The 115,343-nt window shown below is 44.3% G+C and carries 113 protein-coding genes, 1 tRNA gene, 2 rRNA genes and 1 other RNA gene (2 of these 117 cut by a window edge); 47 read left to right on the forward strand and 70 right to left on the reverse strand.

Annotated features, from left to right (window positions below):
* Positions 1–1,532: the 5' portion of a neutral/alkaline non-lysosomal ceramidase N-terminal domain-containing protein gene (locus EHO57_RS06260; RefSeq protein ID WP_135643871.1), read on the reverse strand. It extends 490 nt beyond the left edge of the window; 1,532 of the gene's 2,022 nt are visible here — the first part of the coding sequence; its start codon is at positions 1,530–1,532; the stop codon falls past the left edge of the window.
* Between the two features lie 290 nt (positions 1,533–1,822).
* Here EHO57_RS06260 and gcvT point away from each other — a divergent pair, with 290 nt between their 5' ends.
* The 3 genes from gcvT to gcvP are packed head-to-tail and all read left to right on the forward strand — an operon-like array spanning position 1,823 to position 6,244.
* Complete coding sequence (gene gcvT / locus EHO57_RS06265) at positions 1,823–2,938, forward strand: glycine cleavage system aminomethyltransferase GcvT (protein ID WP_135643872.1); 1,116 nt, start codon at positions 1,823–1,825, stop codon at positions 2,936–2,938.
* Between the two features lie 15 nt (positions 2,939–2,953).
* Positions 2,954–3,346: a glycine cleavage system protein GcvH gene (gene gcvH / locus EHO57_RS06270; RefSeq protein ID WP_135643873.1), complete on the forward strand. Its 393-nt coding sequence runs from the start codon at positions 2,954–2,956 to the stop codon at positions 3,344–3,346.
* A 9-nt stretch (positions 3,347–3,355) separates the two neighbouring features.
* Positions 3,356–6,244 (forward strand): aminomethyl-transferring glycine dehydrogenase, encoded by a 2,889-nt coding sequence (gene gcvP, locus EHO57_RS06275; protein WP_135643874.1) that lies wholly within the window; start codon positions 3,356–3,358, stop codon positions 6,242–6,244.
* Between the two features lie 85 nt (positions 6,245–6,329).
* Here the strand turns inward: gcvP and EHO57_RS06280 are convergent, their stop codons facing one another.
* Positions 6,330–6,857, reverse strand: coding sequence for a hypothetical protein (locus EHO57_RS06280; RefSeq protein WP_135643876.1), 528 nt, complete (start codon positions 6,855–6,857; stop codon positions 6,330–6,332).
* Positions 6,858–7,504: 647 nt separating this feature from the next.
* Positions 7,505–7,621: ribosomal RNA gene (gene rrf, locus EHO57_RS06285) — 5S ribosomal RNA — on the reverse strand.
* Between the two features lie 125 nt (positions 7,622–7,746).
* On the opposite strand from rrf (EHO57_RS06285), the gene EHO57_RS06290 reads away from it, so the two are divergent.
* A complete protein-coding gene (locus tag EHO57_RS06290; RefSeq protein ID WP_135643878.1) occupies positions 7,747–8,130 on the forward strand; it encodes a c-type cytochrome in 384 nt (127 codons plus the stop codon).
* Here the strand turns inward: EHO57_RS06290 and EHO57_RS06295 are convergent.
* Genes EHO57_RS06295 through EHO57_RS06305 form a run of 3 tightly spaced genes read right to left on the reverse strand, consistent with a single transcriptional unit; the run spans position 8,127 to position 9,659 of the window.
* Entirely contained in the window at positions 8,127–8,771 is a 645-nt protein-coding gene (locus EHO57_RS06295) for a biosynthetic peptidoglycan transglycosylase (RefSeq protein ID WP_135643880.1), read from the reverse strand. The two genes, EHO57_RS06290 and EHO57_RS06295, sit on opposite strands and share 4 nt — an antisense overlap.
* Position 8,772: 1 nt before the next feature.
* Positions 8,773–9,435, reverse strand: coding sequence for a RibD family protein (locus EHO57_RS06300; protein WP_135643882.1), 663 nt, complete (start codon positions 9,433–9,435; stop codon positions 8,773–8,775).
* Positions 9,432–9,659, reverse strand: a complete 228-nt coding sequence (locus EHO57_RS06305; protein WP_135643884.1) for a (2Fe-2S)-binding protein — start codon at positions 9,657–9,659, stop codon at positions 9,432–9,434. The genes EHO57_RS06300 and EHO57_RS06305 overlap by 4 nt, the downstream gene beginning before the upstream one ends.
* A gap of 189 nt (positions 9,660–9,848) precedes the next feature.
* Here EHO57_RS06305 and EHO57_RS06310 point away from each other — a divergent pair, with 189 nt between their 5' ends.
* A complete protein-coding gene (locus tag EHO57_RS06310; RefSeq protein ID WP_135643886.1) occupies positions 9,849–11,201 on the forward strand; it encodes an MFS transporter in 1,353 nt (450 codons plus the stop codon).
* Between the two features lie 74 nt (positions 11,202–11,275).
* Entirely contained in the window at positions 11,276–11,497 is a 222-nt protein-coding gene (locus EHO57_RS06315) for a hypothetical protein (protein ID WP_135645394.1), read from the forward strand.
* A 92-nt stretch (positions 11,498–11,589) separates the two neighbouring features.
* Here EHO57_RS06315 and EHO57_RS06320 read toward each other — a convergent pair whose 3' ends face one another.
* Together EHO57_RS06320 and EHO57_RS06325 are read right to left on the reverse strand one after the other, a co-directional pair.
* Entirely contained in the window at positions 11,590–12,153 is a 564-nt protein-coding gene (locus EHO57_RS06320) for a hypothetical protein (protein ID WP_135643888.1), read from the reverse strand.
* Between the two features lie 336 nt (positions 12,154–12,489).
* The gene (locus EHO57_RS06325) at positions 12,490–13,284 is read right to left on the reverse strand and encodes an LIC13212 family protein (RefSeq protein WP_135643890.1); all 795 of its coding nucleotides are present in this window, start codon (positions 13,282–13,284) and stop codon (positions 12,490–12,492) included.
* A gap of 87 nt (positions 13,285–13,371) precedes the next feature.
* On the opposite strand from EHO57_RS06325, the gene EHO57_RS06330 reads away from it, so the two are divergent.
* The 4 genes from EHO57_RS06330 to EHO57_RS06345 all read left to right on the forward strand — a co-directional run bounded on the left by EHO57_RS06330 (position 13,372) and on the right by EHO57_RS06345 (position 16,448).
* Positions 13,372–14,553: a hypothetical protein gene (locus tag EHO57_RS06330; RefSeq protein ID WP_135643892.1), complete on the forward strand. Its 1,182-nt coding sequence runs from the start codon at positions 13,372–13,374 to the stop codon at positions 14,551–14,553.
* A 97-nt stretch (positions 14,554–14,650) separates the two neighbouring features.
* A complete protein-coding gene (locus tag EHO57_RS06335) occupies positions 14,651–15,229 on the forward strand; it encodes a cytochrome C oxidase subunit IV family protein (protein ID WP_135643894.1) in 579 nt (192 codons plus the stop codon).
* A gap of 144 nt (positions 15,230–15,373) precedes the next feature.
* Positions 15,374–15,772, forward strand: a complete 399-nt coding sequence (locus tag EHO57_RS06340; protein ID WP_135643896.1) for a DUF3052 family protein — start codon at positions 15,374–15,376, stop codon at positions 15,770–15,772.
* Positions 15,773–15,806: 34 nt separating this feature from the next.
* Positions 15,807–16,448, forward strand: coding sequence for an LIC_13215 family putative lipoprotein (locus tag EHO57_RS06345; RefSeq protein ID WP_135643897.1), 642 nt, complete (start codon positions 15,807–15,809; stop codon positions 16,446–16,448).
* Positions 16,449–16,452: 4 nt separating this feature from the next.
* Here EHO57_RS06345 and EHO57_RS06350 read toward each other — a convergent pair whose 3' ends face one another.
* The 5 genes from EHO57_RS06350 to EHO57_RS06370 form a co-directional block, all read right to left on the reverse strand.
* Entirely contained in the window at positions 16,453–17,604 is a 1,152-nt protein-coding gene (locus EHO57_RS06350; protein ID WP_135643899.1) for a bacteriohemerythrin, read from the reverse strand.
* A gap of 192 nt (positions 17,605–17,796) precedes the next feature.
* Positions 17,797–18,354, reverse strand: a complete 558-nt coding sequence (locus EHO57_RS06355; RefSeq protein WP_135643903.1) for a gamma carbonic anhydrase family protein — start codon at positions 18,352–18,354, stop codon at positions 17,797–17,799.
* 3 nt (positions 18,355–18,357) lie between these two features.
* Entirely contained in the window at positions 18,358–20,763 is a 2,406-nt protein-coding gene (gene pheT / locus EHO57_RS06360) for a phenylalanine--tRNA ligase subunit beta (protein WP_135643905.1), read from the reverse strand.
* Between the two features lie 108 nt (positions 20,764–20,871).
* A complete protein-coding gene (locus tag EHO57_RS06365; RefSeq protein ID WP_135643907.1) occupies positions 20,872–23,709 on the reverse strand; it encodes a DEAD/DEAH box helicase in 2,838 nt (945 codons plus the stop codon).
* A gap of 2 nt (positions 23,710–23,711) precedes the next feature.
* Positions 23,712–24,416 (reverse strand): 7-carboxy-7-deazaguanine synthase QueE, encoded by a 705-nt coding sequence (locus EHO57_RS06370; RefSeq protein WP_135643909.1) that lies wholly within the window; start codon positions 24,414–24,416, stop codon positions 23,712–23,714.
* A gap of 224 nt (positions 24,417–24,640) precedes the next feature.
* Between EHO57_RS06370 and EHO57_RS06375 the strand changes: the two genes are divergently transcribed.
* A complete protein-coding gene (locus tag EHO57_RS06375) occupies positions 24,641–27,238 on the forward strand; it encodes a response regulator (protein ID WP_135643912.1) in 2,598 nt (865 codons plus the stop codon).
* Positions 27,239–27,295: 57 nt separating this feature from the next.
* A complete protein-coding gene (locus EHO57_RS06380; RefSeq protein WP_135643915.1) occupies positions 27,296–28,609 on the forward strand; it encodes a formylglycine-generating enzyme family protein in 1,314 nt (437 codons plus the stop codon).
* Here the strand turns inward: EHO57_RS06380 and EHO57_RS06385 are convergent.
* Positions 28,606–29,403, reverse strand: a complete 798-nt coding sequence (locus EHO57_RS06385) for an SDR family oxidoreductase (RefSeq protein ID WP_135643918.1) — start codon at positions 29,401–29,403, stop codon at positions 28,606–28,608. The genes EHO57_RS06380 and EHO57_RS06385 overlap by 4 nt on opposite strands.
* 114 nt (positions 29,404–29,517) lie before the next feature.
* Here EHO57_RS06385 and EHO57_RS06390 point away from each other — a divergent pair, with 114 nt between their 5' ends.
* The 5 genes from EHO57_RS06390 (at position 29,518) to EHO57_RS06410 (ending at position 33,567) form a co-directional block, all read left to right on the forward strand.
* The gene (locus EHO57_RS06390; protein ID WP_135643921.1) at positions 29,518–30,150 is read left to right on the forward strand and encodes a DUF2889 domain-containing protein; all 633 of its coding nucleotides are present in this window, start codon (positions 29,518–29,520) and stop codon (positions 30,148–30,150) included.
* 17 nt (positions 30,151–30,167) lie between these two features.
* Positions 30,168–30,239, forward strand: a tRNA-Thr gene (locus tag EHO57_RS06395).
* 31 nt (positions 30,240–30,270) lie between these two features.
* Entirely contained in the window at positions 30,271–31,452 is a 1,182-nt protein-coding gene (locus EHO57_RS06400) for a M23 family metallopeptidase (protein WP_135643924.1), read from the forward strand.
* 31 nt (positions 31,453–31,483) lie between these two features.
* Positions 31,484–32,497, forward strand: coding sequence for an AEC family transporter (locus EHO57_RS06405; RefSeq protein WP_135643926.1), 1,014 nt, complete (start codon positions 31,484–31,486; stop codon positions 32,495–32,497).
* Positions 32,467–33,567, forward strand: a complete 1,101-nt coding sequence (locus EHO57_RS06410; protein WP_135643929.1) for an ankyrin repeat domain-containing protein — start codon at positions 32,467–32,469, stop codon at positions 33,565–33,567. Before EHO57_RS06405 ends, EHO57_RS06410 begins: the two co-directional genes overlap by 31 nt.
* Here EHO57_RS06410 and EHO57_RS06415 read toward each other — a convergent pair.
* The gene (locus tag EHO57_RS06415) at positions 33,560–34,114 is read right to left on the reverse strand and encodes an LOG family protein (protein WP_135643932.1); all 555 of its coding nucleotides are present in this window, start codon (positions 34,112–34,114) and stop codon (positions 33,560–33,562) included. The genes EHO57_RS06410 and EHO57_RS06415 overlap by 8 nt on opposite strands.
* Before the next feature lie 259 nt (positions 34,115–34,373).
* Between EHO57_RS06415 and EHO57_RS06420 the strand changes: the two genes are divergently transcribed.
* Positions 34,374–35,648 (forward strand): LA_2444/LA_4059 family outer membrane protein, encoded by a 1,275-nt coding sequence (locus EHO57_RS06420; protein ID WP_135643935.1) that lies wholly within the window; start codon positions 34,374–34,376, stop codon positions 35,646–35,648.
* A gap of 59 nt (positions 35,649–35,707) precedes the next feature.
* Here EHO57_RS06420 and EHO57_RS06425 read toward each other — a convergent pair whose 3' ends face one another.
* Positions 35,708–36,226, reverse strand: a complete 519-nt coding sequence (locus EHO57_RS06425) for a DUF6580 family putative transport protein (RefSeq protein WP_135643937.1) — start codon at positions 36,224–36,226, stop codon at positions 35,708–35,710.
* 171 nt (positions 36,227–36,397) lie between these two features.
* Between EHO57_RS06425 and mazG the strand changes: the two genes are divergently transcribed.
* Both mazG and EHO57_RS06435 read left to right on the forward strand, forming a co-directional pair.
* On the forward strand, positions 36,398–37,594 hold the full coding sequence (gene mazG / locus EHO57_RS06430) for a nucleoside triphosphate pyrophosphohydrolase (RefSeq protein ID WP_135643940.1): 1,197 nt from the start codon (positions 36,398–36,400) through the stop codon (positions 37,592–37,594).
* Between the two features lie 137 nt (positions 37,595–37,731).
* The gene (locus tag EHO57_RS06435) at positions 37,732–38,520 is read left to right on the forward strand and encodes a response regulator (RefSeq protein WP_342776448.1); all 789 of its coding nucleotides are present in this window, start codon (positions 37,732–37,734) and stop codon (positions 38,518–38,520) included.
* 76 nt (positions 38,521–38,596) lie between these two features.
* Here EHO57_RS06435 and EHO57_RS06440 read toward each other — a convergent pair whose 3' ends face one another.
* The 6 genes from EHO57_RS06440 to EHO57_RS06465 form a co-directional block, all read right to left on the reverse strand.
* Positions 38,597–39,226 (reverse strand): hypothetical protein, encoded by a 630-nt coding sequence (locus EHO57_RS06440; protein ID WP_135643945.1) that lies wholly within the window; start codon positions 39,224–39,226, stop codon positions 38,597–38,599.
* 20 nt (positions 39,227–39,246) lie between these two features.
* The gene (locus EHO57_RS06445) at positions 39,247–40,443 is read right to left on the reverse strand and encodes an NADP-dependent isocitrate dehydrogenase (protein ID WP_135643948.1); all 1,197 of its coding nucleotides are present in this window, start codon (positions 40,441–40,443) and stop codon (positions 39,247–39,249) included.
* A gap of 68 nt (positions 40,444–40,511) precedes the next feature.
* The gene (locus EHO57_RS06450) at positions 40,512–41,087 is read right to left on the reverse strand and encodes a hypothetical protein (protein WP_135643951.1); all 576 of its coding nucleotides are present in this window, start codon (positions 41,085–41,087) and stop codon (positions 40,512–40,514) included.
* 135 nt (positions 41,088–41,222) lie between these two features.
* Positions 41,223–41,582, reverse strand: coding sequence for a VOC family protein (locus tag EHO57_RS06455; protein WP_135643954.1), 360 nt, complete (start codon positions 41,580–41,582; stop codon positions 41,223–41,225).
* A gap of 5 nt (positions 41,583–41,587) precedes the next feature.
* On the reverse strand, positions 41,588–41,917 hold the full coding sequence (locus EHO57_RS06460) for a hypothetical protein (RefSeq protein WP_135643956.1): 330 nt from the start codon (positions 41,915–41,917) through the stop codon (positions 41,588–41,590).
* 18 nt (positions 41,918–41,935) lie between these two features.
* Positions 41,936–42,469, reverse strand: coding sequence for an RNA polymerase sigma factor (locus tag EHO57_RS06465; protein WP_135643959.1), 534 nt, complete (start codon positions 42,467–42,469; stop codon positions 41,936–41,938).
* Positions 42,470–42,752: 283 nt separating this feature from the next.
* Between EHO57_RS06465 and EHO57_RS06470 the strand changes: the two genes are divergently transcribed.
* Positions 42,753–43,187: an LIC_13246 family protein gene (locus EHO57_RS06470; protein ID WP_135643962.1), complete on the forward strand. Its 435-nt coding sequence runs from the start codon at positions 42,753–42,755 to the stop codon at positions 43,185–43,187.
* Positions 43,188–43,436: 249 nt separating this feature from the next.
* On the forward strand, positions 43,437–44,498 hold the full coding sequence (locus EHO57_RS06475) for a hypothetical protein (protein WP_425460773.1): 1,062 nt from the start codon (positions 43,437–43,439) through the stop codon (positions 44,496–44,498).
* 89 nt (positions 44,499–44,587) lie between these two features.
* On the opposite strand, the gene EHO57_RS06480 is transcribed toward EHO57_RS06475, so the two are convergent.
* Positions 44,588–46,375, reverse strand: a complete 1,788-nt coding sequence (locus EHO57_RS06480) for an apolipoprotein N-acyltransferase (protein ID WP_135643965.1) — start codon at positions 46,373–46,375, stop codon at positions 44,588–44,590.
* A gap of 193 nt (positions 46,376–46,568) precedes the next feature.
* Here EHO57_RS06480 and murA point away from each other — a divergent pair, with 193 nt between their 5' ends.
* Both murA and EHO57_RS06490 read left to right on the forward strand, forming a co-directional pair.
* Positions 46,569–47,867, forward strand: coding sequence for a UDP-N-acetylglucosamine 1-carboxyvinyltransferase (gene murA / locus EHO57_RS06485; RefSeq protein ID WP_135643968.1), 1,299 nt, complete (start codon positions 46,569–46,571; stop codon positions 47,865–47,867).
* Positions 47,864–48,529 carry a 4Fe-4S dicluster domain-containing protein gene (locus tag EHO57_RS06490; RefSeq protein ID WP_135643971.1) on the forward strand — a complete coding sequence of 222 codons (666 nt, stop codon included), beginning with the start codon at positions 47,864–47,866 and terminating at the stop codon, positions 48,527–48,529. The genes murA and EHO57_RS06490 overlap by 4 nt, the downstream gene beginning before the upstream one ends.
* Before the next feature lie 81 nt (positions 48,530–48,610).
* Here EHO57_RS06490 and EHO57_RS06495 read toward each other — a convergent pair whose 3' ends face one another.
* The 5 genes from EHO57_RS06495 to EHO57_RS06515 are packed head-to-tail and all read right to left on the reverse strand — an operon-like array spanning position 48,611 to position 51,342.
* Complete coding sequence (locus EHO57_RS06495; RefSeq protein WP_135643974.1) at positions 48,611–49,108, reverse strand: hypothetical protein; 498 nt, start codon at positions 49,106–49,108, stop codon at positions 48,611–48,613.
* Entirely contained in the window at positions 49,109–49,408 is a 300-nt protein-coding gene (locus EHO57_RS06500) for an LIC13255 family lipoprotein (protein ID WP_135643977.1), read from the reverse strand.
* On the reverse strand, positions 49,405–49,980 hold the full coding sequence (locus EHO57_RS06505) for an LEA/WHy family protein (RefSeq protein WP_135643980.1): 576 nt from the start codon (positions 49,978–49,980) through the stop codon (positions 49,405–49,407). Before EHO57_RS06505 ends, EHO57_RS06500 begins: the two co-directional genes overlap by 4 nt.
* Positions 49,980–50,996: a zinc-binding dehydrogenase gene (locus EHO57_RS06510; protein WP_167882275.1), complete on the reverse strand. Its 1,017-nt coding sequence runs from the start codon at positions 50,994–50,996 to the stop codon at positions 49,980–49,982. The genes EHO57_RS06505 and EHO57_RS06510 overlap by 1 nt, the downstream gene beginning before the upstream one ends.
* Before the next feature lie 25 nt (positions 50,997–51,021).
* Positions 51,022–51,342: a (2Fe-2S) ferredoxin domain-containing protein gene (locus tag EHO57_RS06515; RefSeq protein WP_135643985.1), complete on the reverse strand. Its 321-nt coding sequence runs from the start codon at positions 51,340–51,342 to the stop codon at positions 51,022–51,024.
* 179 nt (positions 51,343–51,521) lie between these two features.
* Here EHO57_RS06515 and EHO57_RS06520 point away from each other — a divergent pair, with 179 nt between their 5' ends.
* Positions 51,522–51,992, forward strand: a complete 471-nt coding sequence (locus EHO57_RS06520; protein ID WP_135643987.1) for an LIC13259/LIC11441 family protein — start codon at positions 51,522–51,524, stop codon at positions 51,990–51,992.
* Between the two features lie 12 nt (positions 51,993–52,004).
* Complete coding sequence (locus EHO57_RS06525; protein ID WP_135643989.1) at positions 52,005–52,976, forward strand: hypothetical protein; 972 nt, start codon at positions 52,005–52,007, stop codon at positions 52,974–52,976.
* 10 nt (positions 52,977–52,986) lie between these two features.
* Here EHO57_RS06525 and purF read toward each other — a convergent pair whose 3' ends face one another.
* A complete protein-coding gene (gene purF, locus EHO57_RS06530) occupies positions 52,987–54,453 on the reverse strand; it encodes an amidophosphoribosyltransferase (RefSeq protein WP_135643992.1) in 1,467 nt (488 codons plus the stop codon).
* A 40-nt stretch (positions 54,454–54,493) separates the two neighbouring features.
* Between purF and EHO57_RS06535 the strand changes: the two genes are divergently transcribed.
* The 12 genes from EHO57_RS06535 (at position 54,494) to EHO57_RS06585 (ending at position 65,711) form a co-directional block, all read left to right on the forward strand.
* Positions 54,494–55,663, forward strand: a complete 1,170-nt coding sequence (locus EHO57_RS06535) for a ribonuclease D (RefSeq protein WP_135643995.1) — start codon at positions 54,494–54,496, stop codon at positions 55,661–55,663.
* Positions 55,656–56,294, forward strand: coding sequence for an NUDIX hydrolase (locus EHO57_RS06540; protein ID WP_135643998.1), 639 nt, complete (start codon positions 55,656–55,658; stop codon positions 56,292–56,294). The genes EHO57_RS06535 and EHO57_RS06540 overlap by 8 nt, the downstream gene beginning before the upstream one ends.
* A 206-nt stretch (positions 56,295–56,500) precedes the next feature.
* Complete coding sequence (locus EHO57_RS18770; RefSeq protein WP_167882260.1) at positions 56,501–56,674, forward strand: LIMLP_16695 family PerRB-regulated protein; 174 nt, start codon at positions 56,501–56,503, stop codon at positions 56,672–56,674.
* Positions 56,671–57,069: a hypothetical protein gene (locus EHO57_RS06545; protein ID WP_135644001.1), complete on the forward strand. Its 399-nt coding sequence runs from the start codon at positions 56,671–56,673 to the stop codon at positions 57,067–57,069. Before EHO57_RS18770 ends, EHO57_RS06545 begins: the two co-directional genes overlap by 4 nt.
* A gap of 42 nt (positions 57,070–57,111) precedes the next feature.
* On the forward strand, positions 57,112–57,699 hold the full coding sequence (locus EHO57_RS06550; protein ID WP_135644004.1) for an RNA polymerase sigma factor: 588 nt from the start codon (positions 57,112–57,114) through the stop codon (positions 57,697–57,699).
* Positions 57,680–58,048, forward strand: a complete 369-nt coding sequence (locus EHO57_RS06555; protein ID WP_135644006.1) for a hypothetical protein — start codon at positions 57,680–57,682, stop codon at positions 58,046–58,048. The genes EHO57_RS06550 and EHO57_RS06555 overlap by 20 nt, the downstream gene beginning before the upstream one ends.
* Positions 58,045–58,449, forward strand: coding sequence for a hypothetical protein (locus EHO57_RS06560; RefSeq protein ID WP_135644009.1), 405 nt, complete (start codon positions 58,045–58,047; stop codon positions 58,447–58,449). Before EHO57_RS06555 ends, EHO57_RS06560 begins: the two co-directional genes overlap by 4 nt.
* 244 nt (positions 58,450–58,693) lie before the next feature.
* Positions 58,694–59,398 carry a response regulator gene (locus EHO57_RS06565; RefSeq protein ID WP_135644014.1) on the forward strand — a complete coding sequence of 235 codons (705 nt, stop codon included), beginning with the start codon at positions 58,694–58,696 and terminating at the stop codon, positions 59,396–59,398.
* A complete protein-coding gene (locus EHO57_RS06570) occupies positions 59,388–60,779 on the forward strand; it encodes a HAMP domain-containing sensor histidine kinase (protein ID WP_135644016.1) in 1,392 nt (463 codons plus the stop codon). The genes EHO57_RS06565 and EHO57_RS06570 overlap by 11 nt, the downstream gene beginning before the upstream one ends.
* Before the next feature lie 141 nt (positions 60,780–60,920).
* Positions 60,921–62,072 (forward strand): bifunctional glutamate N-acetyltransferase/amino-acid acetyltransferase ArgJ, encoded by a 1,152-nt coding sequence (argJ, locus tag EHO57_RS06575; protein ID WP_135644019.1) that lies wholly within the window; start codon positions 60,921–60,923, stop codon positions 62,070–62,072.
* A gap of 28 nt (positions 62,073–62,100) precedes the next feature.
* Positions 62,101–63,351: a hypothetical protein gene (locus tag EHO57_RS06580; RefSeq protein WP_135644024.1), complete on the forward strand. Its 1,251-nt coding sequence runs from the start codon at positions 62,101–62,103 to the stop codon at positions 63,349–63,351.
* Positions 63,348–65,711 carry a PP2C family protein-serine/threonine phosphatase gene (locus tag EHO57_RS06585; protein WP_135644027.1) on the forward strand — a complete coding sequence of 788 codons (2,364 nt, stop codon included), beginning with the start codon at positions 63,348–63,350 and terminating at the stop codon, positions 65,709–65,711. Before EHO57_RS06580 ends, EHO57_RS06585 begins: the two co-directional genes overlap by 4 nt.
* 435 nt (positions 65,712–66,146) lie before the next feature.
* Here the strand turns inward: EHO57_RS06585 and EHO57_RS06590 are convergent, their stop codons facing one another.
* The 16 genes from EHO57_RS06590 to EHO57_RS06665 all read right to left on the reverse strand — a co-directional run bounded on the left by EHO57_RS06590 (position 66,147) and on the right by EHO57_RS06665 (position 81,595).
* Entirely contained in the window at positions 66,147–66,827 is a 681-nt protein-coding gene (locus tag EHO57_RS06590; RefSeq protein WP_135644029.1) for a hypothetical protein, read from the reverse strand.
* Positions 66,828–66,842: 15 nt separating this feature from the next.
* Positions 66,843–67,961, reverse strand: coding sequence for a suppressor of fused domain protein (locus EHO57_RS06595; RefSeq protein WP_135644032.1), 1,119 nt, complete (start codon positions 67,959–67,961; stop codon positions 66,843–66,845).
* Positions 67,958–68,212, reverse strand: coding sequence for a hypothetical protein (locus tag EHO57_RS06600; protein WP_135644035.1), 255 nt, complete (start codon positions 68,210–68,212; stop codon positions 67,958–67,960). The genes EHO57_RS06595 and EHO57_RS06600 overlap by 4 nt, the downstream gene beginning before the upstream one ends.
* Positions 68,213–68,595: 383 nt before the next feature.
* Entirely contained in the window at positions 68,596–68,841 is a 246-nt protein-coding gene (locus tag EHO57_RS06605) for a hypothetical protein (protein WP_135644038.1), read from the reverse strand.
* Positions 68,842–68,900: 59 nt separating this feature from the next.
* Positions 68,901–69,230 carry a hypothetical protein gene (locus EHO57_RS06610; RefSeq protein WP_246050566.1) on the reverse strand — a complete coding sequence of 110 codons (330 nt, stop codon included), beginning with the start codon at positions 69,228–69,230 and terminating at the stop codon, positions 68,901–68,903.
* A 269-nt stretch (positions 69,231–69,499) separates the two neighbouring features.
* Entirely contained in the window at positions 69,500–71,041 is a 1,542-nt protein-coding gene (locus tag EHO57_RS06615; RefSeq protein ID WP_135644041.1) for a thiolase C-terminal domain-containing protein, read from the reverse strand.
* A gap of 18 nt (positions 71,042–71,059) precedes the next feature.
* Positions 71,060–71,488: a MaoC family dehydratase gene (locus tag EHO57_RS06620; RefSeq protein WP_135644045.1), complete on the reverse strand. Its 429-nt coding sequence runs from the start codon at positions 71,486–71,488 to the stop codon at positions 71,060–71,062.
* Positions 71,489–71,509: 21 nt separating this feature from the next.
* Positions 71,510–73,126, reverse strand: a complete 1,617-nt coding sequence (locus EHO57_RS06625; protein ID WP_135644048.1) for an acyl-CoA dehydrogenase family protein — start codon at positions 73,124–73,126, stop codon at positions 71,510–71,512.
* A 20-nt stretch (positions 73,127–73,146) separates the two neighbouring features.
* Positions 73,147–75,039: an AMP-dependent synthetase/ligase gene (locus EHO57_RS06630; protein ID WP_135645400.1), complete on the reverse strand. Its 1,893-nt coding sequence runs from the start codon at positions 75,037–75,039 to the stop codon at positions 73,147–73,149.
* Between the two features lie 140 nt (positions 75,040–75,179).
* A complete protein-coding gene (locus EHO57_RS19055) occupies positions 75,180–75,368 on the reverse strand; it encodes a cysteine-rich CWC family protein (RefSeq protein ID WP_135644050.1) in 189 nt (62 codons plus the stop codon).
* A 96-nt stretch (positions 75,369–75,464) separates the two neighbouring features.
* On the reverse strand, positions 75,465–77,552 hold the full coding sequence (ligA, locus tag EHO57_RS06640; RefSeq protein WP_135644053.1) for an NAD-dependent DNA ligase LigA: 2,088 nt from the start codon (positions 77,550–77,552) through the stop codon (positions 75,465–75,467).
* 16 nt (positions 77,553–77,568) lie between these two features.
* Positions 77,569–78,546 carry a M23 family metallopeptidase gene (locus tag EHO57_RS06645; RefSeq protein ID WP_135644056.1) on the reverse strand — a complete coding sequence of 326 codons (978 nt, stop codon included), beginning with the start codon at positions 78,544–78,546 and terminating at the stop codon, positions 77,569–77,571.
* Between the two features lie 45 nt (positions 78,547–78,591).
* The gene (locus tag EHO57_RS06650) at positions 78,592–79,962 is read right to left on the reverse strand and encodes a cytochrome P450 (protein ID WP_135644059.1); all 1,371 of its coding nucleotides are present in this window, start codon (positions 79,960–79,962) and stop codon (positions 78,592–78,594) included.
* Between the two features lie 119 nt (positions 79,963–80,081).
* A complete protein-coding gene (locus tag EHO57_RS06655) occupies positions 80,082–80,465 on the reverse strand; it encodes a hypothetical protein (RefSeq protein WP_135644062.1) in 384 nt (127 codons plus the stop codon).
* Positions 80,466–80,486: 21 nt separating this feature from the next.
* Positions 80,487–80,999 (reverse strand): RNA polymerase sigma factor, encoded by a 513-nt coding sequence (locus tag EHO57_RS06660; RefSeq protein ID WP_135644065.1) that lies wholly within the window; start codon positions 80,997–80,999, stop codon positions 80,487–80,489.
* Positions 81,000–81,010: 11 nt separating this feature from the next.
* Positions 81,011–81,595, reverse strand: a complete 585-nt coding sequence (locus EHO57_RS06665; RefSeq protein ID WP_135644067.1) for a hypothetical protein — start codon at positions 81,593–81,595, stop codon at positions 81,011–81,013.
* A gap of 186 nt (positions 81,596–81,781) precedes the next feature.
* Between EHO57_RS06665 and EHO57_RS06670 the strand changes: the two genes are divergently transcribed.
* Positions 81,782–82,504 (forward strand): SanA/YdcF family protein, encoded by a 723-nt coding sequence (locus tag EHO57_RS06670; RefSeq protein ID WP_135645402.1) that lies wholly within the window; start codon positions 81,782–81,784, stop codon positions 82,502–82,504.
* On the opposite strand, the gene EHO57_RS06675 is transcribed toward EHO57_RS06670, so the two are convergent.
* Positions 82,501–83,448, reverse strand: a complete 948-nt coding sequence (locus EHO57_RS06675) for a GDP-mannose 4,6-dehydratase (RefSeq protein WP_135644070.1) — start codon at positions 83,446–83,448, stop codon at positions 82,501–82,503. The genes EHO57_RS06670 and EHO57_RS06675 overlap by 4 nt on opposite strands.
* Before the next feature lie 93 nt (positions 83,449–83,541).
* Here EHO57_RS06675 and EHO57_RS06680 point away from each other — a divergent pair, with 93 nt between their 5' ends.
* From EHO57_RS06680 to EHO57_RS06695, 4 genes are read left to right on the forward strand one after another with little or no spacing between them, the layout of a single operon-like run.
* The gene (locus tag EHO57_RS06680; RefSeq protein WP_135644073.1) at positions 83,542–84,546 is read left to right on the forward strand and encodes an LIC_10202 family protein; all 1,005 of its coding nucleotides are present in this window, start codon (positions 83,542–83,544) and stop codon (positions 84,544–84,546) included.
* Positions 84,543–85,634 (forward strand): glycosyltransferase, encoded by a 1,092-nt coding sequence (locus tag EHO57_RS06685; RefSeq protein WP_135644076.1) that lies wholly within the window; start codon positions 84,543–84,545, stop codon positions 85,632–85,634. Before EHO57_RS06680 ends, EHO57_RS06685 begins: the two co-directional genes overlap by 4 nt.
* Positions 85,631–86,704 carry a glycosyltransferase family 4 protein gene (locus tag EHO57_RS06690; RefSeq protein ID WP_135644079.1) on the forward strand — a complete coding sequence of 358 codons (1,074 nt, stop codon included), beginning with the start codon at positions 85,631–85,633 and terminating at the stop codon, positions 86,702–86,704. The genes EHO57_RS06685 and EHO57_RS06690 overlap by 4 nt, the downstream gene beginning before the upstream one ends.
* Positions 86,688–87,989: a glycosyltransferase family 4 protein gene (locus EHO57_RS06695; protein ID WP_135644082.1), complete on the forward strand. Its 1,302-nt coding sequence runs from the start codon at positions 86,688–86,690 to the stop codon at positions 87,987–87,989. The genes EHO57_RS06690 and EHO57_RS06695 overlap by 17 nt, the downstream gene beginning before the upstream one ends.
* A 4-nt stretch (positions 87,990–87,993) precedes the next feature.
* Here the strand turns inward: EHO57_RS06695 and EHO57_RS06700 are convergent, their stop codons facing one another.
* The 3 genes from EHO57_RS06700 to EHO57_RS06710 form a co-directional block, all read right to left on the reverse strand.
* Positions 87,994–88,809: an inositol monophosphatase family protein gene (locus tag EHO57_RS06700; RefSeq protein WP_135644084.1), complete on the reverse strand. Its 816-nt coding sequence runs from the start codon at positions 88,807–88,809 to the stop codon at positions 87,994–87,996.
* Between the two features lie 76 nt (positions 88,810–88,885).
* Positions 88,886–89,236, reverse strand: coding sequence for a YkvA family protein (locus EHO57_RS06705; RefSeq protein ID WP_135644087.1), 351 nt, complete (start codon positions 89,234–89,236; stop codon positions 88,886–88,888).
* Between the two features lie 16 nt (positions 89,237–89,252).
* Positions 89,253–90,191 carry an RluA family pseudouridine synthase gene (locus EHO57_RS06710; RefSeq protein ID WP_135644090.1) on the reverse strand — a complete coding sequence of 313 codons (939 nt, stop codon included), beginning with the start codon at positions 90,189–90,191 and terminating at the stop codon, positions 89,253–89,255.
* A 144-nt stretch (positions 90,192–90,335) separates the two neighbouring features.
* Between EHO57_RS06710 and loa22 the strand changes: the two genes are divergently transcribed.
* The gene (gene loa22 / locus EHO57_RS06715) at positions 90,336–90,902 is read left to right on the forward strand and encodes an OmpA family outer membrane lipoprotein Loa22 (protein ID WP_135644093.1); all 567 of its coding nucleotides are present in this window, start codon (positions 90,336–90,338) and stop codon (positions 90,900–90,902) included.
* 117 nt (positions 90,903–91,019) lie between these two features.
* Here loa22 and fumC read toward each other — a convergent pair whose 3' ends face one another.
* From fumC to EHO57_RS06780, 13 genes are all read right to left on the reverse strand, one after another.
* Positions 91,020–92,414: a class II fumarate hydratase gene (gene fumC / locus EHO57_RS06720; protein WP_135644096.1), complete on the reverse strand. Its 1,395-nt coding sequence runs from the start codon at positions 92,412–92,414 to the stop codon at positions 91,020–91,022.
* Between the two features lie 88 nt (positions 92,415–92,502).
* On the reverse strand, positions 92,503–94,605 hold the full coding sequence (locus EHO57_RS06725) for a hypothetical protein (protein ID WP_135644100.1): 2,103 nt from the start codon (positions 94,603–94,605) through the stop codon (positions 92,503–92,505).
* Positions 94,606–94,749: 144 nt separating this feature from the next.
* Positions 94,750–96,012, reverse strand: a complete 1,263-nt coding sequence (locus EHO57_RS06730) for a malic enzyme-like NAD(P)-binding protein (protein WP_135644103.1) — start codon at positions 96,010–96,012, stop codon at positions 94,750–94,752.
* A gap of 43 nt (positions 96,013–96,055) precedes the next feature.
* Positions 96,056–97,432, reverse strand: coding sequence for a tRNA uridine-5-carboxymethylaminomethyl(34) synthesis GTPase MnmE (gene mnmE / locus EHO57_RS06735; protein ID WP_135644107.1), 1,377 nt, complete (start codon positions 97,430–97,432; stop codon positions 96,056–96,058).
* Between the two features lie 7 nt (positions 97,433–97,439).
* Positions 97,440–98,150 (reverse strand): RNA-binding cell elongation regulator Jag/EloR, encoded by a 711-nt coding sequence (jag, locus tag EHO57_RS06740; RefSeq protein WP_135644110.1) that lies wholly within the window; start codon positions 98,148–98,150, stop codon positions 97,440–97,442.
* A 22-nt stretch (positions 98,151–98,172) separates the two neighbouring features.
* Entirely contained in the window at positions 98,173–100,032 is a 1,860-nt protein-coding gene (gene yidC / locus EHO57_RS06745) for a membrane protein insertase YidC (protein WP_135644112.1), read from the reverse strand.
* A gap of 3 nt (positions 100,033–100,035) precedes the next feature.
* Complete coding sequence (gene yidD / locus EHO57_RS06750; protein WP_135644115.1) at positions 100,036–100,263, reverse strand: membrane protein insertion efficiency factor YidD; 228 nt, start codon at positions 100,261–100,263, stop codon at positions 100,036–100,038.
* Entirely contained in the window at positions 100,260–100,580 is a 321-nt protein-coding gene (gene rnpA / locus EHO57_RS06755; RefSeq protein WP_135645404.1) for a ribonuclease P protein component, read from the reverse strand. The genes yidD and rnpA overlap by 4 nt, the downstream gene beginning before the upstream one ends.
* 9 nt (positions 100,581–100,589) lie before the next feature.
* The gene (gene rpmH / locus EHO57_RS06760; RefSeq protein ID WP_135584431.1) at positions 100,590–100,751 is read right to left on the reverse strand and encodes a 50S ribosomal protein L34; all 162 of its coding nucleotides are present in this window, start codon (positions 100,749–100,751) and stop codon (positions 100,590–100,592) included.
* 144 nt (positions 100,752–100,895) lie between these two features.
* Positions 100,896–101,012, reverse strand: a 5S ribosomal RNA gene (gene rrf / locus EHO57_RS06765).
* Between the two features lie 45 nt (positions 101,013–101,057).
* Positions 101,058–101,891 carry a DNA-formamidopyrimidine glycosylase family protein gene (locus EHO57_RS06770; protein WP_135644118.1) on the reverse strand — a complete coding sequence of 278 codons (834 nt, stop codon included), beginning with the start codon at positions 101,889–101,891 and terminating at the stop codon, positions 101,058–101,060.
* A gap of 12 nt (positions 101,892–101,903) precedes the next feature.
* Positions 101,904–104,243, reverse strand: a complete 2,340-nt coding sequence (locus EHO57_RS06775) for a hypothetical protein (protein WP_135645406.1) — start codon at positions 104,241–104,243, stop codon at positions 101,904–101,906.
* Between the two features lie 161 nt (positions 104,244–104,404).
* Complete coding sequence (locus EHO57_RS06780; RefSeq protein WP_135644121.1) at positions 104,405–105,670, reverse strand: pyridoxal phosphate-dependent aminotransferase; 1,266 nt, start codon at positions 105,668–105,670, stop codon at positions 104,405–104,407.
* 100 nt (positions 105,671–105,770) lie between these two features.
* On the opposite strand from EHO57_RS06780, the gene EHO57_RS06785 reads away from it, so the two are divergent.
* Together EHO57_RS06785 and EHO57_RS06790 are read left to right on the forward strand one after the other, a co-directional pair.
* A complete protein-coding gene (locus EHO57_RS06785) occupies positions 105,771–107,708 on the forward strand; it encodes an adenylate/guanylate cyclase domain-containing protein (RefSeq protein ID WP_135644123.1) in 1,938 nt (645 codons plus the stop codon).
* A 58-nt stretch (positions 107,709–107,766) separates the two neighbouring features.
* Complete coding sequence (locus EHO57_RS06790; RefSeq protein ID WP_210410019.1) at positions 107,767–108,123, forward strand: transmembrane 220 family protein; 357 nt, start codon at positions 107,767–107,769, stop codon at positions 108,121–108,123.
* Positions 108,124–108,138: 15 nt separating this feature from the next.
* Here EHO57_RS06790 and EHO57_RS06795 read toward each other — a convergent pair whose 3' ends face one another.
* From EHO57_RS06795 to ssrA, 3 genes are all read right to left on the reverse strand, one after another.
* Positions 108,139–108,501, reverse strand: coding sequence for a HepT-like ribonuclease domain-containing protein (locus EHO57_RS06795; RefSeq protein WP_135644128.1), 363 nt, complete (start codon positions 108,499–108,501; stop codon positions 108,139–108,141).
* Positions 108,494–108,793, reverse strand: coding sequence for a nucleotidyltransferase family protein (locus EHO57_RS06800; protein WP_135644131.1), 300 nt, complete (start codon positions 108,791–108,793; stop codon positions 108,494–108,496). The genes EHO57_RS06795 and EHO57_RS06800 overlap by 8 nt, the downstream gene beginning before the upstream one ends.
* Before the next feature lie 14 nt (positions 108,794–108,807).
* Positions 108,808–109,154: a transfer-messenger RNA gene (gene ssrA, locus EHO57_RS06805) on the reverse strand.
* Between the two features lie 109 nt (positions 109,155–109,263).
* Here ssrA and EHO57_RS06810 point away from each other — a divergent pair.
* A complete protein-coding gene (locus EHO57_RS06810) occupies positions 109,264–110,112 on the forward strand; it encodes an N-acyl homoserine lactonase family protein (protein WP_246050570.1) in 849 nt (282 codons plus the stop codon).
* A 55-nt stretch (positions 110,113–110,167) separates the two neighbouring features.
* Here the strand turns inward: EHO57_RS06810 and EHO57_RS06815 are convergent, their stop codons facing one another.
* The 5 genes from EHO57_RS06815 to pabB all read right to left on the reverse strand — a co-directional run.
* A complete protein-coding gene (locus EHO57_RS06815) occupies positions 110,168–112,225 on the reverse strand; it encodes an AMP-dependent synthetase/ligase (RefSeq protein ID WP_135644134.1) in 2,058 nt (685 codons plus the stop codon).
* Positions 112,226–112,423: 198 nt separating this feature from the next.
* Complete coding sequence (locus EHO57_RS06820) at positions 112,424–112,699, reverse strand: hypothetical protein (RefSeq protein WP_135644137.1); 276 nt, start codon at positions 112,697–112,699, stop codon at positions 112,424–112,426.
* Between the two features lie 81 nt (positions 112,700–112,780).
* Positions 112,781–113,476, reverse strand: coding sequence for a leucyl/phenylalanyl-tRNA--protein transferase (aat, locus tag EHO57_RS06825; protein WP_135644140.1), 696 nt, complete (start codon positions 113,474–113,476; stop codon positions 112,781–112,783).
* Positions 113,477–113,478: 2 nt separating this feature from the next.
* Positions 113,479–114,015, reverse strand: a complete 537-nt coding sequence (gene thpR / locus EHO57_RS06830) for an RNA 2',3'-cyclic phosphodiesterase (protein WP_135644143.1) — start codon at positions 114,013–114,015, stop codon at positions 113,479–113,481.
* On the reverse strand, positions 114,012–115,343 hold the 3' portion of the coding sequence (pabB, locus tag EHO57_RS06835; RefSeq protein ID WP_135644146.1) for an aminodeoxychorismate synthase component I. The gene runs 504 nt beyond the window's last position; only the last 1,332 of its 1,836 coding nucleotides appear in the window; its start codon lies off the right edge, out of view — the gene reads right to left on this strand; it ends in the stop codon at positions 114,012–114,014. The genes thpR and pabB overlap by 4 nt, the downstream gene beginning before the upstream one ends.

Raw genomic sequence — 115,343 nt, forward strand, 5'->3', positions numbered from 1 at the left:
GTACCTGGTCCGTAGAGTGTATGACCGCCTTCGTAATGTTGGCGCGTGTATTCTTCCGGTGTAGTCACGTATCCGAAGTAACCGTTTGCACAACTGATGATGGATGCGTGTTTTACGGAAGAAGCTCCTGCTTGTAAAGAGGCCTCGATGAATCTTCTTCCGGATTCCTTCGTAACCTCAAAAGGCACAGGTAAGAGCAATGTATCCGCGACTCTCACAGATTGTAGAAGTAATTTGTGCGGGAACTTTGCCTTTGGAAGTACGATCGGCTGTAGATATTTGAATCCTACAATTCTCTTATGGCCTTGGCAGCCTCCGGTAAAAAACCATCTAGGCCAACCTTCTGCAAAGAAAGGAAGCCAATTGAGAACAGGGGTTTGTCCGTCTTCCGCTCCTCCCGTAAGAGCGGTCCCCACATAAGGACGATCGCATACTTCTGCATCTCCTATCTTATTGTTTTCGTAAAGGTCCACTTCTTTCGTATTGAAAGAAAGATTTGCATCACCGCTCAAAGAAGAATGCAAGGAATCAAAGAGTTCCGCCGCCCTCTGACCGATCGCTTCTCCGATCCTTCTGGATTCGATAAAGCCCTGCATTCCATCCCTATAATCCGGAGAATTATCTCCGTGAGTGGAATTATTCAAAGCATGGATCGGTTCCCAGCTTGGCTTGTATTCCTTACGGATCTTGGCTTCTACCATTCTTTCCGGATACGCGAACACATCCGCATTCGTGACTTCCGTAGAATCGGGAACTGTGGTCCCATGTACCGAAAAAGTGGAGAAGGCTCCGAGAGGCTTGAATCTTCCGTCCTTGTCCTGAGCATCCACTCGGATCATGATAAGTTCCGGATTGATAGTTTGGTATTGGATCTCCGGCTTTAATTCGGAGAAGCCAGAGTTTTGATTCGCCCTGTACGCATCCAAGGAACGATTGCGGGTCAGTCCCCAAACAATGGTCTTTCCGGAAGCGATCTTAGCGGGCCTTGCGGTTTTATATGCTTCTTCTACTCCTGCCGTAAGACGGTTCAGTACGAATTCAGTCCAAGCCTTATCGAAGCCAGGTTTATTGGAGGCAAATTCATTGTAGAAATCGTTGTCGTAAAAATTCGCAGGCGCGGAGTGAGTATGAGTTCCGGCGAACATGATCCCACCGAAGGAAATATCAGTATTCGCAGTTAAGCGTTCCGCAAGCAAATGATGGATCAATAAGGATCCGGACAATAGATCACTTTGGATCAATACAACCGGTTCATTTGCATCTTTTTTAATATAGAAGATCCTGGCATAGATGCGTGTCCTAAAGCCTTGTTCTGTTTCGGCAAGCTTAGAATAACCTGCTAACGGCAAGCCGGGTGGCGGTGTTAGGTCCACCTTGGAAACTCCTGCGACCAAGCCTCTTGTTTTGGACGCGATTTCCGGTTTCTTGTATGCGATCTTATATTCGGCGGTGCTTCCGCAAGAGATCCCTAATAGGGCCAAGCAGAAGGAGATCAGAGTTATCTGTATATTCTTCACTATTTTCGGGTTCATTCCCCCTCCGGGAATTCTTTTAAATTGGATCGGCCCTACTTGCTATCAGACAAAGTCCTTCCCTGCAAGAAGTTTCGAGTAAATTGCAGAATAACAGGTGGGTCTTACAAACGAATTATATTCTTCATAAACCGCCCAAATTTCGTCAGTGATCCAAGAGAGATACTCGCTATCTCTAGTAAGGAAGAAGGGTCCGGGCCATTCTTATTTTCCCCAAGCAAATCCGAAAGATAGGGGCCTAAAAATGTTTTTCCTAAAGAACCTCAGTGAAATGATGGCCCCAAACCCTTATGTCCCAATCAAAGACCACCCCTCTCTATGAGGTTCACAAATCTCTAGGCGCCAAAATGATCCCTTTCGGCGGATGGGACATGCCCGTACAATACTCCGGGATCATCGCGGAACATACTGCAACAAGAGAAGCTGCCGGCTTATTCGATGTTTCACATATGGGAGAGATCTTTCTTGAAGGGGACCCAAAGGTCGTTCTGGATTTTCTGGAATCAGTCACCTGCAATTCGGTTGCTTCTCTTTCGGATGGGCAAGTGCAATACAATGCGATCATCAATCAAAGCGGCGGCCTCGTAGACGATATCACTCTCTACAGATTCAACGACCAGAAATACATGATCTGTGCGAACGCCTCCAATGTGGATGCAGTCTACGGATATCTAAAGCCACTCGTTCCTAAGTCGGGAGTGAAATTAGAGAACCAGAGTGCGAATTGGCATCAGATCGCCATCCAAGGTCCTAAAGCGGACGAGATACTTTCTTCTTATCTCAAGGCCGATCTAAGCAAGATAGGATATTATAAATTTATACTATTTCCTTTTAATGGAGAAGATCTCATTCTTTCTCGCACCGGTTATACTGGAGAGGACGGTTTCGAGATCTACAGCTCCAACGCGACTGGGATCAAACTCTGGAAAGAACTCTTAGAGCATGGAAAAGAAAAAGGACTCGTACCAGTAGGCTTGGGAGCCAGAGATACTCTTCGTATCGAAGCAAAGTATCCTCTTTACGGACATGAATTGGACGAGGGCCGTAGCCCAGTGCAATCCGGGATCGGCTGGATCGTAAAAGAGAAAACCATTCCCTATCCGAATTACGAAAATATTATCCAAGAAAAGAAAGAAGGTCCCAGCCAAAGAATCGTAGGCTTCGAACTACAAGAAGCCGGAGTTCCCAGAGAGAATATGCCTGTCCTGGACTCTCAAGGAAAGAAAATAGGGATTACCACTTCCGGCACCTTCTCTCCTAGCCTCAAGAAAGGGATCGGTCTCGCACTCATCGATTGCGACAAGATCAACCATGGCGAATCCATTCAGATAGAGATTCGAGGCCAGGCAAAACCTGCAATCGTCTTCACGAAATCTTTTATTCCGGGAAGCATTCGGAAAAATTAATATAAGGATCTACAAATGGCAGTAACTAACGCACCTCCAGGATATCGTTTCACAGAAAAACACGAATGGGTAAAAGTGGAAGGCGATACGGCTTTAATCGGTATTTCGGATTATGCTCAAGGAGCCTTGGGAGATATCGTTTTCGTGGATCTTCCTAAAGTCGGCAAAACCATTAAGCAATTCGATACCTTCGGGACCATAGAATCCGTAAAGGCAGCCGAGGATCTATACGCTCCTGTCAGCGGAGAGGTAACCGAGGTAAACGCAAATCTCGCTAAAAATCCGGCTGCAGTGAATTCGGATCCTTTCGGAGCATGGATGATCCGAGTCAAAGGAATAGATAAGGCTCAAGTCGAGAACCTATTGGATCCAGAATCCTATAGAGAACTCGTTAGCAAATTGGATTAGGAAAATAGAATGAGTGCAACGACCTGGAAAGAATCCGGCAAACAGAATGAAATGAAGAATACACTAGGCCCTCTAGATACTTTTCCGCGCCGACATATCGGCCCGGATCCGGATCAGACCCGGGACATGCTTTCCTCTCTCGGTCTTGCGAGTCTGGACGAATTGGTCTCCAAATCTGTTCCGGAAGGCATTCGCCTCAGCCAGCCTTTGGATCTTCCCCAGGCTTCTACAGAAAGAAGGATCCTAGAAGATCTAAAGAAGATCGCCTCTAAGAACAAACTTTTTCGATCTTATATAGGAACCGGATACCAAGCCAGCGTCCTGCCAGGTGTGATCCAAAGGAATATTTTGGAGAATCCGGGTTGGTATACCGCGTACACTCCATACCAGGCGGAAATCTCCCAAGGGAGATTGGAAGCGCTTCTGAATTTCCAAACCATGATCATGGACCTGACCGGTCTGGAGATCGCAAACGCTTCTCTTTTGGATGAGGCGACTGCTGCCGCAGAGGCTGTGTTTCTCGCATTCGGAATACGTAAGAATGAGACTTCCAAACTATTATTCATCTCAGAACTTTGCCATCCACAGACGATAGATGTGGTCCGCACAAGAGCTCTTCCTCTAGGGATCGAAGTAAAAGTAGGAAATCATCTACAGGCAGAACTCAACGAGGACTATTTTGCGGTCCTAGTTCAGTATCCAGGGACAGAAGGCACAATCTATAATTACGAATCCTTCTTCCAATTAGCGCATAACTTAGGAGCCCTTACGATCTGCGCCGCGGATCTACTTGCGCTTACTGTCTTAAAGGCCCCGGGAGAATTCGGAGCAGATGTTGCAGTAGGGAGCTCCCAAAGGTTCGGACTTCCTTACGGATTCGGCGGACCTCATGCAGGTTATTTTGCTACCAAGGATGAGTTCAAAAGAAACATGCCGGGAAGATTGGTAGGAGTTTCCAAGGATAGCCAAGGCAAACCCGGTCTCAGACTTTCTTTGCAAACCAGAGAGCAACATATCCGTAGAGACAAGGCTACTTCTAATATCTGCACCGCTCAGGTACTTCTTGCAGTTCTTTCTTCAATGTATGCGATATATCACGGTCCGAAAGGATTGAAGGAGATCGCTCTTAGGGTCCATAGATTGACAGAGGTCCTTGCCAAAAACCTGGAGAAGTCCGGCGTCCAAGTACTGAACAAACCGTTCTTCGACACTCTGGTCTTAGATCTGGGAGCGAAATCAAAAAGCTATATAGACGCTGCTACTCAAAAAGGCATCAATTTTAGGATCTTAGACAAAGGGAAAATTTCCATAGCATTGGATGAAACGGTAGAGGTCTCGGATCTCGAAGATATTCTTTCCGTATTCGGATCCACTAAGATCGATCTTTCTCTGGAATCTATATCCATACCGAATGAGTTTCTCAGGACTTCAGAGTATCTGACTCATCCGGTCTTCAACTCTCATCACACAGAAACCAAGATGTTGAGATATATTAGAAAATTAGAATCTAGGGATCTTTCCCTGACTACTTCCATGATCCCCCTAGGCTCTTGTACAATGAAGCTGAATGCGACCGTGGAAATGTTCCCGGTTACCTGGCCGGAGTTCTCTAATATTCATCCTTTCGCCCCTGTGGACCAAACAGAAGGATATAGAACGGTATTCCAACAATTGGAGTCTTGGCTTTCTCAAGTTACAGGATTCCCAGGGATCTCTCTACAACCAAACGCGGGTTCTCAAGGGGAATATGCCGGACTTCTTGCGATCCGAAACTATCATATCAGCAGAGGAGAAACGGACAGAAATGTTTGTTTGATCCCAATCTCCGCACATGGAACCAACCCGGCTTCTGCAGCAATGGTGGGATTCAAGGTGGTGGTCGTTGCCTGCGATAGCGAAGGGAATGTGGACTTGGACGATCTCAAGGCCAAGGCAAAAGAACATTCCAAGGACCTAGCGGCATTGATGGTCACTTATCCTTCTACCCATGGAGTATATGAAGAATCCATAAAAGAGATCTGCTCGATCGTCCATGAGCACGGAGGACAGGTCTATATGGATGGAGCAAATATGAACGCTCAGGTAGGGATCACAAGACCTGCCGCAATCGGAGCGGATGTTTGCCATCTCAATCTTCACAAGACATTCTGTATTCCTCACGGAGGAGGAGGACCCGGAGTAGGACCGATCGGAGTCGCAGAACATCTGAAGCCCTTCTTGCCTGGCCATCCTCTCGTGAACAACGGGACCGGAAATGAACATAGCGCTGTTTCCGCGGCTCCTTGGGGAAGCGCAAGCATCCTTCTCATCTCCTGGGTGTACATCGCTCTTTTAGGGGCCGAAGGATTAGAGCAAGCGACCAAGGCCGCCATTCTGAACGCGAATTATATCGCAAAACGTTTGGAGAATTACTATCCGGTCCTATACAAAGGAAAGAACGGATTCGTAGCTCACGAATGTATCCTAGATGTTCGACCTTTCAAGAAGACCAGCGGGATCGAAGTAGAAGATGTTGCCAAGAGGCTTATGGACTACGGCTTTCACGCGCCTACCATGTCCTTCCCTGTTCCGGGAACTTTGATGATAGAGCCTACCGAATCGGAATCCCAAGAGGAATTGGATCGCTTCTGTGAGGCAATGATCCTCATTCATTCCGAGATCAAGGAAATCGAAGAAGGAAAGGCAGATCCGAAAGACAATCCTCTCAAGAATTCCCCTCACACCTCTGCAATGGTGATCTCGGATTCTTGGGACCATGCCTATTCCAGGGAGAAGGCTGCGTATCCTGCACCCTGGACCAAGGAGCATAAGTTCTGGCCATATGTGGGAAGGATCGACAATGTCTACGGAGATCGTAACCTTGTTTGTTCCTGCTTGCCACTCGAAGATTACGTATAATTACGTTTTTCGAATATAGATGAAACAAAAAGACCGGGGTTTTAACTCCGGTCTTTTTGTTTAAGAAGAATGGAAGAAGGAAAGATCAGTCGTCTTTTTTCTTCTTTTTGGATTTCTTAGACTTTTTGGAATCGTCATCGTCGTCTTTCTTAGACTTTTTAGACTTCTTCTCTTTTTTAGATTCCTTATCGTCGTCTTCATCCTTATCCTTTTTGGATTTTTTGGACTTCTTCTTAGAATCGTCTTCGTCTTCTTTATCCTTTTCTTTCTTAGCTTTCTTGGATTCCTTTACGTCCTCATCCTTGTCTTTCTTGGATTTCTTTTTGGACTCGTGTTCGTCGGAATCCTCTTCCTTATCTTTTTTGGTCTTTTTGACCGCATGGCTCTCGCCGGAAGCCTTGCCAGGTTTTGCACGACAATATGCGTTTACGTTCGTTCCATCTTGCTTGGAATAACCGGAAACCCAAGTACAATCCGAGTCGGACTCGCATTGACCTTTAGATAGACCTTGGCATTGGGATTCTGCGGAGATCGGTCCCCAGTTAAAGACTAATAGACCTGCGAAAAGCAGGCTCACTACGAATTTGGAAAGATATATCGATTTACGATACATTCAGTTCGCTCCTACCGAAATATGTGCGACAAAGATGCGTACATCCTCGGAATTTGCGATCCTGAAATTTGTTTTGAGGAAAAATATTTACAATAGATTTTCCCGGCTGAAAAGCCGAAAGGACGAACTATATATTGAAATGATGATATAGAAACGTAGCAAAAAGGTGGGTCGGGAGGGGAATTCCTCCCGACCAAGCACAGTCAGGAATCAACCGCCATAGTACGTTAACAGGAACCCGAACCTTAGATACATTCGTCCATCCAATCGAACCTTGCTTCCTGGGTTCCTCGTATCGGAAGCGGACCGAATTCTACTATCACCTCTTCCACTCGTCAAGCGGACAAAATAAAACTAAGGCATTTTTTGGAAAAAAATTTCAGAAATTTATTGAAGGGCCATTTTTTTTCGAACAGTCGCTATTCATCCGTTATCCAAATCGCAAATACATTCATAAAATCTAATTTAGTCGCATAGCCCAACTACGGATTTGGAAAGAAATTGTTAAGTTGGAGACCAAACAACCGGATTCGGCTAATTTTTACGGCAAGGAGCAGGATGGCTGGATCTTGATAAGCGGAGGCAAATACGATGGAGTAGAAATAAAAAAGGCCGGAAGAACTCCGGCCTTTGATGATTGCTTAGAAACCCGGCAACGTCCTACTCTCCCACATAGCGAACCATGCAGTACCATCAGCGATGAGAGGCTTAACTTCCGTGTTCGGGATGGGAACGGGTGTGACCCTCTCTCTATAATCACCGAGAATCTACAGCCAGTATTTCCGGCCGAATCCCGATGTCTATCCATTTTTAACGATACAGTCCTAATTTTAAAAGACTCGGGAAAAAAAGTTTTCCAGTCCGAAAATCTAGGAAAGACTTTCCGATTATGAAATCATTCCTCTCTCTTTTCATTCTCCTTCTTTCTTTTGTCTGCCTTACTTGCGGATCGGGACAGACCAAAGAAGAAGTCCCAAAACCCATCGCGCCCAGCCAGGAATTGAAGACATTCGCAGATTCTTACTGGAACCAAAAATGCTCTGCCTGCCACGGGACGAACGGTATTCCTGATCCGAATCTAAATCCTGGGCCCAGAAAGTTCGGGACCTTTGGAATGAAGATGGGTTTCTTTTTCGGGGGGAATAAGATGAGAGCCGGGATCTTCCGGACCATCCGAGATGGAAAGAATCAGGCAATGCCTTCTTTCTCCAAGGAACTTAAGGAGGAACAGATCTGGGCCCTTGTGGAAAAGATAGAGAGATTGCCGAATTAATATTGTTCCGCTAAGGACCGGACCTCGTTCCTGGAATACGCATCCGGCTTTTTCAAGATCTGAACAAGCGCCTTGAATTCTTTCAGCTCTAGATCGCCGGGAGATTTTCCGAAGTAATAATTTGCGGATTTATAGATCCCGTTGAGTCCCCTTCCCCAGTATACAAGGTTTATATAATATTCTAGGACTCCTTTCTTACCCAGTTCCTCGTCCAAACTTTGGGCGATCCTGATCTCTCTTAGTTTTCGGGTCAGTGTCTTGTCCCTAGAAAGAAATAAAGTTCGAGCTAACTGTTGATCGATCGTGCTAGCCCCTCTTAGTTTTCTGAATAATAAGATCGTTTGTCCAATTGCAGATTGTATGTCCGCCAAAGAGTATCCCTGGTGTCTGTAGAATCTGGAATCTTCCACTTCTACCAAGTATTCCAAGCTTCCTGGGGGAAGTTCGTCCAAGCGGACCCAGTCTCTTTCCAAAGGGACAGACTCTAGGTTCTCCGGTAGATAGATGAGTTTGTTCTCCTGGAATAAGATCCTTTTTTCCGGAAAGGTTTGTTGATAAACGAGAACAATACAGCAGAGTACCAAAACGCTCCGGACTCCCGTGGAAATCCATCTGTGAAAATAATGATCTGCGTCTTGCATGTCAGAGAGGACTTTCTTTTTTATCGTAAATGAGAAAGACTTCCTGCCCTTGGGATTCGCAGGAAGTAAGAGTCCAACTCTCTCGATCAAAATCAGAATATTCGAATACTCCGCCGGTGATCGACGGCAGATCCGATTTGCCGATCATAAAAGGAACAAGAGTCAGATACAATCGATTCACCAAGTCTTTTCGAAAGAAGGAATCGTTCAACCTAGGCCCGCCTTCTAATAAGACCTTTTTGTATCCTCGAGAGGCAAGCTCACTCAAGACCTCTTCGGGCTCTAGGTCCTCTCCATGTAACGGAACTATCTCTGCGAGTTCGGAAAGATTGGCTCTTACTTCTTCTTGGTTCTTTGTTAAACAGAATAGGAGAGGTGGAACTTTAGAAAATTGGAATACTTTTCGATCTTCCGGAAGGGTTCCGCTCCGTACGAGAAGAATGGGCCTCGGCTCCTTCTCCGCTTCTACATAACGAAGATGAGTGACTGGGTCATCGTTCAGTAGGCTGTTCTTGCCCAGGATCAATGCATCCGCTTCCGAGCGGATCTCATCCATTCTTCGCTTATCATTTCGGGAAGAAAGGCCATACCATTTTCCATCCGGACGACAGACTTTTCCGTCCAGGGTCATGGCCATATTTACGAATAGGAAGGGGAAGGTCATTGGGTCTTAGGAGCCAATGTGTCGGAAAGCAGTTTGATGACCCTGTTTCTGCAAGTGCCGCAGCCAGTGCAACAGTAGGTATCCCTCATTAATTTTCCCAAGGTGTCGTTCCCTCTTTTGATGGAAGCGACAATCTCTTCTTCCGAGACTTGGTTACAAACGCAAACCTTTCTAGGTCGCATCAGTGCATTGAGGTCTATCTGACTGAAGTCTGAGGAGTTCATTAGCCTTCTATTTATTGGACGCCGATTCGAAAGTCTTCCCTAAAGCTAAAGATAAGAAGGAACGGATCAAGAGAATTTTTTTCCTATTTTAGGATCGGTCACTATTGCGGTCTAAAGGCATATTTCTCGTTGACAATCGGACTTTCAACCTCATCCTCATTCGGAAATTCCATATAGGGAAGCCTCAGAATGCAAGTAACCAAACGCGCTCCATTGCGGGAAATTTTCGGATGGTGCATGTTCGATTTCGCCAACTCGAGTTACACTACCGTAATCATAACCGTTATCTATTGCAGGGTTTTTGCCGAGGTTATCGTCCCAATTTCTTCCAATCCAGCGAATCCCTACGAGGACGGGAATTTCCTCTTTGGCCTCGCATTATGTATTTCTTATCTATTCGTGGTTTTGACCGGCCCTTTATTCGGGGCAATTTCCGATTTCTCAGCAAAGAAGAAGACTTTCTTATTCTGGAGCTATATTAGCTGCATTATCAGCACCGCCTCCCTATGGTTGGTCTCCAGCCCAGGTCTTTGGGAACTCGGTTTCGTTCTGATCATCATATCCAACTTCTTCTTTGCCTCCGGAGAGAACTTTGCCTCTTCCTTTTTGCCGCATTTGGGTCCCAAGGAGGAATTGGGCAAGATCTCCGGCTATGCTTGGGGGATCGGATATATGGGAGGTCTTCTTTCCGTATTTATCGTCCAGACCTTTGTGGTACCGGCCATGGACGCAGCACATTATGAATCCTTAAGATATGTGGGACCTCTGACCGCAGTTTTCTTTCTTTTAGGAGGGATCCCCACCTTTCTACTATTGAAAGAATACCAACCCATTTCCCAAAGACCGGATGAGAAAGGATATCTCTCTATCGGTTTCAAACAACTTGTCTCCACCCTTCGCTCTGTGGGATATTTTAGGGACCTTGTGATCTATTTGATCTCTCTCTTCTTCTCTATGGCGGCTCTTGCCATTGTGATCGCATTTGCTTTCTTGTATGGGAACCAAGAGATCAAGATCACTCCGGACCAGGAAAAGGCTCTCTTTATACTTCTTCAGTTCTTTGCGATGATAGGAGCGATCTTTTTCGGAGTTGTTCAGGACAAGATAGGCGCCAAGAAAACGTTTAATATTACCTTAATATTCTGGATCTTCTGTTTGATCGGGATCTATTTCGTGCGAGAAATCACTAGCTTCGTCAATGGCCTTGGCGCGGACATCTCCGTCCAATGGGTCTTCGTGATCTTAGGTACATTAGCCGGCTCAGGGGTAGGCTCCACTCAATCTGCGAGCAGAGCGATCGTTGGTATATTCGCTCCTGAATCCAAGTCCGGAGAATTCTTTGGGCTTTGGGGTCTCTCCGGAAAACTAGCCGCAGCCATCGGCGTATTTGCGATCGGTATCCTGCAAAAGATATTCGTCTTGAGAAATGCGTTCTTGGTCGTCGCTGTCTTCTTCTTTATTTCCCTTTTGATCAATTTCTTTGTGAATGAGAAGAGAGGAATAGAGAAAGCAAAAGAATGGGAAAAAAGTAACGGGCACTGATCTTATGTAGCCTAGTTGCAGCGCTTTTGCTTGAAAATCCCAAATAAGATACTATAATCTGATCTGTGGCAGGTATAGAGTTACAGACAGAGGACGAGTTCGAATCCCATCAGAGCCAGCGTAAACTTGCGTTGGCAACCATGGACGAATTGACCCAGACCAAGCTGGACCTTTTGGACGCCGGCAAAGAAGTGCCTAAATTCCTAAACTACGCCATTTCTTATTTAAACCGCAAATATCTTACGGAAGAAAAAGTGATCAGTGATCTGATTGTCCGAAGAGATTCTTCCAACTAACCCTAACTCTAAGAATTTTATTTCTAGCCTACCAAATGACCGAATAAGGACTGATTCAGCCTCTGAATCAGTCTTTGGTTTTTACGGAATGTTTATTTCTTCTTTTTGGGTTTTGCTTTTTTCTTGGGAGCCGCTTTCTTTTTAGGTGCGGCCTTTTTCTTAGGCGAGGTTTTCTTCTTTGCTGTCTTCTTTTTCGCTGTGGTTGTTCTTTGTCTGCCTTCTTCGCTCAAGGTAAGACTTGGATCTCTCTCCATATTCTTGATCAAAGAAGAATGTCGGAATCTAAGTGCGGACCAATCATCGTCGATAGAGATCAGTCTGACCCCTTCGAAGCTGATCTTTCCCAGCGGATCCCAACCGGCATCCCTATGGATGGATACATTATACTTTCTGGAAGTCTTTTTGGGATAGGCTAGCCACAAGAGCCCGTCTTCCATGAGGGAAGTGGGAACCATCGAAGCAATATTTCGGATCTCTACTTCGGTTTGAACAAAGGCAAGGATCAATCTGTATCTCTTTCCTGATCTCAGGGCTCGATCTACCGGTGCTCCCAAACTGGAAAGAGCGGGTTCGAACTCGTAGGGAGAGGATAAGACGCAAACGTCTCCTTCTCCTGGTTTGAACTGTAGTTTACCGAAAACCGAATGAAGAGCCATCGGTAAATAGAATCCTTTTCGCAAAGAAAAGGCAAGCCAGAAAAAGAAAGCCTAGATGCAGTTCATTCTTTTCGGATACGTAAAACGAAAGAAATATTCCTTCTTCTTGTCGGGCCGAACCAAGTTAGCTGCAAGCGGAAGACTATTACAGATTTCTTAAAAGCGTTTAGTAATAACGGTTGTTATGCTTTTACGGAAGACAGAGACAATTTGCCACAGATTTTCCTCTCTTTGATAAATATCAATTTCGAATGAAAATGACTTAAGAAACAGGCACAAAAAAAGCGGGCCAAAGCCCGCCTTCTTCTTTTGATACGTTCGAGAAGATCCTCGTTCTTACTGAAACTCCAGCATTTTAGAGATCAATCTCTTCTGGTTCAGCTCCAGATCTCTCAGTTTATGACGGACGTTCTTGTCCACTCTGCGCAAATATTTCTTATATGTTACAATAATCTGTTTTTGTTTATTATAAGGAAGTGGATTGGTCTCATCGTGTAATTTAGTCTCTACGCTGGGACCGATCGGTTGCATTGGAGTATCCGGCCAAATGAATTCAGTATCATAACTGGAATAGTACTCCAGTTTGATCTCCTTGTTATTATTAGGAGTCCTTTTTCCTTCGCTGCTCAGTTGAGGTCCTTTCGGATCCGCATTGATCACCCTTCTCATCTCTCTTACGAAGATCTCTCCGTTTGAGTTGGTGCGTTTGAATTGCATGATGATCTTTTCGAGTTTCTCAGGGTTACTTCCCGGATAGATAAAGATACGCGCATTATACAAATATGTTTTAGGAAAATCCCAGAACGATTCTCCGGATCCCATGTCCAGTTCCAGATACGGCTTGTTGTCCCTGTCCGTCTTCAAGAACTGAGGAAGCTCCTGAGGCTCATCCCCGATATAACGCAAAGCCTTTTTGGTGGTGTCCATCTGCAGGATCTTATTGATCTTATGGATATTCTCGGAAATGGAAGAATGAAGGTTATCGATCTCAATATCGGAAAACCCGGCCTTGCGGATGGCTTCTATCTGGCGTTCGATCTCTCTTTCTTCCATAGTAAGGATCTTAGGTGCCGCATCGATCTGTACGAATACTAGCAAAAGAGAGATAAGAGCAAAGATAAGGGTTTTCATGAGACTGCCTTCATTCTTAAATATCGAAAAGACTATACCCCATTCTTGATCCTAGAAAGGATTTTTTCCGATCTTCTGAATTGAATTATGCCTCGAATCTTCCGTCCAAACGCTTACTTCGAAGAGGAAATCCGCTCCGGGAAATTATTTCCCAAGCATTTGGAAAAAAGAAACTCCATGATCGAAGCTGCTCTTCTGGTCCTGGCCGGACTTAGACAAAATACGGAGATCATTCTAAGCCATTCTATTCCGGACAAAGAATGGATCTCTTTTTGGAAGAAGAAAGAAGTCCGGATCCAGAAGCCTCTTCTTCTTTCGGAGATCAGAGATCTGAAATTCCCAAGTTCGGAAGAAGTGATCTTAGAGGAATGGGGTCGTATCTCCGAATACAGAGCAAGTTATGGTCTGGAACTCGATCCTAAGAGATTGGACCAAGCCAGAAGACTATCATCCAAATTAAGTCAGTCGGATTGGCATTCTAAATTAGAGCCTGAGTTTTTTTCCATTTCCATTCGCAATCGACTCGATTGGGAACAATTCCGGAAACAGGAAAAGGCTCGTTTCGATCCAAAGACCCGTTATGTTTTCAAGCCGGAGTGGAGCTTCGCGGGTGGGCATAAGATTGTTCCTTCTTCCCAAATCGAAGAAATGGCTGAGTCTCTTTTCATGAAGAAGGAACCCTTTCTTCTAGAAACCTGGGTGGAAAGGACCAAGGACTTCAGTTTATTATTTCGGGCCGAGGAGAGAAGGTTCGAATCGGAAGCCGGGACCATTCTTCTTTCGGATCCGAATGGAAAATACTCAGGAACTTGGATCGGAGAATCTCCGGAAATACAAGATTATCTTTCTGGAATGGAAGATATCCTTTTGCACTTACAGGATTTTGCCTCGGAGTACGAAGGATTTGGCTCCATCGATTCCTTCTTCTTCCAAAAGGAAGAAAAGAATATATTACGAAAAGTTTCCGAGGTCAATTTCAGATGGACCATGGGTCGATTGCTTTTGGAACTGAGGAAATCTTCTCCGAAAAAGAAAATGTCGGACCTGCTACTCTTCTTCCCGCAAGTAAAACATTCCGATCCGTACGGTGAATTAGAGATTTGGGGGAAGGAAACTGGCTGGGAAATTCTTCCACTTTCTCCCTTTCACTCCAGATCGGGAGATCTTAGTCCCAAAAATCTGCTCTGGTTCAGGCTCCCTGAAAATCCAGGTGTGAGCCCTTGGGAAATGGCAAAAATGGCCTCGGATCAGGGCCTGGACCGTTTGTAGGCCTGAAATGTACTTGTGATTCTTTACCTGCCTCCGAGACTGGTTCCAATCCCTTCGGGGAACTTCGCCTTAGATCTTTAGGCTCCCAGGAAAAGAGATGGAACTGTTTCTCAACTACGCGCTGTATATTATTGTAAGTATCGGATTCCTTATTCCCTTCACAGGATTTGTAATCGGAGCCGGTGCGATCGTAAACGCTACTGTTGCCGGTGCGATCGTGAACTTCTTGGCTCAAATCGTGGAAGAGGACAAACTCAAGTCCTTCCTCGATAAAAACAAAAGCACTCGTTTGGGTCAGGCTCTACAGAAAGCTGTGGATACTGGTAAAACCAAATTGCAACCTGCTCCTGCTAAACACGAAGAGCATGGACATGGTGGACATCATCTTATTTCCGTCCAAACCTACTCTCTGGTTTTCGCGGCTCTGATCGTAGGAACTGTGATCACCGTTTTAGTAGCGCAAGTCGACTTCGGAGCGATGAACACTGTGATCGCAATGTTAGTAGCGACCATCAAGGCTTCCTTGGTATTGGCCTTCTTCATGCACTTAAAATACGATAACGTAATGAACCGAGTGATCTTCGGGTCCGGGTTCCTCTTCTTACTTCTTTTATTCGGATTCTCCGTTGCGGACATCTTCACAAGAGCAAAGATCTTAGTAAGCTTCCCTTACTAAGCCCACTTTCTAATCCTAGAAATGTAAAGAGAACCGGCAGAAATGCCGGTTTTTTTGTAGCCTCAGATCCCTCGGCTCTTTTACTCTTGCTCCGTCGATCGATTCCATATCGATACATTCTTTTGAAAGAAGAAGGAACAGTGAATGGCTGGCTATTCCGGTACACCCTTAGTAAAGAAGTTAGGATTCAAGGAAGGTCAAGTTGCGATCTTGCTCCAAGAACCTAAAGAGTTCAGAGGACTATTAGAGGATCTTCCTGAAAATATCATCTTTAAGAAGAAACTAAGCGGAGATTTCGATTATATCCATTACTTCTGCAAGGCCAAGTTGGAGCTAGCGGATTCCTTTCCTAAATTTCCGGATCATCTGGCGGACAAGGGCATGGTTTGGATCTCCTGGCCTAAGATGTCCTCGGGAGTTAAAACAGATCTAAAGGAAGATATGGTCCGAGAGATCGGCTTAAAAACCGGTTTGGTGGATGTAAAGGTTTGTGCCATTGATGAGACCTGGTCCGGTCTTCTTTTTAGAAGAAGAGTGAAATAAGGGCCCAATTAGGATCGAGCTACCCAGATTGATTATGAAATTCTTATATATCTTGATCCGATCCTTCTCGATCTACCTTTTCGCGTTTTTCTTTTTTACGGCCCATTGTATAGAAAAGGTCCCGGAGGTAAGTAAGACAGTAGAGATCCCAGAGTTGGGATTGATATTAAATTACGAAGGTTGGCTCTACGAGGAATTCGATCCGAATGCGGACCCCAAGAATTATAGCCAATCCAAAACCAAGAAACCGATCAAGAACGATCAACCTGTCAAGGTAATGTTCTATCTATTTGATTCCGATAAGGAGAAGGGTTCGGAGATCCGTACAAATATCAATTTTATCTCCGAGGCAATTCCTTCTAAATATTCCAAAGCAACCTTAGAAGATTATGTGGCTTCCATCGGCGCATTGTACTCGAATATGTATAAAGACTATGAGGTACTTTCCGTCCCACAAAGATGCGCGTTCGGTAAGAACAAATGCATGTTCGTAGAAGCAAAATTTAAGCTAACGAATTCCGATAAAAGCAAAGAGGTCCATACCTTTCAATGGATCTTCTTAAAAGAGAGTTCCTTTTATATCTTTACCGGAACGGTTCCAGAAAATGAACTCGGCACCAAAGGAAAGAAGATCATAGGGACCATCCAAACCCTTTCCGAATCCAAGACCAATTGATCTTTCAATAGTGCTGCTTGGACAGATTCTTGGAATCGCTTATATCTTCGTAATCCACTAAGAGCTTATAGATCATAACCGCTTCTTTCCAGATATGGATCTTTTCCGCCTTATTCAGTTGCCTTACGTACTCGTTTACTTCGGGCAATCTGGATCGGAAGAAATAGAAGAGCTTCTTATCTTCCACGGCGATATGACTGATCAACCAATCCTTTAGGTCCTGTAAGAGCCTGGCAATCGCTTCTAGATCCCCACTTTCACTTCTGTCAGTGAGATCCGCGATGAGAATATTAAATTGCTCATGCTGCTTGATATGGCTCTTTTCCCCGATATAGTTGAAGCGGCTCATAATAGATTCTTCCGTATTGAAATGTTCTTTTACATATTCGATCACGGACTGGATGAGAGCTTTCAGCTCATCGCTTAATTCGGAGGAATCTATTTCTTGTTTGAGCTTTTGTTTGTAAACCTTCTCTGTTCGAACAAGCAAATGCAATAGCCAGAGATGTTGGATATCGACGATCGCAATCCCTGTTTTCAGCCTATATCTGTACCAAAGTTCCGAGATCGCCTTTAGGTTCTGTTCCCCTATATCCAAGAATTCCGGCGAGATATTCTGCTTCTTTGAAAAGACTACTTTTTCATATAAATTCTGGATCTCTTCATAATACGGGGAATGCTTTAGGTCGTCTTCGATCCAATCATAGTTTTGGTAATTCTTCTCTATTTTTAGCCATTCCAAATAGCCTTTGTCCTCATTCAAAATATGAACGAACAGCCACTTCTTCAGATTCTTCATAAGATCGAAAGCGGCCTTTGCAAAATTTTCCTCGATGTTCTCATTCATTCTTCTCTTCAGAGCGGCAATGAATCGGATATGTTGTAATCTATGATGTCCCAGTTTGGGAAAGCCGGCCTTCTCCAAAAGTTTTTCTTCTAGAGAGAAATGTTCTATCGTATAATCTAGAGTCTTGTTCAAAGAAATAGCAAAATCTTCCTTGAGCTTGACTCCGACCTCGCTCTCAAACTTTTGTTCCAGGTCGACCAGGATCCCGATCAACCAAAGATGTTGCTTGTCGATAGGCGGTATTCCTAAAGACAGATCGAAGGTCTTCCAGATCCCTCGGATCTTCTCGATAGTGCTTTCGTGAAACAAACGGTCCCTCCCGATAACGGCAACTTAACCTATACCGCGAGAATTTTAAGCGCTTATAGAAAGCGTATCTCAAATTGATTTAGAAAAGATTGATATATATCAGAAGGGAATTTGTATTTAAGCGAAAAGTAATTCGATTAGATCGTTTGGATTAGTAAAAAAAGAAACAAATACTTAGATCTGTTTCTTCGATCATATACCCAATCGAGTGATGATCGCTTTCGCTTGATCGACAAAAACTTGCTCTTCTTCCTTTGTGAACGGCTTGAAGATATTTTCCTGAAAGCGTTTTGCGAGTTGTATATATTCCAAACAGCCTGCTACGCTCATTTCCGGCTTTGCCTTCTTCTCATAGATAACGATGTCCCCGTTCTTAGGGATTACCATGGCCCTAGGTGGGATCTTCTTTCCTCCCCGGATCATGCACCCGGCAAAGATCATTGCTCCGTCACCTATCTCTGCCTCATCCAAAACCACCGCACCGATCCCGATCAGACAACCCCTACCGATCTTGCAACCGTGCAACATTGCATTATGACCGACTAACGTGTAATCTCCAATGAGCAGACTCCCTGTAGAGTCCGTGTGCAATGTAGTGTTGTCTTGGATATTCACCCCTTCGCCCAATATGATCTCATTCAGATCGGCGCGAGCAACGGCTCCCGGCCAAAGAGAGGAATAAGGCCCCATCTCCAGCATTCCCATAGCGGTTGCAGCGGGATGGATGAAAGCGGTTTCGTGGATCTTCATGTTTTATCTCAGAGGATAACCGGCAGAATTAGCGACCTGGATGAGACGATCCGTGATCTCCTTGATCCTTTCTTGGGTCAGGTTCTTGTCCTGGCTAAGCAAACGGAAACGATAAGAGACGGACTTTTTGTCTTCCGCCAGATTTCCTCCGGTAAAGACCACCGTGACCCGAACGTCTTGTAGCTCTGGGAATTTTTCCTTCTTTGCCAGATCGGAGAATATGGAAGAAGATTCGTTGATATCCATTACCAAAGAAAGATCGATCTCTGTCTGAGGGAAATTAGAAGGCGCCGCAAAGTAATTCTTATTTCTATCCTCGCTCCAAACGGAAAGAAGAGAAGCAAAATCAAATTTTCCTAATATAACTCTCTTCTTTAATTCAGCTGTATCGAGTACAGCCGGATGAGCATATCCCAGTTCCGCCACTTTGTTGCCGGAAATATACAATGCCAGAGAAGCCTTAGGATGAAAGTAGGATCTCTCTTCGGACTTCCATTCGAAGTTCCTTAGATTTAGATGTCGAAGGACCTTTTCCAGATCGGAGCGAACTTCCAGAAAATCAGACTCTAACAGATTCAGATCCTTTTCGTTCGTTTTACGCCCCGCGGAAACGGCCCAAGCAAACCACTTGGATTCATTCTGAGGCTCTGCCACTTTTTTATAAGTCCTCCCAAATTCGAAGATCTTCAATTTCTCGAATCGATCCGAATTGGTCCGAACATTCTTCAAGAGAGAAGGATATAAAGAGGTCCGTAAGTATCCTTGCTCTTCGGGCATTGCATTCAGGATCTTGATGGAATCCTTGGATTCCGCTTCGAAGGAATTGTCCTTGGCAGAAGCATACGAATAATTAAAGACCTCGTTGTATCCCAGATTCTGAGAGAAGGTTCTCTTCAAGAGCCTCTCCAATTCTCTGGAGAAATTCCTTGCGGGAGGTCTTACATTGGAAGAAAGAGGGCGAACTGGAATGGAAGCATAACCGAGACTACGACCGATCTCTTCTACTATATCTTCAGGAATTGTAATATCGTAATTGTGTCTGTATTTTGGAACGAGAACGGAAACAGTGTCTCCTTTCCATTCGGTGGAGAAGGAAAGTTGTTTTAGGATACGATCGGATGTTGCCTGATCGATCTCCGTTCCAAGTTTCTTATTCAAGAAGTCCAGGCTAACTTCGATGGACACTTTTTTGTCGGCAGTATGAATATACCCGGAAGGAAGACTTGCCTTTATATTTGGGCAACCATTCTCCTTCAGCAAAGCCAAGGATCTTTTGATTACTGGAATTGTAGTCGTCGCTTCCAAACCCTTTTCATAGCGGACCGAAGACTCGGAACGGATCCCGGTCTTGCGGATGGATTTTCTTACAAACTCTCTCGGGAACACGGCGGACTCAAGGATCACGGAGACGGTAGAATCCCCCACTGCGGTTTCTACTCCGCCCATCACTCCGGCTATGGCGACTCCCTTTCCAGCATTTCGAATGATGAGAATTTCAGGATCCAGTTCCGGAGAAGTTTCATCCAGAAGAAGAAAAGATTCTCCCTTCTTCGCATAATCCACTTCTAATTCAACCTTGCCGAGAGATCTTAATTTTGCCGTATCGAAGAAATGGGTGGGTTGTCCTACTTCAAGAAGAAGATAATTAGAAACATCCACTACGTTATTGATCACTCTCACTCCGCATTTTTTCAGACGAGAACGGATCTTTGCGTTAGAAGGAAGGACCTGCACCCCTTCGACCAATGTAGAATGATAGGAATGAGCAAACTGAGTTTCCTTTACAAGAGGTGAAGGAACTTCTTTGCTGAACTCCCAATCGCTCTCTAAAGGATTGAATTTGATCTTTAAATTCAGCTGAGCAGCAAGCTCTCTCGCAAATCCGAAATGGCTCCATAGATCAGGGCGATGAGTGATAGATTTATTATCTATATCTAATATAATATCTCTGAATCCTAAGTATTCTCTTAGGATCATTCCCGGTTTTGCTTCGGGATCTCGGATGATCATGACTCCCGCATCTTCTTCGGAGAGGCCGAGTTCTTTTTCGGAGCAAAGCATTCCCGAGCTTTTCACCCCTCTCAGTTCCGACTCTAGGATCTTCTTTCCGGCCAGCTCCGCACCCGGAACCGCTAGAGGAACCAAATCCCCCACTTGAAGATTAGGAGCACCGGATACGATCTGGATCTTTTTTTTTCCATCGGTGACTTGGGCGACTTGTAGTTTGTCCGCCTGAGGATGCTTTTCCAAGGACTCGATCTTTACAAGGACCACCTTCTCCAGATGAGAAAAATAATCCTCCGCCCCATCCACCTCACAAATCGAGGCTGCAATCTTTTGCAATATGTCCTCTAAGGCAAGGTCCCCCAAAGGGGCAAAGTCGTTCATCCAATCCAAAGATAATTTCACGAGTCAAATCTCCCTAAGCCGAGAATTTCAGCGAAGTAGTTTAACAAAAGCTTAGGAAGGGGGGCACTGTCCAGCGGAATATTGGCCTTAGAGCCGTTTGAACCCGATTCAAAGAGAGCTTGGGAAATATGCCTGAAACAACTCAAATCTATGATGGATCTCTTTTCCGACTTTTACTTTTCGTAACTCTACCTCGAAGTCCTCTTTAACTTTCTGGATCTCGTTCCGAGTTCGATTCATCGCGGACTTTTTCTCAGGCTTTCCTTCCCATTTGAAAGCGGCTTCCTGTCGCATCAATTTCTCTTCCAATTGACGTAGAGTGTTTTGGTTGCTATTCCGGATCTTGTATTCTTCCTTCTGAAATAGATCCTTGGTTTGTTCGTACAATTCTTTTTTACGATCTTCTAATACGAGTTCCAAGGCTTCGCAGGCTTGTATGAAAAGTTTCTCGGTTTCCTGAGGAAGTGTTTCCACAGAATGCTCTACTAAGGATTCTCTTACTTCTTCCGGAAGATCCTCTAAGACTTTCGAATTCCCGCTTCGTCGATTCACTTCGACTACGAATAATTCCTTGCGGTCCAGAGAGAATTTGAACTCCACAATGAACACGAAATAGATATAATTTCCGCTGGATTCATAGAATCCTAACTTCCAACCGGAGCGATCTTTTAAGAAGGCTTGGACCGCATCTTCGATCAACGGATGACCGAAGGCCATGAATTCCAAGCTATCGTCTGCGAGAGCCTGTTCCGAATTGAAGGTTGCTTTTTTGCCCTTGTATTGGTCGCCTTCCAGTTCGTAAACTTGGTGGCGATTCGCTTTCAATCTATAATTCAGTTTCTCGGAATACTTCTTGGTATAACGAACGAAGAAATTCTCCAAGTGCTGGTTCGTGTAGGATCTTTCTTGTAGGGTCGTCTTATAGTAATCTTCTAGATTGAAATCCAACAGTTTGGGAGTGACCAAGGATCCTAGTTTTTCGAATCCCTTCTTAGCGATCCTGATCCTTTGATCTATCTCTTCCTCTACTTCTTTGAGTTTCTTGTTTCCTGTAACGAACTTCATGAAACTAGAATGAAAATCCAACTCGTCCTCGATCGCTCCTAGTAATTCGTCCGAATTTCCGATGGATTCCTCGAAGAGTTTGATCTTGTTCGAAAGGACTTCCAAGATCCTTTCTGCCACCGTCTCCTTGGAGGCGAAGTTAAAGATAAAGACATTGTCTTTCTGTCCGAACCTATGGATCCTTCCGATCCTCTGTTCTATCTTCAGAGGACTCCAAGGTAGATCGTAATTAAAAAGTACGTTTGCAAATTGAAGGTTTCTACCTTCTCCTCCCGCCTCGGTGCAGATGAGGATCTCGCTTGTTTTTCTAAATTCACTGATAGCATCCTCTTTTGCGTCCGCACTGAGAGAACCATGGAACAGGGTCACTTTGTATTCGGATAGAATGGAAGCCAGAAAGTCCTGAGTACTTCTGAACTGAGTGAATATGATGAATTTAGGATGTCCTTCTTTCTTGAGCTTGGCGATCGTCTCTTTTAATTTTTGGCTTTTACGATCTTCTTTGATCTTCTTTCCGAGTAGGATCAATCGATTCAAAGAGAGAAGTTCCCTTCTCAAATTTGCAAGATCGGAAGGAGAAGATTCATCCAGATCGGAAACGAAGTCTTCGACTCCTTCTGTTTCATCTAGGTCCCATTCTTCCAGCTTGTTGCCAACAGCTTGCAGTCTATGTAGACGATTCTCCAACATAAACTTTCTCTTGGAAAGAGCGGACAAGAGGGCAAACACAGAAGAATCCAATAATTTCTGAAAGACGATCATCACGAATCCGATGGCCCGGTTTTGGGTCCTCATCGCGAGATTGTATTCTCTTCTTACATATTCCGTAGTCTCGTCGTAGAACTGACGCTCCACTTGGGAGAGCTCTATCTTGACCGTCTTTGCAAATCTCTTAGTAAAGCCCCCTACTTCCACCTTTCTACGGCGAAGAAGTACTTTCGAGATCTTCTCCTTGAGATCGCTTTTATTCCCAAGAACATAATCGTTTATGAACGTATGATATGGCCCGAGAAGATTCGGATCCACCAAGTGCACTAGATAATACAACTCTTCTAGTTTTCCCCGGAAAGGAGTGGCTGTGAGAAGAAGGAGACATTCGCATTTCTTCGCGATCTTCTCCGCAAATAAATAGGCTCTGGTTACCTTATGATAATCCCTTCTAAGTCGATGAGCTTCGTCGAAAACTACGATGTCCCATTTTGTCTTCAGGATCTCTTCGGCATATTTAGGATTCTTAATGAAGTCTACCGAAGTGATCACATGTTTGAAGTTCTTCCAATTCTTCTCTCCGGTCGCGATGAAATTCCGTCGCTTCACGATCTCGAAGTCTTCGTTGAACTTATTCTTTAATTCCTGTTTCCATTGCACCAGAAGCGGAGAAGGAGCCACGATCAGGACTTTCTTATAACCTCTTCTGAAAATCAGCTCTTTCATCACAAGAGCTGCCTCGATGGTCTTTCCTAAACCGACCTCATCCGCAAGAATGAATCTGGGTCGAAGGGAATTCACTACTACGAAGGTGGATTCGATCTGATGAGGGAGCAGTCTGGTCCTGGAGTTGGATAAGGCGGAGAGTTTGTCGTACGCATGAGAAAGCTTTAGCTCGAAGGCTTGCAGGCTCAGATCCAATAGATCCGGATCTCCCGGAGATTGGGAAAATGCGCTGGGATACGCGCCGATGATCTTTAACTTATTGGAGTTCTCGGAGACAGTCCGTTTTGCTCCTGTCTTCGGAAATACGATAGTCAATTTATCGGATTGAGAACTTTCAATTCTGCCTATCCCTAATTCAGGCTCATCCTTGAGATAACAAGAATCCCCTCTGAATCCAGTGGAAGAACCGGATTCGAAATCCAGACTGAGTTGTATGGTGGATTCCAAACTCAAACTCCTCGTTTATCTCCCCAAATATACTTATGAGTTTGGAGAGAAAGACGTAGATCCGTTCTACCTCCTTCTTTGATCCAATCTACGAGGGTTTCCGGATGCAATTCACCGAATACAGGAGAAGCGAGTAGGTTTCCTTGGAGGGAATATGTATCTATGACTTGCAATGTTCTGTCAAAATCGACTCGGTCTCGGATAACGAATTTAATTTCGTCTAGGGCATCCTTTCTGTCTCGAATGTATTTCACGTTATCCGCAATCATTCGATCTTCCATGCCCGAACCGGGAAGTTTATAATCCAAAGTAAAAACCATGTCTTCTAGATCTCGGATCGGTTGTGCCCCGTTCGTTTCCACCCTAACTCTTGTGTACGTTCCCAGACTTTCCCGATCTCGTCTCAATTCCTTTGCCAAGGAAATAGAAAAAACTCTATTCAAATCTTCTAATGGTTCGCCACCGGTAAGAAGGATCTGCGTAGGAGTTTTCGAAATGAGCCGGATCTCCGCAAGTGCCTCATCCAAATCCATCTCTTTTCCTGCGTTGGGAGAAAGCGCATACGGGGTATCACACCAAAGTCTACGAGTTCCATCCATTCCGCAGCGCAAAGAGCAACCGGCAAATCTGACAAAAATCGTAGGCAATCCCGTTGAAATACCTTCTCCGGAAACGGAGAGATAAATTTCGTGAACGACTGTTTTCATAATAAGGAAAAGCGCTCCAAGGTACAAGAGTTTTACCGGACCGATCCAAAGATTCCGTAAAAAACCCTTTCTGAGAATACCAAAATCATTTTTCCCTATATCTAGTCAAGATACGGCGCTTAAAATAGCGAAAAAAGGTTGTTCAAGTCCTGATCACATAGTAATAGATGAAGAAGATATTTGGAAACACTTTCGAATTTCGTGAGCAAATCAGAATTCACCCTATGAAACTTTCCTTTTTTGCAAAAATCAAAAATAAAATCCATTTTTTGCATTGGAAAGTGTTGATCGGTTTCATCAGCCTTACCTTCCTATTGATCATTGCAAGTCTACTCAGTTTGTATGGAATCCTTGAATTGAAAGATTCCGGAACATGGGTGGAGCATACCTTTTCCGTCATAGATCAGATAGAGCAGTGCAAGACCGTTACTCGAGAAATGGGGATCGCTCAGGTTTATAATAAGGATCCGAAAGATGCAAACTCTCTCCCTCTACTCTCTCATTTAAGAAGTGAGATCGGGAATTTAAAGACCATCACTTCCGACAATCCTGTCCAACAAGCTCGCAGCGAAGAGATCCTGAAACTGGTCTCAAGCATAGAAACGAGACCTTGGTCTTTCGAAACCCAAAGGGGACTCACACTGATCCAGATCTCCGAATCCCTGAATAGTATGCAAGAGGAGGAACTTCGGCTTCTCAATTCCCGCAATACCATAAATTCTAGAAAAGGAACTCAGGTCGCGTATTCCCTTTTTATCCTAGTCATACTTTCCTTTTTAGTAGTCGGTTACGGTTCCTTTACGGTACAAAAAGACATCAAGGAGAAGAAAAGGATCACGGACAGATTGATCGAAAGCGAGTCCCGTCTTTTATCCATTCTAGACAACCTTCCTTCTGCTTTCTCCATGATGGACCTGGATGGAAAGGTATTATTCCATAACCAAGTCTTTGCCAGTCGATTTCTCCACGTAAGAGAGAAGAGATTAAATATGGGCCTCTTCACTTTGTTCGGAGAAGAGAAAGGCAACCAAATCAAGAAAATGATCTTAAAATCCTTGGACAAACAGGGAGCCGTGGATTTCGAGTTGGACCTGGCAACGGAAGAAGATCTAGAAAAGACATTCTATTGTGTCATCGTTCCCTTATTGGATCTGGAGGGTGAAGTATACTCGGTCTGTGGATTATTTACCGATATTTCGGTCCGAAAGAATTACGAACAGGATCTGAAGCGAGCAAAAGAAGAAGCCGAAAAGGCAAATCGCGCCAAATCGGATTTCTTGGCAATGATGAGCCATGAGATCCGTACTCCTATGAACGGAGTCATCGGAATGACGGAGCTTCTAATCGATTCGAATCTTCCCCCAGAACAAAAGGAATACGCGGAGATCATCCAAAAAAGCGGCGAAAGTCTCTTAAGCATTATCAACGATATTTTAGATTATTCTAAAATAGAATCCGGGACTCTCAGTCTGGAGATCCGCGAGTTCTCTATTCTGGAAATAATTGAAGAAGTACTGGATCTATTCCGTTCTAGAGCGGCCCAAAAGCAGATCGATTTGGTACATTATCTGGACCCGAACGTTCCGGAACAGATTGCAGGAGACAGCCTAAGACTCAAACAGATCCTCATCAACCTGATCGGGAATTCGGTCAAGTTCACCGACCAAGGTGAGATCTTTCTTTCGGCAGAAGTTGCTAAGCAAGAAGGCAGTCTTTATACAATTCTATTCTCCGTGCGAGACACGGGGATCGGTATTCCGAAAGAAAAACAAGCGGAGCTATTCCAACCCTTCTACCAGGCGGATAATTCTTCCACTCGCAAATACGGAGGGACAGGGCTCGGGCTTTCTATCTCTTCCCGACTCATAGAAATGATGGGCGGTAAGATATGGATGGAAAGTAATCCGAGTTCAGGTACCACCTTCTCCTTTGATATTATTGTCGAAGGAAGCAATAAGCCGAAGGCCAAGGAAAGCTTCTCTCATCCAGCTTTAGAAAATAAGAAAGTCTTGATCGTAGACGATAATCCTACCAACTTAAGGATCCTTGCACACCAACTTCAGATCTTGGGATTGATCACATTCTCCGCAAAATCCAAAGCAGAAGCGATGAACCTATTGGATCTTGGGATCTTACCCGATATGGGGATCTTGGATTATAATATTCCTTTGAGTAGCGGGATCGATATAGCCAAAGCGATCCGAAAGGAAAATCTTCATTTTCCTTTGGTACTTCTCTCCTCTTCCATTCTTTCTCAGGAGGAAAAGGAGATCGCGAGCGAATTGTTTGCGGAGGAGGTAAATAAGCCGGTAAAGAAAAAGGACATTGAGAGGATCGCCTACGAAATACTTGCCAACGAAGGAACAAAATCCAAGGCGAATACCCAGGCCTCATATCTTGCTAATCAAAAAGAGATCTTAAGCTCTCAATTTCCTTTTAAGATCATGATCGCCGAAGACAATGAGATCAACCAAACTCTTGCGAAACGGATCATCCAGAAATTAGGTTATGAACCTTATATCGTTCCAAACGGACGAGAGGCGCTCACAGAATTAAGGGATAAGAAAATAGATCTCATCCTTATGGATGTTCATATGCCGGAGATGGACGGGCTCCAAGCCACTCAGATCATCCGAAACACTTGGCCTACAGAGAGCCAACCTTATATTATTGCTATGACAGCGGCGGCCATGCAAGGAGATAGGGATCTCTGCATACGCGCAGGTATGAACGACTATATTTCTAAGCCTATTGTCTTCGACGATTTGATCCATGTACTTAGAAAGGCGGGGAATGCACTCTTTCCCAAATCCAAGGCTTAAAAATCCTAGAAAAATCCCCAGTCCTGCCGATCTTTGAAAAGAGGAATCGTGCCCAGAATGTCCCGAGCTAAATTCTTAATATCCATCTCTCTTTTACTGATCTTATTTTATCCGGAAGAAAGAAGGGGACAGGAAAAAGAACAAGATTCCTCCGACTCACGCAAGACCATTCTCTGGACAGGCGAGGTCTTATCCGTTTATAGAAATAAGGGAAAGGCCAAGATCAAGATAGATAGGAACTCTTACTTCTCCGAGAGAAGAGAAGAAGAGATCAAGGACATACTTACCGAAAAGAACACTCTTCCTCTTTTCAGAAAACCTAAGATGGAAGAGATCGGTTCCTTTCAGATCGAGAACATAGAAGTCGAATTCGGAAAAGTCGGAAAACTTACCAAGCCTATTTCCATTGAACTGAGAGGGAGCTTCTCCTTAGCGGAAGGTCGTCCTGCGAAACTAGTTAGCGTAGGACTTTTGATCGGAGCCTATGGACAGGAAACCTTCTACCAAGATCCGGCCAGTTTTGATTCTGCAGATGTAACTCGAAATCGTTTAGTAAAGGCAATCTTACATCCCAAAGATGGAAAGGAAATGGTACTCGTTCACTCCGGATACGAAGCAGACGGAAAGATCCTATACGAGCATATGGGATATTTCTTGTACGGACAAGGAACCGATCCTTCCGAAGACAGTTATAATCCTAGATTCGGGACTCCGGACAGAAGCAATTTGGAAGAACTGCCATCCTTCTATATAGATAAGTACGAAGTTACAAATAAGGAATATTATAAATTCCTAAAAGAAACCGGCAACCAATCTCCTCCTCATTGGGAAAACGGGATCTTTCCTCGTGGAAAAGAATACCATCCCGTTACTAACCTGACTTATAGAGAAGTAGAAGAATACGCGAAATGGTCCGGCAAGAAATTACCTACGGAGTTTCAATGGGAGAAAGCCGCGAGAGGAACAGGACTCGTCTGGAGACTACTGAAGAACGAAAGCTATGAATTCGTTTCTCAACCCAGGGATTATCCGTATGGCAACGACTTCGATACGGAACTCTGCAATACTAGAGAAAGCGGAAGAAAAGGGACTTTGTCCGTTTACGAACTTCCTACGAAAAGCCAAAGCCCATACGGAGCGATCGGAATGTGTGGGAACGCTGCAGAATGGACTAGCTCTTCTTATATTCCTTATCCCGGTCATAGACCTATGGGAGGAAGATACGGAAAACATCTAAGAGTGATCCGAGGAGGCTCCTACTCCTCGAATAAGGAAGAGGCCAAATCCTTTTCTAGGGACTTCGGGGGAATACCGAATCTTCTCAACGATCGTAAAGCAGGCTTCCGTTTGATCACGGAAGTCAAAAACTAGGTCACCCTACTCTTTAATAAAAACCGATCCAATGTTTTGGGCGAAAAGCGGCTTAAGAAGAGTCCTAATTTCTCCTTGAGACGAGACGGATAGATCTCCCTCTTTTTCTTTTCCATTCCTTTCAAAACGGATCTTGCGATCTTCTCAGGTGCCAGTCCTTTCTTCTGTCCTTCGTCCATGATCCCATGAGGAGAACCGTCTCCGGACAATGCTTTTACGGAAATATCCGTCTTCACAAATCCGGGGGAAACCGTCATAACGTGTATTCCTGATTTGGAATTTTCCAGCCGTATGCTATCCATGAATGCTTGGACTGCATGCTTACTCGCGGCATAGCCGGATCTGTACTGGGTCGCAAACTTTCCTTGCACGGAAGAGATCGCGATCACATGGCCCTCGCTTTGTCTCAGATCTTCTTCCAAGAGTCTATACAGGATCACTAGAGGAAAATAATTCGTATCCATGATGGTGCGAAATACTTTGACTTCCGTTTCGGAAGCCAGAGCTCTCATCGTAATTCCCGCATTATGGATGAAGCCATCTATTCTCTTGAACTTCTTCTTAAATTCCTCTACGATCTTTTTTAGTTCGGATTCGGAAGTAACATCCGCTTGTAATACCATGATCCGATCCGGATTTCCCGCAGAGGACTTGAGTTCTTTCAAGGCATCTTTTCTTCTTGCGACCACTCCCACGAAGGCTCCTTCTTTTTCCAAGGCGATTGCGAGTGCCTTACCGATTCCGGAGCTTGCCCCTGTTACTAAAAATACCTTGTCCTGAAAATATGAACCCATTCTTAAATCCGCAGAGTAGGTAGAAGGATAAGTAAGAATCCCAAAAAAGCAAATCAAATCGAAGGAAAATCCTTTCAGGTAAATATCTCGGAGAAAAAAAGGACAAGAGGCGCTATGGCACTTTCCCAACTTAAACAAAAGATCCGATTCAAAGACTGCGGTTTCCAACGCAGATACGAAAGTAGATATTATTGGTTTCCCGAAGAAAGTCCTCCTACTTGTTTGATAGAAGTCAGCCAGAGAGATTCCTATCACGATATGACTCTGTATATGTTGATCAATCTCGCTACGATGAAGATCGCAGATATAGACGTAGAGGAAGATCGGGTCCCTTACGAAACCTGTCCGAACGCGATCAAGGCCTATTCCTATTTGATCGGGGAAGATATTTCCTATAACAAGATCATGCGCAAATTCCCCGAAGACAAGACTCTAGGTTGTCTCCATATCAACGAGCTTTTGCAGAACGCGGCTCAGAGCTTCTCGTCCGCATACGCGTTTTTCTTAAAGGAGAGAAATTTCCCTCCTGAGTGGGACGAGTACAGAATGTACCAAGGTACGATGGATGCAAAATCGAGAAGAGAGATCGGTCGTCATTGGTGGATGAAGGATAAGGGAGTCCGTAATTCCTGTTATAGCTTTTCGGATAGACATGAACTCTCCGAGATCAAGGAGCAGGTGAAACCTCTTGACAGCATTACAGCAATGATGGTAAAAGAATTCCGAAGCGCTCGCAGCGATAAATAGTCTCTGCAGGATCTTATGCCCGCTTAGCTCAGGGGTAGAGCATTTCCCTCGTAATGAAAAGGTCGCCGGTTCAATTCCGGCAGCGGGCTTACCTCCGTGTTCGTCTAATCAGGATCGGATATGATGAGACTCTTAATATTTCTTCTCTTCTTCACTGCACTTCCGCTTCTAGCTCAGTCCGATCCGAATTGCGATCGTAAGAATGTTTGCTATTGGGTAGAATCCGGTGAAACAGAATCGGCAGTATTCCTCCAAGCTAGGTCTATGCCTGCAGAGACCCATATCACAGTATATACGAGTTTAGAAGGTTCCGGAGTCGAGAGCATTCCCCCAACGCCCAAATCTTTTGTACTGAATGGGAATGAAAAGACAAAGATATTGGTATTAAAGAAGAAGGAAGGTGCAGATCCTTCTTCCGTTGCGAAAGTATTGACGGTCGCATATTTTGGAAAGTTAGGCGCAATTCACGACGACAATTACCCTTACACTCTTCCGTTTGAAGGGAAGTCCTGGATCTCCACCGGATACAATAGCGGAGCAGAACATAGAGGAGATGCTGCTAACTCTATCGACTTTGTGCTAACCGAAGGAACTCCGATCTTAGCCGCCAGAGAAGGAACTGTAGTAGAGGCTGAGGACAAGTTCACTTTAGGAATGAAAGATCCTACTCTCATCGACAAGGCAAACCATATCATCATAGAACATTCGGACGGAACCGTTGCTATCTACGGACATCTCAAACCGGAAGGAGTGATCGTAAAAGCTGGAGATAAGGTTACTGCAGGACAAAGGATAGGCTATTCCGGGAACACAGGTTATAGCACGGGTCCTCATCTGCATTTCGAGGTATATCGACCGGAAGAGAACCGAAGAAAGAAGACCTTCCCCACCTTATTCCTGACTGAGACAGGGGAGAAGGAATATCTGAGCGAAGAGAATGCATACTGGAATCCGGACGGAAAACGATTCCAAGGATTTCCCATAACGAATCTGGAGGAGACTTGTCTAGGCATCCTTCCGCCGGAAAAAGATAAGGAACCGATCTGCACAGAGAATCTCGTCTCCAAGAAACCATTCTACCTGACTATGCCGATCTATAAGGCCGGGCCGTATCTGTTCCGAGCGGAGTTTATTCTACTCAAAAGCCAAAAGGTGATCTTGAATTTCCAGGAGAAGATCCCTGCTGGGATCACTTCTATCGCTTGGAGAATTCCTCCTCAAACCAAATCGGGAAAGTACAAGGTGAAATTCTATCTGGATGAAAAAGAGTTAGGAGAGAAGAATTTCCAAATGCTTCCTTGACCGAAGCAAGCGTTTAGCCAAAAGGTCTTCTATGTCGAATTTCCTAGTCATCGGATTTTGTTTTTTATTCGGGATCCTCATCCGATGGAAGGGAAGATTTCCCAAAGACTCTCACAAGGTAATCAACGCATTCATCATTTCAGTTTCTCTGCCTTGCATGGAATTCGGTCCCTTGCGTCACGCATCTCTAGATGGACGCTTTATCAGTCTAGCATTCATGCCTTGGTTCCTCTTTGGAGCCGGCTTTCTATTCTTTTATCTCATCGGAAAATCCCTTGGCTGGAAAGAAGGCACTATCGTTTGTCTCTGCCTTTCCGCAGGACTGGGAAACACCTCCTTCTTAGGAATTCCTTTGATCGAATCCTATTACTCGAAAGAAGGACTGCCTACTGTACTCGTGATCGATCAACTCGGGACCTTCTTAACTCTTGCCATACCGGGAACATATTTAGGCACAAGGGCCAGACATCTTTTGCATTCGGAAGGGAAAAAGACCCCACTCATTCATAGCTTATTGCGATTCCCACCGTTTGTCGCCTTAGTCATTTCGATACTAAGTAGACCTATAGAACTTCCTGTAGAATTAGAATCTTCCGTTGCGAAGATCGGTGACACGCTGATCCCCTTGGCTCTTTTTTCTGTCGGATACCAACTCCCTGGAATATTCCAAGTCAATTCCAGCTCGGTAGATGCCGAAAATCCCAAGGAAGAATTCAAGGTCCCTTTGTTTATCGGATTGGTTTTTAAATTACTGATCGGCCCGATGCTCGTATGGCTTTGCTTTGGAGCATTCTTTTCGGTTTCAAAACCGGAAGATGCGCAAGCAGCCAAGGATCTGATTCGGGATTTTAAAATTTTAGTAATGGAAGCGGGAATGGCTCCCATGATCACGGGAAGTCTTTTAGCAGCAGAATGGGGATTAGCTCCCAGACTCGCGGTTTCCTTAGTAGGAATTGGAATACCGCTTTCTTTTCTAACGACCTTGGGATTGTATTGCCTCCTGGAGAATCGAGCGTGGACTGGAACGATCTTTTTCGGGCAGTAAAAACAGGAAACAACGGAACCTTGCGCGCTCTCTTATCGGAAGCATCCGCTAAGGATGGATTCGCGGAAGAATTTCCAGAGCTAAGAGATTCCTATGGTTGCGGTCTTTTGTACTGGGCGATCAAAGAAGGAAATAAGGAAGCTACAAATCTCTTAGTCGAATACGGCTCTGATCCGAACGAAACAAGCTCTCGAGGAGAGACAGCGCTTCTTCTCGCCTTAGAATCGGAGAATCCGGAACTCACCACCATACTCTTGGATTACGGAGCCGATCCGGAAATGAGAGACCAGGACGGGAACACTCCTCTCACCCGAGCGGTCAGCTCAGGTAAACTAGAACTTGTAGAGATCCTTTTCGATCTTCCTAACCGTGCTCCCGATATTGAATCCAGGAATGGAGAAGGATACTCCCCCCTATTGCTTGCAGTCGATCTAGGTCATTATGAGATCGCAGAATATTTGCTCGGAAAGAAGGCGGATCCTAAAAAGAAGAACTCGGAAGGAAGGACCATCCTTCATCTCACCGCATTACATAACGACTATGAGATCCTGGATCTATTCTCGGAAAACAAAGAGGTCCGTACTCTTTTAGAATCAAAAGACCAGGATGGAAATACTCCTCTTTTACTTTCTGCATTATACGATAGTGTGGAATGTCTGGAAAGGCTTCTCAATTTAGGTGCTGATCCTCTTGCTAAGAACCTTGGGGAAAAGACCGCAAAAGAAGAAGCTCATAGAATGAAATTCCATCATACCTTGAAGACGATCGACAAGGCCACGATCGCTCTCTTGTTTAGAGCCTCTTCCGAGGGTAAAACGGATATTGTAGAGAAGATCCTAAGCAACGGATATGAAGCAGAGGTCCGGGACATGCTGGGTCGCACTCCTCTTCTTCTTGCAGTGAAATCTGGAAAAACAGATCTAGTCGAGCTCTTGGTGAAACACGGGGCCTCACCTTATTCGACGGACAAGGAAGGCAACTCGCCCTTGGCTTTAGCAGAAGCATCCGAAAGCCCGGCATTGCATCAGATCTTTAAGCCCTTCTTAAATCCGGAAGAAGGAACTAAATAAGTCTGGTCCTCTTTAGGATCCTTTCCAAAAGATTTTCAGGATCCGAACTTACTTCGATCCAATCCCTGGTCTGAGAATCCAAAAACCCTTCTTCTACCATATGATCCAATTGCTTTAAAAGCGGATCGAAGAAACCGTTTACATTCAATAAACCGATCGGCTTTGAGAGAACTCCTAACTGGTTCCAGGAAGTGACCTCTACTAATTCTTCTAAGGTGCCGATGCCTCCTGGCAAAGCGATAAAGGCGATAGATTTTTCGTACATGAGCAGCTTCCTCTCATGCATGGTAGGAACTAAAATGAGCTCGGTAATCTGTTTATGAGCGATCTCTTTTTGGGAAAGAAATTCAGGTAAGACTCCGATCACGAGCCCGCCCTTTTCTAAAACGGAATCGGCTACAGCTCCCATAAGCCCCGAAGTCGCTCCGCCGTAAACCAGACCCAATCCCTCGGAAGCCATGAGATGGCCGAGATACTCTGCTGCTTGTAAATAACGAGGATCCTTTCCGGGACGAGAACCACAGAATACGCAAATGGCTGGTTTCATTCTAAGTCAGGATCGTTCCTGGAGAAGGCTTGGCAACGATTAATAAAACTGGGACGAGGTTCCCAAACAGACCCTGCCATCCTCTTGGATTTAGAAGGATCCGAGTTCCTTCCCTAGATGATTCTTTTTGAACGATCCCTTCTTCCTTTTTTTATCCGAAGGCGAAAAAGCATTAGGCCTTGCGTCTAAGATCCTTAGACTTTGCGCTTATCTTCGGTGCTACTGGATTGAATTTTTTAAAACAAGGGATTAGATCTCTATGAGGTTCATTTTGAATACGCTTCTCAAATCTTTTCTATTCTGCTCGATATTCGCCGGCTTCCTATATGCGTCGGCATTGTCCGCACAAACTGGAAATCCCAAACTCCCGGATCCGGATGCTTTGGAAAGAGAAGCCGATGATCTAGACTACCAAGCGAGAAGGACCCAAAATCCAGCAGAGAGTAGAAGGCTAAGCCAGCAAGCGGATGCAAAACGTCAACTCGCCATGAACACTCGCAACGAACTGCACGATCGTGAACTGGAAAAGCCGTACAATAAACCCACCCTTGAAATACAATTCAATGCGCTACAATCTACTTGGGAATCGGAAGCCTTAGCTAGAAGTAAAAATCTAGGAGTAAACACGTATAACGCTCTTCTCAACCAAGCTGGAGCGTACCAGACCGCAAAAACAAACGCTGCCGGTCTAGGTCTAAACCCAAATCTACTGAACGATAACTTAACCTCATTCTCCAGTCCTCAGGGAAATACCAAGACCGCATTTCCGATCAGAGCCACTTACTTAAATACTGCAAAGACCTTCGGGATCGAATTCAATTACTTAGATGTGAGAATGAAACCTTCTTATACTACATTCGATGTAGCTTCATCTCTCTCTTCTGCGGCACCAATACAGTTTCACTCCGTAGAATATAGAAGGTTGGATTACTCTCTCAACTTTGCCTGGTATTTGATCACTGGAACAGGAAGGATAGGACTCGCAGCCGGAGCAAGGAATCTGGATATTTATTCCAAAGAGTACGGAAATATTCCAGGAAACTATGGGTTCGGTAGTTCGGAAGAAAAGGCAGGAGGATTAGGTCCTCAGATCGGTATCCGTCTCTTCAAGAATTTCAGCGCAAGTTTGATCGGGCATTTTCGTGCGGACTATTTCCGTATATTAGGACATTATAATAGAACAACCCAAGGAGTCCTTTCAGGGATAAGCGGGCCTTATATTCTGGATACTTCTTCAGTGGGAGGGATCAAGGAGAATCTGATCACTAGGACGGGATACGAGATAGACACCGGAATTTCCTTTATGAGGAGTCGTTGGTTAAAATACACCTTCGGATTTCAATTTACCGAATTGGCTTCCAAGATCTCCGGTTATAATTACAATCCAACCGTATTTCCGGGCGCCCCCGGGGATCCTATCTTTCTGAACCAGGTATCCAAACCTCTGGATCAATTCTCTTCCGGTTCCGCATTAGGAAAAGAAGTACATGATAAATTCTACGGAATTTACTTCGGGATATCTTTGATTATTTAAAGAAGGAAAAGAGAAGGAAGGAATTTCCGCTCCATCGAAAGAAGGAGCGGAGTTTTATATTAAGCCGCTTGGGAAGCGGGAACCAGACCGGTTCTTTCTAACAGATAGTAAGAACCGAAAAGAGAAGAAATATAAACTGCGTCGCCAAAGAGTCCATATTGGAAGAATGGAACAGCGGCCGCATAGCATTCTACTAAGCCTGCAAAGTTCAAACTATACATTCCGGAAGTCAGCCACACGAAGAAGTTGGAGATCACAAAGAAGGACGCGGATCCCGCAAGTCCGGTGATCGCAAGGCTTCCCACAGAAAGACGATCCTTCAGATAGATCCCGACGAGAGCGAACAAGATAAAGAATCCGTAGATCACTGGCATCAAGGAATGAAAACCTATAAATAGATCGCTGATCAACATAATCCCGAGAGGAAGGCTAAGCGCCAACCAACGGTTAGAGAGATATACTCCTCCGAATAGAGAAACCGCTAGGACAGGGGTAAAGTTCGGCAAATGAGGAAGAAAACGACTTACGATCGCAATTAACATCAATGCTAGGGCTACAAAGTTTCTGGATAGTGCCATGTTCTTTCTGGAATCCTTTTCCTGTATTCTATCACGAATGCAAGATCATGCAAATCGCTTCGTTATAAACCAGGATTTTCGGATAGACTGAAAGGAGAAATCCAAGAGTCAATCTTCATTTCCGGGAAAAAGGCTGGGAATTCAAACTTACGTCCCTGAGCCTAGTACTTAATGAAATCTCCCGATCCCAAAGATTATCCCAACTACTTGGCATTTCTCCAAGACATAACTTCCAAACTTAGAAGTCCGGAAGGTTGTCCTTGGGATCGGGAGCAAACTCATCTTACTCTCGTTCCCTATCTGATCGAAGAATCACAGGAAGTAGTAGAGGCACTCCTAAAGCAAGACGATGAACACAGCAAAGAGGAATTGGGAGATCTGCTCTTTCAAGTCGTGCTCCATGCTCAAATCGCTTCCGAGAGAGGGGCCTTCGGGCTGGAAGATATCGCCAAGGATGTAGCGGAAAAACTTGTGCTACGACATCCTCATGTTTTCGATCCGGAGACCTCTGAGATCTCTTCTGCGGATGAGGTAGTTGCCAACTGGGACAACTTCAAAGAGAAGGAGAAGCAACTTAGACAGAAGAAACAGGAAACTCCCAAATCCATTCTATCCGGAGTGCCGGAAACATTTCCCTCTCTTCTCAAAGCGGAGAAGCTCCAAAAGAAGGCGGCAAAGGCTGGCTTCGATTGGGAGAATATCCAAGGAGTAGAAGAGAAACTCACAGAGGAGCTGAATGAGTTCTTAATCGAGGTCAAATCGGTTGTGGACCCTTCTTCCAATCAAGTACGTATCGAAGAAGAGTTAGGAGATCTTCTTTTTACAATAGTAAATCTAGCCAGAAGACTAGGGATCTCCTCCGAGTCGGCTCTCACTCGAGCCAATGCAAAATTTAAGAGCAGGATCGAATATATAGAGAAGGAACTTGCTCACTCAGAAAAGAAATTTTCAGAGACTCCTCTTTCGGAATTGGACTCTCTTTGGAACCAAGCTAAAGATTCACAAAAGAAGCTCCCATTGAATATCTTAGAAGAAAAAGAAAAGGCAGTATCGGATCTGATCCGAGGTCTTTCTTCTTATTTTATATGGAAAGAAACAAGCGAATCCGAGTGGCCCAAGACATTCCAATTTGTTTGGAGATCGGAGGAATATAAATTGGTTTTCTCCGGTCTTGGATCTGTTACCTTATTACCTAGTACAGATCCTTGGGGAAGAAAAGGCCAGCCTATCTTTTACTTGAATCTGTCCGAAGGGGATCCAAATCTATGGACGGATCTATCCGGAACCTCTTACAAGAATACGGACGAGATCCAAGAGGCAATCCATAGCTCCCTAGGGATATATAAGAAGGCACTGGCAGGAGAATAAATAAGTTATTTTTAACTGAATTTTCCTTATTTACGACACGGATTTTCCAATTTGGATTCCACGTTATTTTCGTCTTCCTTAATATGGGAGTAAGTCAAGAGATTGTAGTTCAGGCAGATCGTCCCGAGAGTTCCACCTTGTCTTCTTCTGATAGTCTTAAAATCCTGATAGTAGATACGAGCAAGATCACTCGTAAGATCATTTCTTCGGAATTTGCTTCCTCCAGGTTTTCGGTGCAGGAAGTTTCCAATCTAGAAGAATCGTCTAAACTAGCGAAGGAACAAAAATTCGATCTGATCACTCTCGGAATCCATTTGGAAGATGGGACCGGATTCGAGCTTTGCCGAAAGATCAGAAGCAAAGAAGAAAATTTCGCTTCTGCAAACGCTAGGATACTATTCGTTACTTCCGATTTCACCGACGAGAATAGAATTATCGCACATAACGCTGGGGCCAATGGATTCATCCAAAAGACCGCAGAGCTAAGTAGTTTTCAATCCACGATCGTAGAAATACTCAAAGATCTGATCCAGGAAAAGAGCAACGCTGCTCAAAAACCGGTACAGGATCTAAATCATAAGATACTCATTGTGGACGATTCCGAATTGAATCTGGTCCTTTTCAGAAGGCTTTTAGAATCCCAAGGTGCGGAAGTAAAAACCGCGATCTCCGGCGAACACGCTCTTCAGATATTGAAAGAAAGACCCAAAGATTTTCATGCGGTATTCACGGATCTATATATGCCGAGTATGAACGGGAATGAGCTCTGTAGAATTATCCTGAAAAACCCCGAATGGAGAAGGATCCGATTGGGAATCACTTCCGCCGCCGAAGAATCCTCTCTAAGACCGGGAGAGATCCCAGAAGGAGTCGGATTATTCTCCAAACCTTATAAAACTAGAGAGATCTTCGATTTCTTAAAATAGTCGATCAGTAAGATCTCTTGGATCGGGATCCGAGAGACGGCTATCGTAAGCGCAAAGACTGCTTACCGAAAACCGCTTATAAAAATTCTATGCTGACGATCACGTCCGGATGACATTCTTTTCGGATATCTCCTTCCATCTTAGGAAGCTTAGAATACCAAGTCTTGTTCTCATACAATAGATCGATCCAATAAAAGTAAAGATTCGCTTCTCCCAATTCGTTTTCTATTTTGATCTCTGAAAAATCCTTTTTGACATCTCCGATCCTTTCGAAGGTTTCGTTGCTCTTAGTCTTGTAATGGATTTCCCAAGGATCCGCTTTGTAAGGAACTCCTTGCTGATTCGGTTTGCCGGCCTGCAATTTCCAGGTCTTGATCAGGATTCTGGAAACATCCTCATACTTTAAGATTTTTGCATATTGTATATTCTCCCGAGTATGCTTAAAGGAGAATTCCTTAGGTGCAGCCTTCCAGGAACCTGTGATCGTTCTGCCGTCACAGAAATAGGCTTTGATCTTTGGCACATCCGAAGAAGCAGAAGTCCCGGTCGAACCGGTCTTTGCATCTCCTCTCGCATCCAACTGAGGCTCTTGGGGAAGGACCGGGTCTCTAGGTAAATTGATCTTCTGCGCCAACAGGGAGGCGGAGAAGAATAAAAAAAGAAGGAGCCAATACAGGCTCCTTCTGATTTTCAAATTAGATCTCATGAGAGGATTCACCATTCAATCTAAAGGCGTTTTTGGATCGCCTCCATGAACTGGAAGGTATCTAATTGTTTCGGGCCTTTAGTTGTGGTCAGTAGGACTAAGTCCTTGGTCATCTCTCCAGCTTGGATCGTATCGATGACTGCTTTCTCCAATTTATGAGCGAAAGCAACCACATCAGGAGTTCCGTCCAATTCTCCCCTCTTAGCAAGAGCTCCAGTCCATGCAAAGATAGAAGCTACAGAGTTGGTAGAAGTGGTTTCTCCTTTTTGATACTGACGGTAGTGACGAGTCACAGTTCCGTGAGCCGCTTCGTATTCGAACTTACCGTCCGGAGAAACGAGCACGGAGGTCATGAGTCCTAAGGATCCGAAACCGGAAGCCACCATATCGGACATCACGTCTCCGTCGTAGTTCATGAGTGCCCAAAGCATTCCGCCTGGGTTCTTAACGATCTGAGCCACTGCGTCGTCGATCAGGTAGTACCAGTATTCGATCCCGGCAGCTTTCAATTCTGCGGCCCTTCTAGTGGAAACTTCGTCGAAGATCGCACGGAAACGTGCATGGTATTTTTTAGAGATAGTGTCTTTAGTCGCGAACCATACGTTGATCTTTTCGGAGATCGCATAATTGAAACAAGCTTCTGCAAAGCTGTAGATGGACTTGTCCAAGTTGAACTGTCCCATCACGACTCCAGGTCCGTCGAAATCGTTGATAGTAACTCTTTCTTTTTCTTTTCCGTCTTTGCTTGTGAAAACGATCTCTACTTTTCCTGCTTCCGGAATATAAAGCTCTGTGTCTTTATAAAGATCTCCGAATGCGTGGCGACCTACTACGATCGGTTTTTCCCAGGATCTGACTCCGGAAGGGATATTATTTACGATGATCGGTTTACGGAAAACGGTTCCGTCCAAGATAGAACGAATGGTTCCGTTCGGGGATTTCCATTCTTTCTTTAAGCTGTATTCTTTTACTCTGTCTTGGTTTGGAGTGATGGTAGCGCATTTTACACCCACTCCGTACTTTAAGATTGCATTGGCGGAATCAACGGTGACCTTATCTTCCGTTTTATCTCGGTATTCTACGCCTAGATCATAATAATCTAATTCGATATCCAAATAAGGATGAATGAAACGATCCTTAATTTCCTTCCAAATAATACGTGTCATCTCATCCCCGTCGAGTTCGACGAGAGGAGTTTTCACCTTTATCTTAGCCATTGCCATGCTCCTTTAGAATGTTAGATGGATTGCAGGTTAAACCTTAGGTTTTTCCATTCTCCGGGGGCTTACGACTTCGGGAAAGAAGGATTCTCCTTTATTTTTAAGATTCCGTTTCGAAGGTCGTGGAGGTTTTGAGTGGAGAAGTAATTGATCGCAACCGGAAGAGAAACAATGCCGAGAACGGAAAGATAGCGATACTTGAGTGCATCCTTAGTGGCCAACCCGTTGATCGACTTTTCCAAGCGGAGAAGGATCTTTTTCCATCTTTGGAAGACAGGAAGAAGGCTAGGATTGCATCCTTCGAAGTAGATATTCTCCGCAGACGATACAATAATGTCTTTTAGGTTCGTAGGAAGGGCCGGAGAACCGAAAAGATCCCGTACCTTGACCAGATCCTTTTCTAATTCGGCTTCTGTCTGCCTGGGAATAGGAAGAATGGAGCTAATCCCCAAGGAAATAGGAAGGGAAATCCTGAATAGGAAGTCTGTAGCGATTATGGAATTAAGATATCGCCTGATGGTTTCACCCAACGCGTCCGTGTGGTCCAGCTGGGTATCGCTCAGGTCTTTTACGGCCAGGATAGTGTACTGACTAAGCTTGATCTTTTCCGTCCAGAACAGGCCCAGTAATTCCGTTTCCATGTGGGTAAAGAGTACAATTTTAATTCACTCTTTTTTGGCAATCTCTATCTAGGGCCTTCTTAGAAGGGATCTAAGCCTCGGTTCGGGACGAACGGTATCCCGAACTTTCGGTTTATCCTCATAGTAATGTTCCCGTCAGTCTTCGTCGCAGATCAATTCAAGCACATATCCGTCCGGATCTTGGAAGGTAAGAAAAAGAGTCCTCTCCGTCTTGCGAACATCATATTCCATTCTTTGAGCGAATAGTTTTTCTTCGATCCTATGAAAGCTTTCGGGATCTACTCGAAAGGCAAAATCGCAACCGGAAGAGAACACAGGAGTTTTCATATCCTTCTTCTCACCATAGATCGCAAGATTTGCCTTTCCGATCCCTAAAGTCTCTACCGCTCTCGAACTCTCACCTGTTTCGGAAAGGTCGAAGATCCCACGGTAAAAATTTGCACTTACTTCGGGATCGCGGGAAACGATCCCAATATGATTCACTTCTACGAACATGATCCTTACCTCAAGTCATGATCTAATTGATCCAATTTTTCCTGTAACTTTGCGCGCATTCTTTCTTTCATGGCACGCTTCCAATGTCTTTTTCTGTGGAAATGGTGACCTCCACCGAAACCGAATCCACTTCCCCCCTTGAAGAGTAAGTGAGCCAAAACAAATAGACCTAATGCCTGCCAATAGGTTATTTGTTTAAACCCGAAAAGATCCGGAAGAAGCCAGTTCCATAATTGCCATACTGCGTACGACAATCCAAAGAAGAATAACGGCATGAATAGAAGTAGTAGGAATATCTTTCCTGCTCTAAATCCATTGTGATGCATGTGTCTCATACGTTTTTCCTCGGCTGATCAAAATTCTTCCAGAAAGAGAATTTTTAGGTCCTTCATCCGTTTCGCTAAAAATTCCTTAGCATATGATTTGCGAGCGGAGAGGGTCCCTTCGGGGATTCCGGTACTTTCCGAAATCTCTCGAAAGGATTTTCCCTCGAACACATTGCTGATGAAGGCAAACTTCTGTTCGGAAGGAAGTTCTTCCATCGCGATCGCGAGTTCGTCCATTAGCAAATTCTGATAGAATTCCTTTTCAGGACCGGCCCCAGTTTCCAAAAGAACCTCATCCATAGAAAACTCCTTCTCCATATCGGAGAAAGAGAATTTGCTAACCTTCTTACTTCGATACCAGTCCCCGACCTTATTGCGGAGAACTGCATATACGTAGGCCAACAAATATTCTATCGTCCCTGCCGAATCCAATTCGGTGACAGCGACAAGAAAAGATTCTTGGAGAAGGTCCTCCGCCTCTTCCGGATCCGCTACTTTAGAGCGAACCCAAGCGAGGATCTTATCTCTTTCCCTTCTGTATATGCTGTCCAAGGATCCCAATTCGTTTCTCTTTCCTTACAAATGAAGTCGCAAATGGGGAGAATTCCTTGGATTTTTTTCGCGCTAACTCGTCTGGAACGGGAAAAAAATGATCCAGAATGGGAAGGTGATGAAACTTCTGAGAGTCCCTAATTTCGCATTTTCGAGCATAGAGTGCTCCTTACCGATCAAAGGTCCCATGTAGGACAGGAAAGATTTGGAAATAGGTCCCGTTTTTTTTAGGATCCGTATTTTTTTAGCGAGCAATTCCTCCGGATCCGAACCGCCTCTTTCGGAGGAAAAAATGAGATCAAAGACGGAAATGTACACCGACTTAGAAACTGGTTGGGTGAAATTACAAGCGGAGAAGCATACCTTCTTCGAGATCGTGCATGCATTGAATCGATACTACGATACAATCAGAGGCTCCGAAGAAAAGCAAACTCGCTCCTTTCGCAAAAGACTCGCGAGAAGCAATCCGGATCTATCCGAGATCTTTTTCAAGAAGTTCGGAGATCACGAATATCTCATATATGCGAGGATCGAATCCGAAGGAAAATCGGAATCGGATTCCTGGATCCATATAGACGGGATCGGTCTCGAAAGAGACGAGATGAGAGCTCGCGGATACAAGGATCATCCTGCATTCGATATTCGGTGCATCCAAGATCTGTTCGAAGAATGCTGTGTCCCTGCATCCAAGTCGGAAGAAGACAGAATCCATTCAGATAAAGAATAAACTGCTCACCTCTCTTAGCGGTTGCCGAACGGATCGAATGTAAAAAGCAACCGCTATTTTTTAACTCTTCTTCCATATAAATTGATCAAGAATTTGCTTGCCTGAACCGGAAACGCGGGTTAGGAATTGAACCCCATGTTTTCCGCGCTCAAAGGGCTCTTCTTAAAAATAGAAACATTCCAAATACTAGCTCGACCTAAATCGACATTCCTTCCTTCTTCCAGTCGATTGGCTTTTATTTTATCTCTAATGCTGATCCTATTCGTCTCGGGTCTTTCTTCAGAAGAAACGAAGATCCAACCGAGGAAAGCCTCCAAACAGGAGATGGGATTTCATTTTTATCCTCAGGAAGGTTATTTCCAAGCTTGGAATTATTCTTTTACGGATGAGCAAACTTGGATCTTTGCAACCTATATTATCAGCAATCTAGGTCCGGGAACGAGAAACTGCGGGGTCAGTCTTGTGGTTTACGATAAGGAAAACGGGACACGCTTCTATACGAAAGAATTTTCCAAGGACGAACTAAAGACAGAAGCAGGAAAAACTGAATTAGAGATTTATAATAATTCAGTGACGAAGGGCGAACAAGGCCCTGAGATCAAGATGGATACGGATTCGGCCCAACTCTTCTTGAACTATAAAACTGGATGGTCAAAAGCCGTTTCTATGTCCGGAGGAAAGATCCCTTTGCCTGTGACGGATCGTTTTGTCCAAGCGGACATGGCGTTTTCTTTCGTTCCTGTGCAAGGATATCTAATAATCAACGGGAATAAGATCGAGCTGAACGGAAGAGGGGGAATGGAACATCTTCTGACCAACTACGAAGTATATAAGTACAGTCGTCGCTGGGAATTGTATCGTTCGCAAAACAGTGTGGGAGAGAAACTCTATACAGGAGGATTTATCGGGAATGATAATTTTCCAGGCGGAGAGATCCGTACTGTAAGTGTTATGGATGCTGGAGGTAAGATCCTTTTCTCCGCAAAAGTGCATGGTTCCGAAGCGCTGGAAATGGAAACGGAACCATTCTCGAATTATGAACTGCCCATCAAGGAGCGATTCCATTTGGATTCTCAAAATTCCTGCAGTCTAACTCTGACTCGCAAGCAAACCGTAGGTCAGATCAGTGTACTTTCGAATATCTCCGCAGTGCTCCGCTTTTTCGTACGCTTATTCTTTACTAGACCGTACCAGCTTTACTATATCTCGGATGCCAGACTGGATTGCAAACAGGCTCCGGAAGGAACCGGGACCTTGCCGAAAGATCCCAATTTTAAAGGGATCTTCTCCTATTATCTGATCAATCCTTAATAATAGAAAAGGCTACCTGGATCGGCAGCCTTTTACAATATCGGAGATCTTTTTTCGAAGATATTTCGGATATGAATTATTCTTTCCGATTAGGCAGTCTTTTCCATGGACTTTAATCTTCTTTGTTGGAATAACAGATTTCCATAATATACTGCCGTAAGCACGACCAGGATCCAAGGGATCAGATCTCCGTACAGAACATAAAACCCTGGCGGAGAATCTATGACTTGGATCTGTTGCCAGGTGGTTTCCGCAGTCATGAGACCTGTCGATTTTCCTGGAATAAAGCGTCCCACATGATCTACGAACCCGGAAATCCCTGAATTCGTGGATCGAACGATCCAACGTCTCCATTCGATGGCTCTCAGTCTTCCCAATTCGAAGTGCTGATCGCTCTCTGTGGTGGTTCCATACCATTTATCATTGGTAAGATTCGCAATGAACTCCGGATTACCAGAATCCTTGAACTTTCTTACAAATTCAGGAACGATCACCTCATAACAGATCAAAGGTAAGAATGGTCCTGCCTCTTTGATCTCAGACTGAAGTGGTGCGTAGTAATTGCGAACGAAGTCCGCGTCCAATCCCTCGGTTCTTTCCCAGGTGATCGGGAGCAAGGGAGCAGGCTCTTTTGGAGCAGAAGAATAATAATGCAATAAGTCGAAGGATTCGCCCGGATCGAAACGACCAGTCTGAGGACTGAGATCATACATGAACTCGAAAGGCATGGTCTCTCCGAACATGACCAGATATTGCTTTTGATACGCTTCTCTTCTCACGCCGTTCGGATCGTATACTACGTTATTATTGAAATAACGCAGATACTCTTTGCCCGAACTCTTCTTCTTATAAGCAGCATCTATTTCGTTGAATAGTACATTTGCTCTGTATCGATTTGCAAAAGAGATCATAAGGGAGTCGAAGCGAGGCCAGTACATTCCAATGGTCTCCATGAGAGGAGCCTTGCGAGCGGAATAGTACGGGATCCCGGCTTCGGGTAAAACGATCAGGTCCGGATTCTTGCCGGCTTTTTGGACCGCGTCTTCTACCATTTTGTCCATATGGGCCATATGCTCTTCTATAACCTGGCGAGGCGATCTTCCCCTCTCGTCCCGAATACTCATGGGAGCGTTCGGTTGTACGACTAGGACTTCGAGAGTTTTCTTAGGAGTCACATTCTTCCACTTAATATAGAGAGAAGTTCCTAAGATCAGAAAGATGGCGAGTAACGCAAAAGGCAGGGCCCAGAATCTTGCGAAATGGGTTCTTTTCTCTTTCGATTTTAGGATCTCTACAATATGAAGAGGATTCGTTTCGAAGAGAGTATAAGAGATCACAAATACCAAAAAGGAAAGTCCGTAGACTCCGGTGATCTCCACCGTTTGGGCCAGGATGATATTTCCGGCGAGCAGGTTTCCCCAGTACCAAGGAAACAGTTGGTAGCCCAACATATCGGCGGCCATTCCGCAGGCACCCGCCACCCAAACGCTATGTTTCCCTACTCTTCTGGACAGAAAGGAATAAGATACAAGGAATAGCGGGAACTTCGCCCCGAACAAAACCCCTGCTAAAAGAAGAAGGATGAATGCCACGATCCAAGGAAAATTCCCAAAGACCATTGCCATATGGTGGATCCAGTGAAATGCGATCGCGTAGAAGAATACTCCGAAAAGAAAACCATATCCTAATAGCCTCCAGTATCTTCCGGAATACTTATGAGCCATCCAAAATAAGCCGAAGGGAGCGATCCAAACGAAATGTGTGAGATAAAAAGGCGCGAAAGAGATGAAGCAGAAAACTCCTGTCCAAAGGAAGCAAAACACATCGAATGCCAGGGTCTTTTGAAATTCTTTAAAACGGTGTAAAAACGAATTCATGGATACCAACGTTGATCGGAAAAAAATAGTTTCGAGTCAATCGATTTCGATCCCGGTCCGACTCAGCGGATTCCTTAAACCTCGTTACAGTTTGGATTCTTTTCTCCTACATTCAGGATAGGGCTTCCCCCAGTCCCGTAATTGCTTGCCGTGAAAAGAGGATGAGGGAGGATACCAATAAGCTGGTTGGATCATGAGTTCTCCTTATTTCAAAATAGTTGGTAAAAATCCGCTTCACGGCACTGTCATTCCCCAAGGGAATAAGAATGAAGCCTTGCCTATCCTGGGAGCAGTCTGTTTGATCCCTGGCGAAACAATCATAGAAAATATCCCCCTCATCTCGGATGTGCTCATGCTCCTAGACGTACTTCGTCACCTAGGAATGGAAGTAGAGGACAAGGGAGAGGGAACCTTCTTATTTCGAAATAATGGAAATCTAAAATCGGATCTTCCTTGGGAACTCTGCTCTAAGATCAGAGGTGCAGTCACTCTGGCAGGTCCTATTCTCGCAAAAACAGGAAGAGTATTCCTTCCACGTCCGGGTGGAGATAAGATCGGCAGAAGGAGAATGGACACCCATCTTCTCGCATTAGAGGCCTTAGGCGCTCATATAGAAACGTTTCCGGACGGATACGAGATCAAGGGAGATCGATTGAGAGGGGTGGATCTTCTACTCGACGAAGCTTCCGTGACTGCAACAGAGAATGCGGTCATGGCGGCAGTCTTAGCGGAAGGCGTTACCGTCCTACGTCATGCAGCAAGCGAACCTCATGTACAAAGACTTTGTAAATTCCTGGTCTCTGCGGGAGCAAAGATCTCCGGCATCGGATCCAATATCCTCACCATCGAAGGTGTATCTTCCTTACATACTCCCAAATCCTCTCATAGGATTGGTTCCGACTACTTAGAGATTGGAAGCTTTATCAGTTTAGCCGCCGTAACAGGCGGGGAGATCTTTATCGGAGACGTGGATCTAGAGGACATACGAATGATCCGCATGGTATATTCCCGTTTGGGGATAGAAGTGCGTCCACAAGATGGAGGCATTCTAGTTCCTTCCGACCAGAAATTAGAGATTATCCCGGATTATCATGGAGCCACTCCTAAGATAGATGATTCTCCTTGGCCAGGTTTTCCGGCGGACATGACCTCGGTTGCCTTGGTGACTGCCACTCAATGCAAAGGTACTGTTCTCATTCATGAGAAAATGTTCGAGTCTAGACTCTTCTTCGTTGATAATATCATCTCAATGGGAGCCCAGATCATTCTCTGCGATCCACATAGGGCCATCGTGATCGGACCGAATCGACTCTATGGACAGAAAGTTGCGAGCCCGGATATCAGAGCGGGCATGGCAATGATCATTGCGGCGCTTTGTGCAGAAGGAACAAGTTCTATTCATAATATAGTGCAGATCGATAGAGGATTCCAAGACATAGATACTCGACTCAGATCTCTTGGCGCTCACATAGAGAGGATAGGCGGGGAATGAACCGAAAAGACTTCTTCCGGAAAGGCTTGGCAAAAGCTTTTTCCGTAATGGAGGAAGGAGTCGATGAGATCTCCGAAACCTGGAAGGCGGCGACAGAAGACAAAAAATCTGAGAAGCCTTCATCTCAAAAAGAAGAAACTCATTCGAAAGAAGATCTCATAGAGGTTCCACTTCCTAAACCGCAAGGAAAGAAGTTCAAGGGATTTCGGAATCTGCAACTTCCCCCTGGAGCGGATCCGACAGGAAAGAGATTCTTTTCCAAATGCACTGCCTGCGGGGATTGTATCTATGCCTGCCCTTATTCCGTTCTGTTTCCTGTGCCGGATGACGCGACTGGTAAACATTTTCCTAGAATGGATGTGAACCTGAACGCTTGCATGCTCTGCGACGGGTATCCTTGTATCTCATCCTGCCAAACAGGTGCTCTCAAGCCTTATAAGAAGACGGAAACCCCTAAATTCGGAAAGGCAGTCGGGATTTTCCAACATTGCATTAACTCCAGAACGGGAGAGAAGACATGCGAGGCATGTGCGATCACCTGTCCTATTCCGAAGGTCGTCAACTTTAAAGGGAACAAACCGACTTTTTCCAAGGATTGCGTCGGTTGCGGACAATGTGTCTCTTCTTGTCCTACCTTCCCAAAAGCGATCTTAGTTAAGTAGATCCGAATACCCGATTGGTCTCACAGTTTTAATTTTGCCGGATCCGATACGGATCTAAGTAAAGGCTCTTTACGTTTAGTATTAGTAGCCGAGTGCTTTTCGGATCTTCTCCGGAATATCCTCGAACTTGGGATACTTGTGCTTTTTGCCATCGGGAAAAATCACATAGTAAGTCCCGTTCAGTACTTCCATATAATAGTTTCCCTTCTTCTTTTGTCCTATCGAAGACTTATCCATCTCCTTAACCATTGCCTGATATCTAGGAGGAAGAGCCTGCCAGGAAGCGTATACTTGGATCTCACCCGCATGATTCACAGTATATAAACCGTTCTCATGCATGATTTTGATCCCATTGTAATCAAAGACTTCGAGCACATTTACTTTCGGCTCCTTCTTCTTAGGAGCGCGATTCGGATCGATCTCATTGTCCGTCTGATCCGATTGAATATTGTATTGAACGATGGACTTGGAGTCCGTAGCCCTTCTGTTCCTGGTTAGTAAAATATAAAGGTAGGAAAGGCCCAAGATCGAAAGAGCCGCAAGCATCAGAAATTCGAAATGTCTGGCGATCCAACCCATTTACTTTCTATATTCGATTGCCTTGCAAGCGAATGGGACCGGATCTCCGGCCTGGGTCCAAAAACTGCATTTCTCAAAGGCAATCGAAGTAACACAATTATCTATATCCTTCTTTCTGGATCTTCCCGGGATCAAAGAAGTGATATTTCGATTCGAGCTGCATTCCATATCTTTCAAGGAATATGCTGTGAGCAATCTTGCAGAAGACTCTTCGAAAGAATAGAATTCCTCATCTACAGTATTGCAATTCGAATAGAAAAAAATGAACAAGATCAGGAAGAAGGGAAACGTATGTTTCAAATATTTATCTCCGGCGCTTTGGGGAGAAGGAGAGGTACTTTTTCATCAACAGGAAGATCCACTTCTCCTAGAAAGGTTTTGTATTTAACAATTCCTTTGATCCTCAGATTCGGATCCTTTCCTGCGAGTAAGGCTCTCGCAACCAAAATCGCAAGTAATAATTTGTCCTGGTTTTGTCGATTTTCAAAGGAAGTTTCTATTCTAGGATTGATTATATTCTTAGAAAGGGCGGGGACAAGAACTTCTTCGGAAGAAATTACCTTTGCGAGCTCGGCAAGTTTTCCGTTGCCCAGATCCGCATATAAACCCAGATCGAAGGCATAGATCCTGACATCTGTATCGTTCGGATTTTCTATTTCGAGTTTGGAACTAATGACCATCTTAGGGACAGGAGGAAATGGAAGAATATCTATCCTCTCCATCTTGGTCTCTAGGATCTTATATTTACAGGTCTGTATATTTTTTAGATTCTCTCTGATGCCGAAACAAGAGAGAAGAAGTGGGATTGCCAAAAGGCAAACAAAAAGCCCGGAGAGATTTCCGGGCCTTCTTTTCAAATGGTCAAAATCCATCAAGGATTCCATCCGGTAGAAATCAATACTTTACCTCTAGTCATATTTTGGGAGTATTCTTGGATGGCTTTGTCTGCTTCTTTCAAAGGAATACGAGCTGCGATCTCGGTTTGGAATTCTTTGCCCAAAAGAGATCGAACTTCCGAAGTAATTCTCCAGAGACGGAAAGGACTCTGTGCCGGCATCCATGAAGAAAGCCAAAAGCCTTCTAATTTCTTGTCTTGGAAAATCCCCAATCCTGGATGAAAGGTGATCGGCTCTTCCGACAAAGCACCATACACGACGCATTTGCTTCCATATGGCATAGCGGCCAAGGCTCTCCCAGTGATCTCTCCCGCTACTGCATCCAACAAAATGGTCGCCCCCAATTTATTTGCAGTAACTCTCAATTCTCTATCGAAGTTCGGAGAGCTGGAATCTAAAACATATTCAGCTCCCAGAGATTTAAGAAGATCCACTTGTTCTTTTCTTCTTACGATATGGATCCCAGGGATCTTCTTTTTATTGGATAAACGAAGAAGCATTTTCCCTAAGGCAGAAGCAGCTCCTGTTTGCACATACGCCTTATGCTTTTCTCGGATAACCTGATCCAATAAGGCCCAAGCAGTGATCGGATTTACAAAGAGACATGCTCCTTGCTCCAAAGTGGTTTCCTTGTTCAATGGTATACAAGAATATCCGTCAGTGATCATGTACTCCGCATAAGGGCCGTCCCCTTTATTCGGAGAAATGCAAGCAACAGGTTTTCCTAATAGAGAATTGGCTCTCCATCCGCCGCCGCTTTTAACAACTACCCCGCTTCCTTCGAAACCGGGGACCACTGGGAGTTTTTTCTTAATTCCGTACAAACCTCTCATGAACATCAGGTCGGAAGGATTGATGGAGCCGGAATGGATCCGGACCAAGACCTCCCCTTTCTTTAAAGGTCGGATCTCTTTTTCAACGATCTTTGCCCTTCCTGGTTCGTTGCTGTATTCCTTAAGTTCGTACGCCAGATACGATTTTGGGAGTTCTATCTTAGCCATCTTCTCACTCTTCCTTTTAAGCCTCGTCTTCCAGCATCAACCTTCGGATCGGGTTCGTTTCATTTTTTAGAATATAGTTTTGGATGAATTCTTCGGCATCTTCCTTGGTCTTCAGGGAAAACCAATGTCCCTCCGGATAGGCAACTTGGACAGGACCAAGTTCACATCTGTCCAGACAACCGGATCTCTGGACACGGATCTTATCCTTAAATCCCAGTTCTTGTAGTCTTTTCTTCATATAGGCGAGAAGTTGAGGAGAACCCTTAGGCCCACAGGAAGGTCTTTCGCCTTCCTCTCTTACGTTTTCGCAAACAAAAACATGTTTTTTAAAATACATATTGAGTCGCTAGGCAATAGAGTATTGCCTCTTTCTCCCTAATTTCGAGGATATGGTCAAGGTTAGAACCCATTTTTTGAAAGAATAGTTTGAGCCTCTAACGATTGCCAGAACTCTTTCGACCTTTTTTTATGGTTCTGGTAAGGTAAATTTTCGAGTCCTACTTATTGGAGAATTTGATGAAACAACGGAAAATCATCCTCATTCTAACGATCCTTCTCTCGATCGCATACTGTAAAAAAGAACAAAAGCCGGTTACCGAAGCAGAAAAGCCCCTCTTCGAAAGCGTTCTGAGCGAGAACGACAAAGTGGTTAAAAGTCTCTTAACAACGGAAGAGGTCTCTCCGAATATCAGTGCCTTACTTGCCTCCGTCGAGGCGCTACAAGCCGCGAAAGGCGGTTTAGAACCCGCTGCCCAAGAAATGAGAACTGCATTAGAAACTGCTAAATCTCCGGATGCAAAAGTCTCCTTTGTCGGCCTTTCCAAATTCAGCGAGTTGCTTGCAGATACCATGAAGGCAAACGGACTCCAATCCGGAAGAAACCGTTTCTATTGTCCTATGGTCAAAAAGACATGGGTGTTTTCCGGCCAACGGATCGAAAATCCGTATGCAGCGGATATGCGCGATTGCGGGGATCTCATTCCCTAAGAATCCAAGGTAATGGAAAGAATTTGCGTCGCAGGAGTTTCCGAGTTTAAGGCTTGTCCAAGCAATTGTAGGGAATTTCTGCGCGAGACAAACTGGGACGATTCTTCCAGATTAGGATGTCTCGCTTTCGAAAAGCTAGAAAAATTTTTAGAAGGAGATAGCTCCTTCAGTGTGGGGGCAACTGCATTCCAACAGGCACCCGCGGATGTCTTAGAGAATTTTTCCGCTCAATCGGAAGTCAGTTTCGATCTAGTCCGATATTTTATCTCCATCTCTTCTCCCGATCAAGTCAAGTCCACAATCTTAGAGATGGACGATTCCCTACTTTACAGAATCGTAAAAGAAGACTTCAAGATCTTCCAAAAACTTAAGAAAGAAAAGAAGGTATTCGGGACAGAAACCAATTTCCTGGATTCCAAGGCGGCTCAGTTCTGGAACGAACTTCCTTCGGATCGGATCTCAAAATTCATCCTCTATTGTATTCGGAATAAGAAAGACAATCTATTCGCAGCCAGATTCCTATCTCTCATGTCCACAGAGGCTTTGATCTCACTCAGGGAAAGCGCAGGACTTACAAGAGAGGAAGAAATAGAATTGTACAGAGGACTCGAAGAATCCTTATATGAATTTCCCGTACAGACTCCTGGCATCTATTCACACTTGCTGGACCTATTTGCGGAAGACCCCGAGATCAATATGATCCTTTCTACCATGGGTGGTCTAGTGGAAAGAAAAGTATTCCTGCTTAAAGCGATAGATGAGGCGTTACAGATCATCCATGAATCGGACAAGAAGAACACTCACCAAGAAATATTAAATTTTCTGAATACCTTAGACAAGGATGCCGCCCTGGAAATCCTCGCAATGTTAGAAGAAAAAAGCCATCTCGGAAATTCAGAAAAGACCCTTCTCGCCTCCTATATCAAAGGAGAAGAGGCCGATTTTATCACCTTTGCCAAGAAACCGACCTATAGAATGAAGTAGAAGATCGTTCTTAAACGTGCTCTTCTACTTCGTATTCTTTGAATAAGCTCTTCTGATTTCCCATATCGCTCTGGAACTCGACAGGATAGTCCGCAGTAAAACAAGCATTGCAGAAACCACCGCCTTTATGATCGTTCACCGCTTTATGCATGGAATCCACGGATAAATACGCAATAGAATCCACTCTTAGATACTTACGGATCTCTTCGATGGTATGAGTTGCAGCAATAAGTTCCTTATGAGTAGGGATATCGATCCCGTAATAGCAAGGTGAAATGGTTGGAGGAGCGGAAACTCTAAGATGGATCTCCGTTGCTCCTGCATTTCGGATCATCTTGATGATCTTACGGCTTGTGGTCCCTCTCATGATGGAATCATCCACGATAACGACTCGTTTCCCTTCCACCACATTCTTAACTACGTTGTATTTGATCTTAGCACCGAAGTCCCGGATCTTTTGGTCCGGCTCGATAAAGGTCCTTCCCACATAGTGAGAGCGGATCAGTCCCGATTGGAAGGGGATCCCGGAAGCTTCAGAGTAACCGAGGGCCGCGATATTTGCGGAGTCCGGAACTGGAATGACCACATCCGCCTCGACAGGGAGTTCTTTAGCTAATTGGTTTCCGAGAGCCTTACGGACCTTATATACGGATTCGCCAAAAATATTGGAGTCAGGTCTTGCGAAATAAATGTATTCGAAAATACAAAGAGCAGGTTTTGCTTGGGGGAAGGGATAGAAGGAACGAATTCCTGTTCTATCTACCACGATCATTTCTCCAGGCTCCACGTCTCTTTCGTATGTGGTGTCGGTGATGTCAAAGGCACAGGTTTCGGAAGCGAAAACGATAGAACCGTCATCCCTTCTTCCCATGACCAGAGGACGGAAACCGTTCGGGTCACGGACAGCGATCAAATGGCTCTTAGTAAGCACCACGAGAGAATACGCTCCCCGTACCTTCTTCAATGCGGAAGAAAGCGCAGACAGAAGATCCGTCTCGCCGGAGCGGGCCATCAGGTGAACAATCACCTCTGAGTCGATTGTGGTTTGGAAAATGGAACCTTCTTTTTCCAGTTGGGAACGAACTTCCCAGGAATTTACCAGGTTTCCGTTATGAGCGAGTGCGATAGGACCGAGGTGAGATTCTACTCGAAGCGGCTGAGCGTTCCGTAAGAAGCTGGCCCCGGTTGTAGAATAGCGATTGTGACCGATTGCCGCGGTCCCGGTGAGTTCTCGGATCTTACTTTCTGTAAAAATATTCGAGACAAGACCCATGCCGGCGTAGCGGTAAAGATGCTCTCCGTCAGAGGAGACGATCCCGCTCGATTCTTGCCCTCGGTGCTGCATAGAATACAGACCTAAGTAGGTGAAGTTGGCCGCTTCCTGGGAATTAAAAATCCCAAAGATCGCGCATTCTTCTTTTGGTTTGTCATCTCGGACTAGGGTCCGTAGTCTGGACGTATTGGGAATCGAACTCATGGTCCCCCTTCCGACGCTAGTCTCCCAGGTCGCCTTTTAGATGCAAATACAATCCGATTATATCGTCGTAGACAACGTTCGAAGCCTACAGTTGGCATTGATCACTCTCTCTCAATCCGATTGCCTCTCTATCGATACGGAATCTAGCGGCTATTACACCTACTATTCCAAAGTTTGTTTGGTCCAGATATCCTCTAAGGGCAAGAACTACATCTTTGACCCTATTCGGTTGGACGATCTCGGTGGACTCAGACCTCTATTCGAGAATCCGTCCATCTTGAAAATATTTCATTCCGCTTCGGATGATATCAAAGCTCTAAAACGAGACTTCGGTTTCAAGTTTGTGAACATCGCGGACACGATGTTTAGCTCTCGTTTATTAGACTTAGAACAAAACTCTTTGTTGTATCTTGTGGAACATTACCACAAGGTCAAACTTTCCAAGAAGGAGCAAAAATCCAACTGGGAAAAGCGGCCTCTGGAAAAAAGCCAGCTTCAATACGCAGCCTTAGATACCGTCTATCTGGAATCCATTTGGGAAAAAATGAGGGAAGAACTCGCAAAACGGAAATTGTTAGACGAAGCCGTTTCCGAATTCGCGAAGTTAGCGGAAGAAGAGCCCGAACCTTTCGAAGGATTTTCCATCAATCTGGAAAAATTCCCGAATGTCCTGGATCTGGGCTCTGACGAAAGAAGAGCGCTGTATGATACTCTTATGTTCCGGGATGAGAAAGCCAAAAGGGTCAATAAGGCTCCCTTCCGTGTTTGGAATAACGACAAGGTCCTAGAACTTGTTAAAGCAAGAGGTGAGATAAATAAGCTCATCGATATCGTCGGAAAGAAAGACGCAGAAGGACTGACTCTGGTGTACAAGAATCCGAGCGGCCCTCCTATCCAAAAAAATGATCTATTCAAGAGATCGATTGAAGATCTCTCCGGCGAAGAAGCGGACAGATTCAAAAGACTCAGGCAGTGGAGAGAAACAGTTATGTCCATTCGCAGGATGGGTCATAACCTTATGCCGTCTAATAAGAATATAGCGGAGATCGCGAAACGAAATCCTAAGACCACAGAAGAACTCAGGGAAATGGGTATCTTCTCCAATTGGAAAGTGGAGAATTACGGACCTTCTTTGATCGCTGCTATTCAATCCAAACCATATGAGACCACTCTCTCGAGTTTGATCCCGATCAAGAAAAAGTTTGATTAGATTAGATTTAGATAAACTAAGACAGGACCTTCCTCTTTTACCGGAAGGAGAACCCGATCTACCCGAAGGCGTGGCTCATTCTTCTGTGATCATGCCTGTGTTTCATAAGAACGGACAAGATGGTTTTCTATTACAAAAAAGGAATCCGAATCTAGCGGCTCATCCTGGACAGATCTCTTTTCCCGGAGGAGTCAAAGAGCCGGAGGATCCTTCTCTTCTAGAAACCGCATTGAGAGAATGGAACGAAGAAATGGGAGCGGCCAAAGAGGATCTTTCCGTGATCGGGAATTATAAGGGCCAACTCACCCATACCGGATTCCATATCACTCCTTTTCTCGCTCAGTATTCCGGGGACTTTCTATTTCAGATCAACCCGGAAGAAGTAGAAAGAGTCATCCAACTCGAATTCGATCGCCTCTGGACGGTTCCCTTTTATAGCATACAAGGAAGAAGAAGACCCGAGGGCCCCTATTTGGAAGTATTCTATTTTGATCTGGAAGAAGGAATGCTCTGGGGAGCCACCGCGAGGATTATCGTGGATTTTCTAAGAGATCATTCTTCCTTCTCTCGAACCCCGGAGCTCCGAACTCCGAATTTAGCCGTAGCGCCTTACTTAGATCCCAGCAAGTAATTCGATCCGCTTTCTATTTTTTTCCGAGCCAGCTCAATTTTTCTTCTAACCATTACGTCTCTAAAAAATGTAGTTCTACAAAAGGTTTTGCGCTTTAGGACTTTTGCGCAAAGGCCGAAAGTTAATACGACATAACTAAAAATCTTTTCCGGAAGATCGAAATAGATCTCAAGAACCGAAAGTCATTATATATAGGAGTATTTCCAATGAGCAAATTAACGGACCTTTTCAATACAGATATCAGAACTAGCTATTTAAAAGAGAGCTGGAAAGAAGACGAGTGGTATGAGTCTCTCGCAGAAAGACCAGGCATCGCAGACAAGATACCGTACTTTAAGAAAGAAGAATCCAGCATTAAGGTGGCGGTTCTGGCAAGATGACTCCGGAAGAAAAAGAAGCACTCTTTCGAAGCCTAGCCCAAATCCAACAAGCACTCCAAGCGACTCAGCCTGGAGGAGAGTACAAGGCTATCCTATATAGCATTCCTATCGTTGGGATCATATTCGGATGGCTCTTGCTATTCTTTCTCTTCTTTTGGTGGTACCGCCAAAGAATGGCCATCATCAAAGCCGGCCTCTATCAAAAAGAAAAATTCGATCTTCGTCTTTATTCCTTCTTCTTAGGTTTGATCCTTACCTTCGTAGGGATTGCTCTTTCGTTTACTTTCATTTTAGTATTGGGCAAATCCTTAGCAATGCTCGGAGGTTTGATCCCGTTAGCAACCGGTTTAGGATTACTCTGTTATTACAAATGGTCCCCTAGGGCGCGATCTTAGCTCCTTCTTCTTACACTAGACCAAAGGCTTAATATTTCCCTTATGAACCAAGAAGACCCTATCCTGTGCGATCCGGAGGATTGGGCCTGTATTCAAAGAGTCCTAACGGGAGACTTCGACGCGTTCGAAGAATTAGTTCTGAATTACGAGGCGATGGTCTATTCTCAGGCCAAGAAAGCATTTCGTAACCAATCTGAAGCAGAAGACTTCACCCAAGACGTGTTCCTAAAGGCCTTCGAAAGCCTTTCCACATTCAAAGGCAGATCCAAGTTCTCCACTTGGCTATTCTCCATAGCACGAAACGAGATCATTCGCAGGTATAGAAAGGAACACCCAGAAGTCGATGCTTCGATAGAAGGTCTATCTTCCGGACAAACTGGAGAAGGATTCTCTTCCCAAGAGTCCGAGATCTTAGAAAGGGAAACAACCGAAAAGATCCGCTCCTTAGTGGATCGACTTCCCGAGTTATATCGTAAACCGATATCTCTGCACTATTTTGAGAATATGTCCTATAAAGATATTTCTGAGAATTTAAACTTGAAAATGAACACCTTAAAGAGTTATATTTTCAGGGGAAAAGAAATCCTTCGCGACTGGCTGAAGAAAGAAGATGAGCACGGAAAAAAATAATCTCCCGGAAGAATTAAAGGAACAATTGGATTTCTTCACCGCTCCTCCCGAAGGAAAGGTGCAGGACGAGGTCCCTCCATTACTTAAGAAAAAAGTAATGCTCCATCTGATCCATCTCAGGCATATTCGCGTCCTCTTGATAGTCATCTTATTAATGGCGTTTTCCCCTTTGACCGTGATCTTATTTACAGATTGGAATTTTCTCTTCCAAACCGGCATTTTGCATGCAATTTTGGCCACTAGCGGGTTCCTATTCTGTCTTTTCACCGTTCTAATAGGGATTTATCTTGTGCAAAATAAGAGCCCTTATACTAAGGAATGGAAAAACAAGTTAGGATTCGACGAATGAGAGCTTTCGGTGCAAGTATCGTATTTTTATTCTTATTATTAGCGGGCACTGCTTCCGCGGAGGAAACTTCTCCCGGAAAAATAAGCGCGAAAGAATTCTTGGAGATGAAGTTGGATGCTGTCTTTCCTCTCATCCAAAATATGAACAAGAAAGAAGCCGACGTACTTATCACGCAGATCAGAGAAGAGGCAAGAAAGTCCTGGGCCCAATCCGACAATTACTTCTTCTTAGTAGAACACCTAACTACGATCCGCGCGATCGAAGAAGAGCAGAACAGATTAAAGGGATTGGCTTGGGTGTATACACTCGGTCTAGCGCTTTTTGGCGGCTTTGTTCTTTATGTCCTCTTCCGACAAAGAAAACTGATCCGCGAATTGAACGAATTGATAAAAGATCGTTAATATAAGATCGAACAGTCCGGATCTTATAGCAAGCCTAGAATAACTGACTTCCTTGTTTACTTGTTGTCATACGACTTAGGATGTAATATTCTTTTTCCGGGTATTGTAACGCTTGCGTAAACCTTTTGTAACGGTTTCCTGACATTGTGGGGGCATGGAACCTATCCAAATACAAGGATCCTCCTCCCCCGCGACAAACGAGAAAACCCCTCCAAGGCGTAGGAGAAAGAGCTTTAGCGAATTTATGAAAAATGCTTCCGGTAGCCCAGGTCAAAAAATCCTAGTCGTAGACGACGAAGAGGATATTGCAGAGCTAATCAAATTCCATTTAGAAGAGAACGGGTACCAAGTAGATACATGCCAAAACGGTTTGGAAGTCCTTCCTCGTATCGAGAAGAATCTTCCTGATCTTGTAGTTCTGGATTTAATGCTTCCTGGCGTAGGCGGAATGGATCTCTGCAAACGCATTAAGGAAAAATATGCTCTTCCTATCATCATGGTCACAGCAAAATCCGGTGAGACTGACGCAGTCCTAGGATTGGAGCTTGGAGCCGATGATTACGTTAGAAAGCCATTCTCCACTAGAGAACTTATCGCAAGAGTGCGTTCCGTTCTAAGAAGATCCGGAGAAGCGGAAGAAGAGCAAGAATTCGAAGGCAATATCACCGTCGGAAAGATCTTCCTGAACCCGAAAGCCCATAAGGTCTTCATCAACAATACCGAAATCGAACTCACCCTCATCGAATACAAGATCCTATACCTGTTCATGACAAATACAGGTGTAGCTTTTACTCGAGACAAACTTTTAGATAAGGTTTGGGGAAAAGATATTTATGTGACCGATCGAGCGGTCGATGTTAATATCAAACGTCTCCGAGACAAACTGGGAGAAGAGAAGGAGAGGTTGGAAACCATCCGCGGGATCGGTTACAGATTCAATGAGGCGTAGCTTATTTTCTAAACTACTCTTAAGTAACTGGCTTCTACTCGTTTTCCTCATGGTCGTTGCGGGAGTTGTCTTCTTCTTAGAAGACAGGATCAACCCCGATCTGAAGATCCTTCTCTTCTCGGCTTATATACTTCTTGCGATGTTCGGGACTTTCTACATGTCCTTCTCCATTGCGAGAAGTGTGAGCCAAACCTTAAATCAAATTGAAATGAAAACCGGCGAGATCAATGCCGGGGATTTCGGATCCGAATTAAGTCTTCCTGAGATCAGGGAATTGGCGGATCTGGCTGTGTCCATCAATCTCATGTCTGGTCGTTTAAAGAACCAATTCGTGGACTTAACGATTGAAAAGGAAAAGTTCGACTCGGTTCTCCAAAACTTGAAAGAAGGAGTCTTCTCTGTCGACTTAGAAGGCTCGATCGTATTCCAGAATCGAAGCATTCCTGGCTCCTTGATAGAACCGAACTCAGGCTCTCGCAGAGTAGAAGACGCAGTAAAAGATCCGCGTCTCTTGGAGTTCATTAAGAAAAACTTATACGGCAAGGGCGAGCCCAAGATAGAATTGGACCTGAGCCAAAACTTCTATACGATCAAGATGTATCCTCTCCGTACCAACGGAAACATCCTAATGTTCATCGGAGTGATCCGGAACATCACGGAAGAAAAGCAATCCTATATCATCCGAGAACAATTCGTTCAAAACGCATCTCACGAATTAAAGACCCCTATCACTTCTATCAAGGGTTATACCGAGACTCTTTTAGGCCGTTTGAAATTGATGGAAGACAGTCACGAGAAGAGATTCTTGGACGCTATCTCCCGAAATACCGATCGCATGGTCCGTATCGTAGAAGACATGCTCACCATTACTCGAATCGAGAATCAGAGCGCAATTGCTCAGCCGGAAGAATTCACCCTCAAGTCCTTGGTAGAGAACCTATCTTTCACAGTGGATGGCGTGATCTCTCCTAAAGGGCAGAAACTTGTTGTGGACATGCCTACTTCTTTGGCCGTTTCCGCAGATTGGGTCTTGCTAGAGCATATGCTCTTGAATTTGATCTCGAACGCTTCTTCTTATTCCCCGGACGGGAAAACGATCACTCTGAAAATCGCTAAAATAGAACCTGATTCCGTTAACTTTCAAGTCATAGACCAAGGGATCGGGATCAAGGATGAGGATAAGGAGAGAATTTTCGAGAGATTCTTCCGAGTGGATAAAAATAGATCCCGCAAAGAAGGCGGGACCGGCCTGGGACTCTCTATCGTGAAGCATATCGTCCGACTACATCATGGCTCGGTAAAGGTATTCGACAATCCGGAAGGGGGCACTATCTTTTCCGTGACCATACCTTTGGTGTACAACGAGTCTCTGGAATTTTGAAAACCGAGCTTTAGCTCGGATTCGGCTTTCCTAAAAATCCGCCGAACTGAAAATAGAAAATCCAAATAAAAAGCGGGCTCCATCGAGACTGTTTGGAAGACCGCTCAAATTCCTTTATTAAAAAGGGATCGAGGTTAGAGTATGGATTATCCCAAAGGTTTTTCTTCCTTCGGAATCAATATAGGCATTAAGGATAAAACGAAGGATTTCGGGGTCATCTTCTCCGAAAAGCCTTGCAAAGCCGCTGCAGTTTTTACTCGAAACAATTTCCCAGGAGCTCCTGTCATTGTAGGAAAGGAACATGTCCGAGACGGAATACTGCAAGCAGTAGTAATCAATTCAAAAAATTCGAATGTAGCAACCGGAGATGCAGGCATCTCGAACTCCAGGCAGATCTGCGCGGAGATCGGAAAGTCTTTAGGCATCTCGGAAACACTGGTCCTTCCTTCTTCTACAGGAGTGATCGGAGTTCCACTTCCTATGCAGGTCATTCTTCCCGCATGTGCGAATGCAAAATCCAATCTAAAGCCCGGCAATCTAGAAGAAGTAGCCGAGGCAATCATGACCACGGACACTCGTAGAAAGATCTCGCTTAGAAAGATCAAATCCGCAAACGGAGAAGCTGTTATCTTCGGAATGGCCAAGGGGGCCGGGATGATCGAACCCAATATGGCGACCATGCTCTCTTATATTCTTACCGATGCTGAAGTTGATGGAGACCTACAGAAGATCCTAAAACAATGCGTGGATGCAAGCTTCAACTGTATCAGCATAGATTCGGATACTTCGACTTCTGATACAGTAGCCGTTTTGAGTAACGGATTAGCGGGGAAGGTAAACGCAGAGGAATTCCGATCCGCGTTACTCGAAATATGTATCGATCTTGCAAAAGAAGTAGCAAGAGACGGAGAAGGCGCTTCTAAATTGATCGAAGTCCGTGTTCGAAAATCCAGGGACGAGATCCAAGCCAGAAAAATAGGCAAGTCTATCCTGAATTCTCCCCTGATCAAGACTGCAATCTACGGCGGAGACCCGAACTGGGGAAGACTCGTCATGGCAGTGGGCAAGGTTTTCGACGAGCCGATCCCCTTCGATTCCTTGGAAATTTATTTCGGAGATCTTCCTGTCAAAGGGGCCGACTCGGACAAACTCAAAAAATTATCGGAGTATTTAAAAAAGAATTCCGAGATCCTCGTCGATGTGGTATTGAATACCGGTAACTACGAGATGGTATTTTGGGGATGCGACCTTACCGAAGGATACGTAAAAGAAAACGCATACTATACGACCTGATCGAAGGCTCGTTTAAGAATCACTCAGAGTGAAAACTTTTTTTTCCGATTTACGATTCGTCTCTTCGTTGATTACCATTGCCGTTCGCTTGGCAGCGGTGTTCACCGTACTAGGGCTCTATGAGTTCACGATCTTTGTACTTCCGAAAGAGATCGAGTTCGTAAGTGAGATCGCAGTCCTTACCTGTCTGGTCTTCGGAGTATTCGGAATTCTTCCGATTCAAGAGAAGATTTCCGGTTTTCTAAAATCCACTTTCGTTTCGGAATATCTGAGCGACGATCCAGGATCTTCCAGGCTCGCTCATAGAAGATTCGATTCGGAAGGAGTGATCAAGAACGTATTTCCCGAACTGGTCCGACTCACCAACAGTAATTTCGGAAGACTTGCTATTCTTAGGAATGACCTGACCCACTACGATCTTTATACCTACGCCCACAAGAAGCAAAGAAAAGTAAATACAATGGAGGGGATCAATCCTCGCGCGGCCCTTCTTACTTACATATTGAATAAAAGATCCGGAGCAATGATCGGTGAACCTGACCAGAACAAGATCATCAACGAGGATTTTGTAAGCTTGCGAGCAAACTTCATTCTTCCCTTCGTGTTCCGGGAAAAGTTATTCGGTTTCTTAGCGGTTTCTAATATACCAAAGGATAATGTTCGCCATGAACTCGGATTCTTGGCGGGAAAATGCGCGCTAGCAGTCCACAATCATATTCTATCTTCTCAGATCGCAGAGAATAAGAAATATAGAAAGGAATTGGAAAATGCGGGTAAGATCCGTAAATTCCTGGAATCCTCCGAGCCTCCGATGGTCGGAGATATCAAAATAGATCTGCTATCCCAGGAGCCTGGAGAATTGTTAGAGTTCTTTCAAACTCCTTCGGGTGATTTTTATTTCGTCTTCCTACGCTTGAGCGTTACCAACGCGGTCTCCGTACTTGCCCTTTGCTATATATTAGGAACTCTTTATGCGTCCCGATTGAACGAAGAAATCAAGAATGTACTTCAACTCAAGTCCTTGGTCGAAGACAATCTAAAAGAGATCTCTTGGACGGAGAGATACGATCTCGCAGTCGGAATGGTAGGAAAAAACGGAGAAAAGATATCTCTTCGCTATGTAGGTAAGAATTTCAGGATGTTCCATGCTACCCATCCGGAGAGAAATCTTGCCTCTATTGGCTGGGAGAATATGGAAACTCCCGGAAAAGATCCATTAATTCTATCTTGGAACGACAGGAATATTATTTCGTTCCAGAACCTAGGACATCGAGCATGAGAAATATTCTCTTAATATTTCTTTCTGTGATCCTATTCAGTCTGATCCTTTTTTCAGGCTTACTTAATTCATATTCTAAGGAAGGAAGACTTCCCTTCTATTTCTATCCGAACGGGGTGGTAGCAGTATCATCCGACGAATCTTATTCCGATCTGGTCGGCATGAGGATCGATCTGATAGAATATGAGATCGTTCGTAAATTAGGCCAGGACTACGGCTTATCCGGACACACCTTCCATTTCTTCGGGAAAGAAGGAAGCGCAGTGAAAACTCTTTCTTTAGTCACTCGTTCTTCTTTCGAAGTACTGCAAGACTTTCTTCCGGACATTACAATTTCCTTATTGTACTTCTTAGTTGCAATATGGTTCTTCTTTTATACGAGGGATCTGTATATATTCCTTCTTTTCGGCTCCTTATCTTCTATCTTTCTGTTTAACTTTTTCTTACTCGCGTTCCATGATTTTCTTTTTCCATTCTTCTTCTTTTTATATTTTACCAGCTTTCTTGTTCTAGACGTTTCCTTCCGATTGAGAGGGAAGGAAATTCCCTCTAGATGGTTTGCTCCACAAGTCATCTTCTCGCTAGTTGCAGGGTTTGTGGGAGCATCCCAAAAAGGAAATCCGGATCTATTCCAATTCCTTTCTACAAACGGTATCTATTTTAATTTGTTCTCTGCCGGACTGTGTATTTTGCAGTTAGTGTTCCATACTATCCGCAATAGAAGCAACTACCAAGAGATCTTTAAGAAGCTTAGTATCGTCTTAGCCTTCTTATTAATCACCTTGGTTCCCTATATCATGGCAGAATTCGGGAACGCCAAAACCTTCTTCATGATACGTCCGTATCTGACTGTAGCCTTCTTTCTATTTCCTGCACTCGTGGTATTCGGAACCTATACCTATTCGCTGGTTCCGGTGCAAATTGCATTCAGCTCCTCTCTTACCTCAGTATATTCCATCTTAATCCTAACCTTCGGTTATTTGTTCGGATTAGAATTCTTCGTACGCTGGAATCCCGGCTTTTTGGGAAAATACCAAAGAGAATGGAATATTTTCTACGTTGTCATTGCAGCTTACTTCCTAAGTTCTCTGAACAATAAATTGTACCAATGGATAGATTATTGGAGCTTCCGCAGTAATCCTAAATTGCATACTGCTCTCGAAGAATTGTCCGTAATGATCGGAGCTCCTATCTCAATGCGTGCCACCATCAACAATCTAATACGCAGATTGGTCGACGCCTTAGAAGTAGAAAGACTGCAAATCCTGATCCCTGCGGATAAATTTCCCCGCACGGATCTTAGAAATATCAACTTCGTACGAATCCCTTACGGATCGGAGATTTGGACTTACTTTGAGGATCATACGGAAGTTACCGTAACGTCTCACTTGGCCTACGGTTTAGGGATCCGCGAATCCGTTTTTCAATTCCTAAGCCAGATGAAAGTGCAACTCGCCTACCCATTATTCAATTTCGAGAAGGGAAAGGAAGTTATCGCAGTCTTCTTAGTGGGAGAAAAAAGAAACAGAAAGAATTTCACACTAGGTGAGCTCAGATTCTTAAAGGAATGCACGAGACTCGCATCCTTGCTCATTCGAAATTATAGCCTTTTGGTAGATGAAGTGGAAAAGAAGAGGATAGTAAGAGACCTGAATATGGCCTCTATCTTGGATAAAACCCTTCATTTACCCGAATTAGAGACCGTAAAAGGCACTAGTGTAGGATATTTTACTCTTCCTGCAGTTGGGATCTCTGGAGATTACTTGGATATCCTAAGGATCACTCCGAAGAAGCAATTGTTGTTTTTAGGAGATGTATCAGGACATGGATTAGGTTCAGGCTATCTAGTTTCCGCTATTAGAGGAATTATTCGCCGTCAGTTGGGCAATTCTCCTTCTCTTCCTGATATTTTTAGAGCGATCAATCTGTTTTTGATAGAGAGATATAGAGGAAGCGAGTTCATGACTTCGATCGCTGGCATCTATAATGCAAGTGATGGAGCGTTTTCATTCGTAAATGCAGGTCACACACCACCGATTTGCATTCGAAAAGGTGGAAAAATAGAAGTTAGAAGTGAAACTCAGCGTGTTCTAGGCGTACTTCCTACTGATTATCGCTTATTAACCGTTCACTTGAACCCGGGAGATAAGTTAGTTTTATTCACAGACGGTGTGACTGAAACGTTTGATGAGAAGGAAGAGATCTTCGGAGAAGAGAATCTTCTTCGACTTTTGTCTATCAATCATGATAAAGACGCGCAATCACTAGCTGATATAGTCAGAAAGACTCTAGAAGAGTTTAGAAATCATAAAGAACCTAGTGATGATATCTCTTTTGTCTGTTTAGAAGTGTCCGAGTAAGTATCAATATACCTAAAATCAACTTATTAAAATTTTTTTCCTAAAATTAATTAAAATACTTTACAATGAAAAGTTAATTGATTAATTATGTCACTATCCAAGAGCTTTCTTGATCTATCGTGAATAACGAAGAGCAATAAAGTTCTAATTCATGGAGGACGTCAATGGTTGCAAAAAAGAAAGCAGTCAAGAAAGCAGCTAAGAAAAAAGTAGCAAAGAAAAAAGCTGCTAAGAAGAAAGTTGCGAAAAAGAAATAACAACTTCAATAACATCTCTTCTATATTCCAATAGAAGGTATGAAGCTTAAAACCCGCTTCCTTGAAGCGGGTTTTTTCTTTTATACGGGTGCTTTCGATCGGATTTGTATCCGTTTTCAAGAGAGTTGTTGTAAAAAAACAACACTAGGAGGCTTTCAAAAGGAAAAACAGGACGAGATCACTGTAATTTCAGATGTTTTAGTACGTCTTTCATCTCTTCTCTCATATCAGGCAGTGCATTTCCGTAGCTCTTCACTAAAATTGCCTCACCTTCTTCTGAAATTTCGAATAAACGATACTCTTTATCTGTCGTTGGAGACTTTTCTAACTTAAAAAACTTACTCGGTCGCTTTGTGAAGCGGTTGTATGCGGTAAATTTATGATAATAGAAGCCGTCTTTCTTAGCGTTTACAGGATAAGGAAGATAATACTCCGCTCCTAAAACTAGAACATTTGGTGTGACTTTCACAATTCTAGTCCAAGTCGCGAGATTTAGAGGGTAATTCTCCTCTACAAAGGCTTTCTTGTGGTTCTTTTCCCATACGGAGAGGATCTTTTTTCTGCTATCGTCGGCTTGCTTATATCTCTCCAACCCGTTTAAACAGATTTCCATAAGGGATAATAGCTGCAGAGAGTCTGCATCGGAGGTTTGCAATTCCTTCTGCACGAGTTTCTTTGCTGTGATAAAGTCCTGAGAATAGATATTCTCCCAAATTTTATCGATCGCAGAGGATTTTTCCTGAGAATATAGAGTTTGAAGGGAAAAAATAGGTCCTAGAACCAAAACCAATGCGATGTTTAGAGATATAATTGGTTTCCAAACAAAATTTTCAAACAAACCGCTTTGAATAGCCCGCATTCTGAAAAATCCCGACTAGATCGCGGATCCTCGTTCCGGATTGTGGATCCACTTAGATCCAAGTCGATCGAATAAGGAAAAGAATTCATCGGAGTTCTTCTCTTGCACGAATACTCTTTCTTCTTCAGAGATGGGGAGCAGGGAAATAAAACGAATGGGCTTCTCTCTTTCCGATCTGAGTCCGGTAAGTTTTGGAAATCCTTCTTCTTCTCCTATCTGTCTCAATGCAAGAGAAGTAAATGTAAGGTACAATGCTTCCGGATCCCTTCGATTCATGGAGATCGTATGTCCATGACCGAACCATTTGCTCATGCTCCAAGGGTAACGGATGATCTCTCCGATTTGGTGAGGTACCCAGCTCTCGGATCTGTCCTCGTCCGAGACTTTAGTAGCGAGTATGAGTTCGACCCTTGCATAGTCTTCATAGTCTTTACGGTACAATTCTACCGATGGTTGGTTCTGAGAGCTCATTCCCACAGTGGTATATACATATACTCCGGGAAGATCCGCAGGTTTGAACCTTGCAATCCCTAATTGAGGATACTTTCCCCCATCCGCAGACCAATACTTATCATGTTTTCCGAATACGCTTTCGAGATAGGACAATCTGGATTCTTGTATATTCTTCCAAACGCCTTTGGTAGAACGAAATTCCCAGAAATTCCTGTCTTGCTTGATCCGATCCGGAATGATCCCAAACTCCGTATTCCCTAAAGGATAGGCTGTAATTGCGTCCGCCTTAGCGAATTTAGAATAACCATGAAAGTCTTTTACTCCGGACCAAGGAGGAAGATATGCATATAACTCTTCTTTATAGAATAAAGCGAGCCCGTTCCCTTCTTCGGACCAGATGAAATGGATCTCGTTTGTATCGAATTCAGGATGTCCTTTCGGATCGGTAACTTCTGCTTCTATAAGGTAGGGAGCGAGTCCGGAACGAAGATCTAATTCGGTCCTTGTCTTAGGTGCATCTATGCGATTGCAAACCCAAACAGATTTGATCGCGAAATCTGGACTTTCTTCGGCCTGCAAATACAGATATACTGTGCGGCCATCATCTTCTAAAAATGCAGTGAGGGATCCGTATGGATTCGCCTCTTGGTATAAAATCTTAGGTTCAGTTGTTTGATTCATTGGATAGGAATATCTACGATCCTGGACTTGAATTCCTCTAAACGAGCTATGATCTTTTGCTCCATGTCTCTTTCAAAGAGGATATCCGGAAAGTAAGAGCTGGCATTCAAAAGCCCGGTCAACTCTACCTCATTCCATTTCGGATAGGTCCTTAAACTGTCCCAAACTAGAATTGGGATGCGTTCCCCTTCTTTCTTGCACTTAACGAAGGTATCGACCGCTTTAATAGGAGTAAGTAATTTGATCTTCATAGCAGGTGAATTCCGCCCAAGGCCATTATCCGCGGTCTTCGGGAGGTTTCAAGTCGCTTCCTGCTTTGTATTGGTGAGAAAAAACGAAAGCCGGCGCTTCCTTTCGCCCGGCTATTGCACCGTAGGTTAACGGTGGAGGAAGTTACGTAAAGGTTCTACGAAAACCCTTTCCCGAGTCTTTCTTTCCTTATATTGTTCGAAAAGGATCAGAAAAAGGGCTGTTGCTAAAAACATCGTTTCCATACTAATTTCGACGGCGGTCGGATAAAAATCCCACTACCCTTAAGTATGGTTTTTGGAAAAAAATTTCCTAAATTTTTTGTATTTTCTGTAAGATCCGAATGATCGAAGGACCTCATTTCTTAGATAGAAAACTTAAGGGTTTAAGACAGAGCGTCCTTAGCCGCCTGCTTTACTTGCTTCAGCAATCTTGCTTTTAGTCTTTCAGGGAGCTTAGTGGAAATTTCGAGAGTCTGAACGAAGATCTCAGCGGCCAGATCGACCATCTCGCTCATTTTTACATCGTTCTCTCTGGGGATCGTCGTGCTTTTTCCCTTAGCACGCGGAGTGGAAACCCTCTTAGAGGCCTTTTTCTTGGGAGCAGGTTTCTTTTTCTTCTTTTGGACCATTGTAGTAAAAAGCTCGGGTCCGTACCTTAGCTTCTCCTACTTCCGATTCCAGTCGGATTTTATTCCTTTTCTAAAAAAATTCCCAGTACTCTATAACTGTCGATCCGATCCATGAGCAGACTTTTCTGTTCGGACTCACTCGAGTACGGGTAGCCTGTGAGAATTAAGACTACTTCTCCTCTCTTCCAGGTCCCTTCCGATTCCGTTACATAGAAGAATTTGGAATATTTTCTGAGATCCAAACACTCTTCTACCGTTTCCCAATGTGCGGATAGGGAAGGTGTAGCTTCCATTTGTTTAGAATCCGGGACTAAAATCCTTTCCTTTCCAAGAAAGGTCCGTACTTCTCCCGTTCGAATATTCTCCGCTGTGATAAACAAGGAACTCATCTCCTTGAGCAAGGCTTAGACTCAAATTTTGAAGAACTTGTTTTCGAATGAACAGGTAAGTTTTCGATTCGCAAAAAGATCCTTCGCTCCAAGCTAAAAATCTGACGAATCCAACTAAAAGCGTACTTCAGTTTTGGAAAAAAATTTCCAAAACTGAAAAAGAATCTTTGAACTTAAGAATAATATTCTAAACGATTTTCGTTTTTTGAAAATACGTCACGCCTTTAGTGATAAAAAAAGTATTTGGTTTTGCAAGACGAACGATCGATTTATAAAAGAGTGGCCTTCCATCTTCTTCCGTCTCGATCTATTTTCACCCGAGTTCTGTCGTATTGCAACTCGTCCCCATTCTTTCTAAGCGTCCCATCTTTCTCATGAATGTTTGCGAGAACAAAGCGATTCTCTCCTAACTTCACAAGAGCTAAGGAGTAAGGCGGCTTCCAAGAAAATCCAGGATTCATATTTACAGTTGTAGAAGACCAAACGATCCCTTCTTCTCCCGGATCCGCTCCGGGACGATTCAGACTGAGAGGGGATAATTGCGGAGCTTGCGGTTTCCTTTCCGGTCCTGGTCGTTCAGAAGAGAATAACGCAACCGAATTGATGCTATCAATTCCCCCATTCCCGCCAAGAAGAGAAACCTTAGGAGAGAATTTTTGCACCTTACCTACCTGATCTTCCTGCGCATAGAGTCCATATTGGACTGCAATGTCTACGAGGCCTGTCGCCGCGGAGATAGACATTGCTGCCTGGTAATTCAATATACCTCCCATCGCATTGATCGGAACATTCTTTTCATTAGAAAGTTTTAATGAAGAATTCTTTAAGGACTCGACCACATCTTTTCGAGGAAGTTTGAAATACTGAGAGGATTGTTGGATCACCATCCCTGTAAAGCAATCGTAGATCCATGCGTAATCCACTTCTTCTCTTCTATAACCGGATTGGGAGAAGAGTCTTTCTCCTGCATTCCCCGAAGGTGAAGCGAATCCTCCTTTTAAGATAAAGTATTCGCTGTGAGCCGCATGAGAAGCTCCTACCAAATGGATCGGTTTCAAATCTTTTCTGATCCAACCCTTTGCTTTCCAGCTCTCTGCTTTCTCTTCGGAGACGAGTAAGGTCGCAAACCCGTGATCCGTTACGATAGCGATCATAGGACTCGGATAAGGATCCGAAATTGGTCGGGACATTTGCTTTTCAGTGATCTCTTGTTGGTACGTGAATGCCCTGGGATTTCCGATCGCATTCGTGCGGAATTTTTTAGTAATGTCCGTTAGATCGGAGATGCTGATCCCTTCTTCGAACATCATTCTCTTCATGAGAAGTCCGTACATCGCAATCAGAGTGGCTCCGTTATCCAATTCGAATTCCGGATGACATACTGTTTCGTTGACCAGTTTCAGATCGGATACTTGTTTGAATGCGGACTTAGGAACATCTGCAGCGGCAACTAATACGACTGCATCCGGATTATCCACTAAGATGGTTCTTGCCTGTCCTATGGCTCCGGTAACGCTAGCTCCGCCCAAGTCGATCACATGTGCTTTCATTCCGGTGTAACCCAAATCGTTAGCGATCCTTACAGTATGACCATATCCTTGTTTGCCTAAGGAAGCCGCCTCAACGCTTACGAAATCAGTGATCTCGGAAGCAAGAGTCTCGTTCTTCATTCCAAGAAAATCCAGAAGAGTGGTTATAGATTTCTTATAGTGGTGGAAAACTTTCGACTGTCCGCTCCATCCTTTGTATTCCGCTTCTGGAAAATCTTTTATAGTGCTGTCGGCCACTCCTAGAAGAACTGGAAAACTCATGTATAACTCCTGAAATGTTTAAACAGCGCCGGGGGGAATGACCTTACATTCTCCCTTGCCGATGGTTTCGTTTTTCTGATTGGTCCATTCGATATTCATAGACACCGCTTTGAGCCTAGGAATTTTTTCCTTCACTTCCACAGTGCAAGTGATCGTATCTCCCGGAAAGACAGGCTTACGGAATTTGGTTAGGGTTTCCAAGGCGATGGTCCCAAGACCGGGAAGCTTCATCCCAAGTACCGGTGCCAGAAGAGAAGCAGCCAACCCTCCGTGAGCAATACGTGTCCCGAAAGCGGTGGTCTTAGCGTATTCCTCATCCACATGCAATGGATTGAAATCGCCGCTAATCCCCGCAAATAGATAGATATCGGTTTCGGTTATTGTCTTAGTGAAACTTGCCTTTTCTCCGATCTGGATCTCGTCAAAAGTCTTTCCCTTTTGGTACATTCAATATTCCTTATGGTGTCTTTAAGCAACCTGTGCGCCCAGGATCCCGTTCTTTAGGAACTCGACGCAATTTGCTACATCTTTATCAACTGTGGGAAGTTCGGAAAATCTGCTTAACAATGCTTTCGTTTTTTCCTCATCCAACTCTTTTAGGAAATGAACACTCTTGAAAAACTTACATCCGGCGTAGAATGTCAGGATCCTCAGATCTCTGATCCTATCTTCCGACTTATAATCCGCGTTCGATTGCACTGCGTCCCAGAGACCGAGTTGCACCGCTACGATAAATACGGCCAAATCCGCGAACCCGAACTCGGAAGATTGTTTCTTCTTTCTTTCCGGATTTTCTCCCGCAGAGCGTAGTAATTCCTTTGCAGCGGCCAAGACTTTTCCTTCAGGAGTGTCTCCGAGCAAACTCTCCGCTTTTTGACGCACATCTTCCGGAAGAGCCTGTGCGAGAACGTTCATGAATTTATCAAAGCCTGCATACGTAGAAGAGATAATACTTCTTTGGATCTCGGACGTTCCGCCGCCAATCGTTCCTAACTTAACGTCTCTGAATTGTCGGCTCACATGACATTCTCTCATGTAGCCCATTCCCCCATGGATCTGTACCGCATCGTTAGAGATCTCTTCTGCAGTTTCGGTCACGAATACCTTTAACGCAGAACTTTCAAAAGGAAGGCTAGCTGTTGGATCCGTATCTTTCTTATTTGCCACAAAATAGATCAACCTGCGAGAAGCACATAGATACACCCAGTTGCGAGCGAGCTTCTCTTGCACTCCAAAGAAAGAAAGGATCGGTTTGCCGAATTGATGACGCTTCCATGCGTAATCCAAACAAAGTTCCAGTCCGAACTCCATTCCGCCAGGAACGGCGGCTACAAGAACAGTTCTTTCCCATTCCAGAGTTCCCTTACCGATACGAACGAATCCGGAATTCAAAGGGCCAAGCAGATTCTCATCCGGCACGAACATATCCTGAAAGGAAAGTTCGGCGGTCATAGAAGTATTGTGGCCGAGTTTCTTTAATACCTTACTCACATAGAATCCCTTCATATTCGATTCCACGATGAATGCGGAGACTCCCATAGGCCCTCGGGACTTAGTAGTCCTAGCCATTATGATGAATACTTGACCGTTTGGTCCATTCGTAATATATAATTTACTTCCGTTTAATATGAATCCGCCGTCCACTTTGGTGGCAAACGTTCCCATGGCTGCCGCGTCGGAGCCGGAATCAGGTTCCGTCAAACCCAGACCGGCGATCCATTCTCCGGAAGCAAGCTTAGGAAGATATTTCTTCTTTTGAGCTTCTGTTCCTTGAAAAAGGATCGGAAGGGTCCCGATAATCATATGGGCTCCCCAGGAAAGACCGAATCCTCCATCCAGGGACCCTGCATTAAACGCCTCTTGAGCGATACAGCATTGCAGACAGGTCCCGCCTTGTCCGCCGTATTCTTCCGGAACCGGGATCCCTAAGAGTCCCATGCTTCCCATTTCCTTCCAAATGGAATCTCCCCAAGTCCCGGTCTCATCCCTTTCCTCAACGGAAGGTAGAACTCTTTCCTTGGCAAAATCCTTTACGTTTTCATAAAACTCTAGATCCGAAGAACTCAAATACGGATTTAAAAACACATTGTCCTCCCCAATTCCGATCAATTCTTAGTAAGATCGGAAACTTCCTTTTTAAAACTTTCTAATATTTCGTTACGTTTCATCTTAAGAGTGCGAGTCATCTCTTTGTCCGGATCAAAAGGACGAGGGAGAATATAAAAAGCGTTCTGAGGAACCACTTCGAAGGATTTAAATCCGTTCTTACGCGAAATTCTCTCAGAGACTTCTTTCTTGAATATCTCTCTAATCTTAGGATGAGTATTCCAAGAATTCAGATCTTCCGGTAAGTCGGGAAATTCGGCCTTTAATCTTTCAAAATCAGGTACGATCAAGGCCACTAGATATTTCGACTCATGTCCCGTTACCATAACCTGATTCACATACGGAGAATTCAAGAGCTGGTCTTCGATCGGGACTGGCTCCACATTCTCTCCACCGGCGAGAACGATCGTATCCTTTGCACGGCCCGCAAATACCAACTCGTTTCTATAGTTGAAACGCATGATATCCCCTGTATCAAAGAAACCATTCTTATCGAAAACGACTTCGTTCAATTCAGGACGCTTGTAATATCCCATTAAGACTTGCTTCGATTTCACCCAAAGGCTTCCCTTTCCGCCTGGAGGAACTAGATTTCCGTGCTCGTCCTTCAAGATGCATTCATATCCTTGGATAGGAGTTCCTACAGTTCCGGGAGAAGGTTGCTTCGGTTTACGAATCGAAAGCACGGCAGAAGTTTCCGTCATACCGTAACCTTCCAGCACGATCAATCCGATCGAAGAAAGGAATTTGTCTACTACGGAAGGAAGAGCACTTCCTGCAGAAACGGAAACCCTTAACTTTCCACCCAATGCTTTATGGATGGGGCGGAATACCAGGATCGCTCCTAACTTCAAAGGAGAGAGTAAGATCAGATTTATTAGCGCTAATAATTTAGCGAACGGACGAAGCAGTAAGTTCGGTCTTTTGATATGAAAATCGTATCCGAAAAGAATTCCCTTTTGGGTAGCCCAAAGATGACCTATTTTTAAGAAGAAATCGAAGATCGCCTTCTTTAAAGCGGATTCTTTAGAGACCTTGTTTACGATACCGTTATATAAGGATTCCCAGATCCTAGGAACGGAAGGGAATAAAGTAGGCTGAAAATCCTTCAGATCTTCTTTTAGATTATTGATATTCGAAACCAAGAAGCCTGCACCTAATTCGACGATACAATATTCGATTGCTCTCTCGAACGCATGCCAAGGAGGAAGAAGGCTCACTCCCGAATCGGAAGAATTCAACTGAACGAATCCGATCACCTTTTCAACGGCTGAGATCCAACCTGTTTGGTTCAGCATAACTCCCTTCGGAGCACCGGTGGTCCCGGATGTATAGATCAATGTAGCAAGTTCGTTTGGAGCCTTTTCCTTCATGCGCTGTTTCACGCAGTTCTGATGGGAAGAGAGATACACTTTTCCTTTCTCGATCAGATCGGAAAGACTCCCTTCTCCAGTTTTTAAATTTCCTATATCGTCTTCCATTACGAAGACTTTTTTCAAGGAAGGAAGTTTAGATCCGAGTTGGATCAATCGTTGTTTGTCTTTTTCTTTCTGAACCAGAGCGTATTTGCTTTCAGAATGATTCACAATATATAATATATCTTCGTCTACGACGTCGGTTCCTCTCGGAACGGAAACCGCTCCTGACGTTACGATAGCTATATCACCGATGATCCAGTTCTGACTAGCATCGCAAAGATATAGGAATTTATCGTCCTTTTGGACTCCTTCCGAAATGAATCCGGCAACCAAAGCATCTACTAAGGATTTGATCTCCAAAAAGGTTCTACCTTTGATCCCGTCTTTTGTTCTCCGGGCAAAACTTTCCTTATTGGGGAACCGAGATGCGGCTCTCTCCAGCATATCATAAAAATACTTTTGATCTGTTTCCAAAGATTCACCCACAAAATACATCTTAGTTAAGGCCGAAACCTCTCCGGAAAGAAACTCTACGTTCAAGGACCTATGCTTCAATCGATTTTTATTTAACGATGAAAAAGCGTACAGAGTGAACTTTTGTTCACATAAATTTCCTAATTACTTATCTGAACTATGTTCGTTTCAAATCGAGTCAGACACTCTCTACACAAACAATTCTCGTACATCTCCCTTATATTTTGTAAAGCCTTCTCATCCAAAGAAACGTTAAAGCACCAACATTCTTTCTCATCCACTCCGCACTCAAAGGATCTTGAACAACTAGGGCATTGTTTCTGAGTCATGGGAAAGATGATCTGCCTAGATCATAAATTTTCAATCCTTTCCTAGATTAATAGAGAGAGGAGGACGTTTAGAGTAAGGCTTATTTTAGAATGGATTTAGACGGAGATCCCGTTTTGGGAAAGCATCTTCAGGAATTCTTCTTCGGAAACAACAGTGACCCCAAGTTCTTGGGCCTTGTCCAATTTTGAACCGGCTCCTGGTCCCGCGAGAAGATGAGTCGTCTTAGAGGAAATAGAACCCACCTTCTTGCCACCGTAATAAACAACCAGGTCCATCGCTTTTTCTCTAGGTTGGAAATTCTCAAAGGAACCGGAAACACACCAGATCTGTCCGGCAAAGGGTTGTTTGTCCGATTTTTGGATCGGATCCGCCTTCATCTTTAAACCGGCTTTTTTCAGTTTATCAATGAGAGTGAGAACTCTTTTATCCGTAAAATTCTCTACAACCGCCTCAACTGTTGAAGGCCCTACGCCGGGGATCTCTAAAAGTGCCTCCGATTTCTTGGGACTCTTTGCAGCTCCGATAATAGAATCCATGGAATCGTAACCGTTCTCTATCAATAGCTCGGCAACTTTCGGTCCGATCTCTCTCAATCCCAAGGAAGAAAGAACGAATCTGAAATCCTTTTTCTTGGACTCCTCGATCCCATTCAGTATAATGGACACGCTTTTTTCTCCGTATCCTTCCTCTTCCATTAGTTTTTCTTTATGTTTTTTCAGGGAATATAGATCTGCAAGATCCTTAATATAACCTTGGTCATAAAGGAACTCTACTTGTTTTTCTCCCAAGCCTTCTATATCCATTTGCTTTCGAGAACAATAGAATATGATCCCATTCTTAACTCTGTCAGGACATTCCGGGTTCGGGCAGAAGTAATCCACTGAGTCGGCTTTCTTTTCCGTCTTGGAATTACAGCTAGGACAGCGAAGAGGTATCTTAAAGATTTCTTTTCCGGGAGTCACAACTTCTTCTACCGCAGGAATGATCTCTCCTCTCTTGGAAATGCGGACAATCGCTCCAATCCCGACCCCAAGCTCATCTATATAATCTTGGTTGTGCAGAGTGGCGAATGTGACAGTGGTACCTGCCAAGTTAATCGGCTCGATTTCCGCTCTAGGAGTGATCTTTCCTGTTCGACCTACGGCATAGTCAATACCTACGATCTTACTTTCCTTCATGAGAGCATCAAATTTGAACGCTCTCGCCCATCTAGGAGAATGAGACGTATAACCCAAGGATTCCCGTTTCGCCAGATCGTTTAGCTTGATCACGAGTCCGTCTGTAGGAAAGCCTACCTTCTCTTTATTCTTTTTGAAATCCTTAATAGTTGCGGGGATATCGCTCCCTTTCACAAGCTTTGTATCCGGCGGAAGAGGGAATTTTAACTCCTCGGCCTTCTTCATGACTTCTTGGTGGGTCTTAAATTTGGATTTCGTTCCGGGAAAGAATGCATCGTACGTAAAGATGCGAAGCGGTCTCTTGGCAACATCAGTAGAATTCTTTTGCTTCAAAGAACCTGAGGAAAGATTGCGAGGGTTTGCATATTTTCCTTCATATGCCTCGTTGAATTCCTCGAAATCGGAGAAAGTCATATAGACCTCTCCCCTTAGATACACGGAAACTTCTTCGGAGAGACGCAAAGGAATAGAACGGATGGTACGCACGTTCTGAGTAACATCATCCCCTACTCCTCCGGTTCCCCGGGTCACACCGTTAGCAAGTATTCCATTTTCATAATATAACATGAGAGAGGCGCCGTCTATTTTCCATTCTACGGAATAAAGACCTTCTGTGTCCGTTTTCAAGACCCATTCCATGAGCTCTTCTTCATTATAAGTATTCTCCAAAGAAAGCACAGGAAGCTTGTGTGTGAACTTCTCGAAGTCTTTGTCCAGATCGGAACCCACACTTAAAGTCGGGCTGGCAGGGTCCATTAGGTCCGGGAAGGCAGTCTCTAACGCCTGGAGCCTTTTGAACATTTGATCGAATTGGAAGTCGGAGATCTTGGGAGTATTCTTTACATAATACAGATATTGATGATGACGGAGTTCTTCTTCCAAAGAACGCATTTCTTTTTTTGCAGTCTTTACGTCCTTAGGAAGGTTCTCATTAGGATTTAAGGATTTCTCGGCAGGCTTGCTCTTCTTAGGAGCAGCCTTTTTTACCGCAGGTTTTTTCGGCATAGTAAATTATATTAAATCAATATTGTCCGAGGCCGACTTTCATGTATTCCATCGGATCGGTACGATTGGATTCTCCGATCCAAACTTCGTAATGCACATGAGGTCCGGTAACATTTCCGGTGGCTCCAAGCGTCGCGATCAATTGTCCTTTATGGACATACTCGCCATCGCGGACTAAAAGCTTCGTACAGTGACCGTATAGGCTATAATAACCGTTCGCATGCGCTAATACGATATGATTTCCATATCCCCTAGGAGAATAAATAGCGCGATACACTCTTCCGTCTCCGGTAGCGTAGACCGGAGTACCTGGCACGTTTGCTAAATCCACTCCGTCATGGAATTCCATATACCCGAAGGTCGGTGACCTTCTCATTCCATAATAAGAAGTTAAATTATAAGAAAATAATGGTTCTCCGAATGGGAGAGAGTTCATGATCCCGTATCTGTTATCGAGAAAGCTAAAGACCGAGTCTACAAGAGGACGATTCTTATCCATGGAAACACGAACGGCTCGGTATCCGTAGATCTCGGAGAGATAGGATCTGCCTATCATGAGATCCTTATCGCCGGCCTCTTCCAATTTCAATTCGGTTGCAGCGAGATCTTCGGAATCAGATTCATCCGGAAGTTTTAATAATTCGTCCGATTCTCCGTCTATGAGCGAATGCACTTCTTGCAAGTTCTCATTCAGAGTTGCGAAATCGTCCCTGATATCGCCCAACTTCTCGCTGTATTCGATATACTCATCGAAGTATTTTCCGTAAACGGATGCGAGTGCATTGATCTGGATCCGAGTGTTGTTGTATTTTACGATCCCTAAGACCGCGATGCCTACGATGGCAAATAAAAGACCGACTAAAAAGAAAATAGTGAAGATTGAAATTTGAAAGTGAAACGATTTATCGAATCCGTGAGGGATCAGAAGTACGGTCAGTCTTTGATGACCTTTTTCCTTAACCTGGTCGATGCGTTTCTTAATCATCTTTTCCATGGCCAAAATCCCCCTGAAAGAAGGATTTTGACCTGGAAAGAACGGTCAAGTGGAAACTATATTGAATCGAATTCCATGCTTAGGTCGCAATGTGACTAAAGGCTCCATAACCACAGGATGTTTAGGGACCAGTTCAAATTTATAGGCCTTTGCGGTCATAGCGAGGACTAAAGTAGCCTCGGTTAAGGCAAAAATATTACCGATACAGATCCTCGGCCCTCCGCCAAAAGGTATATACGCATACTTCGGTCTGTCGGCGGATCTTTCTTCCTCGAAACGGTCCGGATCGAAAACATCCGGATTCTCCCAAAACTCAGGATCTCTATGGATATTGAAAATGCAGATAGAAACGTTCGTGCCTCTCGGAACATCGTAACCTCCGATCACATCGTCTCCCATTGCCGTTCTTTCTATGACCCACGCAGGAGGATACATACGAAGTATCTCGTCCAAAACTTTTCGAGTATACGTTAACTTCTGGATGTCTTCTAATCCGGGGATCCTGTCTCCCAGAACCGAGTTCGCTTCGTTGCGAACCCTTTCCCAAACATCCGGATGTTGCGATAATAAGTAAAATCCCCAGGACAATGCGTTAGCCGTCGTTTCATGTCCGGCAAGAAGAAGGGTGATCGCTTCGTCTCGGACCTGAGTCTCGCTCATAGTCTCTCCGGTCTCCTCATCCTTAACCTCCAGAAGCATGGAGATCAAATCGTTCGAAGGATTCTTTTTGCGCTCAGCAATCAGCTCTTCTACAACGGAATGCATATCTTTCAGAGCCTTTCTTAACTTTCTATTCTCAGGTGTAGGCCAGCTAAACGGCATAGGAAAAAGACGAGTGATCCTTTTAGTAGTGATCTCCAAGGCCACTTTCAAAGAAGCCTCTATCCTACTCGCATAGCTTTCGACTTCCGTCCTGAAAAGTGTCCTGCCGACGATCGCAAATGTAAGCCTCATCATCTCTTTAGAAATTTCTAGATTAGTGATATTCTTCCAGGTAGAAAGGGTCTTATTGGTTTCTTCCGCCATGATCTCTACGAACTCGGAGATCCGCTGGCGATGAAAGGAAGGTTGGATCAACTTTCTCTGCTTCTTCCAGAACTCTCCCTCGCTGTTCAAGAGTCCCTTGCCTAGGATCCTACCAAGCTCCCGATAAAAGATACCCTTATGATAATTCTGGCTATTCTCCTGAAGGACTCGACGAACGTCCTCTGGCTGAGTGATGATATGAAAAGGGATTTGTCTGATCCCGAATAGTGCGGTCTTTCCGAATCGTTCTCTCATTTGCTGAAAGAATCCGATCGGATCCTTTGCAAGTTTAGAAACATAAGGTAAGGCCTTGAGGCCAAAGACACCCGGAGGTAAATTGGGTTTTGATTTGTTAGATTGCTTCGAAGAAGCTTCTTGTAGAGAAAGCAAGGATTGGCTCCTGGTCCAAGTTGGACATTTTTGGATTAGTCACCCAACCAATCCTTGCCGTAATTCTATGTAACAACTGCTATATAGGCAAGTCGAGTTTCTATCGGATCTTCGAAAAACTACCTTCGTTCGAAAGATGTTTCTATCAAAGTATCCACATCCATAAGAGAAGAAGAAGGGATCGTAGCATTCGGAGGATCTTCCTGGCTCAGATCCGGAGTCTGCATGCTCGTTTCGGCATCTTCGAAGGTGCCTTCGATCTGCTCTTCTACCCAGCCTTGCCATTCTCCGGTCCCTTGGTCTCCTCTCTCAGGTTGCACATAGAAAGAGGCTACCGAAAGGATCCCAATGAACAAGCTTCCAAGCGAAAGTGCAAATAACCTTCTGACCTTGGTCCGCCTACGTTGCTCGATAATCCTCGCAGAGATATTATCGCTCCACTCATAGCTTTCCAAACGTCGGAAAATTTCCTGGTCTAGCTTTTCTCTGTTCTTTTCTTCCATTGCCAATATTCTTATTCTTTATCAGGTCTCTTGAAAAAAGAGCTTCTTGAGCATTTGCTTTCCTCTAAAAGAACGGGACTTGACCGTTCCTTCGGGGATCCCGAGTTTTTCGGCGATCTGCTGCTCTTTGTATCCCTCGGAAACCAAGGCTAATACCGATTTATATTTCCATGGTAGATTGGAAATCAAATCTTGGATCTCTATATCCATTCCTCTTTCGGAATATTCCTCTCTTGGATTCAGAATGGAGTCTTGAGTGACTTTCTCCTTGAGGCGAATGGTGAGATTTGCCTGGCGCATACGTTTCTGGTTCATGCGAAGGGATTCGTTCCGAGCGATGGTATACAACCAAGTGCTATGAGAAGAATCTCCTCTGAATTTGTTCGCAGCTAGACTTTTATAGGCGCGAATATAAGTTTCTTGAACCACGTCGTCGATAGAGTCGTAAAACTCCTCGTATAAGTTCTTTTTAATGGCGGAAAGCACGATATGTTTCGTGCTATCGATCAGGCCCGCAAATTCTCTTTGATCCATTTGAGTTTCCTTCACTTCAGGATGCCGGGTAAGGGCAGTATTATTCTTTCGGGAATAAACAAATTCAGGGGGAACCCGGGAGCTTCCCTTAGCTCTTCGGGTAGGGTTACGGTTTCCTTTTCCTTCCCCCTCTTCTTTTGCTCTGCTGTTAAGACCCTTTCGATCGCGAGCCGATGTGCGATTTGGTTCATCCGTATTTCGGATGTATACTTTCCAATCGCATATACGAGAAGTCGAACCCGAACCAAGTCCGGATTTTCTTCCATCAGGACTAATTCAAGTTCGACTTGTTTCGGAGACAGTCTACGAAGCCATCTTTCATGCTCGTTCTTGTATCTCCGGTTCAGCTCAGCGATACGCTCTAGTTGAGAGTCTGTAAGAATATAACGATTTTTGAGTGAATCTAGGTCACCGAAAACGACTCCTGCAGCTCTTTCATTTCGGAAGAAGAAAGCAGTGCGAGTTAACTTGAGCGGTGAAGCTAGAACAGGTCTGATCGTCTCTTGGGAAAAAAGAGACGCCGGTAACAGAAACGTACCGGCCAGAGAAACTCTGACGAATGAATTCAGGAGATTCATGAGTCTGACTCGGTTCATAACCTAGTATACCTAAGACCCCAAAATAGGGGTTATGTTTCCAAAGATCGACTCCAAAATTCGGGACCTTGAAAAAAAGAAGATGCTTTGGAATTAGGAGAACATAATTATGTGGCTCATTCCAGATCGTATGGATTTTTTCTTTTCCAGACCCCAAAATCCCTCTATTCTCAATCGGAATTCCTCATGGGCCTAAACGCTTCACAGTTTGGAGAGAGAACGGTTCCGAATCCTTGGAAAGGAAGGATCAGGCTCATCCTGATTCTGATCCTCGGGCTTTGCATCGGAATTCCTGCTTCGATAGATCTTTCGATAGAATGGGAATATGAAAACAAAAGTCCTCATGCGGGAAATTACCGCTCCTTAAAACCTGCCACGGTAGCGATCGTACCAGGGGCTTCGGTTTACAAAGGGATACCTTCTCCCGTTTTGCAAGATCGCTTGGACTGTGCCATCGAACTCTATCGTCAAGGAAAAGTGAGAAAGATCCTTCTCTCGGGAGACAATGGCACAAGCTATTATAATGAAGTGAAGCCCATGCTTCTGTATGTGTTAGAAAGAAATGTATATGAGAAGGATGTGTTCGTGGATCACGCCGGCTTTCGCACCTTGGATACCTTGGTAAGAGCCAAGGAGATCTTTCAGGTCAAGGATGCGATCTTTGTGAGCCAAAGGTTTCACCAACCAAGGGCAGCATTTATTTCTAAGAAGATAGGATTGAACCTGCAATCTTACGAGTCGGACAGAAGGCTCTATGTAAGCGGCCCTTTCAGTAGGTTCCGAGAATTCTTTGCAAGGACCCTCGCTTGGATCGATATGAACCTTGCAAATACCGGTCCCAAATATTTAGGTAAACCATTCCCGATAGAAGGCAGCGGCATCAAGACCTGGAAAGGTTCCGTCCTTTAAGAAGAATATTCTGTTTTTCGAATATGTTCGAAGATCTCTCGAACTGCTTCCTTCAAAGGGACCTTAGGCGCCCAACCCAAGGACCTTAACTTCGAATTATCCCCCAAAGAACGGCGCATGTCCATTGGCCTGAGCCTGGCAGGATCTACCTTTGTCTCCACTTTAGAATCCGCAAACTCTATGATCCACTCCAAGACTTGAGAGATAGGAGTCTCCGTCCCGGAACATATATTATAAATTTCTTGATCTCTTCCGGATTCGGAAAGAAGGACATACGCTCTCACTACATCGGTAACATGTAGGAAGTCCCGGGTTGGAGTTAGATCTCCCACCGAGACCTCGGAAGGACCAGAACTCTTAGAGATCGTTTCCAATACTTGTTTGCAAAAATTTGGTACTACGAAGTTAGGATTCTGGCCCACACCTATATGATTGAAAGGACGAGCAATCACTGCCTCTATGTTCTTGCTAGACCGGGCGAACTGCAAGCAATACGTTTCCGCAGCCACCTTAGAGGAAGAGTAAGGATTCAACGGCTCCGGTCTTAAGTTTTCCGAAACTGGAAGATGTTCTGGTTTCAAATTCCCATATACATCCGAAGAAGACACATATACGATCTTCACATTCTTACCGGATTTGCGGAACCACTCAAGAAGATTTAAGGTTCCTCCCACATTGATGGTCAGGGTTTCATTCGGATCTTCGATTGCACGAGGCACGAAGGTCTGACCGGCAAGATGAAAAATGATATCGGGAGTGTATTCGCTTAAAATAGAATGAATGGAAGAAGGTTCTCTCAGATCGCAGGCCCTATACTGGAAGGAGAGATCTTTTGTCTTAGGATGTAAGCCCAAGCCTAGAAGTTCCGACCCGGATTTTTGTAGAAGTTCCTGAATTAAGTAAGAACCAACGAATCCATCCGCTCCAGTGATCAAATATTTCATGAAAGATTGTTCAATATGTCCTATAATCGAAGTAAAAATACGATTGTTTTGTCAAATAGCAAAAAAACAATCGAATAAAAGTCCCGGACAAAGATGGAAGATAGATCCTCAGATATTATCGAAATCAAAGACAGTTCCGTAAACGTTCGGGAGCTGATGGAAGAGATAGAATCTAGGCTCGCGCGTAAGCCCGTGTCCAAGGAAGAATTGGATCGTCTTTCTCGCTGGAAATTCTCTCCTCAATCTCCGGAAGGATATAGAGAGTTCGATGCCGCCGAAACGGCTCACTTATTCGAGAAAGGGATCTCTCCTCCCAAATTCACCAATCCTAGATTCAAGTATATCCGTGGTCCGATCCGCTGGGCATTTATTAAATTAATCGAATTATATTCCTTCTTGGACAAGAAGCTTTCCGAGAATAGGACGCGCGCATTCTATAGTGTGTTAAACGAATTGATCCTCCTAAGAGGAGATCATGAAAAGTTAAAACGCAAGTTCGAGAAATTCTACAACGAATTCGTAGAATTAAATTATTCCCTAAAAAGAGAGATCAGTCCGGACTTCGTATGGTCCAACGAGTTCCTATACGAAGAGGAGTCTTTGGAAGAAAGCGAAACAGTGATCCTCTCCAGACTGAATCCTGGGGATTCCGTACTCGCGATCAACCCCGAATGGGGAAAATTCCTAAAGCAACTATTGAAGGCGCAGATCGAATTCAAGGCAATTGTCTGGAATTCGGCCCAGTATTCCTATATTAAAGAGCATATTACCAACTCGATCCAATATCTTTCTTTTGACGAGATGCTTCCAGCTCCGCCACTTCCTACAAAGATCGTTTCCCATTCGAATCTTTGTCTCTTGCCGAACTGGGTCCTTGAAAAGTTATTCAAGAGTTTAGCGACCAAGACCTCTCCGGGAACGGAGTTTATTTTCAGATATTCGAATTATTCCAATAGATTAGTTTCTCCTTTCCAACCGGTATTATTGACACAAATCGAAGACTCCGCTTTGCGGGAATTCATACATAAATTAGGTTTTAAGAATATAGTAGAGACGAAATCGAACGACGGCTTCGTAGTACTTAGCTTTAGAAAATGAAGGCATATCTCCATATTTCCGAGTTCAGGGACGGAGACGGGATCGGCAACGATATGAAAGGGATCTGGAAGGTCCTGAATTCCTCCGGGATCAAGACTCAGATCGTTTGCCAAAAAGACTTCAGCCAAGGTTCCATTCCAACGATCCGATCAGAGGAATTGCTCAAGACAGAAGACTTAGATCCTTCTTCCATCCATGTACTGGAATACGGAGGTTCGGGCTATTCTATCCGGGACTTTCTTAGCTTTCCGGGAAGGAAATTCGTACGCTACCAGAATATCACTCCTCCTAAGTTCTTTAAGCCGTTTGTCTCCACGGAGCTCTATAGGAGTTTCGAATCGGACTATAAGAAATCCATAATAGAGTTGCACAGCCTCAAAAGGAATGCGGAAGCTTTTCTTGCCAGTTCCAAATATAGCGCTTCCAATTTGGAAGATCTGAATATCACCAATACAAAAGTGTTACCGATCGTAAAGAAGTATGTTTGGTCCGGGAGAAAGCCTCGCAAGAACAACTATACGATCGGGTACGTGGGAAGACTTGTTCCGAGTAAAAAGATAGAGGATATTCTCATACTGATCTATTTTCTAAAGCAGATCAATTCGAAGTATCGGACCCTATTGATCGGAAATGTCCCGAGCATTTTCGAAGGTTACTTCTCCAACCTGAAACAGATGTGCAGAGAATTAGGAATAGGTCCGAATGTACAATTCAGGATGGGGGTCTCCGATGTGGAGATTTCCAGATTTTGGGAAGAGATGGATGCTTACGTAAGCATGAGCGAACACGAGGGCTTCGGGATCCCATTGGTAGAAGCGATAAGCAATGATATTCCAGTTTTTGCATATGCTTGCACGGCAGTTCCGGAAACCTTAAAGGGAGCAGGCTATCTCTTCCGAAGAAAGGATCTGGAGAGTTTACGAAAGCTAGCAGAATGGATGCATTTCATTTTAGAAGCCGAGAATTCCAACCTGGACGGATCTTATGCTTCTTCCAGAAGAAAGGAAGTCTGTATGGATTATAATTCCATGCCCTTTGATCGATTCCTAAAACAAATCTTTACTTTTAGAGAAACCGCAGTTATATGATCTTCAATAAAAGAGGAGTTCATCAATTCGCGGCAGGATTTAACGTGGGAGATGCGATCTCCAATGAGATGAGTTCCCTCAAATCCGTTTTCAGAAAGTTAGGATATTCTTCGGAGATATTTGCGGAGAATACAGGGCCGGGGACGGATACCCTTGTTAAGAAGTACAAGGCCTACGCTCACAAAAGTAAAGACATACTAGTCTACCATCATTCCATTCATTCGGAAGTCCTAGATACAGTCCTAAGATCCAAAAACCCAAAGATCCTAGTGTATCACAACGTAACCCCCGATCACTTCTTTGAAAAGTACGATCTCAAACTTACTTACCTTCTTCGCAAAGGAAGAGAGGAACTAGAATTTTTAAGAGATAAATTTGATCGAGTATTTGCAGTCTCAGAATACAATAAGGCGGAGCTTATCCATCTGGGTTTCGAGAATGTAGGATTACTTCCGATAACGTATCAATTGCCTCAAGGAAGTTCGGATCGAGAAAAACCTACTTCCAAGCCTCGCTCCGATTCTCCTCGCTTCTTATTTGTAGGAAGGATCACTCCGAACAAAAAACAGGACGATCTGATCCGGTTTGCTTATCGGTATCTTAAGACTTACGGCCCCGAATTCCAACTTTTCATAGTAGGGTTCAGCTCCAAAGAGCTGTACCTCTATAGAGAAGAATTGGAGAGGATGTTAGACTTCTACAAACTCAGGGAGAATGTGATCATCACCGATTTCCTTTCCGACAAAGAACTGAAAGAGATGTACTTGAACTGCGATCTATTCCTATCCATGAGTGAGCACGAAGGCTTTTGTGTTCCTTTATTAGAAGCAATGGTAAATAACGTCCCGATCCTTGCCTTCGACGGAGGAGCGGTCAAGGAAACCCTTGCAGGTGCAGGAGTTCTATTTAAAGAAAAACGAATGGATCTGGTCGTAGAACTGGCACATAGAATGGCAACCGACGAATCCATGCGCAATGCCATTTTGGAAACCCAAGAGAGAAGATTGCAAAACTTCTCCCAGATCAACGCAGAAACAGTGCTGAGGCCCGTACTTGCTAAACTCGCGTAGAAGACTCGCAGTAGTAACCCCTATTTTCTCGGAACAGATCTCAGGCGGTTCCGAGAAATTGATCTATCAGTATACTCTGATGCTCTCTAAGTTCTATGAAGTTACTGTACTCGCGACTCGATCTTTGGATTATATTACTTGGAAAAACCAAGTCCCAGTCAAGGATCTAGAACCTGTGCTTCTTGGAAAAGATCTGGAGAAGAAGGTCAGCCAAGAGTGGATCGATACGGCAAACGGCGACAGGATCCGAGTACTTCGTTTCTCAGTGGAGAAAGAAAGGAATATCCGCAAATTCAATCAGTATTCCGACAAATTATTCCGTTCTTTTGAGTTTGCCTCGGGAGGAAAACCAAAGTTTGGGACCCAAGAGGACAGAGAAAGGACCTGGGTAGACATGCAAGGTCCTTATTGTCCGGATCTGATCCAATATATAGAAACGAATGAAAGAGATTACGACGTCTTTGTCTTCGTATCGTATCTTTATTATCCGATGGTGTACGGACTTCCTTTAGTAGCAAAAAAGGCAGTAGTGATCCCTACTCTGCATGACGAACCACCCGCTCGTTTATCAGTATATTCTAATTTATTTAAAGACGATTCCGCGTATTGCTTCAATACTCCAGAGGAAAAAGATCTATTTCAAAAATTATACGGCTATAATCCGAGTCTCGGAAATGTGATCGGTATGCATCTGCCGATACCGGAAACGAAAGGAGGTACTTCCTCCAAAAACACACAAGACTCCTTCGATTTTCTGTATGTGGGAAGGATAGACGAAGGAAAGGGAGTCTTGGAGATGGCAGAATACTTTTCGGAATGGCAAAGAAGAAGTGGCCGCAACGATATACTTACCTTAGTCGGTAAGGGAGACGATAAACTTCTCCAAAGAATATCGAAATTCCCTCATATAAGGCCGCTTGGCTTTGTGAGTGAAAAGGAAAAAGACGATCGTATCGCGAATGCTGATATACTGATCAATCCTTCCCCCATGGAAAGTTTTTCCATTATTCTGATGGAGGCTTGGATCCGACAAAAGGCAGTATTAGTAAACGGAAAATCGGACGTACTTAAAGGACATTGCTTAAGAAGCAACGGAGGATTGTATTATTCCGACAGGGACAGCTTCTCCGCAATCGCCGATTATTTAGTCAGCCATAAAAAAGAAAGAGAAGAGATGGGAGCCAACGGCAAGAAATACGTTCAGGCAAATTTCAACCCGGAGATCGTCGAAAAGAAGTTAATCCGCATCGTAGAAAGATGCATTCGAAGAAGGTACTCCGAGTAAGCTGTTAAAAGCTTAAGAAATCGCCCAAGATCTCCACCATTCTTTCGTGCAGGAGTCCGTTCGAAGCGATTACGTTTGTGATATAAGGATGAAATGTATTATTCGCGAAGGTGCTCAGCTTTCCTCCTGCTTCTTGCAGAATGGCAGCCGCTGCAGTCATATCCCAAGGCTTCAGATCTTCTTCCCAAAAGGCGTCGAATTTTCCTTCTGCCACCCAGCAAATATCCAGTCCTGCCGAACCTGTTCTTCTTACTCCTCTGGATCTGAGGATAAAATTCTTTAGATTGAACATGAGCCTGTCTATCTTCTCTTCTCTATCATACGGAAAGCCGGTGCAAAGAAGTGCCTTTCGCATCTCCTTGGTCTCGGAAACATGGATAGGAGTCTTGTCCTTAAACGCACCACCGCCCAGAGTTGCGTGATAGACTTCTCCGATAGCGGGCATAGGAACAATGCCCATAACTGCAGATTTCGTTTCTAGATCTTCGAGCCCGATACAGCAACAATAGAGAGGAAGTCTATGAGAATAATTTACGGTTCCATCTAAAGGATCTATGATCCATTTAAACTGAGAACTTCCCTCGTAAGACGATCCTTCTTCTCCCAGAATATGATCTTGAGGAAAGGCCTTTCTGATCTCGGAGACGATCAATTCTTCGGAGCCTTTATCTGCAATCGTAACCAGATCGGATTCGATAGTACCCTTATGAGAGATTTGCAGATCTTCTCTTTCATGGGTATTCTTTAAGAATTCCATAATCTTAGGGGAGAAGTTTAGGAAATGCTGGTACCTGAGACGGATTTCGTTTTCGTAGCTCATCTGAAATATATTCTTTGAAGCTCATTCTTGGGCGAGTCACCTAAAGGTAAAGTAAGTAATCCTAAAAAGAAGGATGCTATTTGTCTGGTGTTTCCTTGCAATCGATCTGTCCTGAATTCAAGAAATCTTTCGCCTTCTTTTTATGTTCTTCTTTTACATAGATAGAAGCAGCGGTCAAGACTGCAGCGACCACTCCCGCATCGTCTATATATCCCGCTCCAAAGAATATGTCCGGAATAGCATCAAATGGAGTTAAAAAGTAAGCGAGGGCTCCTGCAATGGTCAGCTTTGCTTTTAGAGGAGTATCCGGGTCCAGCATGGCATAATACAAGGCGATCGCATCCGGCAAGAAAGGCACCTTCCCTGCGACCTTCTTTACCTTGGGCCAGAAACCTTCTTTGATCCTCTCGATTTTTTCTTCTTCCATACTCATTTGGCTTTGATCAGAAGTTCTCCAGATTATTTTCAAAATTCTTAAACCGTTCCGGGATGGGCAGGACGATTTGCACTTCTTCCCCACTAAAAGGATCCTTAAATTCGAGCCAATAGGAAAGAAGAAGAAGTCCGTAGTTCTCAAACAAATGCGCGTTCCTGGAATACAATAGATCGCCAACAACCGGACTCCTAAGGCTTTGCAAATGCACTCTGATCTGGTGAGTCCTTCCGGTTTCCAAGTCTGCCTCTACAAGGGAGAATTTTCTGCCGTTCTTAGAAACCGCGGTTTGCAGCACTTGGTAGTGAGTGATCGATGGCCTTCCCTTGGTAGTAACTGTCATCTTCAGTCTTTCTACGGGATGTCTTCCGATCGGCTTATCGATCGTGCCCTCTCCTTCCGGTAGACTTCCTTGGACCCAAGCCAGATATTTCTTAGTAATATTCCTTCTTCTAAAAAGCTCGGATAACTTTGCGTGGGCAGTATCGTTCTTTGCCACGATCATCAACCCTTCTGTAGGTTTATCCAAACGATGGACAATCCCGGGCCTATCTTCTCCCCCGATCGAGGAGAGTTCTTTAAACTTGTATAAGAGGCCGTTGATCAGGGTTGTAGATCTGTCTCCTGGGCCGCTATGAGAAGCGATCCCTGGAGGTTTTCGGATAATTAAATACTGAGGAGTTTCTTTCAGCACCTCTAGATCCATTTTTACCGGAGTGAGATTCAGGGGAGGCTTAGGAGGAACAGAGATCTGGAACTCTTCTCCCGGACTAACTTTATAAGAAGGCTTTAAAATAATCTTTCCGGAGCCGTCTTTGACCCATCCGGAATCGATCCAATGCTGGATAGACGCTCTAGATATCTCATCTCCCAGAAAATCTTTCAGAAATTTATCAATCCGAGATCCTTCGGATCCGGCGTTAGCTTCGGCATGGAGTTCGAGGTTCATAATAGTTTTCCTAAGAAATACCAGAGGGTATATGTGGACTCATTCGGTGCGGATCTTTAAAAAAGATTTCCCATTTTCCGAGAATCAGTATATCTTGGATAAATTCATCGAATAAACCCCAACCTTAATCAAGGAAGGAAACAAATGGTAAAAAAAATTCTTAATATCCTGCTCGTCGGTGCAACGGTTTTTTCCATCGCTCTCTGCTCTTCCGGAGAAAATAAAGAGCAAGCCGCTCCCGAGCCTGGTTCTGATCAAAATGCTGCGGCATCTCGTAACGTCAACGTTGACTCACCTGCAGACGTTATTAATAATCAAATCAAAGACTTCCGTTATCCTGATGGAATCACTCGTCCTGGATTCAGCTACAAAAAAGCTGATGTTAGTGCGGGAGATTTCAGCGAGTGGTCAAAAGCAAATATCGCTGTGATCAAAGACGGAATTTCAAAACTTCCTGATGCATGGGCTCTGGAAATCACCGGACATACTGACCAAGTCGGTCCTGAGCAAGCAGAAGGCGATAAAAAAGGAAACGTTTACTACGGAGACATTCGTGCGAAAGCAGTGAAGCAAGCTCTTGTAAAACAAGGAATTCCTGCAAATCGTATCGTAGTTAAGAGCGCAGGTTCTTCTTCTCCGGTTTCTGGTTTGGATGCAAAAGATCCTAAGAACCGCAGAGTTACCTTCAAATTCGTAGAACAAGGTAAGTAATTCTCTAAACGGATCTCGGTCCGAATTACAAAAAAGGGCGGTTTGATCACCGCCCTTTTTTTATGCCCGGAGCCTTTCGGCAACGAGCATCTTCATTTGTTGGATCAACTCCGGATCTTAGTCCACACTCGGAGAGATCATCTTCTCCGGAAGGACCCATTGGTCGAATTGCTCGCTAGTTAGGATCCCGAGTTCGATACCGGACTCTTTCAAGCTAGTGCCCTTCTTATGAGCGTTCTTAGCGATCTTAGCAGCGTTATCGTAACCGATATGAGGGTTCAAAGCGGTAACCAACATCAAACTGTTTTTCAAGTGTTCGTTGATCTTATCCTTGTTCGGCTCAATTCCTCTAGCGCAATGCTCTTCGAAAGAAACCGCCGAGTCCGCAAGAAGTCGGATCGAATTCAAGACGTTGTGAATGATAAGAGGTTTGAAAACGTTCAGCTCGAAGTTTCCGGATGCGCCACCTATATTCACCGCGACATCGTTCGCAATTACTTGAGAAGCTACCATGGTCATCTGCTCGGACTGGGTAGGATTCACTTTTCCCGGCATGATCGAAGAACCTGGCTCATTCTCCGGAATGGAGATCTCGCCTATACCGCATCTTGGTCCGGAAGAAAGCCATCTCACGTCGTTTGCGATCTTCATGAAAGAAGCGGCAATCGTCTTTAGCACTCCATGAGTTTCCACCAAGGAATCATGAGCAGCCAGGGCTTCGAATTTATTCTCTGCGGAAATAAAAGGAAGTCCTGTCTCTTTTGCGATCTGGGCCGCAGCCTTTACTGCAAATTCAGGATGAGTATTCAATCCGGTTCCTACCGCTGTCCCGCCCAATGCCAATCTGTAAACTGCAGGTAGAACTGCTTTTACTCTCTCAATATTGTATTCTAGTTGTTTTACATATCCGGAAAATTCCTGGCCAAGAGTCAAAGGTGTCGCGTCCTGCAAGTGAGTGCGTCCTATCTTGATGATATTCTGGAATTCGGAAGATTTCTTTTTGAGAGTATCCTTCAGTTGTTCCAAGGCTGGCAGAAGTTTTTTCACCAACTGTTCCGCCGCTGCAATATGCATAGCAGTAGGAAACGTATCGTTAGAAGATTGAGCCTTGTTCACATCGTCGTTCGGATGGATTGGCTTCTTGGAGCCCTTGGTCCCGCCTGCAATCTCGATGGCACGATTGGAAATGACTTCGTTTGCATTCATGTTTGTTTGGGTTCCGGAACCGGTTTGCCAAACGCTTAACGGAAAATGCTCGTCCAGTTTGCCGGAGATGACCTCGTCTGCGGCCTGCACGATCAGGTTCTTTTTCTCATCCGTTAAAAGTCCAAGCTGGGCGTTAACGATTGCCGCAGACTTCTTTAAGACTCCCAGAGCTCGGATCATCTCTCGAGGAAAACGATCGTTCCCTATATGAAAGTGATGCAGGGATCTTTCGGTTTGCGCTCCCCAATATTTGGAATCATCTACTTCGATTTCTCCCATGGAATCGGTTTCGATCCTAGTTTTCATGAATCCTCCGTTCAATAGTTGCTGGATTAAAAGGGTTGGATTTCCGAATTGGAAAAGGTTTACAGATCCGTAATTCTATACGAAAGAATTACTCGTCTCGGAATTTACGAAGTGTGTCCGCCAAAGCAGCAAACTCGGGTTTCTTTGCAGTGACGTTCTCCAAATATTCCAAAGTGGAGTCCAACCACGCGGAATCGGATTCTAACTCTTTCCGAATGAATACATGTCGGATCGAATTCATAGAACGAATCTCGATATATCTCCGCTTCTGGTCATAGTACATTAGGTCGGCTACTTTGTCTTTTCCGAATTCCGGCGAGGCAATGGCCGCTACGACTTCATCCAGCCAGATGATCCCATTATTCTTCCGGTCCACATAATCGATGGACTTCTGTACCTTGGCCGGGATGAGAGTGGATTTTTCCTTAGGGCCCATAAGCACTCCCAAGGATTTCTTCTGCTTAGGAGCCTCTTTCTCAGGAGCTGGCTCAGCAGATTTCGGAGAGGAGGCCTTTTTACTCTGTTTGGCAGATTGGTATTCGTCCGCAGGTTCCAGATCCTTTTTCAAAGGAGAAGAAATGCTGACCCCGAATAAGCTCAGAATCCATTCTAGCAATTTTACTAAGAAAGACTTAGAGTCTTGGATGGCCTTAAGCCTTTGCTTTTCGTTTTCCTTCTCCCAATCGGTAATCGCCTTGGAGAGACGGATCTGCTCGTCGATGGCGATCTCCGAGTCTACTCCTTCTACCACATCCTTTAGAAAAGCGTAAATTCCTTTTGCCTGTCCGTTCTTTCGGATCAATGTGTGGATCGAAGTCCTTCGCTCCTTATTCGCTAAGAAAGAAGAAACCACATTCTCGATCGCCAATGCAACTATCCCAGGAGAATTTCCGGTGGCCTTTTCTCTGGTAAGAATATCATTCCTGGTCTTAAATCTTTCCAGTACTTGATCCAGGACTTCAGCCTTACTCAGGCCTGACTTCTTAATGGAAGAATCCTTCAACTTGATAGAAGATAGATCCACTGAAAAAGGCTCTTTAGATTCGCGAACTCTCACTACGATATCGCTGAATGCGAGATTGACTAAGGATTCCTTTCTCAAACTAGAAAGAGAATCCATAGATTGAGAAAGAACTTCGAACGCTTGCAAGAAGACATCCGAACCTTCCCAGGTCTTGCCGGAAGTAAACGCAGGGTGCTTCTTCAATTCTTGGATGAATTGCGCACCTTGGTGAGTCCCGGAAGGTTGGATCCAACCGGACTGTTCTCCAGGAAGAAGAGAGGTTAGGATCCTTCTTCCTAAATTTATAAAAACCTCATAGATGATCTCTATTTCAGTCTCGTCAGTTGCAGTCTCCTTCTTCACATCCAGGGTATCGCCCACGAGCTCTTCTAGAGAAGGTTGGATGACATGAAATTCCAGGTGTAAGCGAAGCAAAGGAGAACGAGAACCTCTCTTTTCAATGACGAGTAACGCCTCCGGATCCGCCTTGATCTGGCTTAGGAACTGAATGATCTCGTTCGGTTTTTTGCCCAAAAGAGAAATTAAGGAAGCAAGGATATCGTCCCTCAGTTTGAAATTTCTCTGTAAAAAGGACTCAACCGATAGAGTCTTTACATTCCTCATAGATATGGGAAGGTTTTTGGAATCTTGGAAATCCACAGGATTTCCTTTTTCATCCGTGTTCAAATATTGACGAAGGACCCAATCCCTTAGCTCACCGGCAGATCTTCTCTCTGCTAGATTCAAATCCCTTCTTGCGATATATTGTAGGAATGCGGCCGCGCTCTGGGCCAAGCAGGCTGACTTGATCTTTTGGATCTGATCTGCTCTACGAGAAGCAGGACGGATGGCGACGTTCGCGAGACCTAACTCGCGAGTTTCTTCTGACAGAAAAAGATATTGGTAAAGAACGAATCCGTTCTTGTCCTCGAAATATTTCAGATCCGCAGGTTTTAGGAATTGAAGCTGCTCGTACTTAGCGAGCGCAAAAGGAGAATAATTGAATAAGAAGAAATTCTCCACTCCCTTCTCGATCATATCCAGATCGCGCATGGCTTTCGGATTGGTTTGGAGAAGTAGATTTCGGAGTTCTTCTTCGGGAATTAGGTCCGTTCTGTCTAAGGGAACGATGCCTTCTTCCGGAACAGGATTCAGAGCCTGGGGTGAATTGCTTTCCGTTTCGGGCATGTGCGCTTCCCTCTTGCTCCGGTCGTAATTTGACTAGCGATTTGCGTGTCCTAGTATTTTATTTTCGGAAACGAATCATCGCATTCTTGAGCGCGATCTAAGAAGATTAGACGTTTATTTGCTACGGTTCACTTCGCGTCGGGGTCAAGCTCTCATCAAACCTTCGAGGAAAGAAACGTATTTTTCTCTTCCTGGGTAGGGTCTTCTTGCGGTCCCGCTTTGGACTGCCGCTTCCGCAACAGCAGGCGCTACATGATACAATACCCTTTGATCGAAAGGCTTGGGGATCAGATAATCTGAACCGAACACGAACTTTTCTCCGCCATAAGCGAGACTTACCGCTTCTGGAACATCCAATCTTGCCAGCTCCGCCAAAGCTCTAGCTGCGGCCAATTTCATTTCCAAAGTGATATGCTTGGCTCTTACATCCAAGGCTCCTCTGAAAATAAAAGGAAAGCCCAAGACATTATTCACCTGGTTCGGCATATCGCTTCTACCGGTTCCCATAATAATATCAGGTCGGACTTTTTTAGCAACTGCGTACGGGATCTCAGGATCCGGATTTGCTAAGGCAAAGATGACCGGATTCAAGGCCATAGACTTCACCATGTCTTCAGTCACCATATTGGCGACGGACACTCCGACGAAGATATCAGCATCGTGCATCGCGTCGGCCAGAGTACGGGCCTTCGTATTTTGAACATATTTCTGTTTGGTAGAATTCAGATCGGTTCTTTCGGAATGGATCACTCCTTTCGTATCCACTAAGAAGATCTGCTCTTTTCGGATCCCGATATGCTGCACTAATTCGGCGATCGCGATACCGGCTGCACCCGCTCCACAGATCACCATTTTTACTTCACTAGGACGTTTTCCATTGATCTCGAACGCATTTAATAAACCTGCAACAGTGATGATTGCTGTCCCATGCTGGTCATCATGAAAGACCGGGATATTCATTCTTTTAATGAGTTCTTCTTCTATATAAAAACTTTCAGGAGCCTTGATGTCCTCTAGATTGATCCCACCGAAAGTAGGCTCGAGCATTTGGACTGCCTTGATGAAATCGTCGGGATCCTTCGCATCCACTTCGATATCGAAAACGTCTATGCCTGCGAACTTTTTGAATAGTACCGCCTTACCTTCCATCACAGGTTTTCCGGCAGCAGGACCTATATCCCCCAATCCCAAGATCGCAGTTCCATTCGTGATAATGCCGACTAAGTTTCCTTTGTTCGTGTACTCATACACTAGGTCCGGATTTTCTTTGATTTCCAGACAAGGGTAAGCGACTCCAGGCGAGTATGCCAGGGAAAGGTCGAAGGAATCCCGAGTAGGTTTTGTAGGAACAACTTGTATTTTACCCTTTGGATGCAGGGAATGATATTCGAGGGATTTTTCTCTCATAGGAATAAAACCAATCTTTTCGCTCGGGGAAAGAACGAAAACATTATTTCCCCACGCAGAATTTGCTGAAGATTCTCCCCAGGATTTCTTCGGTGTCAACGCGTCCGTTCACTTCACCGATCTCCTCCAACGCAGAATCAATTTCTTTGATATAGATCTCTGCGGGAGCTCCGTCGCTCATGAGAGAAAGACAGTTCTCTAAACTTCTCACAATTGTGGTAAAATGGAACCGATTCCTTTCTTCCAAAAGGACATAATCTTCCGAGCTCTCCAATCCTTGGAGTTTTTCGGAGATTTTTTGGATCAAAACATCTAGTCCAGTCTTGGCCTTGCAAGAAATTTCGACCACAATCGTGCCGGGATAATTCTTGCGATCAATGAGATTTTGGTTCCAGCTTGCATGACGGATATCGCTTTTGTTCGCAGCAATGATCGCGCCTTCCAGTTTGGATCTATTTTCTTCCGCAAATTTCGCCCAATCTGTTTCTTGAGAAACATCTAAGACGAGAACTCTCACGTCTGCTTGGGAGAATTCCTTCTCGCTTCTCTCGATCCCCATTTTTTCGATCCGATCCCCAGTCTCTCGAACGCCTGCCGTATCGATGAGCCGAATGGGAACTCCCGAAAGTAAGAATTCTTCGCTGATATAATCCCTGGTTGTTCCCGGGATCTCGGAGATAATAGATCGGTCTTTCCCGAGGATCAAATTCATGAGACTGGACTTGCCTGTATTCGGCTCTCCATAGAGAACGACTCTGCTTCTCTCCAATAGGGTTTCAGCAGCGCTGGACTTGCGCAGAAGGTTATTGCAAATCTCTACGATGGATCGGATACGGCCCTTTCTTTGTTCGAACGATTCGAAAGTAAGATCTTCGGTAGAGAAGTCTATCTCCGCTTCGCATTCCGCTTTTAAGGAGATCAATTGACTTCTTAGATTGGAAGTAAGGCGAGAAATTTCTCCGAACGCATTCTTCTGAGCCAGTTCCAATTCGAACCTGGATCTTGCACCAATGATCCTGCCGATCGCCTCCGCCTCGTTTAGATCTAGCTTTGCGTTCAAGAAGGCTCTTTTAGTAAACTCTCCCTGCTTCGCAGGTCTCGCTCCCGATTGAAAGAGACATTCTAATGCTTCTCTGAGCAGGATAGGATTTCCATGAGTATGGATCTCGCAGAGATTTTCTCCGGTAAAGGAATTGGGGCCTGCGAAATATAGAAATACTACTTGGTCTAACTTCTTTTCCCCATCTATAAAACGACAGGTATAAGCATATCTCGGTTGGATGGAAGATAAAGAAGGGGGATCGCCATAGAAAGATAAATGTTTATAAGCGATCTGTAATGCTTCCGGACCGGATACTCTCAGAATACCGATGGCACCCGCTCCGGAAGCGGTAGAAATAGCAGCTATTGTATCAGCCACAATCGATTCAGTAGTCGTTCACTTCCTCAAGAAGATCCCCGTTCGGGCTCTTCTCAACGACATCCTTGTACTTGTGTTTGTCCTTCATCGGAATGATACGCACTTTTTTGTACGTTCCGTTCCCTTCTGATCTAGTGAAGACTTTCTCATTCTCTTGCAATGCCATGTGAACGATCCGTCTTTCGAAAGGATTCATTGGCTCAAGCAGTTTGGACTTTCCTGATTTAGCAACAGAAGAAGCCACGGACTTGCTCAATCGGATCAGGGATAATTCTCTTTTATCTCTGTAGGACTCGGTGTCCAAAACGATCTTGCGTCCGTGACGGATCTTGGAATCCACCATCAGGTTTACCAAGAACTGAAGCGCATCCAGGGTGGCTCCGCGTTTACCAATGATCAATCCGGACTCGCGGCTCGTGAGTTCGATATAGATCTTACCGTCTACGTCGCCCATTCCCACCACTTCAGCTTCCACACCCATCTTGCGAAGAAGGGTCAGGACAACTCCGTGAATGATCTTCTCTGCAGGAAGATCAAAGTTGGAAACGAAGGCACGTACTACGGCCGGTTTTTTCTGTGTTAGACCCAAAAATCCGGACTTACCGGATTCAACGGTCTCAAACCGTACGTCTCCGGGTTCCAATCTCAAAGTCTCTAGTGTTATCTCTTCAGCTTCGGCTTTTGTTTTGCCTTCGGCTTCGAATATATAGTTTTCCATATCGTATCCTCGATATATGAATTCAGGCTTTTACGGGCGCTTCGTCTTTCTTACGAATATTGGTCACCCATTGTTGAGCTATAGAAAGGACGTTAGTCACTGTCCAATATAGAGTCAGTCCGGAAGGCATGTTCCAAAGGAAGAATACCATCATTACCGGCATAATATACATCATCATTTTTTGATTTGGATCTGTCTGAACGGAAGTCAACTTCATGGAAAGGAATTGGGTTCCTACCATTAATAATACTAAGAGGTTCAAGGAAATCCCAGTCGCAGAAAGGAAAGGGATCGCAGGAGATGTCCAAATAAAATCAGGTTCGCTTAGATCCGTGATCCAAAGGAAAGGCGACTTCCAAAGATCGATCGTATCCGCAAACGCAACATACAATGCAAAGAAGATCGGCAATTGGATCAGCATAGGAAGACATCCACCCAACTGAGAGAGAGGATTCATGTTATGCTTCTTGTAAAGCTCTAACATCTTCTCTTGCTTTTTAGCCGGATCGTTCGCATACTTCTCGTTGATCTTCTTCAGTTCAGGAGAAAGAGCGCTCATCTTCTTCATCGCTTCTGCTTGCTTTTGGTTCAAAGGATAGAACACCAATTTAAAGAGAAGAGCGAATAGAAGGATACCGAAACCGTAACTTGGAATGGTATATTTATAGGATTGCTTCAAGAACCATACGATCCCGTTTCGGATCGGTGTGAAAATCCCTTGGTTAAAGGACTTGTTCAGATCAGAACTTAGGCCTGCAAATGCGGATTTAGGATTTTTGAAAGGATCCAATTTCGGGTCGCGGAAAAGCATTCCGTCCCATTCTCTGATCCCCACATAATTTGCGAATTCCAGAGTTTCGTCCTTTCCAGGCTCGAGAGATATATTAGAATACGCTAATATTGTTCCTGTCTCGTTTTTCTTTCTATTGTCGAAGAGGGCGCCTTCTGCAGGATGATTGAGAGTATCTACGACTGCTAAGAAGTAACGGCTTCCAGCTCCGGCAAAGTCCACACCTTCTCCGGAAGACCAAACCTCTTTGAAATTCTCGTTCCCGTTCGGAGCTCCGAAAAAGAAATTACGAATTCCTTCCCAGAATCCCCAAGCATCTCCTCCGTCCGGTAGATCCTTCTCGCTTCCGTCTATTCTATACACACGGAAGAATTTGGATAATTCCTGAGCGTTCGGCTCTCTTCCCTGAGGCATCGGACCTAAGCTTCCGAAAGTCCTCAAATAAGCGGGCTTTGTACGATCTCCGAAATAGAGTTTATCTTTTCCGAGATTCGTAACGGTGATCTCTGATTTAAAATAGTTCTCTGTAGGAAAGAAACGAAATACTTTCTTTAATAAAACTCCGTCTTTAGTTGCGTAGAAGGTAACGGTCCTATTTCCCTTATCTTCTTCCGCTTTGAAGTTGATCTTATTCCATTCCGAGTCGGCTACTTCTTCTTTTCTATGGGAGAAGTTATAGTCGAAACCCTTTCCGCGTGAGAGTTCGATTGCCTTTACTTTCTGGCCATCTACATCAATTTCCTCGAAATCGGCTCTTGCGATATTGATCTCGCCGCCTTCGATATCTTTGTGATTCTTAATATAGAATTTTTGGATCCTTCCGCCCAAGCTGGAAAGAATTACTATATGAGAATCTGTACTGAAGGTAAATGTTTTGATGTCTTTGGAATCGACTGCGGTGATCGGAGTCTGGTTCTGAGTCTTCTGTTCTGGAGTGGTTTCCTTAGAAGTCTCTTTGTTCTCCGTTACCGGTGCGGGTTTATTGGGTTGTTTTTGCTTTCCGCCATCGGGATTCAGAAAGTAGTTCCCGAGGAACCAGATTCCCATTGTGAGTACTAAAGCAAAAAAGAGTCTATTTTGTCTGTCTTCCATTTCCTATTTCCTTTTAGGGTTAGGGGGTAAGGGGTCGTCGCCTGCCGCAAAGAGAGGATTGCATCTGAGAATTCTCTTTGCGCTTAAAAAAGATGCGGTGAAAAAATCGTATTCTTGGAAGGCCTGAACTGCGTATTCGGAACAACTAGGAGTGAATCTGCAGGAAGGCGGAAGAATAGGTGAGATCCAACGTTTGTAGAATCGGATCAATAAGATGGCCAGTTGATTCATTTTATTTTTTGAGCCAGCAGACTCAAACAAGCCAGAAGTTGGGAATGATCTTTATCGAACAGGCTCGGTTTCGCTAGTATCGCGATGTCGAAGCCTTTTGGAAAAGAACCTGCTGTTTCGGTAACGGCGGCCCTTAATCTTCTCCGTATTCGATTTCTTCGAACGGCCTTTCCGACCGATCGTTCCGGACAGTATAAAAACCTGTTTTTTTCTAAGGCATTTGCCCGGTAGATGATCGTTAACGGAGGATTGGTTGCCCTTTTTCCGGAAGCGAATAGCTCCCTAATATCCTTCTTGGATGTAAGCGTCTCTTCGATATAGGTTCGTTAGAATTTCTTACCAGTTCTTTCGTCAGAAACGGTTAGCTTGTAACGGCCTTTGGCTCTTCTGCGGGCGAGAGTTTTTCTTCCGCCGGGGGTCGCCATTCTGGCGCGGAATCCGTGGGTACGGGCACGTTTAATCCGGCTGGGTTGGTATGTTCTTCTCATATAGTTCCCTGTGTATCTCTAAGATTGCAGTGTAGGACCCGATAATTAGTCCTTCGGGTTTACATTTTTTCCCGAAGAGCCAAGGGTCAATCCGTTTCTTGAACGGACTTTACGCGATATTGTATAATGGAATCAATAATGGCAACCCGGCAACGTCCTACTCTCCCACACAGCGAACCATGCAGTACCATCAGCGATGAGAGGCTTAACTTCCGTGTTCGGGATGGGAACGGGTGTGACCCTCTCTCTATAATCACCGAGAATCTTTGGACAGTTTGTGATTGGACCTTCTCTTGTCAAACCTATTTAGTAGGTTTTGTTCCAATCGATAAATTGTTCTCCGGCCATTCTTTGGCAATTAGGACAGAAGAAGGAATCGTGGCCCAACACATTCGCCCTACGGATCGTGGTGCCGCATCTTGGGCAGGGCTCGTTTTTACGATTTCGGACCTTAACGTGGTCCCTCACCTTTACGTCCAAAGGAGCTTGCTTCTTTCGGATATAATCTATGGAATCTGCTAAAACGGTCTTAATACTCTTATAGAGTTGCCTCTTCTCTTCTTCTTGGAGTTTGTAACAAGGAGTCTTGGGATGGATCTTGGCATCGAACAGGACTTCGTCCGCATAGGCGTTTCCAAGCGCACTTAATTTGGTTTGGTCCATCAAGAAGGCGCGGGTCTGTTGCCGACTCTTATTCAATCTGCTCAGAAATTCCTCTTCAGTAAACTCCTCCGAAAGAAGGTCTATCCCCTGGTCGCTGTATTTGGGGATCTGAGCATAATATTCAGGTTCAGTAAAGTATACCTTACCCATTCGAACATCGTCCGCGTAGTTCAGCACCTTGTTTTGAAAGCGGATGCGAACACAGAGATCCTTCTTCTTGTATTTTGGGTCCAAGGAGAATCGACCGGCCAACATAGGATGAATGACTATATTCTTAGGACCGAATTGGAAATTTAAGAAGGGGCCGTTCCGTTCCAGGCCTACGAACGGTAGGTTTAAGAAAGAATTTTCAGACTGACCACCGGTAAGATTTCGGACGACGATAGGATCAATGATCTCAATCGCCTGAATGATCTCTCCGGGAAGTTCTTGGATAAGTCTTTCCCGTATAATAACTAGATCCGGAAGCTCTGGCATGAGTCGGGCTCTTTATTTCTTTTTACGACTAGGAAGGTACTTATAGTATTCTACTTCTATCGTATTAATTAAGAAAGTATAATATTTTACCAGTTTCTTGTCGTACTTCTTCTTTTGTGCTTCGTTGCGGAGGAATTCTGAGATCTGATCTCGGATCAAAGGAGCCTTTAGATCGGAATGACTTAGGATGATCGAACTTGGCATCCCGACCGGAACGATATCATCAGGAATTGCAATAGTAGCTGCGTTTTGCAAAAGAGCATATTCAACGGTAGAGGCTACCTTATCGTCGTCGGACTCGGTTCTTAAATGAGCCACCGATTGTCGGATATTTTCTATATTTTCCCAGATCTTCTTTCTCATGGATTTGGAATCATGGATCTTATCTTGGATCTTAGTAAATCGGTTCGGGAATACGAATCTCTCTGCACCCTTGGCGATGAGACTTACCTTTTTCTCTTTCGGACTTTCTCCTTTTCCGAAATGCTCGTCCGCGTCGTCGTCATCCCCACTGATATAATAGTCACTGACAGTAGAGATACCCGAATAATCCGCTCTGAACCCTCCGCCACCGGAAGAAGATTTTCCTCCAAGGCCCATAATGTCCGATTTCTCTCTATCTCGGAAGAATACCGCAAGCAATCCGCCGATGACTAAGGAGACAGGAAGGCCTACTAAAATGACCCCCGCAGCATTGAAATGCACGCTCGCAATCAGGAAGAATAGCATGGTCCCAACGAACCCGAGAAGCCCCATAGAAAGATTGAATTTCTTGGCGAGAGCCTCACTTTTCTGGCGATCCTCCACTTCTCTTTCCATGAGCATTGCGTCTTGCTGCAGTTTCACAACATAATCCGGCTTGAGCATGGAATTCAATGCAGGGTTCTTAGAACTGGTCAAAGTAGAATTGATCTCTTTGGCAATAGCGAGATCCTTTTCTACCATTGGATTTACTTTTGCATCGGCAGTCAGTTTGTGAAGCACCGCGGCCATATAGCCCGGATCGACCGCATAGATCTCCGTTCCGCCTTCTTCTTTTTTGATCTCTTTGATACCGAACTTGGTCTTAAGATCGGAGACGATCTCTTGCGTATATTTGGAAACCAATTCAGGATCCGAGATCCCGATCGCATCCAATCTCTTTTCCGGACTGAAACGATAGAGAGTGAGATTGTTCTGGGAGTTCTCTTTGATCTGGCTATGGAGCCTGTTCTTTAAACTCTTGAAGGCACCCTCGACCTTTCTTTCTTCTAAGAGAGATTTCTCTTGGATGAGTTTACGAATGATCGCGACAGATTGCATGCAGGTCTCTGCGACTCTTTTTCCCAAATCGTCCTTTTCTTTATCGAAAGGAAAATCCTGCACGAGTTGGATCAATGCTTCTACCTTCTCGCTGTTTTGCTTCTTGCCTGGTTCCGCATTTCCATGCAGGGTCTCGAAGTCCTGGATACGAGCTCTGAAAAGAGTATAACCTGCTCGTTCCGAAAGTTGTTTCAGATAATTTAATGCAAACACCTCTAACGCATCACTCTGTGCGCGGTAGTGAGCGATGACCTCCGGCTGATTCACATAGGTTCCGTCCGGATTCAATTGTAGATCATCCAGGATCAGATGATAATCCGAAAGGATCTCTATAACTGCTCCTCTGTTCTTTGCGTAATTCACAAAGTCCCAGAGGAAGTCATTCATCGGAATATAATTATAAGGCAGGAATCCTCTTTTCAGAAGACTTGCCATTTCGGATTGCAAGGAGGCCAATTTAGGATACAACCAGATCTGCCCCGCCTTATTCTTATGAAGAAGCATAGCTCCGGGACGATCTTCCTCCAGAACGCGAGGCTTCTTGGCTCGATTGTTTAAGATAAGATCGATTGTTTCTTCCGAAAAGCTAAAGCAAGCCTTTCGATACGGAGTAACATCAGTCTTCGCTTCCTTCTGAGGAGAAGCTAACGCGATCTTAGCGAGCACCTTGTTCCCGTTCCGGACTAGGAACGGATACATGAGCATGGATTTGTTTCTTCCCCGCTTTTCCGTATCCAAAAGTTGGCGAAGCGCCATGTCCACAGAAGGAGGAGATTTTGCCTGCTCGCTCAAGTTGCGATACTTTCCGAGCAACTCTCCAAGTTTATCTAAAGTAAGAAGATAAGAAGGGTGAACGCTTTTCGAACCGTGCTTTTCGGTTTTCTTATGCCAATCTCTGAGTTCGTCCAGGATGCAACGAGCCGTTGCGGAGAGTCCGACAGCGCCGTCATTTAAGAAGATATAATCGGGCGCCAAGGCGTCCAGGTCAGGAGCCTTGGTTTGACTGGAAGCTAACTCCTCGAAGGATATGTCTTGCTCCAAGGTCTCCATATTTACACCGTATTTGGATAACAATCCAATCTAGGAAAATTTCTATTTGTTTCCTTCCGACCAGAATCCCCGACGGAAAGAGAGAATGAAACTATTTTATTCCGAACTAATCCCTTGCTATAGGAACAAATACGTGGATTTCGGATCTGAAACTCCAAGATTTACTCTGAAAACGAACTTAGGATCCGCCCTATTTTATGAATTCCTTCCTGTATCTCTCTATCTTCCCTCGCAAAGCTGATCCGAACGCATTCTTCTGCGAAGGGTTCTTTGGAGGCAGGGCTCGGATAGAAATACTTGCCGGGAACGATAATCACTCCGTTCTCTTTTAAGATCGGATACAATTCGGAAATACTTTTGGAAAGCCCCGAGAATTTCGCCCAAAGAAAGAAGGCGCCTTCGCTCTCGTGGAGGGAATATCGTATCTTACCTTTCCATTCTTTTCTAATACAAGAAACGGCAAGTTCTCTCTTTTTCTCATAGAATGGTTTGACTATGTCTCTACTCAACCTCAACCATTCTCCCGATCGAATGAATTCCAAGGCTATGAATTGACCTAAATTCCCACTGGCAAGATTCAAAACTGCATTCGCTTTATTTAATGCACTTACGATCTCGGGATCTCCTAAAACAAAACCGGTACGGACTCCGGGAAGTCCTATCTTGGAAAGACTGAAGCCTTGGATCATTCCCTCTTTATGGAACAAACCTTGATCCGAAAAGATAATCCCCGGGAACGGATATCCGTACGCGTTATCCAAGAAGAAGGGAATGTTTCTCTTACGGGAGAAGCCGAGTATCTTCTCCAACTCATTCGAGTCCGCAACTCTTCCTGTAGGATTGGTTGGCCTAGACAAGGCAACGCAGCCCAAGGGATTTTTTTCATCGTCCCAATTCTCCAAAGAAGAAGGATCCAACTCATAACGAAACGTATCTGCGCCAGTTGCCTTGGACTGACCTAGAGAATATGCAAACGAATCCGAATAGATCGGCTGATCCAGATAACCTATGTATTCCGGAAGAACAGGAAGAAAGATCTTACGGAAACTTCCATCCTCAAAATGGCCGGAGAAAAAATTCAATAATAAGTAGAACGCGCTTTGAGAGCCGTTGGTAATTGCAATCTGATCCTTGGAGATCCTGGTCCCAGTTTCGGAACTTAAGAGAGAGGCCAACGCTTCGAGTGTTTCTTCCTTACCGGAAGGTGTCTCATACTTCCCTAATAAGGAGTCCCAAGAACCGGAAGATGTAAATTTAGAAAGTATTTCTCTCCATACTTCCTCTACTTCTGGGATCAATGCAGGGCTTCCTCCGCCGAGCATGGACACATCCGGTCTTAGATCTCCTAAGTCCTCCATCAATTGTCCGATCCCTGTCTGGTTCTCGTATTTTCTACCGAACCTTGAAAAAATGAAATTCTTGCTCATTTGCTAATTCCACTTTTCTTTTTGCAAAACTTCCGAAAAGATAATCTAAGAGTAGAAGGAATTTTTTTCGCCTTCTTCCAAACCTCTCCCGGAGAAAGCAATGTTAGAATTCGAGTCTCTCGAAGATACAAATGAAATCGATCCGAATACTTTGGATCTGAACACATATTTGGATCGTTTTCCTTGGGAAGAAAAATGGACCCAGTTAGGAGAACCGATCGATAGCATTTGGTCTTTTGATCTGGACGCTTCTCCCGAGGAACTCTGGCCTTGGCTGATAGATACTTCTTCCTTCAATAAACGGATAGGCATCCCGGAGATGAAGTTCAAAGAGATCAACGGTAGACTCTTTGGAACTTCCCGAAACGCGGGGATCCCAATGGAATGGGAAGAAGTTCCCTGGGAATGGGAATACTGTAAACAACTGAATAATGCCAGGATGTATTCGAAAGGATTCGCATACTACGTTCGCACTCGTTATCTACTATTTCCTTTAGAGGAAAATAGGACCAGGCTATTCGTCTATTTCGGTTGGATCCCGAAAGGATGGATCGGCAAAACCATTCTTAAGATAGGAATGAAGCAGATGGAGAAATCCTACGAGAAAGCTTTGAAAGCTGTCGTAGCGGATCTAGAAAAAACCAAGAACCTAAGTTGGCTCGGACCAAGCGCACTCGGTTTTATCAAAGAAACCAAATTGAATAAAGAACCGGTTTTTCCCGCGAGAATGCAGCAAATCCGAGTCGGTTATATCCGAGAAGGACAACCGAGAGAACTAGTAGATAAGGTCTTAAATTACGTTCTCGATGCGGACGAGTCGGATCTGTACCGGATCCGGGTCAAAGCCATCTCCAAGGCTTGGAATATCTCGGAGAAAGATCTTCTCCTGATCTTCCTACATGGATGCAGGCTCGGATTATTCACCATGAGTTGGGATGTGGTGTGCCCTCATTGCAGAGGAGTCAGGACGGAGGCACAGCATTTAGGAGATCTTCCTACAAGAGATACCTGCGAAGTATGTGAGATCCAATTCGAATCCAACCAATTGAATTCGATAGAGATCACATTTCATGTTCATCCTTCCATTCGAGAAGTGCAAAAGAGAATGTTCTGTGCAGCCGAACCTGCGACCAAGAACCATATTCGATTCCAGAAATCCCTTTCTCCCGGAGAATCCTATCAGTCGAAATTGCTTCTCAGGAACGGTGTCTACCGATTGAGAGTGAACGGAGACAAAAACTATTCCTTACTCGAGATCAAAGACGAAATCCAAAACAGCCCGCTCTTATGGAAACCGAACGGATTGCCCGAACAAGTAGAGACAAATACAGAACCGAATATCTTTCTAGAAAACGAGACTGCGGCTCCACGTACATTCATCATCGAAGAAAGAAGAGAAGATCAGGATTGCCTTCGTCCTTCCGACTTATTCAATTTTCAGGATTTCCGGGATCTTTTCTCGCAAGAGGCTCTTTCTACGGATCTGCAATTGGATATAGGGATCCAAACCATACTCTTTACGGATATAGTAGGTTCTACAAAATTCTATTATCATAAGGGAGACTCCGGCGCATTCTCCGAAGTGAGATTTCACTTTGTAGAAGTATATAAAGTAGTCAGAGAATTCCAAGGAGCGGTAGTGAAAACGATCGGAGACGCGGTGATGGCTGCCTTCCCTTCTCCTGTTGCTGCTGTAGAAGCCTCAGTTAAGCTTCAAGAATTTTTTTCAGATACAAATCCGGAGACGCCGATCCGGATCCGGATCAGCTTGCATACAGGGCCTTGTCTCGCAGTAAACCTGAACAGTAATATAGACTACTTCGGGAACACAGTAAACTTTGCAGCCAAATTACAAGCCATCGCAGATGGGGAAGAGATCGTGTTCTCGGAGATCATATTCAAGGACAAGGAACTTCGCAAGTTGATGACTGAAAAAGGTTGGAAGGTAAGAAGAGTCAAATTCAACCAGAGTTGGATCAACGAAGAAACTTCCGCATACAAACTTGTATTCAATGGTCAGGAACAAAAAAGCGAATAAAACGTTTTCCAATCCCGGGACTTTTCCAAATAACTATAGAATCTAAACGGAGAAAATCATGTTTCGAGTCATCTCAATTCTACTCGCAGCCTATTTCGTACTAGCAGCAGGGCTGCAATACAATGATCCGGATCCTTTACACTGGATGCTATTGTATCTTACTTCCGCTCTTACCTGTGTACTCGCAGCAATCCGAAAAGATAGTCTGCCTCTGATCTACGCGTCTATCGGAATGGCAAGTATCGAGATCGCAATCACCGCAGACGGATTCTTTACCTGGCTAAAAGCAGGGAATGAAAATCTGATCGTAGCCAAGATGAGTGCGGAAAAACCGTATATCGAATTGGGTCGTGAGTTCTTAGGAGCTATGATCAGTTTGGTAGTAGCGATCTGGCTTTGGTATAGAAAAAGATAGCTATCTTTGTCCTATTTATTCTAAGATTTGAAGCAAGCTTACGATAGCCACTTTAAGATCGGGGATTTTCTCTTTACATACATCATATATTATTTCGTAATCGAGACCTTCGTAGTGATGCGAGATAATATCTCTCATCCGCATGATGTTTGTCCAGTCGATAGAATTATATCTTAATAGTAAATCCGGTTGATGTTTATTGATGGATTTAATATTTTCTCCAATTGCTTGCAGCCTCATGGAGATAGAATCCAAAAGGATCTGTCCTTCTTCATTTGAAATAAAATCGTCAGCAGCCTCAATGCTTCTGAAGCGACTTTCTACAAGGTGAATCGATTCGAGAATAAATCGAAGTCTATCTCGAAACTCTTCAGACATGAATCATATCTTTTTGAATTCTTTCTATAAAAGACTTTCTTAAGCCAGGTCTATTACGGACTAAATCAACCGACCGACCCAGTTTGTCTTCGAGATAGATCTTTATCCCAGCTAAGGAATCGAACTTAGGTTCTTGAATATCGATCAGTAAGTCAACATCGCTGCTAAGATCTGCATTATCTTTAGAAAAAGATCCGAATATGTAGATATTAACTAGCCCGTACCTACGTGCCAATTCCGGCTTTGCCTCTCTTAGGCTTTTCAGAAGTTCTTCTCGAGTTTGAACGAACATAGTGAAACTCGGTAAACTGGAGACGCCGGGGTTCGAACCCGGGTCCTATTGCGTCTCAATGCGGCCTCTACGTGTTTGTCTTATGTTTTAAATCTCGAAAGGCCTTAGCCCATAAGCAGGCGTGTCCTTTCTATCCGATCCAAGTACTCCTTAAAACGGGAACCGAAAACCGATCCAAGAAGTCTCCCGTTTGAGACAGAAAGAAAACCACCGGGAGAGTAAGCTATCTTTCCGAAGCAGAGATTAAGCTGCTAGTGCTAATTCGTTGTTAGCGTTTAATGTTTTGAAGGTTTTTAAGAGGCCCCTCACCCCTACATGCCACCACACCTTAACTACAACAGTCGAAACCAAATTCGTCCCCGCTGTGTTACTGATTAGACTCTAGATTTGATTTTACCGGATGTGAAAGCAAGAAAAAATGAAGCGAAAGATCCTTAAAATCAAATCTGGAAGTTCGGGAGAATTTCGCCTTGGCCCCATTTAGAATTTTCATTCTTCTTTTTTTACTCTACCAATGCGCTTCTTCTTTTGAGAAGAAGGAGCCAAATCCACTTTCTTCGGACCAAGGTGCTCCCGTTCTGTCGGATGGATTATACGCTTTCCGGTACGGTAAACTGCTTTATTCGAAACAACTCATGGAGCAAGGAGCAGAAGAAGGAGAGTCTGAGATCTCACTCTTATTCTATCTTGTGAAATTGGGAAAGAAACACATATTGATCGATACAGGGATCTCCTCTAAGGAAACTGCAAAACGGTTTCAAGTGCGAGACTGGACTTCTCCGGAAAAACTCCTTTCCTCTATAGGAATACTTCCTTCTTCTATCGAAGATATTGTCCTAACTCACTATCATTTTGACCATGCAGGAGGTCTGGATCTTTTTCCGAATGCGAAAGTATACGTTCAATCGCATGACTGGAATACATTAAAAAAATCGAATTGGTTTTCTAACCAAGAAAGAAAGCTTTCTCTCAAAGAGAGATACAAGAAGGTCCAATTCTTAGATTCGAGTATAGAATTAATTCCGAATTTCAGGATATTGCTCACTGGTGGCCATACTGCAGGTTCGGTGGCGATAGAATGGTCGATCCGTCCTGGAAAACGTTTTTTGATCACAGGAGACGAATGCTATTGGATTGATCCTTGCAAGAAAGGGATCGGGCTCCCGAAAGAAGCTGCCTTCTCTGTTCGGAACAACAAAGAGTTCTTGGATTATGTAGAAGTTCTATCTTCGCAAGGCAGCACGATTCTTACGATGCACGATCCTCAAGTCTTGTCCGAGGGAAAAGAAGTGCTTCCCGGAATTTTTAAGTTGTACTAAAAAAATCCCCCGGCTTTCACCGAGGGATCTTCTCTTTTCAATAGAAGAAGGTTCCTTATTTATAAACCTTATCGATCCTTTTTTGGTATTTCTCAGTGATCACGTGTCTTTTCATTTTTAACAAGTTAGTCAACTCGTCTCCGACCTCGAAAGGCTTAGGAGCGATCACTACATGTTGGATCAATTCGAAGGATTTAAATCCGTGCTTCGTACTGTTATACTCTCGGATCTCCTTCTTGAAGAAATCGATTACCTTCGGATTTTCAATGAGATCCTTCAGATCCTTAGCTGCGATCCCGTTCTGTTCCAACCAAGGTTTCAGGACTTCTAGATCCGGAACGATGATAGCTCCCAGCACTTTCTGATCCTGACCGAATACCATGGATTGTTTGATATATGGAGACTCGTCCATACGGTTCTCGATCGGGACCGGCTCTACGTTTTCTCCGCCTAAGAGAACTACAGTTTCTTTCGCTCTTCCGGTCAAGGTGAGAGTATACTTGTAGTTGATGAATCCGATATCTCCCGTATTCAGCCAGCCGTCCACAATGGTCTTCTTGGTAACTTCCGGATTCTTGTAATATCCTTTCATCACTTGAGGCCCTTTGATATGAACAATACCTTTGACTCCCAACTTACCCGCTAGGATCTGTTTCTGATCGTTGATATGAGTGAGCACATTCCCATTCTCGTCTCTGAGTTGGAGTTCGGTTTTAGGAACGATATAACCTACGGATCCGATGATCGGATAATCGTAATGGCGCACCGAGATCACAGGAGCACTCTCAGTCATTCCGTAACCTTCTAATACTAAAAGCCCGATATCGTTGAAGAAATTATCCACATGGCGCTGCAAAGCACCTCCACCGGAAAGAGTTCCTCTCAAACGTCCACCTGTTGCCTGGCGGATCTTTGCAAGAACGACGGCGTCCAGGGTCTTATAGTTAAAGATCAGTGCCAAAATAGCAATAGTCAATAGCACTGGGGATAGGAATCCCAATCCAGGCTCATACATCTTGATATAGGAGTAAGCCACTGCGGAAATAAAGGAAACCGTAAACGGCCCAGTCAAAAGAACTTGAACGATCGCTTTGATCCCAAGTCCCAAAGATTGGAGAATATTGCGGTTCGTATAATCTACTTCTCTTCCACTCAGGAAACGAACTCCTGCATGGTATGTCTTAGAAAAGAAGTACGCCGCGTTAAAGAGGAATTTTCTGACCGGTGGGGTCTGCTTAGGATCGTTGATCCTATTATAGATACCGGTATAGATACTTTCCCAAACCCTGGGAGCGGAAGCCATAAAGGAAGGTCTCGCTTTGGCCAGGTCATTCCTAAGATCGGAAACCTTGGTGTAGAAAGTCGCGATCCCCAAAGAGATTGCGGAATATTCCACAACCCTCTCGAAAATATGCCAAACAGGAAGAATGGAAAGCATACTGTCATCTTCTTTGATCATGGATTTTTTCAGGATCAAAGGAACAACATGTTCCATCTGGTGGATCATATTGGAATGCATAAGCATTACTCCCTTAGGCATTCCAGTAGTTCCTGAAGTATAGATCAAAGTAAACAGATCATCAGGCTTGATCGCATCGATCCGCTTCTCGGCCTTGTGACCGCCTTTCGCTCTCAGCTGCTTTCCTTTTTCGACGAGATCATATAAATGCAAGACCCCTTTGGTCTTGATCTTACTGTCCTTGTCCATGATGATAAGGGTCTCTACACCCTTCACCTTGGCCTTGTTCTTCAAGAACTTCTCATACATCTTGTCGTTCTCTAAAAAGACGACAGAAGCTTCTGAGTGATTTAAAATATAATCCATCTCGGAGTCGGTAACATCGGTTCCTCTAGGAACGTTTGCGCAACCGGAGAATAAAACGGCCGCATCCACTATAATCCATTCTAAACGATTGTCCGCGAGGACCCCAATATGTTCTCTCGCCTTTACTCCTAAGTCGATAAGAGCTTCGGACAGAGCAAGGCCAAGATCTACAAGTTGTTTGAAGGTGGTCGCTTTGTATTCTTTTGTCTCATCCTTCGACCAAAAGGCTGGCCTTTCCCCAAAGGACTCGGCGGCCTTAAGGTACATGTCTGCTAAATTCTTATACATTGGGGTTATTCCTTGAGAAGAAAGAGTATATTACGCTTATGAGATAAAGCGCGTTTAAATTAATGTGATTGTATGACCCGTCAACTAAATTTTAGAAGATAGGATCTCGTAGGTGCGGTGCAAAATCGTAATGAAAGAGGAGAAGAAAACCCCGCTCGAGTAATTCTCGAACGAGGTTTTAAGGAATGTTAAGCGAGATTATTGTTGCTCTTCGCCAGCGCCTTCTTCAGCAGCAGGAGCAGAAGACTTAGGTGCTTCTTCTTTTCCTTTTTTGCCTTCTTTCTTATGTTTCTTTTTGCTGTGTTTCTTGTGCTTTTTCTTGTGTTTCTTCTCTTTTTTCTCAGGCTTAGCAGCAGAGTCTTCAGCCTTTGCCGGAGCGTCTCCACCTGCTTCTTGTGCGCTGATTCCGGTAAAACCGAACAGAGCGATCGCAGATACTAAAAGGGTAACAAGAATTTTCTTGAATAGGTTCATTATGGTCTTCCTATACTAACGATGGTTTGTGTCGTAATTTTATTGTTCTGTGAGGCAAATCAAATCCATTTTAAAGAAAAATCAGATTTCATCCACAGGAGGGACCCATTTGTTAGGGATCGAAACCGCTTCCGAAAGACGGTCTAGAAATTTATTTTTCGGAATTTCGTAGGCTCCTAGGTTCAAGGTAACCGGATTCATCTGCTGGGTATCAAACAGAGTGAAACCGTCCTTCTTCAAGGCCTCGAACAAAAAGTAGAGTCCGATCTTACCAAAATCGGGTAAGAAGGAGAACATGGACTCTCCGGCAAAAAATTTACCGATCGCTATTCCATAGGCTCCACCGCCTAATCTTCCCTCTTCGTCCCAGACTTCCACGCTATGAGCATAACCTTCTCTATGGAACTGAGTGAACCCTTTTAAGAAGGTATCGGTGATCCAAGTTTGCTCGTCTGTCCGATAAGAACAGCATCGCATAACTTGCTCAAAGGCACGATTGAATGTGACTGTGAATTTTTTTTGACGGATCCTTCTTCTTACTCGAGTGCTTAGGTGAAGGACGTTCAGATCGAATATGGCTCTCGGGTCCAAAGAAAACCAAAGTAAAGGTTTATCCGCCCAAGGGAAGATCCCTCTCGTATACGCGTACAACAATCTGTCCGCTTTCAGGTCTCCGCCGATGCCGACCACTTCTTCGAGGCTAGTGCGTGGATCTGCGAAGAAATCCGAAAAGTCTCGGACCTTGGGGGAATACGAATCTTGCTTCGGGTTTTCCATGATCAATCTAATTGGAGAGGATATGTTTCTTCGACAGAATAGATAGGTCCGTTTGAACCGCTACGACTAGAAAAAAGATGAAATTCCCGGATCTCGATATTCGGAATATGAAATTGATCGAATTCTTTCAGATACATTTCCAATCTCTTCTCTCGATCCCGTTTAAATCTTCCGATCGTGATATGAGGCTTATAATCCCTTTTTTCCAGGCTAAATCCAACTCTTCTTAAAGACGAATCCAAGGATTTTTGCAAGCGAAACAAGGCCTCAGAAAAAGAAACGGAAACGTACAGAATCTCGGGAGATTTATGTCCGAAAATTCCCAGACCAAGGACTTCGATCGAAAACGGGCTTTGGCCGATCTGAGAGCTGATCTCCGAAACCGTTTCTATTTGTTCTCGATCTAATTCTCCTAAAAAGACCAGAGTAGTATGGAAATTTTCCGGAAGGACCCATCGGATCTCTTCGAGTCCGTAGCAGATCCCCTGAATCCTTTCTCGTACTTCATTTGGAAGAGAGAGTCCTAAAAAAGTCCTCATTCTTGGTCCACACCTAAGACCCGCCTTGCCCCACGGATCGAATTCACTAAGAGTATTTTTTCGGCAAGCTCCAGATCTTTTTTCAAAACAGTTCCTTCTCTCGCATGTAACTTTTGGATCCATCTCTTTCTCGCCACACCGGGAAGAAGTCCTTGGTCCAACGCGGGAGTGATCCATTCTCCATCTAAAAAAAAGAATATGGAATGAATGGCACCTTCGGTGATCTGTCCTTCTTGGTTGGAATAGATCACATCGAGATAACCTTTGGCCAAAGCCTTTTCATATTCGAAAGAATAGGTCTCTCTGATATTCGTTTTATGATACAGAAATGGATCCGAACGATCTAACTGAGTTTTCGAAAACAGAATATTCCCTTGCTTAGGGCCTTTCACAAATTCGGAGATCTCCGTCCGAATAGTTCCGTCCCCAAAGAGTTGGATGCGGATGCGAGATGCTTTTCCCTTTTTGGATCGATTTTGTTCCAAGATCGTTTGGACAGAAAGTTCCCACTCCGATTCCTTCCATTCAAAGCCGAGTTGAGAAGCAGAGGACCTCATTCTTTCCTTATGATCTTTTAAAAAGAAGATCGTTCCTCTTTTACAGAGCATGGTAGTAAAAATATAAAAGCTGTTCTTCGCTTCGATCGGATCTTTCAGGAATTTTGCCTTGGACCAACATTCCTTCCATTCTATCTCCGCGTCAGATCCGATCGTGATCCCGGAACCGATCCCCATTCTACCGGTCCTTCTTCCAGGAGAAGTTTCTAAAAACTCCAAGGTTCGGATCGCGATCGATACTGTTTCTTTCTCCGGAGAAAGAAAGAAAATCCCTCCGGTATAGACTCCTCTTTCCTTCTCTAGCTCGCGTATGATCTCTACTGCTCTTTTCTTTGGAGCACCTGTGATGGAACCTCCAGGAAATAATGATTCGAGTATTCTCATCCAATTGATTTCTTTAGGAAGAAGGGAACGTACCTCGCTCGTCATTTGAAACACTGTAGAATATTCTTCTACCGAGAATAATTTAGAGACTTGCACGGAACCGAGTTCCGAGATCCTGCCCAGATCGTTTCGAAGTAGGTCCGTGATCATTAAGTTCTCCGCTCTATCCTTCGCAGATTCAAAGAGTTCCTCTCTTAATTTCTCGTCTTCGATCGAGTCCTTTCCTCTGGCCCTGGTTCCCTTCATCGGAACAGTTCGGATCTCATTCCCCTTCCTTTCCCAAAATAATTCGGGAGAAAAGGAAAGTATATCTCTGTGGCCCCCTACGATAGAATTTCCAGTCCGGATCCAGGCTTCATACGGAACGGATTGCTTCTTACGCAGATC

The organism is Leptospira langatensis, assembly GCF_004770615.1.
Classification (GTDB): Bacteria; Spirochaetota; Leptospiria; order Leptospirales; family Leptospiraceae; genus Leptospira_B; species Leptospira_B langatensis.

Excerpts from the sequence above, each read along its gene's own strand:
- gcvT (WP_135643872.1), top strand. The coding sequence starts at position 1,823 with ATGTCCCAATCAAAGACCACCCCTCTCTATGAGGTTCACAAATCTCTA.
- gcvH (WP_135643873.1), top strand. The coding sequence starts at position 2,954 with ATGGCAGTAACTAACGCACCTCCAGGATATCGTTTCACAGAAAAACAC.
- gcvP (WP_135643874.1), top strand. The coding sequence starts at position 3,356 with ATGAGTGCAACGACCTGGAAAGAATCCGGCAAACAGAATGAAATGAAG.
- EHO57_RS06280 (WP_135643876.1), bottom strand. The coding sequence starts at position 6,857 with ATGTATCGTAAATCGATATATCTTTCCAAATTCGTAGTGAGCCTGCTT.
- EHO57_RS06290 (WP_135643878.1), top strand. The coding sequence starts at position 7,747 with ATGAAATCATTCCTCTCTCTTTTCATTCTCCTTCTTTCTTTTGTCTGC.
- EHO57_RS06295 (WP_135643880.1), bottom strand. The coding sequence starts at position 8,771 with ATGCAAGACGCAGATCATTATTTTCACAGATGGATTTCCACGGGAGTC.
- EHO57_RS06300 (WP_135643882.1), bottom strand. The coding sequence starts at position 9,435 with ATGACCTTCCCCTTCCTATTCGTAAATATGGCCATGACCCTGGACGGA.
- EHO57_RS06305 (WP_135643884.1), bottom strand. The coding sequence starts at position 9,659 with ATGAACTCCTCAGACTTCAGTCAGATAGACCTCAATGCACTGATGCGA.
- EHO57_RS06310 (WP_135643886.1), top strand. The coding sequence starts at position 9,849 with ATGCAAGTAACCAAACGCGCTCCATTGCGGGAAATTTTCGGATGGTGC.
- EHO57_RS06320 (WP_135643888.1), bottom strand. The coding sequence starts at position 12,153 with ATGGCTCTTCATTCGGTTTTCGGTAAACTACAGTTCAAACCAGGAGAA.
- EHO57_RS06325 (WP_135643890.1), bottom strand. The coding sequence starts at position 13,284 with ATGAAAACCCTTATCTTTGCTCTTATCTCTCTTTTGCTAGTATTCGTA.
- EHO57_RS06330 (WP_135643892.1), top strand. The coding sequence starts at position 13,372 with ATGCCTCGAATCTTCCGTCCAAACGCTTACTTCGAAGAGGAAATCCGC.
- EHO57_RS06335 (WP_135643894.1), top strand. The coding sequence starts at position 14,651 with ATGGAACTGTTTCTCAACTACGCGCTGTATATTATTGTAAGTATCGGA.
- EHO57_RS06340 (WP_135643896.1), top strand. The coding sequence starts at position 15,374 with ATGGCTGGCTATTCCGGTACACCCTTAGTAAAGAAGTTAGGATTCAAG.
- EHO57_RS06345 (WP_135643897.1), top strand. The coding sequence starts at position 15,807 with ATGAAATTCTTATATATCTTGATCCGATCCTTCTCGATCTACCTTTTC.
- EHO57_RS06355 (WP_135643903.1), bottom strand. The coding sequence starts at position 18,354 with ATGAAGATCCACGAAACCGCTTTCATCCATCCCGCTGCAACCGCTATG.
- EHO57_RS06370 (WP_135643909.1), bottom strand. The coding sequence starts at position 24,416 with ATGAAAACAGTCGTTCACGAAATTTATCTCTCCGTTTCCGGAGAAGGT.
- EHO57_RS06375 (WP_135643912.1), top strand. The coding sequence starts at position 24,641 with ATGAAACTTTCCTTTTTTGCAAAAATCAAAAATAAAATCCATTTTTTG.
- EHO57_RS06380 (WP_135643915.1), top strand. The coding sequence starts at position 27,296 with ATGTCCCGAGCTAAATTCTTAATATCCATCTCTCTTTTACTGATCTTA.
- EHO57_RS06385 (WP_135643918.1), bottom strand. The coding sequence starts at position 29,403 with ATGGGTTCATATTTTCAGGACAAGGTATTTTTAGTAACAGGGGCAAGC.
- EHO57_RS06390 (WP_135643921.1), top strand. The coding sequence starts at position 29,518 with ATGGCACTTTCCCAACTTAAACAAAAGATCCGATTCAAAGACTGCGGT.
- EHO57_RS06400 (WP_135643924.1), top strand. The coding sequence starts at position 30,271 with ATGATGAGACTCTTAATATTTCTTCTCTTCTTCACTGCACTTCCGCTT.
- EHO57_RS06405 (WP_135643926.1), top strand. The coding sequence starts at position 31,484 with ATGTCGAATTTCCTAGTCATCGGATTTTGTTTTTTATTCGGGATCCTC.
- EHO57_RS06415 (WP_135643932.1), bottom strand. The coding sequence starts at position 34,114 with ATGAAACCAGCCATTTGCGTATTCTGTGGTTCTCGTCCCGGAAAGGAT.
- EHO57_RS06420 (WP_135643935.1), top strand. The coding sequence starts at position 34,374 with ATGAGGTTCATTTTGAATACGCTTCTCAAATCTTTTCTATTCTGCTCG.
- EHO57_RS06425 (WP_135643937.1), bottom strand. The coding sequence starts at position 36,226 with ATGGCACTATCCAGAAACTTTGTAGCCCTAGCATTGATGTTAATTGCG.
- mazG (WP_135643940.1), top strand. The coding sequence starts at position 36,398 with ATGAAATCTCCCGATCCCAAAGATTATCCCAACTACTTGGCATTTCTC.
- EHO57_RS06440 (WP_135643945.1), bottom strand. The coding sequence starts at position 39,226 with ATGAGATCTAATTTGAAAATCAGAAGGAGCCTGTATTGGCTCCTTCTT.
- EHO57_RS06445 (WP_135643948.1), bottom strand. The coding sequence starts at position 40,443 with ATGGCTAAGATAAAGGTGAAAACTCCTCTCGTCGAACTCGACGGGGAT.
- EHO57_RS06450 (WP_135643951.1), bottom strand. The coding sequence starts at position 41,087 with ATGGAAACGGAATTACTGGGCCTGTTCTGGACGGAAAAGATCAAGCTT.
- EHO57_RS06455 (WP_135643954.1), bottom strand. The coding sequence starts at position 41,582 with ATGTTCGTAGAAGTGAATCATATTGGGATCGTTTCCCGCGATCCCGAA.
- EHO57_RS06460 (WP_135643956.1), bottom strand. The coding sequence starts at position 41,917 with ATGAGACACATGCATCACAATGGATTTAGAGCAGGAAAGATATTCCTA.
- EHO57_RS06470 (WP_135643962.1), top strand. The coding sequence starts at position 42,753 with ATGAGATCAAAGACGGAAATGTACACCGACTTAGAAACTGGTTGGGTG.
- EHO57_RS06475 (WP_425460773.1), top strand. The coding sequence starts at position 43,437 with ATGCTGATCCTATTCGTCTCGGGTCTTTCTTCAGAAGAAACGAAGATC.
- EHO57_RS06480 (WP_135643965.1), bottom strand. The coding sequence starts at position 46,375 with ATGAATTCGTTTTTACACCGTTTTAAAGAATTTCAAAAGACCCTGGCA.
- murA (WP_135643968.1), top strand. The coding sequence starts at position 46,569 with ATGAGTTCTCCTTATTTCAAAATAGTTGGTAAAAATCCGCTTCACGGC.
- EHO57_RS06490 (WP_135643971.1), top strand. The coding sequence starts at position 47,864 with ATGAACCGAAAAGACTTCTTCCGGAAAGGCTTGGCAAAAGCTTTTTCC.
- EHO57_RS06495 (WP_135643974.1), bottom strand. The coding sequence starts at position 49,108 with ATGGGTTGGATCGCCAGACATTTCGAATTTCTGATGCTTGCGGCTCTT.
- EHO57_RS06505 (WP_135643980.1), bottom strand. The coding sequence starts at position 49,980 with ATGGATTTTGACCATTTGAAAAGAAGGCCCGGAAATCTCTCCGGGCTT.
- EHO57_RS06515 (WP_135643985.1), bottom strand. The coding sequence starts at position 51,342 with ATGTATTTTAAAAAACATGTTTTTGTTTGCGAAAACGTAAGAGAGGAA.
- EHO57_RS06520 (WP_135643987.1), top strand. The coding sequence starts at position 51,522 with ATGAAACAACGGAAAATCATCCTCATTCTAACGATCCTTCTCTCGATC.
- EHO57_RS06525 (WP_135643989.1), top strand. The coding sequence starts at position 52,005 with ATGGAAAGAATTTGCGTCGCAGGAGTTTCCGAGTTTAAGGCTTGTCCA.
- purF (WP_135643992.1), bottom strand. The coding sequence starts at position 54,453 with ATGAGTTCGATTCCCAATACGTCCAGACTACGGACCCTAGTCCGAGAT.
- EHO57_RS06535 (WP_135643995.1), top strand. The coding sequence starts at position 54,494 with ATGCAAATACAATCCGATTATATCGTCGTAGACAACGTTCGAAGCCTA.
- EHO57_RS18770 (WP_167882260.1), top strand. The coding sequence starts at position 56,501 with ATGAGCAAATTAACGGACCTTTTCAATACAGATATCAGAACTAGCTAT.
- EHO57_RS06545 (WP_135644001.1), top strand. The coding sequence starts at position 56,671 with ATGACTCCGGAAGAAAAAGAAGCACTCTTTCGAAGCCTAGCCCAAATC.
- EHO57_RS06550 (WP_135644004.1), top strand. The coding sequence starts at position 57,112 with ATGAACCAAGAAGACCCTATCCTGTGCGATCCGGAGGATTGGGCCTGT.
- EHO57_RS06555 (WP_135644006.1), top strand. The coding sequence starts at position 57,680 with ATGAGCACGGAAAAAAATAATCTCCCGGAAGAATTAAAGGAACAATTG.
- EHO57_RS06560 (WP_135644009.1), top strand. The coding sequence starts at position 58,045 with ATGAGAGCTTTCGGTGCAAGTATCGTATTTTTATTCTTATTATTAGCG.
- EHO57_RS06565 (WP_135644014.1), top strand. The coding sequence starts at position 58,694 with ATGAAAAATGCTTCCGGTAGCCCAGGTCAAAAAATCCTAGTCGTAGAC.
- EHO57_RS06570 (WP_135644016.1), top strand. The coding sequence starts at position 59,388 with ATGAGGCGTAGCTTATTTTCTAAACTACTCTTAAGTAACTGGCTTCTA.
- argJ (WP_135644019.1), top strand. The coding sequence starts at position 60,921 with ATGGATTATCCCAAAGGTTTTTCTTCCTTCGGAATCAATATAGGCATT.
- EHO57_RS06585 (WP_135644027.1), top strand. The coding sequence starts at position 63,348 with ATGAGAAATATTCTCTTAATATTTCTTTCTGTGATCCTATTCAGTCTG.
- EHO57_RS06590 (WP_135644029.1), bottom strand. The coding sequence starts at position 66,827 with ATGCGGGCTATTCAAAGCGGTTTGTTTGAAAATTTTGTTTGGAAACCA.
- EHO57_RS06595 (WP_135644032.1), bottom strand. The coding sequence starts at position 67,961 with ATGAATCAAACAACTGAACCTAAGATTTTATACCAAGAGGCGAATCCA.
- EHO57_RS06600 (WP_135644035.1), bottom strand. The coding sequence starts at position 68,212 with ATGAAGATCAAATTACTTACTCCTATTAAAGCGGTCGATACCTTCGTT.
- EHO57_RS06605 (WP_135644038.1), bottom strand. The coding sequence starts at position 68,841 with ATGGTCCAAAAGAAGAAAAAGAAACCTGCTCCCAAGAAAAAGGCCTCT.
- EHO57_RS06610 (WP_246050566.1), bottom strand. The coding sequence starts at position 69,230 with ATGAGTTCCTTGTTTATCACAGCGGAGAATATTCGAACGGGAGAAGTA.
- EHO57_RS06615 (WP_135644041.1), bottom strand. The coding sequence starts at position 71,041 with ATGAGTTTTCCAGTTCTTCTAGGAGTGGCCGACAGCACTATAAAAGAT.
- EHO57_RS06620 (WP_135644045.1), bottom strand. The coding sequence starts at position 71,488 with ATGTACCAAAAGGGAAAGACTTTTGACGAGATCCAGATCGGAGAAAAG.
- EHO57_RS19055 (WP_135644050.1), bottom strand. The coding sequence starts at position 75,368 with ATGACTCAGAAACAATGCCCTAGTTGTTCAAGATCCTTTGAGTGCGGA.
- ligA (WP_135644053.1), bottom strand. The coding sequence starts at position 77,552 with ATGCCGAAAAAACCTGCGGTAAAAAAGGCTGCTCCTAAGAAGAGCAAG.
- EHO57_RS06645 (WP_135644056.1), bottom strand. The coding sequence starts at position 78,546 with ATGGAAAAGATGATTAAGAAACGCATCGACCAGGTTAAGGAAAAAGGT.
- EHO57_RS06655 (WP_135644062.1), bottom strand. The coding sequence starts at position 80,465 with ATGGAAGAAAAGAACAGAGAAAAGCTAGACCAGGAAATTTTCCGACGT.
- EHO57_RS06660 (WP_135644065.1), bottom strand. The coding sequence starts at position 80,999 with ATGGATCAAAGAGAATTTGCGGGCCTGATCGATAGCACGAAACATATC.
- EHO57_RS06665 (WP_135644067.1), bottom strand. The coding sequence starts at position 81,595 with ATGAACCGAGTCAGACTCATGAATCTCCTGAATTCATTCGTCAGAGTT.
- EHO57_RS06670 (WP_135645402.1), top strand. The coding sequence starts at position 81,782 with ATGGGCCTAAACGCTTCACAGTTTGGAGAGAGAACGGTTCCGAATCCT.
- EHO57_RS06675 (WP_135644070.1), bottom strand. The coding sequence starts at position 83,448 with ATGAAATATTTGATCACTGGAGCGGATGGATTCGTTGGTTCTTACTTA.
- EHO57_RS06680 (WP_135644073.1), top strand. The coding sequence starts at position 83,542 with ATGGAAGATAGATCCTCAGATATTATCGAAATCAAAGACAGTTCCGTA.
- EHO57_RS06685 (WP_135644076.1), top strand. The coding sequence starts at position 84,543 with ATGAAGGCATATCTCCATATTTCCGAGTTCAGGGACGGAGACGGGATC.
- EHO57_RS06690 (WP_135644079.1), top strand. The coding sequence starts at position 85,631 with ATGATCTTCAATAAAAGAGGAGTTCATCAATTCGCGGCAGGATTTAAC.
- EHO57_RS06700 (WP_135644084.1), bottom strand. The coding sequence starts at position 88,809 with ATGAGCTACGAAAACGAAATCCGTCTCAGGTACCAGCATTTCCTAAAC.
- EHO57_RS06705 (WP_135644087.1), bottom strand. The coding sequence starts at position 89,236 with ATGGAAGAAGAAAAAATCGAGAGGATCAAAGAAGGTTTCTGGCCCAAG.
- EHO57_RS06710 (WP_135644090.1), bottom strand. The coding sequence starts at position 90,191 with ATGAACCTCGAACTCCATGCCGAAGCTAACGCCGGATCCGAAGGATCT.
- loa22 (WP_135644093.1), top strand. The coding sequence starts at position 90,336 with ATGGTAAAAAAAATTCTTAATATCCTGCTCGTCGGTGCAACGGTTTTT.
- fumC (WP_135644096.1), bottom strand. The coding sequence starts at position 92,414 with ATGAAAACTAGGATCGAAACCGATTCCATGGGAGAAATCGAAGTAGAT.
- EHO57_RS06725 (WP_135644100.1), bottom strand. The coding sequence starts at position 94,605 with ATGCCCGAAACGGAAAGCAATTCACCCCAGGCTCTGAATCCTGTTCCG.
- EHO57_RS06730 (WP_135644103.1), bottom strand. The coding sequence starts at position 96,012 with ATGAGAGAAAAATCCCTCGAATATCATTCCCTGCATCCAAAGGGTAAA.
- jag (WP_135644110.1), bottom strand. The coding sequence starts at position 98,150 with ATGGAAAACTATATATTCGAAGCCGAAGGCAAAACAAAAGCCGAAGCT.
- yidC (WP_135644112.1), bottom strand. The coding sequence starts at position 100,032 with ATGGAAGACAGACAAAATAGACTCTTTTTTGCTTTAGTACTCACAATG.
- yidD (WP_135644115.1), bottom strand. The coding sequence starts at position 100,263 with ATGAATCAACTGGCCATCTTATTGATCCGATTCTACAAACGTTGGATC.
- rpmH (WP_135584431.1), bottom strand. The coding sequence starts at position 100,751 with ATGAGAAGAACATACCAACCCAGCCGGATTAAACGTGCCCGTACCCAC.
- EHO57_RS06770 (WP_135644118.1), bottom strand. The coding sequence starts at position 101,891 with ATGCCAGAGCTTCCGGATCTAGTTATTATACGGGAAAGACTTATCCAA.
- EHO57_RS06775 (WP_135645406.1), bottom strand. The coding sequence starts at position 104,243 with ATGGAGACCTTGGAGCAAGACATATCCTTCGAGGAGTTAGCTTCCAGT.
- EHO57_RS06780 (WP_135644121.1), bottom strand. The coding sequence starts at position 105,670 with ATGAGCAAGAATTTCATTTTTTCAAGGTTCGGTAGAAAATACGAGAAC.
- EHO57_RS06785 (WP_135644123.1), top strand. The coding sequence starts at position 105,771 with ATGTTAGAATTCGAGTCTCTCGAAGATACAAATGAAATCGATCCGAAT.
- EHO57_RS06790 (WP_210410019.1), top strand. The coding sequence starts at position 107,767 with ATGTTTCGAGTCATCTCAATTCTACTCGCAGCCTATTTCGTACTAGCA.
- EHO57_RS06795 (WP_135644128.1), bottom strand. The coding sequence starts at position 108,501 with ATGTCTGAAGAGTTTCGAGATAGACTTCGATTTATTCTCGAATCGATT.
- EHO57_RS06800 (WP_135644131.1), bottom strand. The coding sequence starts at position 108,793 with ATGTTCGTTCAAACTCGAGAAGAACTTCTGAAAAGCCTAAGAGAGGCA.
- EHO57_RS06815 (WP_135644134.1), bottom strand. The coding sequence starts at position 112,225 with ATGTATAAGAATTTAGCAGACATGTACCTTAAGGCCGCCGAGTCCTTT.
- EHO57_RS06820 (WP_135644137.1), bottom strand. The coding sequence starts at position 112,699 with ATGAACCTATTCAAGAAAATTCTTGTTACCCTTTTAGTATCTGCGATC.
- aat (WP_135644140.1), bottom strand. The coding sequence starts at position 113,476 with ATGGAAAACCCGAAGCAAGATTCGTATTCCCCCAAGGTCCGAGACTTT.
- thpR (WP_135644143.1), bottom strand. The coding sequence starts at position 114,015 with ATGAGGACTTTTTTAGGACTCTCTCTTCCAAATGAAGTACGAGAAAGG.